The 93,567-nt window shown below is 69.6% G+C and carries 82 protein-coding genes, 1 tRNA gene, 2 pseudogenes and 2 riboswitches (1 of these 87 running past the window's edge); of the genes and pseudogenes, 33 read left to right on the plus strand and 52 right to left on the minus strand.

The genetic code is table 11. The features are described 5' to 3' along the window. The 4 genes in view from GGR66_RS18365 to GGR66_RS18380 are tightly spaced (at most 1 nt apart) and all read left to right on the plus strand, a layout consistent with a single transcriptional unit that may run on beyond the window. A protein-coding gene (locus GGR66_RS18365; RefSeq protein WP_184449662.1) for a monovalent cation/H+ antiporter subunit D crosses the window boundary here: on the plus strand, positions 1-1,357 show its 3' portion. 206 nt of this gene lie to the left of the window's left edge; the window shows 1,357 of its 1,563 coding nt (coding positions 207-1,563); its start codon lies off the left edge, out of view; the stop codon is at positions 1,355-1,357. Between the two features lies 1 nt (position 1,358). Beyond that, positions 1,359-1,862, plus strand: coding sequence for a Na+/H+ antiporter subunit E (locus GGR66_RS18370; protein ID WP_160966393.1), 504 nt, complete (start codon positions 1,359-1,361; stop codon positions 1,860-1,862). Further along, positions 1,859-2,143 (plus strand): K+/H+ antiporter subunit F, encoded by a 285-nt coding sequence (locus GGR66_RS18375; protein ID WP_184449664.1) that lies wholly within the window; start codon positions 1,859-1,861, stop codon positions 2,141-2,143. The genes GGR66_RS18370 and GGR66_RS18375 overlap by 4 nt, the downstream gene beginning before the upstream one ends. After that, positions 2,140-2,511: a Na+/H+ antiporter subunit G gene (locus tag GGR66_RS18380; protein ID WP_184449666.1), complete on the plus strand. Its 372-nt coding sequence runs from the start codon at positions 2,140-2,142 to the stop codon at positions 2,509-2,511. The genes GGR66_RS18375 and GGR66_RS18380 overlap by 4 nt, the downstream gene beginning before the upstream one ends. Positions 2,512-2,646: 135 nt before the next feature. Here GGR66_RS18380 and GGR66_RS18385 read toward each other — a convergent pair whose 3' ends face one another. Next, positions 2,647-3,597, minus strand: a complete 951-nt coding sequence (locus GGR66_RS18385; RefSeq protein WP_184449668.1) for a calcium/sodium antiporter — start codon at positions 3,595-3,597, stop codon at positions 2,647-2,649. 214 nt (positions 3,598-3,811) lie between these two features. On the opposite strand from GGR66_RS18385, the gene GGR66_RS18390 reads away from it, so the two are divergent. The 3 genes from GGR66_RS18390 to fhuE all read left to right on the plus strand — a co-directional run bounded on the left by GGR66_RS18390 (position 3,812) and on the right by fhuE (position 8,022). Next, positions 3,812-4,906: a catalase family peroxidase gene (locus GGR66_RS18390; protein WP_184449670.1), complete on the plus strand. Its 1,095-nt coding sequence runs from the start codon at positions 3,812-3,814 to the stop codon at positions 4,904-4,906. Next, positions 4,903-5,472 (plus strand): cytochrome b, encoded by a 570-nt coding sequence (locus GGR66_RS18395; protein WP_160966383.1) that lies wholly within the window; start codon positions 4,903-4,905, stop codon positions 5,470-5,472. Before GGR66_RS18390 ends, GGR66_RS18395 begins: the two co-directional genes overlap by 4 nt. Before the next feature lie 393 nt (positions 5,473-5,865). Further along, the gene (gene fhuE / locus GGR66_RS18400; protein WP_184449672.1) at positions 5,866-8,022 is read left to right on the plus strand and encodes a ferric-rhodotorulic acid/ferric-coprogen receptor FhuE; all 2,157 of its coding nucleotides are present in this window, start codon (positions 5,866-5,868) and stop codon (positions 8,020-8,022) included. A gap of 10 nt (positions 8,023-8,032) precedes the next feature. Here fhuE and GGR66_RS18405 read toward each other — a convergent pair whose 3' ends face one another. The 5 genes from GGR66_RS18405 to GGR66_RS18425 all read right to left on the minus strand — a co-directional run bounded on the left by GGR66_RS18405 (position 8,033) and on the right by GGR66_RS18425 (position 13,447). After that, positions 8,033-9,724: a diguanylate cyclase gene (locus GGR66_RS18405; protein WP_184449674.1), complete on the minus strand. Its 1,692-nt coding sequence runs from the start codon at positions 9,722-9,724 to the stop codon at positions 8,033-8,035. 103 nt (positions 9,725-9,827) lie between these two features. After that, positions 9,828-10,430: a response regulator transcription factor gene (locus GGR66_RS18410; protein ID WP_160966361.1), complete on the minus strand. Its 603-nt coding sequence runs from the start codon at positions 10,428-10,430 to the stop codon at positions 9,828-9,830. Positions 10,431-10,482: 52 nt separating this feature from the next. Then, positions 10,483-11,682 (minus strand): sensor histidine kinase, encoded by a 1,200-nt coding sequence (locus GGR66_RS18415; RefSeq protein WP_184449676.1) that lies wholly within the window; start codon positions 11,680-11,682, stop codon positions 10,483-10,485. A gap of 80 nt (positions 11,683-11,762) precedes the next feature. After that, on the minus strand, positions 11,763-12,548 hold the full coding sequence (locus GGR66_RS18420; protein ID WP_184449678.1) for an ABC transporter permease: 786 nt from the start codon (positions 12,546-12,548) through the stop codon (positions 11,763-11,765). Next, positions 12,545-13,447 carry an ABC transporter ATP-binding protein gene (locus tag GGR66_RS18425; RefSeq protein WP_184449680.1) on the minus strand — a complete coding sequence of 301 codons (903 nt, stop codon included), beginning with the start codon at positions 13,445-13,447 and terminating at the stop codon, positions 12,545-12,547. Before GGR66_RS18425 ends, GGR66_RS18420 begins: the two co-directional genes overlap by 4 nt. 251 nt (positions 13,448-13,698) lie before the next feature. Between GGR66_RS18425 and GGR66_RS18430 the strand changes: the two genes are divergently transcribed. The 5 genes from GGR66_RS18430 (at position 13,699) to GGR66_RS18450 (ending at position 20,340) form a co-directional block, all read left to right on the plus strand. Then, on the plus strand, positions 13,699-14,946 hold the full coding sequence (locus GGR66_RS18430) for an efflux RND transporter periplasmic adaptor subunit (RefSeq protein WP_184449682.1): 1,248 nt from the start codon (positions 13,699-13,701) through the stop codon (positions 14,944-14,946). Positions 14,947-15,811: 865 nt separating this feature from the next. After that, positions 15,812-16,501 (plus strand): ABC transporter ATP-binding protein, encoded by a 690-nt coding sequence (locus tag GGR66_RS18435; RefSeq protein ID WP_184449684.1) that lies wholly within the window; start codon positions 15,812-15,814, stop codon positions 16,499-16,501. Between the two features lie 13 nt (positions 16,502-16,514). Next, entirely contained in the window at positions 16,515-17,672 is a 1,158-nt protein-coding gene (locus GGR66_RS18440) for an ABC transporter permease (RefSeq protein WP_160966349.1), read from the plus strand. 64 nt (positions 17,673-17,736) lie between these two features. Continuing rightward, positions 17,737-19,047 (plus strand): ABC transporter permease, encoded by a 1,311-nt coding sequence (locus GGR66_RS18445; RefSeq protein ID WP_184449685.1) that lies wholly within the window; start codon positions 17,737-17,739, stop codon positions 19,045-19,047. A 150-nt stretch (positions 19,048-19,197) separates the two neighbouring features. Further along, entirely contained in the window at positions 19,198-20,340 is a 1,143-nt protein-coding gene (locus GGR66_RS18450; RefSeq protein WP_184449687.1) for an alpha/beta fold hydrolase, read from the plus strand. Between the two features lie 89 nt (positions 20,341-20,429). Here GGR66_RS18450 and rarD read toward each other — a convergent pair whose 3' ends face one another. After that, on the minus strand, positions 20,430-21,347 hold the full coding sequence (gene rarD / locus GGR66_RS18455) for an EamA family transporter RarD (RefSeq protein WP_184449689.1): 918 nt from the start codon (positions 21,345-21,347) through the stop codon (positions 20,430-20,432). Further along, entirely contained in the window at positions 21,344-22,249 is a 906-nt protein-coding gene (yedA, locus tag GGR66_RS18460; protein WP_184449691.1) for a drug/metabolite exporter YedA, read from the minus strand. Before yedA ends, rarD begins: the two co-directional genes overlap by 4 nt. Positions 22,250-22,641: 392 nt before the next feature. On the opposite strand from yedA, the gene GGR66_RS18465 reads away from it, so the two are divergent. Beyond that, positions 22,642-23,250, plus strand: a complete 609-nt coding sequence (locus tag GGR66_RS18465; protein WP_184449693.1) for a hypothetical protein — start codon at positions 22,642-22,644, stop codon at positions 23,248-23,250. A gap of 184 nt (positions 23,251-23,434) precedes the next feature. On the opposite strand, the pseudogene GGR66_RS18470 reads toward GGR66_RS18465, so the two are convergent. The 3 genes and pseudogenes from GGR66_RS18470 to GGR66_RS18480 all read right to left on the minus strand — a co-directional run. After that, positions 23,435-23,545, minus strand: a pseudogene (locus GGR66_RS18470) (peptidase); the annotation flags it as partial. A 108-nt stretch (positions 23,546-23,653) separates the two neighbouring features. Continuing rightward, positions 23,654-24,586 carry an MBL fold metallo-hydrolase gene (locus GGR66_RS18475; protein ID WP_184449695.1) on the minus strand — a complete coding sequence of 311 codons (933 nt, stop codon included), beginning with the start codon at positions 24,584-24,586 and terminating at the stop codon, positions 23,654-23,656. A 299-nt stretch (positions 24,587-24,885) separates the two neighbouring features. Then, entirely contained in the window at positions 24,886-26,178 is a 1,293-nt protein-coding gene (locus tag GGR66_RS18480; protein WP_184449697.1) for a tryptophan--tRNA ligase, read from the minus strand. Between the two features lie 109 nt (positions 26,179-26,287). Between GGR66_RS18480 and GGR66_RS18485 the strand changes: the two genes are divergently transcribed. Next, positions 26,288-27,238, plus strand: a complete 951-nt coding sequence (locus GGR66_RS18485; RefSeq protein ID WP_255421775.1) for a hypothetical protein — start codon at positions 26,288-26,290, stop codon at positions 27,236-27,238. A 71-nt stretch (positions 27,239-27,309) separates the two neighbouring features. On the opposite strand, the gene GGR66_RS18490 is transcribed toward GGR66_RS18485, so the two are convergent. The 4 genes from GGR66_RS18490 to rocF all read right to left on the minus strand — a co-directional run bounded on the left by GGR66_RS18490 (position 27,310) and on the right by rocF (position 29,182). After that, on the minus strand, positions 27,310-27,525 hold the full coding sequence (locus tag GGR66_RS18490; protein ID WP_010341025.1) for a CsbD family protein: 216 nt from the start codon (positions 27,523-27,525) through the stop codon (positions 27,310-27,312). Positions 27,526-27,707: 182 nt separating this feature from the next. Then, positions 27,708-27,842 (minus strand): entericidin A/B family lipoprotein, encoded by a 135-nt coding sequence (locus tag GGR66_RS18495; protein ID WP_160966335.1) that lies wholly within the window; start codon positions 27,840-27,842, stop codon positions 27,708-27,710. Positions 27,843-27,945: 103 nt separating this feature from the next. Next, on the minus strand, positions 27,946-28,098 hold the full coding sequence (locus GGR66_RS18500; RefSeq protein ID WP_160966333.1) for an entericidin A/B family lipoprotein: 153 nt from the start codon (positions 28,096-28,098) through the stop codon (positions 27,946-27,948). 160 nt (positions 28,099-28,258) lie between these two features. Further along, complete coding sequence (gene rocF, locus GGR66_RS18505; RefSeq protein WP_184449699.1) at positions 28,259-29,182, minus strand: arginase; 924 nt, start codon at positions 29,180-29,182, stop codon at positions 28,259-28,261. A gap of 164 nt (positions 29,183-29,346) precedes the next feature. Between rocF and GGR66_RS18510 the strand changes: the two genes are divergently transcribed. Next, entirely contained in the window at positions 29,347-29,700 is a 354-nt protein-coding gene (locus tag GGR66_RS18510) for a hypothetical protein (protein WP_255421776.1), read from the plus strand. 236 nt (positions 29,701-29,936) lie between these two features. Here GGR66_RS18510 and GGR66_RS18515 read toward each other — a convergent pair. From GGR66_RS18515 to birA, 4 genes are all read right to left on the minus strand, one after another. Continuing rightward, a tRNA-Thr gene (locus GGR66_RS18515) sits at positions 29,937-30,012 on the minus strand. A 101-nt stretch (positions 30,013-30,113) separates the two neighbouring features. Next, a complete protein-coding gene (locus tag GGR66_RS18520) occupies positions 30,114-30,950 on the minus strand; it encodes an SPOR domain-containing protein (protein WP_184449701.1) in 837 nt (278 codons plus the stop codon). A 112-nt stretch (positions 30,951-31,062) separates the two neighbouring features. Then, positions 31,063-31,800, minus strand: coding sequence for a type III pantothenate kinase (locus tag GGR66_RS18525; protein WP_184449703.1), 738 nt, complete (start codon positions 31,798-31,800; stop codon positions 31,063-31,065). Then, positions 31,797-32,774: a bifunctional biotin--[acetyl-CoA-carboxylase] ligase/biotin operon repressor BirA gene (birA, locus tag GGR66_RS18530; RefSeq protein ID WP_184449705.1), complete on the minus strand. Its 978-nt coding sequence runs from the start codon at positions 32,772-32,774 to the stop codon at positions 31,797-31,799. The genes GGR66_RS18525 and birA overlap by 4 nt, the downstream gene beginning before the upstream one ends. Before the next feature lie 143 nt (positions 32,775-32,917). On the opposite strand from birA, the gene GGR66_RS18535 reads away from it, so the two are divergent. The 3 genes from GGR66_RS18535 (at position 32,918) to GGR66_RS18545 (ending at position 34,794) form a co-directional block, all read left to right on the plus strand. After that, entirely contained in the window at positions 32,918-33,196 is a 279-nt protein-coding gene (locus tag GGR66_RS18535) for a hypothetical protein (protein ID WP_160968473.1), read from the plus strand. Beyond that, complete coding sequence (locus tag GGR66_RS18540) at positions 33,163-33,954, plus strand: M90 family metallopeptidase (RefSeq protein ID WP_184449707.1); 792 nt, start codon at positions 33,163-33,165, stop codon at positions 33,952-33,954. Before GGR66_RS18535 ends, GGR66_RS18540 begins: the two co-directional genes overlap by 34 nt. Positions 33,955-34,092: 138 nt before the next feature. Beyond that, a complete protein-coding gene (locus GGR66_RS18545) occupies positions 34,093-34,794 on the plus strand; it encodes a hypothetical protein (RefSeq protein WP_184449709.1) in 702 nt (233 codons plus the stop codon). A gap of 42 nt (positions 34,795-34,836) precedes the next feature. Here the strand turns inward: GGR66_RS18545 and GGR66_RS18550 are convergent, their stop codons facing one another. The 6 genes from GGR66_RS18550 to dusA all read right to left on the minus strand — a co-directional run bounded on the left by GGR66_RS18550 (position 34,837) and on the right by dusA (position 41,886). Beyond that, complete coding sequence (locus tag GGR66_RS18550) at positions 34,837-36,027, minus strand: DUF1501 domain-containing protein (RefSeq protein ID WP_184449711.1); 1,191 nt, start codon at positions 36,025-36,027, stop codon at positions 34,837-34,839. Between the two features lie 29 nt (positions 36,028-36,056). Beyond that, on the minus strand, positions 36,057-37,640 hold the full coding sequence (locus GGR66_RS18555; protein WP_221236502.1) for a DUF1800 domain-containing protein: 1,584 nt from the start codon (positions 37,638-37,640) through the stop codon (positions 36,057-36,059). A gap of 212 nt (positions 37,641-37,852) precedes the next feature. Continuing rightward, on the minus strand, positions 37,853-39,223 hold the full coding sequence (locus GGR66_RS18560) for a sensor histidine kinase (protein WP_184449833.1): 1,371 nt from the start codon (positions 39,221-39,223) through the stop codon (positions 37,853-37,855). Positions 39,224-39,305: 82 nt separating this feature from the next. Continuing rightward, positions 39,306-39,989 carry a response regulator transcription factor gene (locus GGR66_RS18565; protein WP_003469280.1) on the minus strand — a complete coding sequence of 228 codons (684 nt, stop codon included), beginning with the start codon at positions 39,987-39,989 and terminating at the stop codon, positions 39,306-39,308. Between the two features lie 73 nt (positions 39,990-40,062). Beyond that, the gene (locus GGR66_RS18570) at positions 40,063-40,335 is read right to left on the minus strand and encodes a hypothetical protein (RefSeq protein ID WP_160968483.1); all 273 of its coding nucleotides are present in this window, start codon (positions 40,333-40,335) and stop codon (positions 40,063-40,065) included. Positions 40,336-40,866: 531 nt separating this feature from the next. Beyond that, positions 40,867-41,886 (minus strand): tRNA dihydrouridine(20/20a) synthase DusA, encoded by a 1,020-nt coding sequence (gene dusA, locus GGR66_RS18575; protein WP_184449712.1) that lies wholly within the window; start codon positions 41,884-41,886, stop codon positions 40,867-40,869. A gap of 145 nt (positions 41,887-42,031) precedes the next feature. Beyond that, positions 42,032-42,285: riboswitch (cobalamin riboswitch) on the plus strand. A 210-nt stretch (positions 42,286-42,495) separates the two neighbouring features. On the opposite strand from dusA, the gene metE reads away from it, so the two are divergent. Both metE and GGR66_RS18585 read left to right on the plus strand, forming a co-directional pair. After that, on the plus strand, positions 42,496-44,787 hold the full coding sequence (gene metE / locus GGR66_RS18580) for a 5-methyltetrahydropteroyltriglutamate--homocysteine S-methyltransferase (protein WP_184449714.1): 2,292 nt from the start codon (positions 42,496-42,498) through the stop codon (positions 44,785-44,787). Positions 44,788-45,026: 239 nt separating this feature from the next. Then, positions 45,027-47,024, plus strand: a complete 1,998-nt coding sequence (locus GGR66_RS18585) for a choice-of-anchor X domain-containing protein (RefSeq protein WP_184449716.1) — start codon at positions 45,027-45,029, stop codon at positions 47,022-47,024. A gap of 215 nt (positions 47,025-47,239) precedes the next feature. On the opposite strand, the gene GGR66_RS18590 is transcribed toward GGR66_RS18585, so the two are convergent. From GGR66_RS18590 to GGR66_RS18600, 3 genes are read right to left on the minus strand one after another with little or no spacing between them, the layout of a single operon-like run. Next, positions 47,240-48,685 carry an efflux transporter outer membrane subunit gene (locus tag GGR66_RS18590; protein ID WP_184449835.1) on the minus strand — a complete coding sequence of 482 codons (1,446 nt, stop codon included), beginning with the start codon at positions 48,683-48,685 and terminating at the stop codon, positions 47,240-47,242. 5 nt (positions 48,686-48,690) lie between these two features. Beyond that, complete coding sequence (locus tag GGR66_RS18595) at positions 48,691-51,837, minus strand: efflux RND transporter permease subunit (RefSeq protein ID WP_184449718.1); 3,147 nt, start codon at positions 51,835-51,837, stop codon at positions 48,691-48,693. Between the two features lie 9 nt (positions 51,838-51,846). Then, on the minus strand, positions 51,847-53,067 hold the full coding sequence (locus tag GGR66_RS18600) for an efflux RND transporter periplasmic adaptor subunit (RefSeq protein WP_184449720.1): 1,221 nt from the start codon (positions 53,065-53,067) through the stop codon (positions 51,847-51,849). A 160-nt stretch (positions 53,068-53,227) separates the two neighbouring features. On the opposite strand from GGR66_RS18600, the gene baeS reads away from it, so the two are divergent. After that, positions 53,228-54,604, plus strand: coding sequence for a sensor histidine kinase efflux regulator BaeS (gene baeS / locus GGR66_RS18605; protein ID WP_184449722.1), 1,377 nt, complete (start codon positions 53,228-53,230; stop codon positions 54,602-54,604). After that, the gene (locus tag GGR66_RS18610) at positions 54,601-55,284 is read left to right on the plus strand and encodes a response regulator (RefSeq protein ID WP_184449724.1); all 684 of its coding nucleotides are present in this window, start codon (positions 54,601-54,603) and stop codon (positions 55,282-55,284) included. Before baeS ends, GGR66_RS18610 begins: the two co-directional genes overlap by 4 nt. 102 nt (positions 55,285-55,386) lie before the next feature. On the opposite strand, the gene purU is transcribed toward GGR66_RS18610, so the two are convergent. The 5 genes and pseudogenes from purU to GGR66_RS18635 all read right to left on the minus strand — a co-directional run. Beyond that, a complete protein-coding gene (gene purU, locus GGR66_RS18615; protein WP_184449726.1) occupies positions 55,387-56,238 on the minus strand; it encodes a formyltetrahydrofolate deformylase in 852 nt (283 codons plus the stop codon). A 291-nt stretch (positions 56,239-56,529) separates the two neighbouring features. After that, complete coding sequence (locus GGR66_RS18620; RefSeq protein ID WP_043093636.1) at positions 56,530-56,970, minus strand: XVIPCD domain-containing protein; 441 nt, start codon at positions 56,968-56,970, stop codon at positions 56,530-56,532. Positions 56,971-57,093: 123 nt separating this feature from the next. Beyond that, positions 57,094-57,972: an NAD(P)-dependent oxidoreductase gene (locus tag GGR66_RS18625; protein ID WP_184449728.1), complete on the minus strand. Its 879-nt coding sequence runs from the start codon at positions 57,970-57,972 to the stop codon at positions 57,094-57,096. A 58-nt stretch (positions 57,973-58,030) separates the two neighbouring features. Further along, positions 58,031-59,128, minus strand: coding sequence for an NADH:flavin oxidoreductase/NADH oxidase (locus GGR66_RS18630; RefSeq protein ID WP_184449730.1), 1,098 nt, complete (start codon positions 59,126-59,128; stop codon positions 58,031-58,033). A gap of 87 nt (positions 59,129-59,215) precedes the next feature. Next, positions 59,216-59,426: pseudogene (locus GGR66_RS18635) on the minus strand (NAD-dependent deacetylase); the annotation flags it as partial. Between the two features lie 354 nt (positions 59,427-59,780). Between GGR66_RS18635 and GGR66_RS18640 the strand changes: the two are divergent. After that, positions 59,781-60,998, plus strand: a complete 1,218-nt coding sequence (locus GGR66_RS18640) for a hypothetical protein (RefSeq protein WP_184449732.1) — start codon at positions 59,781-59,783, stop codon at positions 60,996-60,998. 262 nt (positions 60,999-61,260) lie between these two features. On the opposite strand, the gene GGR66_RS18645 is transcribed toward GGR66_RS18640, so the two are convergent. Then, positions 61,261-62,121, minus strand: a complete 861-nt coding sequence (locus tag GGR66_RS18645) for an NAD-dependent protein deacetylase (protein ID WP_184449734.1) — start codon at positions 62,119-62,121, stop codon at positions 61,261-61,263. Between the two features lie 239 nt (positions 62,122-62,360). Here GGR66_RS18645 and GGR66_RS18650 point away from each other — a divergent pair, with 239 nt between their 5' ends. Then, positions 62,361-63,101: a response regulator transcription factor gene (locus GGR66_RS18650; RefSeq protein WP_184449736.1), complete on the plus strand. Its 741-nt coding sequence runs from the start codon at positions 62,361-62,363 to the stop codon at positions 63,099-63,101. On the opposite strand, the gene GGR66_RS18655 is transcribed toward GGR66_RS18650, so the two are convergent. After that, positions 63,082-64,482: an ATP-binding protein gene (locus GGR66_RS18655; RefSeq protein ID WP_184449738.1), complete on the minus strand. Its 1,401-nt coding sequence runs from the start codon at positions 64,480-64,482 to the stop codon at positions 63,082-63,084. The two genes, GGR66_RS18650 and GGR66_RS18655, sit on opposite strands and share 20 nt — an antisense overlap. Positions 64,483-64,617: 135 nt before the next feature. On the opposite strand from GGR66_RS18655, the gene GGR66_RS21355 reads away from it, so the two are divergent. Then, complete coding sequence (locus GGR66_RS21355; RefSeq protein ID WP_184449740.1) at positions 64,618-66,987, plus strand: YadA-like family protein; 2,370 nt, start codon at positions 64,618-64,620, stop codon at positions 66,985-66,987. Between the two features lie 64 nt (positions 66,988-67,051). Further along, entirely contained in the window at positions 67,052-69,001 is a 1,950-nt protein-coding gene (locus tag GGR66_RS18665) for a S8 family serine peptidase (protein WP_184449742.1), read from the plus strand. A 37-nt stretch (positions 69,002-69,038) separates the two neighbouring features. Here GGR66_RS18665 and GGR66_RS18670 read toward each other — a convergent pair whose 3' ends face one another. Both GGR66_RS18670 and GGR66_RS18675 read right to left on the minus strand, forming a co-directional pair. Next, entirely contained in the window at positions 69,039-69,419 is a 381-nt protein-coding gene (locus tag GGR66_RS18670) for a VOC family protein (protein WP_184449744.1), read from the minus strand. A gap of 32 nt (positions 69,420-69,451) precedes the next feature. Continuing rightward, positions 69,452-70,705: an MFS transporter gene (locus GGR66_RS18675; protein WP_160968431.1), complete on the minus strand. Its 1,254-nt coding sequence runs from the start codon at positions 70,703-70,705 to the stop codon at positions 69,452-69,454. Between the two features lie 99 nt (positions 70,706-70,804). Between GGR66_RS18675 and GGR66_RS18680 the strand changes: the two genes are divergently transcribed. Next, a complete protein-coding gene (locus tag GGR66_RS18680; RefSeq protein WP_184449746.1) occupies positions 70,805-71,710 on the plus strand; it encodes a LysR family transcriptional regulator in 906 nt (301 codons plus the stop codon). A gap of 265 nt (positions 71,711-71,975) precedes the next feature. Here GGR66_RS18680 and GGR66_RS18685 read toward each other — a convergent pair whose 3' ends face one another. From GGR66_RS18685 to GGR66_RS18720, 9 genes are all read right to left on the minus strand, one after another. Next, positions 71,976-72,638 (minus strand): VOC family protein, encoded by a 663-nt coding sequence (locus tag GGR66_RS18685; RefSeq protein WP_184449748.1) that lies wholly within the window; start codon positions 72,636-72,638, stop codon positions 71,976-71,978. 453 nt (positions 72,639-73,091) lie between these two features. Beyond that, a complete protein-coding gene (locus GGR66_RS18690) occupies positions 73,092-73,424 on the minus strand; it encodes a thioredoxin family protein (protein ID WP_148827238.1) in 333 nt (110 codons plus the stop codon). Positions 73,425-73,512: 88 nt separating this feature from the next. Continuing rightward, positions 73,513-74,073 (minus strand): flavodoxin, encoded by a 561-nt coding sequence (locus GGR66_RS18695; protein ID WP_184449750.1) that lies wholly within the window; start codon positions 74,071-74,073, stop codon positions 73,513-73,515. Positions 74,074-74,238: 165 nt separating this feature from the next. Next, positions 74,239-75,279 carry a ribonucleotide-diphosphate reductase subunit beta gene (locus tag GGR66_RS18700; RefSeq protein ID WP_010340146.1) on the minus strand — a complete coding sequence of 347 codons (1,041 nt, stop codon included), beginning with the start codon at positions 75,277-75,279 and terminating at the stop codon, positions 74,239-74,241. A gap of 107 nt (positions 75,280-75,386) precedes the next feature. Then, positions 75,387-77,807, minus strand: a complete 2,421-nt coding sequence (locus tag GGR66_RS18705; protein WP_160968423.1) for a ribonucleoside-diphosphate reductase subunit alpha — start codon at positions 77,805-77,807, stop codon at positions 75,387-75,389. A 178-nt stretch (positions 77,808-77,985) separates the two neighbouring features. Further along, a riboswitch (cobalamin riboswitch) is annotated at positions 77,986-78,205 on the minus strand. Between the two features lie 221 nt (positions 78,206-78,426). Beyond that, on the minus strand, positions 78,427-78,558 hold the full coding sequence (locus GGR66_RS21300) for a hypothetical protein (protein ID WP_255421778.1): 132 nt from the start codon (positions 78,556-78,558) through the stop codon (positions 78,427-78,429). Positions 78,559-78,620: 62 nt separating this feature from the next. After that, positions 78,621-79,391 (minus strand): NAD-dependent deacylase, encoded by a 771-nt coding sequence (locus GGR66_RS18710; RefSeq protein ID WP_184449753.1) that lies wholly within the window; start codon positions 79,389-79,391, stop codon positions 78,621-78,623. 163 nt (positions 79,392-79,554) lie between these two features. Further along, positions 79,555-79,986 (minus strand): organic hydroperoxide resistance protein, encoded by a 432-nt coding sequence (locus GGR66_RS18715; protein ID WP_184449755.1) that lies wholly within the window; start codon positions 79,984-79,986, stop codon positions 79,555-79,557. Positions 79,987-80,058: 72 nt separating this feature from the next. Further along, positions 80,059-80,517 carry a MarR family transcriptional regulator gene (locus GGR66_RS18720; RefSeq protein WP_184449757.1) on the minus strand — a complete coding sequence of 153 codons (459 nt, stop codon included), beginning with the start codon at positions 80,515-80,517 and terminating at the stop codon, positions 80,059-80,061. Positions 80,518-80,659: 142 nt separating this feature from the next. Between GGR66_RS18720 and GGR66_RS18725 the strand changes: the two genes are divergently transcribed. Continuing rightward, positions 80,660-81,052: a hypothetical protein gene (locus GGR66_RS18725; protein ID WP_184449759.1), complete on the plus strand. Its 393-nt coding sequence runs from the start codon at positions 80,660-80,662 to the stop codon at positions 81,050-81,052. Positions 81,053-81,074: 22 nt separating this feature from the next. Here GGR66_RS18725 and zapE read toward each other — a convergent pair whose 3' ends face one another. Beyond that, positions 81,075-82,172, minus strand: a complete 1,098-nt coding sequence (gene zapE, locus GGR66_RS18730; protein ID WP_184449761.1) for a cell division protein ZapE — start codon at positions 82,170-82,172, stop codon at positions 81,075-81,077. After that, positions 82,169-82,834: a CocE/NonD family hydrolase gene (locus GGR66_RS18735; protein ID WP_184449763.1), complete on the minus strand. Its 666-nt coding sequence runs from the start codon at positions 82,832-82,834 to the stop codon at positions 82,169-82,171. Before GGR66_RS18735 ends, zapE begins: the two co-directional genes overlap by 4 nt. A gap of 88 nt (positions 82,835-82,922) precedes the next feature. Here GGR66_RS18735 and GGR66_RS18740 point away from each other — a divergent pair, with 88 nt between their 5' ends. Beyond that, positions 82,923-83,786 (plus strand): EamA/RhaT family transporter, encoded by an 864-nt coding sequence (locus GGR66_RS18740; RefSeq protein WP_184449765.1) that lies wholly within the window; start codon positions 82,923-82,925, stop codon positions 83,784-83,786. Between the two features lie 165 nt (positions 83,787-83,951). On the opposite strand, the gene GGR66_RS18745 is transcribed toward GGR66_RS18740, so the two are convergent. Continuing rightward, positions 83,952-85,283 carry a GTP-binding protein gene (locus tag GGR66_RS18745; RefSeq protein ID WP_184449767.1) on the minus strand — a complete coding sequence of 444 codons (1,332 nt, stop codon included), beginning with the start codon at positions 85,281-85,283 and terminating at the stop codon, positions 83,952-83,954. 75 nt (positions 85,284-85,358) lie between these two features. On the opposite strand from GGR66_RS18745, the gene GGR66_RS18750 reads away from it, so the two are divergent. Next, positions 85,359-85,742: a MerC domain-containing protein gene (locus GGR66_RS18750; RefSeq protein WP_184449769.1), complete on the plus strand. Its 384-nt coding sequence runs from the start codon at positions 85,359-85,361 to the stop codon at positions 85,740-85,742. A 1,251-nt stretch (positions 85,743-86,993) separates the two neighbouring features. On the opposite strand, the gene GGR66_RS18755 is transcribed toward GGR66_RS18750, so the two are convergent. The 3 genes from GGR66_RS18755 to GGR66_RS18765 all read right to left on the minus strand — a co-directional run bounded on the left by GGR66_RS18755 (position 86,994) and on the right by GGR66_RS18765 (position 90,117). Next, positions 86,994-88,742 (minus strand): ExeM/NucH family extracellular endonuclease, encoded by a 1,749-nt coding sequence (locus GGR66_RS18755; RefSeq protein WP_184449770.1) that lies wholly within the window; start codon positions 88,740-88,742, stop codon positions 86,994-86,996. A gap of 93 nt (positions 88,743-88,835) precedes the next feature. Continuing rightward, entirely contained in the window at positions 88,836-89,354 is a 519-nt protein-coding gene (locus GGR66_RS18760; protein WP_184449773.1) for a c-type cytochrome, read from the minus strand. A gap of 154 nt (positions 89,355-89,508) precedes the next feature. Beyond that, a complete protein-coding gene (locus tag GGR66_RS18765) occupies positions 89,509-90,117 on the minus strand; it encodes a TetR/AcrR family transcriptional regulator (protein WP_184449775.1) in 609 nt (202 codons plus the stop codon). A gap of 132 nt (positions 90,118-90,249) precedes the next feature. On the opposite strand from GGR66_RS18765, the gene GGR66_RS18770 reads away from it, so the two are divergent. The 3 genes from GGR66_RS18770 to GGR66_RS21050 form a co-directional block, all read left to right on the plus strand. Beyond that, a complete protein-coding gene (locus tag GGR66_RS18770; RefSeq protein ID WP_184449777.1) occupies positions 90,250-91,413 on the plus strand; it encodes an isovaleryl-CoA dehydrogenase in 1,164 nt (387 codons plus the stop codon). A gap of 112 nt (positions 91,414-91,525) precedes the next feature. After that, positions 91,526-93,136: a carboxyl transferase domain-containing protein gene (locus tag GGR66_RS18775; RefSeq protein ID WP_184449779.1), complete on the plus strand. Its 1,611-nt coding sequence runs from the start codon at positions 91,526-91,528 to the stop codon at positions 93,134-93,136. Between the two features lie 98 nt (positions 93,137-93,234). Next, on the plus strand, positions 93,235-93,567 hold a 333-nt coding region (locus tag GGR66_RS21050), incomplete at its 3' end, for a hypothetical protein (protein WP_221236504.1).

Here is a 93,567-nt window from a genome sequence, read left to right on the forward strand (position 1 = left end):
GCGGCTGGGCATCGTGCTGATGGCCGACCGCCTGTCGGCGTGGATGCTGGCGACCACCACCCTGCTCGCCGGCGCCTGCCTGCTGCACGCCTGCGCCGGCTGGGACCGGCGCGCGCCGCATTTCCACGCGCTGTTCCAGTTCCAGCTGGTCGGCCTCAACGGCGCGTTCCTGACCGGCGACGTGTTCAACCTGTTCGTGTTCTTCGAGGTGATGCTGATCGCCTCCTACGGCCTGCTGCTCAGCGGCGGGCGCGGCCTGCGCCTGCGTGTGGGTTTCCACTACGTGGTGTTCAACGTCACCTCCTCCACCGTGTTCCTGATCGCGCTGGGCCTGCTGTACGCGCTGCTCGGCTCGCTGAACATGGCCGAGCTGTCGCAGCGCGTGGCGCAGGCGCCGCCGCAGAACGTGGCGCTGATCAAGGCCGCGTTCGGCCTGTTGCTGCTGGTGTTCTGCGCCAAGGCCGCGCTGCTGCCGCTGTACCTGTGGCTGCCGGAAACCTATGCACGCGCGCCGGCGGCGGTGGCGGCGCTGTTCGTGATCATGACCAAGGTCGGCCTGTACGCGGTGCTGCGGGTGAGCACGCTGATCCTCGGCAACCAGGCGCAGGCGCTGGACGGCTATGGCCGCGACTGGCTGCTGTGGCTGGGCCTGGCGACGCTGCTGCTGGCCGCGCTGGGCGTGCTGGCGGCGGTGCGCCTGCGGGTGCTGATCGGCTACCTGGTGATCGTGTCGGCGGCAACGCTGTTCGTGGCCTTCGCCCTGGATGCGCCCGGCACGCTCGGCGCCGGCTTGTACTACCTGGCGCACAGCAGCTTCGTCGCCGCGGCGTTGTTCATGATCGCCGACCTGATCCGGCGCCGCCGCGGCGGCGCCAGCGACCGTAAGGAGATCATCGCGCCGCTGCCCGGCAAGACCGTGCCCGGCGTGCTGTTCCTGATCGCGGCGATCTCGGTGGCCGGGCTGCCGCCGCTGTCCGGCTTCCTGGCCAAGGTGGCGATCCTCAGCGCGACGCCGGGCGGGCTGACCGGGCCGGTGTGGGCCGCGGTGCTGCTCAGCAGCCTGATGGTGATCATGGGCCTGACCCGCGGCGGCGTGCGCCTGTTCTGGCGCGTGCCCGGCGACCAGGAGACGGCCGAGGACGATACCGTGGAGCTGCCGCGCCCGGCCCCGCGCAAGGCGCCGGCGCGGCCGCTGGAAACCGCCGCCACCGTGCTGCTGCTCGGCTACGGCGTGGCGATGACCGTGGCCGCCGGGCCGCTGCTGCGCTACGGCGAGGCCGCCGCCGCGCAACTGCTGCGCCCGGCCGACTACACCACCCAGCTGCGCGGCACCGCGCCGATCCTGCGGGAGCCCTGACATGTCCGCCCGTCCCTGGTCGCGCCGCCTGTTCCCGTCCTGGCCGTTGAGCCTGACCGTCACCGCGTTCTGGCTGCTGATGAGCGACAGCTTCAGTCTCGGCCAGCTGCTGCTGGGCGCGATGCTGGGCGTGGCGGTGCCGCTGTTCGCCGCGCGCCTGGACCGCGAGTTCGCGCGCATCGGCTCGCTGCGCTCGGTGCCCAAGATGCTGTGCGTGGCCGCCTGGGACATCGTGCGCTCCAACGTGGTGGTGGCGCTGCAGGTGCTCGGCCCGGAGAAGCGGATCCACCCCGGTTTCATCTGGGTGCCGCTGGACATCGCCAACATCCACGGCATCGCCGCGCTGACCAGCATGATCACCCTGACCCCGGGCACGGTGTCGGCGGCGCTGTCGGACGACCGCAAGTACCTGCTGGTGCACGTGCTGCACCTGGACGATGCCGAGACCGTGATCCGGCAGATCAAGACGCGCTACGAGGCGCCGTTGATGGAGATCTTCCCATGACCAGCCACATGTTCATCGAGACCACGATCGACGTGTGCATGCACGTGGTGGCGCTGGCGATGCTGCTGGCGCTGTGGCGGCTGCTGCGCGGGCCGACCGTGCCCGACCGCATCCTGGCGCTGGACACGCTGTCGGTGACCGCCATCGCCGAGCTGATGCTGTTCGGCATGTACCTGGATTCGCCGGTGTACTTCGAGGCGGCGCTGATCATCGCCATGCTCGGCTTCGGCAGCACCGTGGTGCTGAGCAAGTTCGTGCTGCGCCGGGACATCGTCGAATGATCGCCGCACTGCAGGTCGGGCTGTCGCTGCTGTTGATCGTCGGCTGCTTCTTCATCCTGGTCGGCGCGCTCGGGCTGGTGAAGCTGTCGGACTTCTTCAAGCGCCTGCACGCGCCGACCAAGGCCAGCACCCTGGGCGTGGGCTGCGTGCTGCTGGCCTCGGTCGGCTACCACCTGTTCCTGGGCCAGGACCCGCAGCCGCGCGAACTGTTGATCACCGCGTTCCTGTTCATCACCGCGCCGATCAGCGCGCACATGATGGCCAAGGCGGCGCTGTCGTTGATGCTGAAACAGCGGCCGCAGGTGCCGGGCAGCGACCACGCCGATCAGGAAGGGCTGCCGCCGCCGGAGCAGCCGGAGGAGCGCTGAGCGCGCAGGTCTGCGTAGGAGCGGCTTTAGCCGCGACAGGCTTTAGCGGGAACGCCCGTCGCGGCTAAAGCCGCTCCTCCGACTGAAGCCAGCCGCTTTTTCCAATCCCCACTCCCGAATCCCCACTCTCGGCACTCAAGCCACCAACGCCAACTCCAGGCCCACCCAGGCCAGAAACGCCACCAGCAGCACCGCACCTTCGCCGCGGCTCAAGCGCATGTCGCCGCGCAGCATCGGGTATAGCACCACGGCCAGCGCAATCGCCGCCGGCAGCTCCAGCCGCACGAAGGAGGCCGGCAACGGCAGCGGCCGCAGCGCCGCCATGCCGCCGATCACCACCAGCAGGTTGAACAGGCTCGAGCCCAGCACGTGGCCGACCACCATGTCGCCCTGGCCACGGCGTGCCGCGGCCACCGCGGCGGCCGCTTCCGGCAGCGCGGTGCCGATCGCCACCGGCAGCAGGCCGACCAGCAGCGGCGACAGGCCCCAGGCCGCACCCAGCTGCGGCGCATGCGTCACCACCAGGTTGGCGCCGGCGTTCAACAGCACGATGGCGATCAGCAGGCGCAGTAGGTTGAGCACCAGTCCGGTGCGGGTCACCGCGTAGCCGGACACGCCGAGCTGGCGCGCGGCCGGTTCGTGACGCGCGCGCAGCAGCAGGAACGCGACCACGCCGACGAAGGCCAGCAGCAGCGCCACGCCTTCCACGCGCGAGATCGCCCCATCCAGGCCGAAGCCGATCAGCGCCAGCGTCGCCAGGGTCAGCAGCACCAGCAGCGGCGGCAGCAGACGGGTACGCAGCAGCAGCGGTGCCGCCAGCGCCGCCAGGCCCAGGGTCAGGCCGAGATTGGCCAGGTTGCTGCCGACCGCGTTGCCCAGCGCCAGATCCTGCGCGCCGGCCGCGTAGGCGCGCACATTGACCGCCAGTTCCGGCAGCGAAGTGCCGAAGGCCACCAGCAGCAACCCGGCCACGAACGGCGAGGCGCCGCAGCGCTGGGCCAGGCCGGAGGCCGCTTTCACGATCGAGTCCCCGCCCAGCGCCAGGAACGCCAGCCCCACCAGTACCCACCCGATCGCACCGACCATCGCCGACTCCTGCCCGCAAGATGCGGCGATTCTATGCGCAGCGTCGATGATGCCGCCGTGGTCGTGCCACCCCGCCGCTCATGGCACGCTACGGCGGCCGACCGCGCGCAGCCGCCCGCCACGACTGCACCGCGTTCATGCCCGACCGTGTCTGCTAGCGCCTGCCACGCGCCCGACCGCGTCCCTCCCTCGCCATCGCCACAGGAGCCGCCCCATGTCCCGTCCCGATCCCACACCGCCGCGGCGGCCCTGGCTGGCGCTGGCGGGCATCGCCGCGATCGCCGCCGTGCTCGCCGCCGCCTTCGCCTGGAGCGCCGGCTGGCTGGGCGGTCCGCAACGGCTGACCGCGCAACGCATGACCGACGCCATCGAAGCCGGCGGCCCGCCGCATCCGGGCTTCCGCCGCGCGCACAGCAAGGGCGTGTGCGTCAGCGGCCATTTCGAGGGCAACGGCCAGGGCAGCGCGCTGTCCTCGGCGCGGGTGTTCGCGCAATCCTCGGTGCCGGTGCTGGGCCGCCTGTCGATCGGCGGCGGCGACCCGCACGGCGCCGACGGTGCGGCGCGCGTGCGCAGCATGGCCCTGCAGTTGCGCAGCGACGACGGCCAGGAATGGCGCACGGCGATGAACAGCTTCCCGTTCTTCGTGGTCGCCAGCCCCGAGGGCTTCATGGCGCAGACCCTGGCCGCACAACCCGACCCGGCCACCGGCAAGCCGGACCCGGCGAAGATGGCGGCGTTCGTGCAGCGCTACCCGGAGGCGAAGAAGTTCCAGGAATGGGCCAAGACCGCGCCGTGGTCGAACAGCTGGGCCAACACCCAGTACAACGGCGTCAACGCGTTCCGCTTCACCGCCGCCGACGGCAGCACGCATGCGGTGCGCTGGTCGATGCGCCCGCAGACCCCGTTCGCGCCATTGTCGGCCGAGCAACGCGCCAAGGCCGACGCCGACTTCCTCAGCGAGGACCTGCAGGCGCGGCTGGCACGCGGGCCGCTGCGCTGGGACCTGGTGCTGACCGTGGCCGCGCCCGGCGACCCGGTCGACGACCCGTCGCAGCCGTGGCCGCAGGACCGCCAGCAGGTGGTCGCCGGCACCCTGGTGCTGGACCATGCCGAGCCGCAGGCCACCGGGCCGTGCCGCGACCTCAACTACGATCCGCTGATCCTGCCGCGCGGCATCGCCGGCTCGGACGATCCGATCCTGGCCGCGCGCTCGGCGGTGTACTCGCAGTCCTTCAACCGCCGCGAGCGCGAGATCGCCCACGGCCATGCCCCCGATGCCACCGGCACGCCGCATGGAGGTGCGCAATGAACCGCGACGACCGCTCCGCGCATTTCAACCTGCCCGCGCGGGTGCTGCACTGGCTGATGGCGGCGATGATCCTGACCATGCTGTTCGTCGGCGTGGGCATGGTCGCCTCGGTGTCGCAGCGGCCCTGGCTGCTGGACCTGCATCGCCCACTGGGCATCGCGATCCTGCTGCTGGCGCTGGTGCGCCTGGGCAACCGCCTGCGGCACCGGCCGCCGCCGCTGCCGGCCGACCTGCCGCGCTGGCAGCAGGCCGCGGCGCATGCCTCGCACTGGCTGCTGTACGCGCTGATGCTGGCGATGCCGCTGCTGGGCTGGTCGATGCTCTCGGCCGGCGGCTACCCGATCGTGCTGTGGCCGGGCATGCAGTTGCCGCCGATCGCCCCGCACAGCCCGGCGCTGTACGCCTGGCTGCGTAGCGCGCACGGCTGGCTGGCCTACCTGCTGTTCGCGACGGTGCTGGCGCACCTGTGCGCGGCGCTGTTCCATGCCTGGGTGCGCCGCGACGGCGTGTTTTCGAGCATGGCGCGCGGCCCGGCGACGCCAGTCGCGCCGCACGACCAGACGTAGTCCCCCGGACACGCAGGCGGGGCCGCGCGAGCGTCGCCTGCCGCGCACGCAGGCACCGCCGCCGCGCCGCACTGGCCCCGCTCGCGCGCAGCGGCCGCCGCGGGGTCGCCCTGCAGGGCCGCGCCAGGCATTTGTGTCGGCAACGACATGGTCCCGGCATCGGGCCGCCGTTACACTTGTCGGCGGACGGGCACGCTCGTCCGCCCCCAGTTCTTCCCGCGCGCCGGTCGTCCCCATGGGAATCCGGCGCCGCGACCGCGCCAGCCAGCGCCGATGGTCCGCAGCCGCCACGCCGGCCTGCGGGCGCCCGCGCCAAGCCAGCTCACCATCCGATCGTCGTCCGGCGCTGCGTCCGCGCCGGCGATGGCCATGCCTGCTGCCTTGGAGTCCGCGATGTCCCGTGTTGCCCCCGCCTGCCGTTTCCCGCGCCGTTCGGCCCTGGCCGTCGCCAGCCTGCTGGCCGCCATGCCCGCCTTCGCGGCGTCGACCACCGCCGACAGCGCCGACGACACCGAACGCGACGTCACCACCCTGGACAAGATCAGCGTCAAGGGCGAGCGCGCCGAGGGCTACAGCGTGCGCAAGACCAGTGCCGGTACGCGCTTCGAGCTGGCGCCGCGGGAGATCCCGCAGTCGGTAAGCATCATCAGCCACCAGCGCATCGAGGATCAGGGCCTGGACGACATCATCGACGTGCTGGAGAACACCACCGGCGTGTCCAGCACGCGCTCGGACAGCGAGCGCTTCGAGTTCTACGCGCGCGGCTTCTACATCGACAACTACCAGTTCGACGGCATCCCGACCACGATGGTGCAGAACTGGAGCTACGGCGATTCGGCGCTGGACCTGGCCCTGTACGACCGCGTGGAGGTGGTGCGCGGCGCCACCGGCCTGCTCACCGGCGCCGGCAACCCCTCGGCCTCGGTCAACCTGATCCGCAAGCACGCCGACAGCGCCGAGCTGACCGGCAGCGTCACCGTCAGCGCCGGCAGCTGGGGCCGCACGCGCTCTACGGTCGACGTCACCACCCCGCTCAACGCCAGCGGCACGGTGCGCGCACGGGTGATCGGCAGCTACCTGGATACCGATTCGTACGTGCAGCGCTACAGCCAGCGCAAGTCGCTGGGCTATGCGGTGATCGATGCCGACCTGACCCCGGACACGCAGCTGAGCGTGGGCTACGACTACCAGAACAAGCAGTCCGACGGCGTCACCTGGGGCGGCTTCCCGCTGTGGTACGCCGACGGCAGCCGCACCAACTATCCGCGCTGGTTCAACCCGGCCGCGGACTGGACGTTTTGGGACACCACCAGCAAGCGCGCCTTCGCCACCCTGCAGCACGCCTTCGGCAACGGCTGGCAGCTCAAGCTCAACGCCACCCACGACCAGACCGACGTCACCGACAAGCTGTTCTACCCGTACTACACGATCTACGGTTTCGACCGCCAGACCGGCGCCGGCGTGGTGCCGTATTCGGGCTACTACATCATCGGGCGCAAGGTCGACGGCCTGGATGCCTACGCCGAAGGCCCGTTCCAGCTGGGCGGGCGCGAACACGAACTCATGGCCGGGCTCAGCTACAACCGCCGCCGCTACGTGAACACCGGCGCGTTCGACTTCCCCGGGCCGCTGCCCAGCTACCTGGGCTGGACCGGTGCGTATCCGGAACCGGCCTGGTCGCCGATCAGCGAGTTCAGCCGCGGCACCGTCACCCAGAAGGCCGGCTATGCGGCGGCGCGATTGTCGCTGGCCGATCCGCTGAAGTTGATCGTGGGCGCGCGCTACACCGACTGGAAGGTGGACGGCGCCGAGAGCGGGGTGGGCTATGTGCTGCACCAGGAGAAGACCACGCCCTATGCCGGCCTGGTGTACACGCTCGACGACGTCTGGTCGGTCTACGCCAGTTACACCGACATCTTCCAGCCGCAGACCGCGCGCACCGCCAGCGGTGCCTACCTGGACCCGGTGATCGGCAAGAGCTACGAGGCCGGGATCAAGGGCGCCTGGTTCGACGACCGCCTCAACGCCGCGCTGTCGGTGTTCCGCATCGACCAGGACAACGTCGCCCAGGCCACTGCCGGATTCGTGCAAGGCACCACCGAGACCGCCTACGTCGCCGCGCAGGGCACGGTCAGCCGCGGTTTCGAGCTCGAGCTCAACGGTGAGCTGGCGCCGGGCTGGAACGCGACCTTCGGCGCCTCGCGCTACGTCGCCAAGGACGTTGCCGGCGCGGACATCAACAGCCAGCTGCCGCAGACCACGCTCAAGCTCTACAGCAGCTACACGCCACGCAGCCTGAGCGAACTGACCTTCGGCGGCGGCGTCAATTGGCAGAACCGCATCTACTACGTCGACCCCACCTATGGCCGCTTCGAGCAGAGCGGCTACGCGCTGGTCAGCGCCTTTGCGCGTTACCGCTTGTCGCCGGCGTTCTCGGTGCAGCTCAACCTCAACAACCTGCTCGACAAGCGCTACTACGCGCAGATCTACGGCTACGGCGCCTGGGGCGAACCGCGCAGCGGCGCGCTGAGCTTCAGTTGGTCGTTCTGAGCCAGCGCGGTCAGGCCTCGACGACGCACAGCGGCACATCGCCGGCGGCGGCGACGCGGTTGCGGCCGCTGCGCTTGCCGCGGTACAGCGCCGCATCCGCGCAGCGCAGCAGTTCCTCGGTGCTGCGGCCATGGTCCGGATAGGCGGCCACGCCGATCGACACGGTCACCGGCGGCAGCGCCTGGCCCTGGTGCTGCACCTGCAGCGCCGCCACCGCGGCGCGGATCTGCTCGGCGCGACGCTGCGCCGCGGCGGCGCTGGCGCCGGGCAGGATCACCGTGAACTCTTCGCCACCGTAGCGGCAGGCGATGTCCTCCGGCCGCACCAGCCCGGTCAGCAACTGGCCGAACGCGGCCAGCAAGGCGTCGCCGCCGGCATGGCCGAGGCGGTCGTTGAGCGCCTTGAAGTGGTCCAGGTCCAGCATCATCAGCGCCAGCGGCTGGTCGCGCCGCTCGCAGCGGGCCAGCTCGCGCACCAGCGATTCTTCCAGATAGCGGCGGTTGTACAGCCCGGTCAACGGATCGCGGATCGACTGCGTCTGCAGGCGCTGGCGCAGTTGCAGGTTGTGCAGCGCCATCGCCAGTTGCTCCGCCACCACCTCCACCAGGTGCAGCCGTTCGAGCAAGCCCGGATCGCGGCTGGACAGGTGGATCAGCCCCAGCGGCTCGCCCTGCACCATCATCGGCACGCAGGTGCCATGCCGCGTGGCGCCGGCGGCGTGCGCGCAGGCCGGCGCTGCGCCGGGCCGCTGGATCTGGGTGGCGCGGCGGCGCAGGCCTTCGCAGCCGCTCAGCGTCAGCGCCGGCGCGCACACCGCATCCTCGCCCCAGTGGGCCACGCAGACGGCCTGCTCACCCGTCGCGTCGGTGCAGTACACGCTGCAGCCGGCGTCGCCGAGCAGGCGTTCCAGCGCCTGCCGTGCGACCTCCACCGCCTCGTCCTGCTGCACGCAGCTCTGCAGCCCACGGCTGCACCGATTGAGTGTGCGCAGATCCTGTTCGGTGCGCTGCATCTGCTGCACGGTGCCCACCAGTAGCGCATTGGCATGGTGGCCGCGCTGCTCGGCCTGGCTGCGGCGGCCGATCTCGCGGCGCAGCAGCAGGTACAGGCCCAGGGTCAGCGCGCACACCGCCGGGATGCCGACCACCGCCAGCCGGCGCAGCAGGTCGGCGTTGGCGGCGGTAGAGCGGGCGCTGCTGGCCAGCGCCGCGCGTTCGCTGCGCACCATGCTGTCGGTGTTGCGACGGATCGCCTGCGACAGCGCGCGGCCGTGCCGCGCGCGTTCGGGGTCGGGTTTGAGCAGGCCCGCGTCCTTGCCCTGGAAGCGGGCCACGGCGCGCGCGCTGTCGCGCATGCGCGCCTGGATCTGGGCCCGGACCTCCTGAAACCGCTGCTGCTGGGCCGGCTTGCCCTGCAGCAGCGTGGCCAGCTGCTGCAGCCGCGGCGGCAGCGCGCGCTGGCACTGCTGGAAGTCGACCAGATGTTCGCGGGTTTCCAGCAGCAGGAAGCCCCGCAGCGAGGCATCGCAGTCGGCGAGGTTGAGCTGCAGGCCATTGATCTCGGCGATGACCTGGTGGCTGCGCTGCACCGCGGCGGCATCGTCGAGGAAGCGCTCGCTGCCCACCAGTACCCCGCCACTGATGCCCAACAGCAGCAGCAAGGCCAGCGGCACGCCATAGCGGTTGATCGTGGTGGAATGCATGGCGTCGGCCAGTGGGAAGGAGGGAGGCCGCGCGCACCCCGCACGGCGCTGCGCAGTCAAGCGCAGGGAGCCATGCAAATTCCGGGCCGAACCGCGTGTGGCGTCACAGCCAGCCCTTCTGCCGGGCCAGCCGCGCCGCCTCGATGCGGTTGCCGACCCCGAGCTTGCCGATCGCCTCGGACAGGTAATTGCGCACCGTGCCCGCCGACAGTCCCAGCTGCGTGGCGATATCGCCGGCCGAGGCGCCCTCGCCGGCCAGGCGCAGCACCTGGCGCTCGCGGTCGTTGAGCGGGTCGGCCTCGGACCAGGCTTCCAGCGCCAGTTCCGGATCGATCGCGCGGCCGCCGCGGTGCACCTGGCGGATCGCCTCGATCAGCCGCTGCGGCGGCGCATCCTTGAGCAGATAGCCGCCGACCCCGGCGTCCAGCGCGCGCCGCAGGAAACCGGGGCGGGCGAAGGTGGTGACGATGATGACGCGCACCGGCAATTGCTGGCGCTGGATGCGCTGGGCCAGTTCCAGGCCGCTGAGGCCGGGCATCTCGATATCGGTGACCAGCAAATCCGGCGCATGCGCCTGCAGCGCGCGCCAGGCGGCCTCGCCATCGGCCGCACTGGCGACCAGGTCCAGATCCGCTTCCAGGCCCAGCAGTGCGCCCAGCGCACCGCGCACCATCGCCTGGTCCTCCGCCAGCACTAAACGAATCACGGCACCCCCCGGTCCTTGTCGGCCCATTGTAGTGCCCGGCCCGGGCCGGCGCTCAGCCGAGCGCGGCGTCCTGGTCCGCCGGGGCCTGCGTCCGCGCCGCCAGCGTGGCCTCCGGCACGGCCACCTCGGCCCGCGGCAACGGCGCGGCGGCGACCAGACAGGTGCCCAGGCCGCGCTCGGAGGCGATGCGCAGGCTGCCGCCCACCGCCTCCAGCCGCTCGCGCATGCTGCTCAGCCCGGTGCCCGGCTGCAGCGCGCCGCCGCGGCCGTCGTCGCGCAGTTCCAGCAGGGCCTGGCCACGCTCGCACCACAGCCGCAGCTGCGCGTTGCGGGCAGAGGCATGGCGCTGGATATTGGTGGCGGCCTCGCGCAACACCAGCGCGAACACCGTCTCCAGCTGCGGGCACGGCGGCAACGCCTCGACCTGGTAACGGAAGGTCACCCCCGACGATTCCAGCAGCAGCTTGGCCGAGGCGATCTCCGCCGCCAGCTGCGCCGCACGGATGCCACTGACCGCGCGTCGCACCTGGCCCAGCGCCTCGCGTGCGACCTGGCCCACCTCCTCCATCTCGCGCTGCGCTGCGGCGGCGTCGTGGGCGAGCAGGCGCGTGGCCAGGTCCGATTTCAGCGCCACCAGCGACAGGGTGTGGCCGAGCAGGTCGTGCAGGTCGCGGCCGATGCGCTCGCGCTCGGCCACCGCCGCCAGGCGCCGCACTTCCTCGTGGCTCAGGCGCAGTCGCGCCTCGCCGCGCGCACGCCGCTCGAAACTGATGTTCATCAGCCCCACCGACAGGCCCACCACCACCGCGCTGACCATGTACAGCGGCGACCAGCCACGCAGCGTCCACGCCAGCGCGAACACCGCCAGTACCAGCAGCATCACCACCACCGCACGCACCGGCTCCAGGCAGAACGCCAGGAACGCACAGGCATAGATGATGTAGCACTGCGCACCAGGGTTGTACGGCAATAGCACCAATGCCAGCGCCGTCATGCCCGCCACGCACCAGGGCAGGTAGCGCCGGTGGCGGTAATAGGCCACGTAGTACAAGGCGAGGAACACCGCATAGCTGACCAGGGTCGGCGCGACCCAGTTGCGGAAGTAGTGCGGTTCGTACAACGGGGTGACGAACAGCCAGATCGACCACACCAGCGACAGCCACACGAACCAGTGGGTGCTGGACTTGGCCGAGCTCCAGCCGATGCGGCGGGCGATCAACGAGTCGGGCGAGGCGTGCAGCAAGGCGATCACGTCGGGCTCCCAGGGCGGCACGGCTGCCGCGGCGCATAGCTTAGCGAAGGCGGCGGCGCCGGGATCGGCAGGGCGCACCATCAGCCGCGGCGCAGGCGCCGCTGCGCCAGTGCGTAGAACACCACCGTCACCGCCAGCAGTGCGGCGACATGGGCGGCACTGCCATGGCCGTCGCCCTGTCCGACCACGCGCAGCGCCAGCTGGCCCAGGTGATAGGACGGCCACAGCGGCGCCAGCGTGGTCAGCCACGCGGGCAGCAGCTGCAGCGGGATCCACAACCCCGACAGGAACGCCATCGGCAGGTAGATCAGGTTGACCAGCGCCGGCGCGCCGCTGCCGCCGGCGTAGGCACCCAGCGCCAGCCCGATCGCGCAGAACGGCAGCGTGCCCAGCACGTCCACCAGCAGCAGCCCGATCCGCTGCATCGGCGTCAGCATGACCCCGCCAAGCAGTGCGGCCAGCGCCTGCAGCAACACCCCGATCGCCAGCGCGAACGCCATCGCCAGCGCGGTGCGCGCCAGCAGCAGCGCCAGCGGCGGCACCGGCATCGCCCGCTTCAGCGCCAGCAGCCCGCGCTCGCGGTCCAGCGCCAGGCCGACGCCGAAGCCGAACAAGGCCGGCGCCATCACCCCGAACACGCTGTAGCTGGCCATCAGGTACACCGCCGCATCGTGGCGCCCATGATTGAGCAGCACGCCGAACAGCAGGTAGAACAGTGGCGGGAACAGCAGCGTCGGCAAGGCGAAGGATGGCGTGCGCAGCCAGCGCAGCACCTCGTAGCGGATTTCGCGCAGCAGCAGCGCGAGCTGGTCGCGCAACGACCAGGCGGCCGCCAGCGGGGCAACGGAAAGATCGATCGGGTTCATGCGGCCTCCGCACGGGTGATGGCGAGAAAGGCGTCGGCGAGGCCGGCACGGCGGACTTCCAGCGCCTGCAGCGCCGGATCGCTGGCGAGCAGCCGCGCCACCACCGGCTCGGCCGGCTCGGCGACCACCTCCAGCACGCCATCGCGGGTGTCGGCGCGGCGCACTTGCGGCCACTGCGCCACCTGCGCGGCCGGCAGCGCGCTACGGCAGCGGATGGTGCATTGCTCGAAGCGCGCGCGCAGCTCGGCGACGCTGCCCTCGGCGATCAGCGTGCCGCGTTGCAGCACCACCACCCGATCAGCGAGCGCCTCGGCCTCTTCCAGATAGTGCGTGGTCAGCAGCACCGCGCAGCCATCGGCGACCAGTTCGCGGATCGCCCGCCACAGGCCCTGCCGCGCCTCGATGTCCAGGCCGGTGCTGGGCTCGTCCAGGAACAGCACCTGCGGCCGCCCGCAGATCGCCATCGCGAACTGCACACGCCGCTGCTGGCCGCCGGACAACTGGCCGTAGCGGCGTGCCATCAACCCGTCCAGCCCGGCCAGCGCCACGCAGTCGGCGACGCTGCGCGGCGTCGGGTAATAGCCGCGCGCCTGCAGCAACAGTTCGCCCACGCGCAGCGTCTCCGGCAGCCCAGCGGTCTGCAGCATCGCCCCGGCCTGGCGGCGCGCCGCCAACGACCGCGGATCCTGCCCGCACAGGCGCACGCTGCCGGCGTCGGGCGTCTGCAGCCCGAGCAGCAGGCTCACCGCGGTGCTCTTGCCGGCACCGTTGGCGCCAAGCAGCGCCAGCAACTGGCCGCGGCGCAACTGCAGGTCGACGCCGTCGAGCGCAACCAGCGCGCCGTAGCGCTTGTGGACGCCGCTGAGCTGCGCCAGCGGCAACGCATCGTGATCGGACATGGGAGGCTCCCGGAATGGCAAGGAGCGTCTAGGCTGCGCCGCGACGGGGCCGCCGCCCAGTGTGGCGCGTCAACTGCAGCGGATGACATCTGTCACTGGCAGCCCCGGCACGATTGCCGCATGCTGCGATCCACGCCGAGGGGCGGCGTTCTCCCGCGACATCGCACCGCAGAAAGTGACTTCCGGCCATGCCCACGGCGACCGGACGCTCGCACACTGCAGCGCGCCGACCGTTTTCGATCAAGGACACGATGAGTACTTCCTCCGACCTGCTCAAGGAACTCCGTATCGACCGCAAGGCGCCGCCGAGCGAGCCGCCGTCGCGGCGCGGGCTGTGGATCGCCGTGGCGCTGCTGGTGGTGCTGCTCGCCCTGGGCGCTGGCGCCTGGCTGCTGTTCGGCCGCAGCAAGCCGCTGGAAGTGCGCACCGCTGCGGTGGTGGCGATCGCGCCCGGCAGCAGCAGCGCCTCGGTGCTGGACGCCAGCGGCTACGTGGTGGCGCGGCGCATGGCCACGGTCTCGGCCAAGATCACCGGCAAGGTCCGCGAGGTGCGCATCGAGGAAGGCATGCGCGTGGAGGAAGGCCAGGTGATGGCGACGCTGGACCCGATCGACGCCAACGCGCAACGCGTACTGTCGGCCTCGCAACTGGATGCGGCGCGCAGCCTGGTGGCCAACATGCAGGCGCAGGTGCGCCAGGCCGATGCCGACGCGCAACGGCTGCAGACCCTGGCCGGCCAGCAGCTGGTCTCGCGCTCACAATACGAGCAGGCGGTGGCGCAGCGCGACGCCCTGCGCGCGCAGTTGCAGAACGCGCAGCGCAACGTCGCGGTGGCCGGCAACCAGCTGTCGATCTCCGATCTCAACGTCGACAACACCATCGTGCGCGCACCGTTCTCCGGTGTGGTCACCGCCAAGGCGGCGCAGCCGGGCGAGATCGTCTCGCCGCTGTCGGCCGGCGGCGGCTTCACCCGCACCGGCATCGGCACCATCGTCGACATGGAGTCGCTGGAGATCGAGGTCGAGGTGGGCGAGTCCTACATCGGCCGGGTCAAGCCGGGCATGCCGGTGGAAGCGGTGCTCAACGCCTACCCGGACTGGAAGATCCCGGCCGAGGTGATCGCAATCATTCCCTCCGCGGACCGCGGCAAGGCCACGGTGAAGGTGCGCGTGGCACTGAAGCAGAAGGACGCGCGGATCGTGCCGGAGATGGGCGTGCGGGTCAGCTTCCTGGAGGCACCGCAGCCGCAGGCGCAGGACAAACCGCAGGGCGTGCGGGTACCGGGCGCGGCGATCGTCAAGCGCGCAGGACAGGACGTGGCGTTCGCGGTCAAGGAGGACAACACGGTCGAGCAGCGCGCGCTGAAGACCGGCATCGCCCTGGGCGACGACCGCCAGGTGCTGTCCGGCCTGGCCGCAGGCGACACGGTGGTACTTGATCCGCCGGAGGCTTTGCATGCCGGCATGCAGGTGAAGACGGCGGAGGCGGCGGCGCAGTAGCGCGCCGCCGTCTTCGCCTGACGTATCCGATGTCCCCGCTGCGGCAGACCGCAGCCGCACGACTCTGGCTTTAGCTGTTGCTTTAGCTGTTGCTTTAGCTGTTGCTTTAGCTGTTGCTGTGGCTGTTGCTTTGGCTGTTGCTTTGGCTTTGGCTTTGGCTGTTGCTCTTGCTTTTGATTTACCGGGTTCCCTTCCGCAGCGGCGGATGGACCGGGGAAAAACCCGAAGGGCGGCGTACATGGATGTACGCCGTTCGCGGCAGGGGCAGGATGCCCCTTCCGCGAATCCCCGGTGCATCCGCGGACCCGGAGCGCGCAGCGCGGAGGGCGCAAGGCAGGGCGCGCTTTCTTTTGGTTACTTTTCTTTGCGCGAGCAAAGAAAAGTGACTCGCCCTTTAGGGCGAAAGCCTTTGATCTTGATTTGCTTCAATCCTCAAGCTTTAAGCGCAACAGCAACAGCAAATGCTTTCGCCTGACGGCGAGTTACTTTTCTTTGCTTGTGCAAAGAAAAGTAACCAAAAGAAAGCACACCCTGCCTACGCGCCCTCCGCGCTAACGCGCTCCGGGTCCGCGTCCAGCACGGGGATCCGCGGAAGGGGCATCCTGCCCCTGCCGCGGACGGCGTACATCCATGTACGCCGCCCTTCGGGTTTTTCCCCGCGCTGGCCGCCGCTTCGGAAGGGAACCCGGTAAATCAAAAGCCGGAGCAACCGCAACGGCAGAAGCAACAGCAACAACAAGAGCAACAACTGCACCTGCCTGCATCGCACCTGCAACCGCAACCGCAACCGCAACCGCAACGGTACCCCCTCGCCGCCATCGGCGACCGCATCGCCTCCACCTCGTCCACCGCCAGGAACACCACCATGTCCACCCTCGTCACCCTGCGCAACGTCACCAAGACCTACCAGCGCGGCCCCGAGAAAGTCCAGGTCCTGCACGGCATCGACCTGGACATCGCCCGCGGCGACTTCGTCGCCCTGATGGGACCGTCCGGCTCCGGCAAGACCACCCTGCTCAACCTGATCGGCGGGCTGGACTCGCCCAGCGGCGGCGAGATCGAGATCGAAGGCCAGCGCATCGACCGCATGAGCGGCGGCCAGCTCGCCACCTGGCGCAGCCACCACGTCGGCTTCGTGTTCCAGTTCTACAACCTGATGCCGATGCTCACCGCGCAGAAGAACGTCGAACTGCCGCTGCTGCTGACCTCGCTCAGCGCCGCCCAGCGCAAACGCAATGCCGAGATCGCGCTGACCCTGGTCGGCCTGGAAGACCGCCGCAACCACAAGCCCAGCGAACTGTCCGGCGGTCAGCAGCAGCGCGTGGCCATCGCCCGCGCCATCGTCTCCGACCCGACCTTCCTGATCTGCGACGAACCCACCGGCGACCTGGACCGGCGCTCGGCCGAGGACGTGCTGGGCCTGCTGCAGGAACTCAACCGCAGCCACGGCAAGACCATCGTCATGGTCACCCACGACCCCAAGGCCGCCGAGTACGCCACCCATACCGTGCACCTGGACAAGGGCGAGCTGGCCGACGCGCCGGCCGCGCACTGAGCGAGGCGATGCCATGAAGTATTTCTCGTTGATCTGGGCACAACTGTTCCGCAGTAAGACGCGGACATTACTGACCCTGTTCTCGGTGATCGTCGCGTTCCTGCTGTTCGGCCTGCTCGACTCGGTCCGCGTCGCGTTCACCGCCGGCGGCTCGGTGGAAGGGGTCAACCGCCTGGTCGTGGCCTCGCGCCTGTCGATCACCCAATCCCTGCCGGTGCGCCTGGAGTCGCAGATCCGCAGCGTGCCCGGCGTGCGCGACGTGACCTATGCGATGTGGTTCGGCGGCATCTACAAGGACCCAAAGGACTTCTTCCCCAACTTCTCGGTCGCGCCGAACTTCTTCGACGTCTACAGCGAGTACGAGATGCCGCCGGAGCAGCTCAAGGCCTTCCGCGACACCCGCACCGGAGCGGCGGTGGGCGAAGCGCTGGCGAAGAAGTACGGCTGGAAGGTCGGCGACGTGATCCCGCTGCAAGCCACCATCTTCCCCCGCGGCGGCAGCAACGACTGGCCGCTGGAGCTGAAGGCGATCTTCCGCGCCAAGGACCGCGCCAACGTGCAGGCGGAAAACCAGTTGATGATGAACTGGAAGTACTTCGACGAGAGCAACGACTACATCAAGGGCAAGGTCAGCTGGTACACGGTGCGGCTGGACAACCCCGAGCACGCCTCGCGGGTGGCGCAGGCGATCGATGCGCTGTCGGCCAATTCCGACCACGAGACCAAGTCGCAGACCGAGTCGGCGTTCCAGCAGGCCTTCGTGAAGCAGTTCGCCGACATCGGCCTGATCGTCACCTCGATCATGGGCGCGGTGTTCTTCACCCTGGTGCTGCTGACCGGCAACACCATGGCGCAGGCAGTGCGCGAACGTATCCCGGAACTGGCCACTCTCAAGACCCTGGGCTTCCAGGACCGCACCGTGCTGACCCTGGTGATCGTGGAGTCGGTGCTGCTGATCGTGCTCGGCGGCCTGCTCGGCATGGCGCTGGCGGCGGCGGCGATCCCGGTGCTGGCCAGCGCCAGCCGCGGCGCGCTGCCGGTGCACGCGGTGCCGGCGCAGACCTGGCTGATCGGTGCGGCGCTGATGCTGGTCATCGGCGTGGTGGTCGGCCTGCTGCCAGCGCTGCGCGCGCAGCGGCTGAAGATCGTCGACGCCCTGGCCGGGCGCTGAGCCCGCACCTTCTCTCCAGCACATCGATGCCACGGACGGCAAAGCAGACCCGAGGAACAACGCAATGAAGATGCAATGGTTATGGAATGTCCTGGCGATCGCGGCGCTGGCGATCGGCCTGGGAATCTGGATCGCCCTGCCCTGGTTCCTGGTCGTGGCGCTGGTGGCGGTGCTGGCCGTGTTACTGCTGGCCACGCGCAGCGGCCGGCTGTCGCTGGCCGCCGCGCGCATCGGCATCGCCAGCCTGCCGCAGCGCTGGGGCGCCAGTTCGGTGATCGTGGTCGGCATCGCCGGCGTGGTCGGCGTGCTGGTGGCGATGCTGGCGATGGGCCAGGGTTTCCAAGCGACCCTGGACAGCACCGGCGACGACACCACCGCCATCGTGCTGCGCGGCGGCTCCCAGGCCGAGACCAACTCGGTCATCCTCCGCGACCAGGTGCCGCTGATCGCCGGCCTGGCCGGGGTGGCGCGCGGCGCCGACAACCGGCCGCTGGTCTCGCCGGAGCTGTCGCAGGTGGTGAACCTGCAGTCCAAGTCCGACGGCACCGACGTCAACGCGCAGTTCCGCGGCGTCGGCGAGCAGGGCTGGGCGGTGCACGACAAGGTCAGGATCGTGCAGGGCCGTCGCTTCACCCCCGGCCTGCGCGAGATCGTGGTCGGCAAGGGCGCGCAGTCGCAGTTCCGCGGCCTGCAGCTCGGCCAGCGCTTGACCCTGGGCAACCAGGCCTGGAACGTGGTCGGCGTGTTCGCCAGCGGCGACGCGCACGACTCGGAACTGTGGACCGACACCCAGACCCTGGCCACCACCTACAACCGCAGCGCCTACCAGTCGATCAGCGTGCGCACCCAGGGCCAGGACGGCTTCCGCCAGTTCAAGGCGGCGATGGACGCCGACCTGCGGCTGAAGCTGGACGTGTTCACCACCCGCGAGTACTACCGCAAGCAGGGCGGCAACCTCAGCAAGGTGCTGGAGGTCCTGGGCACCTTCATCGGCACCATCATGGCGATCGGCGCGGTGTTCGGCGCGCTCAACACCATGTACGCCGCAGTCGCCACCCGCGCCCGCGAGATCGCCACCATGCGCGCGCTGGGCTTCCGCGGGCTGCCGGTGGTGGTGGCGGTGATGCTGGAGACCATGCTGCTGGCACTGCTCGGCGGGGTGCTGGGCGGGCTGATCGCCTGGGCGATCTTCAACGGCTACAGCGTGTCCACGCTGGGCAGCAACTTCAGCCAGGTGGTGTTCCAGTTCAAGGTGTCCCCGCCGCTGCTGTGGACCGGGCTGAAGTGGGCGCTGGGCATCGGCCTGGTCGGCGGCCTGTTCCCGGCGCTGCGCGCGGCGCGGCTGCCGATCACCACCGCCCTGCGCGCGCTGTAGCGCCACGGCTGAACGCGCTGGGTCGGGACCCCTGTCCCGGCCCGGCCCAATGGCGGATGACGCGTCATCGTTTCGTCATCGAAACGCGGTAGAACGGCCGCCGCCGAGGCGCTAGCCTGCGCGGCCATTTGGTTCCACGCCGCCACCCCCATGTCCTCGCGCCTGCGCCTGTTGCTCGTCCTCTGCGCCAGCCTGTGGCTGAGCGCCTGCTCTTCCACCTCGCTCAGCGACCGCCTGGTCGCGCCGGGCGGCGTGTCGCCGCTGATGGACGAGGAACGCATCCAGAGCCTGCTGGCGACCCTGCCCAACCGCAGCGGCCACGTGGTGGTGCCGGGCGGCATCCCGATCTTCTGGCGCGCCATCGATCCGGGCGACTACCACATGCGCTACCGCTACGAGCACGCCGGCCGCGACGCCAGCGGCCACGAGCACGCCGACTTCGCCATGGACGTGGCGACCCCGGCGCCGGCCACGCAGATCGCCCCGCGCGGCACCGTGGTGCTGCTGCACGGCTGGATGATGGACGGCGACTCGCTGCTGCCATGGTCGCTGGATCTGGCCCAGGCCGGCTACCGCAGCATCAGCATCGACCTGCGCAACCACGGCCGCTCCGGCGGCGGCCCGGCCGGCTACGGCACCCGCGAGTCGGACGACGTGGTCGCGGTGATCCGCGCGCTGCGTGCCAGCGGCGAGGTGCAGGGCCCGCTGTACCTGTTCGGCGTGTCCTACGGCGCGGCCACCGCGCTGTTCGCCGCGCAGAAGCTCGGCGACCAGGTCGATGGCGTGGTCGCGATGGAATCCTTCGCCAACGCCGGCCGCGGCATCCGCGACATGATCCCGCACATGCTCGCCAGCCGCCCGCGCGGCTGGATGGCCAGCGCGGCGATGGACCTGGCGCGCTGGCGCTACGGCGGGCAGAACCTGGACGCGGTGATCGCCAACGCCAACCAGCGCCTGGCGCTGAACCTGGACCAGGTCGACGTCACCGCCGCCGCGCGCGCCGCACCGGCCTGCGTGCTGCTGCTGCACGGCAGCGCCGACCAGCACATCCCGGTGGCGCACGGCCGCCTGCTGGCGCTGGACGCACCGCGCGCGCACTACCTGGAGATGCCCGGCGAGAACCACCTGAGCCTGCCGATGCGGCTGGACCTGCTGGCGCCGACCGTGGAGGACTGGTTCGCCGAGCTGCCGGCACAGCGTCACGACGGCCGCTGCCCGCAGCCGCTGCCGCCGCGTGCGGACCCCGAGCTGCAGCTGACCGGTGGGCCGGCCGCGAGCGGTAGCCGCGGCTGAGCCGGGAGTGGGGAGTCGGGATAGGGGATTCGTAAGAGCGGCTGCGCTGGCGACCTAGGCGGGCGCCGGCTCTTGCCAATCCCGAATCCCTAATCCCGAATCCCCGCTCGCCGCCACACACCCGACCGCCATAGACTCTCGCCGGCGAACAGCAGCAACCCGATCCAGATCGCGGCGAAGCCGATGGCCTTGCCGGTGTCGAACGGCTCGCGGAAGAACCACACGCCCAGCAGCAACTGCAGGCTCGGCGCGATGTACTGCAGCAGCCCGACCAGCGACAGCGGGATGCGCCGCACGCCGTAGGCGAAGCCGATCAGCGGCACCGCGGTGACCACGCCGCCGAACACCAGCAGCAGGTCGTTGCGCCAGCCCCACTCGCCGGCGAAGCCGCCGCCGTGACCGGCCTCGCCCCACAGCACGAAGCCCAGCGCCGGCAGGAACAGGTACAGGCTCTCCACGCCCAGCCCGGCCACCGCGTCCACCTGCACCAGCTTGCGCAGCAGGCCGTACAGCCCGAACGAGCCGGCCAGGCCCAGCGCGATCCACGGCAGCGTGCCGGCGTCGACGGTCAGCCAGGCCACGCCCAGCGCGGCGCAGGCCACCGCCAGCCACTGCAGCGGGCGCAGCCGCTCATGCAGCACCAGCACCCCTAGCAGCACGTTGACCAGCGGATTGATGAAATAGCCCAGGCTGGTCTCGATCACATGGCCGGCATTGACCGCCCAGATATAGAGGCCCCAGTTGAAGGCGATCGCCAGGCTGCTCAGCACCAGCGTGGCCAGCGCGCGCGGCTGCGCGGCGATGCGCCGCCACCACTGCAGGCGCGCGCTGTATACCAGCCACGCCACCACCAGCAGCGTGCTCCAGACGATGCGGTGGGCGATGATGTGCGGCGACGGCACCGCCTGCAGCAGGTGCCAGTACACCGGCACCACGCCCCACAGTGCGAAGGTCGCCGCGGTGATCCACAGGCCGCGCCGGGCCTCCTGCTCGGCGACCGCGGTCATCGCCGGGTCCTCGCCACGGTGATCACCACCACGCCGGCCAGGATCACCGCCATCGCGCCGAAGTCGCTGGCGCTGAAGCGCTCCTGGCCGAGCCAGCTGCCCAGCGCCACCGCGATCACCGGATTGACGTAGGCATAGCTGCCGGCCAGCGCCGGGCGCACGTTCTGCAGCAGCCACACGTAGGCGGTGAACGCGACGATCGAGCCGAACACGCACAGGTAGGCCACCGCCAGCATCCCCTGCGCGCTCGGCAAGGTGTGCAGGCGCTCGCCGCTGAGCAGGCCGATCGCCACCAGCATCACGCCGCCGCACAGCATCTGCCCGGCGGCGGCCATGAACGGCATCGGCAGGTCGCGCCCGCGCGACCACACCGAACCGAACGCCCAGCCCACCGGCGCGATCAACAGCAGCACCAGGCCCAGCGGGCTGGCATTGAGACTGCTGCCGGCGTTGAGCCACACCACCCCGGCGAAGCCGACCACGATCCCCAGCCATTCGCCGCGGCTGGCGTGGTGGCCGCGCAGCGTGCCGAACAGCGCCATCCACAGTGGCACCGAAGCCACCGCCACCGCTGCCAGCCCCGAGGACACCTGGCGCTCGGCCAGCACCACCAGGCCATTGCCGCAGACCAGCATGAGCGCACCGAGCATGGCCAGCGGCCGCCACTGCGCGCGCGTGGGCGCGGCCACCCCGCGCCGCCAGCGCAGCACCGCGTACAGCACGCTGCCGGCGATCACGAAGCGCGTGCCGGAGACCACACTCAGCGGCGGCGCGCCGCCTTCCAGGGCGAAGCGGATCGCCAGATAGGTCGAGCCCCAGACGACGTAGACCAGGAACAGGGCGAGAACGACGAAGCCACCGCGCGCAGGTGCGGCGGCGGCCGTGGAAGAAGGGGAAGACATGCGTGCACGCGGAACGGGTATGGCGCAATTCTAGGCCAGCGGCCACCGGCGGCGACAGCCGCGCACCGGCGCCAATGGCGGCACGCTGTTTTGCGCAATTCCGATGCGGGACGGGTGCCTGTGCTTCGTCCCGCCTTGGCGACAGGCGCGCGCGTATCGGCAGGTCGCCCCATCGCCTCGCCATGCTCGGGCGGGGAAATGGAATCGACGTCGCGTCCATCGCGTGCGGCGTAATGCAGTTCGGGTGCGCTCGCCTCCCCTGCGCCGGGACGTCCATGGCAGCGCGGCCGCCGCCTGTTCCGGCGCGTCGCGGCGCCCAGAAAGACCTAAGAGTCCGTTCAGCCGCATGGGCGTATCAGTGCGCCAATCCCTACTGCTCGCTGGGCACCACCATGGCCATCGATACCGCACTGTCGCCACTGGGCACCGTCTCGCCTTACGGGGCGTCGCCCTATGGCTTTCCGGCAACGGGCGCCTCCAGCGATTCGACCCAGGCCGGCAACCCGATCGTGGCCAGCAACGACCCGGCGGCGGTGCAGCAGGCGGTGGAATTGTCCGGCGACGCCTCGGTGATCTTCAGCCTCGGCGGCCTCGCGGGAAGCACCCCGGCCGACACGGGCCTGACCTACAACGCGGCCGGGCTGTTCAACAGCATCGTCAGCGCCGGCCCGACCGATGCGGCCTCGACCTCGTCTGCCGGCAGCTCTACCTCGACCAACGGCGCATCGACCTCGTCCACAGGCACGTCGACCTCGACCGGCACCGCGCCGTATCCCACCCTAGACCAGGCCACCCAGACCTACGACCAGGGACTGCTCGGTACGATTACTACGCCGCCGTCGACCCCGGGCCTGTACAACGCCTCCGGCGTCTTCAGCAGCCAGGGCCTGACCCCGCAGCTGTCGTCCCTGCTGCAGTCCAATCCCAGCCTGAGCGGGACGGTGACCGGCGATCTGCTCAACCAGGGCATCATCGGCGGGTTGATCGATACCACTGCCTGAGCAGTGCTGCGTGGCCGCCTCGGCGGATTGCGCGTTGTTCTTCGGCTTCGCCAAGCGCGTGCAGGATGACATCGCGGCGCTCACATGCGCCTGGCCTGCGTAAAAAAAGCCCCTCCCCGCCGATCGCTCAGCCCGGCATCGCCGGACCACAGGCCTCGGAGGAATCGCAGGGCGCAGGCAACGCATGCCGCTCCAGCGCATCGGCATCGCCGCCCGCGTCGCCGGCCAGCGCATCGTTGGCCGCCTGTGCCGCACCTCCCATGAACAGGGAAGCGGACAGCAGCAACATGCGCATCGGGTTCACGGTCACGACCTGGCAACAAGCGGGCCGCACAGTGTAGAGAATGGCGTCGTGCCGAGACAGCACGGCGACGCATTCGCGTGCGTGCGACCGAAGCGCCGTTCAGCGCGCGGGACGATCCAGCCAGCAGGCCAGGCCCTGCGCGTTGAGCTCGATGTCCATGTGCAGCACGCGCTCCACGCCGGCATCGTCCAGCGGACAGCCATGCAGCCGCGCCCGCTCCAGATACAGCGCGGTCAGCGCCGCGACCAGGCAGCGATGGCGATCGGAGCGCCCATCGCAGCCGCGCGCGATCGCCACCATCGCCTCGAGTTGTTCCAGCAGTTCCGCCGCCAGCGTGTCGGCGCCCTCCACCGGACCGTAGTGGGTGAGATACAGCGTCTGCGGCGCGTACCCGAGCATGCGCTGGATCGAGGCCTGCATCGCGTCCGGCTCGAACTGCACCGGCGACGAGGTCGGGATCGCGAACGCGCCGCGCGCGCTGTCCAGTTCGCGGTAGGACAGGCCGAAGGTGTCGCCGCTGAACCAACTGCGGCTGCGTGCGTCCCACACGCACAGGTGATGGCGAGCATGGCCAGGGGTGTCGATGCACAGCAACTCGCGCCCGGCCAGCGACACGCGATGGCCGTCCTCGGCCACGACCACGCGTTCTGCCGGCACCGGCACGATGCTGCCGTAGCTGCGTGCCATCTCCGCCTCGCCGTACACCGCGGTGGCGCCGGCGATCAGCCGCGCCGGATCGATCATGTGCGCCGCGCCGCGCGGATGCACCAGCAGGCGCGCGTTCGGCAAGTGCTGCAGCAGCGCACCGGCGCCGCCGGCGTGATCCAGGTGCACGTGGGTGAGGATCAGCCAGTCCACCTCGCCCGGCGCCAGGCCGGCGCGCGCCAGCGCGTCCAGCAACAGCGGCACGGCATGGCTGGTGCCGCAGTCGATGAAGGCACCGCGCCCGTTCTCCACGATCAGGTAGGCGGCATCGAACTGCGCGCGCTGGAAGCCGGTATCGACGAGATGGATGCTGGGATCGCGTGGCATGGCGCAGAGCGTGGCTGGGCGAGCCACCATTCTAGGCGGTATGGAGAGCGCTGCCAGTGCCGCGCGGCAGCGGCCGGATGAGGACGAAGGACGGAACCGACCCGACGACCGCGAGGGTTCACCGTGGGAGGGACTTCAGTCCCGACTGCATGCGACCGGCAACCACACGCGCTCGGGGTGTCGCACCAGGACGCGTCGTATGCCTTGTAGGATCTTGTAGGAGCGGCTTCAGCCGCGACGCTTTGCCGTTGAGGCGTCGCGGCTGAAGCCGTTCCTACGACGGACCGCCGTGCGAGCGCTCAGCCCGCCTCACGCAGCCGCGCCAGCGCCGCCAGCACCGTCTCGGCCGGTGCCTCCAGGGTCACCGGCGCCGCCTGCAGCGTGTCGGCCTGCGCGGCCTGCTTGAGCGCGGCGATGGTCTGCCCGGCGTCGCGCGGCGAGGCGAAGCCGCCACTCTGCAACAGCAGCACGCCCTCGCCATCGAGCAGCTTGAAGTAGAACTGGCCGTCGGCCTCGCGGTACTGCTTGAAGCTCGGCAGCGCCTGCTTGGCCGTCGCCGCTTCGGTGGCGCCGCCAGCCTGCGCCGCCAGGTCGCGCAGGCCCACCGCGTGCCGCAACTCGGCCAGGAACGGGATCGCATAGCGTTTGCGCAGCCGCTGCGCGTTGTCGCGCAGGGTCGCCTCGATGTCCTGCGGACGCGCCATCAGTGCCTCGTAGCGCACCCGCATCGGCGCGATCTCGGCATCGATGCGCTCGAACAGCTGCTGCTTGGCCTCGCCCCAGCCGATGCCGGCGGCGAACGCCTGCGCGAACGCGGCCGTCTCCTCGGCGCTGGCGAAGGCCTGGTACAGCTGGAACAGCGCCGAGCCTTCGGTGTCCTTCGGCTCGCCCGGCGCGCGCGAATCGGTGACGATGGCGAACACCCGCTTCTTCAGCTCCTCGCGCGGGGCGAACAGCGGAATGGTGTTGTCGTAGCTCTTGCTCATCTTGCGCCCGTCCAACCCGGGCAGCGTCGCCACCTGCTCGTCGATCAGCGCGTCGGGCAGCACGAAGTGCTCACGGCCATAGACGTGGTTGAAGCGCTGCGCGAAATCGCGCGCCATCTCGATGTGCTGGATCTGGTCGCGGCCCACCGGGACCTGCTGCGCCTTGAACAGCAGGATGTCGGCGGCCATCAGCACCGGATACATGAACAGGCCGGCGGTGACCCCGGCATCGTCGTCCTCGCCGTCGGCACGGTTCTTGTCCACCGCCGCCTTGTAGGCGTGCGCGCGGTTGAGGATGCCCTTGCCGGCGACGCAGGTCAGGAACCAGGTCAGCTCGTTGGTCTCCGGCACGTCCGACTGGCGGTAGAACCACACCTGCGCCGGATCCAGGCCCGCCGCCAGCCAGGTCGCCGCGATTTCCAGGGTCGAGCGCTGCGTGCGCGCCGGGTCCTGCGCCTTGATCAGGCTGTGCAGGTCGGCCAGGAAGAAGAAACTCTCGATGCCGGGACGGCGGCTGGCCTGCAGCGCGGGACGGATGGCGCCGACATAGTTGCCCAGGTGCGGCGTGCCGGAGGTGGTGATGCCGGTGAGAACGCGGGTGGTCATGCGAAATGGACGGTCCGGGGAGAAACCCGGCGAGTTTACCCGCTGCGCGACAACCCCGTTCCGGCGCATGGCGCGTTCAATCCGGCATCCCCGTCCTGGAGTCGCCAAGATGCATCCTCTTCCTCCGCTCCTGTCCCGCCGTTCCCGTTCCCTCGCCGTCCTGGCCTTCGCCCTGGTGTGCATCGGCGGGCTGTGCGGCTTCCGTCCCTGGCCTTCGCCGCCGGCCTCGGCGCCGGCGGTGCAGTTGCAGGTGATCGATCGCGATGCCGGCGAGGCGCCGCTGCCGGCGCATGCCTGGCGCGGCGAGCGTTGGATCGCCGCCACCCCCGGCCACCGCTATGCACTGCGCCTGACCAACCTGACCGGTGCGCGGGTGCTGGTGGTGCTGTCGGTGGACGGCGTCAACGCGGTCAGTGGCCAGACCGCGGCCAGCGACCAACGCGGCTATGTGCTGGCGCCGTGGCAACGCACCGAGATCGCCGGTTGGCGCAAATCTTCCGAGGACGTGGCGCAGTTCGTGTTCACCGATCTTGAAGACAGCTATGCGGCACGCACCGGCCGTCCGCGCAACGTGGGCGTGATCGGCATGGCGGTATTCGACGAAGCGCGGGCATGGCCCGATGCCGTCCTGGGGGACGCAGGCGTCGACGCCGAGAGAGCTGCCAACGCAACAGCGCGCGCGGCAACGCCCGTCGTCCCGGCGCCGGACGTGATGCCTGCACCGGCGCTGGCCGCCGACATGCCGCAACGCAGTGCGGCTGCGCCCCTCGCGGCGGCGCCGTCCGCGGACGCGCGGGCGTATGCGCGCGAAGGCACCTCCGCTGCCCGCGTGCAGCAGCGCCTGGGCACCGGCCACGGCGCGCGCGAGTGGTCGCCATCGCGGGTCACCGAATTCGAGCGCGCCAGCGACGTGCCGATGCAACGGACCGAGTTGCGCTACGACAGCCGCGCACGGCTGATCGCACGCGGTGTGCTGCCGCGTGACCTGCTTCCGCGGCGCGTGGCGGTTGCGCCAAGCGCGTTTCCCGGCGACTACGTGCCCGATCCGCCGGAGCGCTGAGCCTCCCCGGCGCCCAAAAAAGCACGGGCCGCAATGCGGCCCGTGTCGACGACGCTGCGGCGGTGTGCGCCTCAGTCGTGGTATTCCTTGCCCAGGCTGTCGCGGAACGCGTGCACTTCCTTCTCGGCGCGATCGCGCGCCCAGCCGTAGCGCTCCTGCAGCTTGCCGGCCAGGTACTGGGTGTTGCCCTCGGCGACATCGAAGTCGTCGTCGGTCAGGTCGCCCCACTGCGCCTTGATCTTGCCCTTGAGCTGGGTCCACTTGCCGGCAATGATGTCTTTGTTCATGGAATCTCTCGTGATGTGTAAGCGGCGCTGCACGCCGCTCGCGCAGCATCGCGCGGCCTGCGTCGTGAACCGATCAACACAGCGTCAGCGATGCATGAGCATCGTGAACCGTTATGCATCGCCGACGATCGCGCAAAAAAACGGGTCGGCAAGCCGACCCGTTTTGGTGACCGAGCCGAGGCTCAGTTCTTGGCGGCGTCTTCGACCTTCTCGCCCGCCTTCTGCACGTCCTTGCCGGCACCGGCAACGGTGTTGCAACCGGCCAGCAGGCCCACCGAGAACATCGCCAGCAGCATCCACGCAAACGTACGCTTCATAGGTTCACTCCTTCATGGTCATGGAACGCGGCCAGCACGGCCGCACGAAACTCGTGGATCGGTCGTCCGCGGGGCGCGTCGCCGCCGCGATCGACCGGGGCGCTCAGCACTTGCCCGCGCTGCAATCGTCCGCCTTGTTTTCCACCTTCTCGCCCGCCTTCTGCATGTCCTTGCCGGCGCCGGCAACGGTGTTGCAGCCGGTCAGAACGCCAGCGCAAAACAGGGTCAGCATCAACAGGGTGGTCAGTCGCTTCATCGTGGTCGTCCTCGGCAATCGCAGGTGGTCGGGTGGGCGGCGATAGGCGTCGCCGCGCTACCGTCTGGCGGTGAATCTGCCGTCACGACTGTGGATTTCACGTGAATGAACCGGCACCCCATTCAGGCAAGGGCGGCGCCACCCAGCCAGGCCGGGCCTCTCAGTCCCGCATCAGCGTCGACTTGCCGAACAGGCTCTCCACCAGGTCCACCGCCAGTTCCGCGGTCAGGTTGCGGTGGTCCAGCACCGGATTCAACTCCACGATGTCCAGCGAGGCCATACGCCCGCTGTCGGCGATCATCTCCATCACTAACTGCGCCTCGCGGTAGTTGGGACCGCCGGGAACGGTGGTGCCCACGCCCGGGGCGATGCTGGGGTCGAGGAAGTCCACGTCGAAGCTGACATGCAGGTGGGTATCGGCATCGAGCCCCTCCAGCGCCGCCTCCATGGTCCGCTTCATGCCCATCTCGTCGATGTAGCGCATGTCGTACACGTCGACGCGGTGCTGCTTGATCAGCCGCTTCTCGTCCGGGTCGACCGAGCGGATGCCGATCTGCCGCACCTGCTCCGGCCGCAGCGCCGGCGCGCTGCCGCCGAGTTCGGTCAGCGCCTGCGGCCCCAGCCCGCACAGGCAGGCCACCGGCATGCCGTGCACATTGCCCGACGGCGTGACCTCGCTGGTGTTGAAGTCCGAATGCGCGTCCAGCCACAGCACCCGCAACTTGCGGCCCTGCTCGCGGCAGTGCCGCGCCACCGCGGTGATCGAGCCGATGCCCAGGCAGTGGTCGCCGCCGAGCACGATCGGCATGCGCCCGGCACGCAGTTCGGCATAGCTGGCCTCCATCAGCGCGCGGTTCCAGGCCACCACCTCGTCGAGGTGGCGGTAGCCGTCGACCGGCGCCTGCCAGGGATTGCGCGGGCCGTCGATGTTGCCGACGTCGCGCACCTCCACGCCACGATTGGCCAGCGCCTCGTGCAAGCCGGCGATGCGCAGCGCCTCCGGCCCCATGCGCGCACCGCGATGGCCGGCACCGATGTCGGTAGGAACGCCGATCAGGGACACCGGCAGAAAAGACGACTTCATGCGCATACGCTCCAACCAAAAAAGTGGCCCAGTCTAGCGGGACCGGCATGACACGACCCGCCGCGTCGCAGCAGGCGGCATGTACATTGCGGCAGCCAAAGGCGTGCGGTTGGACGCCCACGGCGCTGGCTGGCTAAGCTGCTCCGCCGTTTCTGGAGATCGCCTTGGAAAAGCCCTTGATCGTGACCCTGGAGGCCGCGTTCGCCGGGCTCACGTTCCTTCCCTGGTTCGCGTGGGCGCACAACAGCTTGAATCCCACGCTGATCCTGCACGCGGACCACGTGGAGTACCGCGTCCTGCGCACGCGCACCCGCCCGTACCGCGAGATCGCCAGGGTCGACTATCGGAAAGCGTGGGGAACCGAGAACGTCGTGCTGGAGTTCCTGGGGGCGAAGACCACCTTCATCGCGAACACCGGACTGGTCCGGCGCACCAGAGAGGCCATCGCCTTGTTGCAGCGACAGGGTTGCCCGCTTTCCGCGCGTGCGCAGTCCTTGCTGTTACCGCGAAGCCCGTAGCAGCTTCCGACAGCGCGCAGCGATCCAAGCGCGCTTCGGTTGACCGCTGTTGCTTCGCACCTGCGCTGCGGCGTGCCTGCCACCTGCCGCGCCATCCACCCGGCTCGCGTAACGCGCAGTTGTTCCCGGCTCGAATGGATGTTCATGAGCACGCGCAACAGAAAGCAAAAACCCGCTGTTTTTCAGCGGGCTGATGGCGCAACGCGGACATCCACAGATGCCAACGGGTCGAAAGATGGTGCCGCTTATCCGAATCGAACGGATGACCTACTGTTTACAAGACAGTTGCTCTACCGACTGAGCTAAAGCGGCAAGGTGCACGACGCCTGCAGGCGGGCCCGGGCAGTCTACCTGCTGGCGCGGGCCTCGACACGTCTTGCGGCGAGGCGCTGAACACCGACAGGCGCGGCATTCTAGCCCAGCGTGGCGCAGTCCACGGTGCGTTGGCGCGCGGCGCCGAGCTGGCGGCGCAGGGCGGCGGCCTGCGCCGCGGAGCCGGCGCGCAGGTCCAGCCACCAACGCGACTGGCCGTCGCCGCCGCTGGGGATCAGGTCGGCGTTGAAGCCGGCACGGGCCAGCTCCGCGCGGCGGCGCTCGGCCCCCTCGCGGCTGCGGTACTGGCCCAGGGCGATGGCATTGCCGGCATCGCCCTGGCGCAACGGGTAATAGTCGCGGATGCCGGCGGCGACGATGCGCTCGGTGGCCTGCCTGAGGCCATCCTCGCCGCCGATGGTCGGCAGCAGCACGCGGAAGCTGGTGGCACCGCTGTCGGCGTCCTCGCGCAGGCGCGGACGCGGCGCTCCCGAAGCCAAGGTTGCGATGGCCGCCTGGGCGGCATCGCGGTCCGGGTACGGCCCCACGCTCAGGCACACCGCCGCGTCGGCGGCGGGCTTGGCCGCAGGATCGGCCTGGGCCTGGGTGGGGGCGGGCGCAGGGGCGGCAGCGGGTGGCGTTGGCGCGGCGGCCGGGGTGGCCGCCGGGGTACTGGCCGGTGCAGGGGCAGATCCGGTCGCATCGGCGGCGACGGCGGTGTCGTCCTGCGCATCGGCTGGCACGGCGACAGGCGCGACCGCCGGCGGAGTGGGCGCCGCGGCCGGTGCAGGCGCCTCGTTGACCAGTTGCAGCGTCGCCACCCCGGCCGGCACGGCCGGCATCGGCACCGCCGGCGGGGTGGGCGGCTGCATCGCCCACCACACCGCGACGCCGAGGTTGAGGATGGTCAGGACGACGAGCAGGGCGCGAACGAGCATGGCCGGATTCTAGAGCGTGCGATGCACATTGGGAGAGACAGCGCCGTTCGTGTGGGACGTGACCGCCTGGACGCAGCGTCTGCGCTGCCCGCCGCCGCCAGTGCCGCCCCGCTCAGGCGTGATCAGCCACGGCGTGCGCCTGCGCCCACAGCGCCAGTCCGTCCAGGACCAAGGCCGGGCGCTGCTCGGCCACCGGCAGTGCGTGCAACAGCGGCGGCACGCCGCCGCCATGCAGCAGCAGCCGCGGCCGTCGTCCAAGCAAGGCCTCGCCCTGCTGCAGGCTACGTTCGATCAGCGCCACTGCGGCGCCATCGCAGCCAGAGGCCAGCGCGTCGGCGGTGTCGGCGGCGAACTCGTGGTAATCGCCGCCCTCGGCCGGCAGTTGCGCTGCCTTCTGCTGCAGGGCCTGGCGCATGACGGTCGGCGACGGCGCGATGCGGCCGCCGCGGTGCAGGCCGTCGCGGTCGAGCAGGTCCACGGTCAGCGCCGTTCCCACGCCGACCACCAGCACGTCGCCACCGCCATGCGCGGCGAGCAGCGCGAGGAACCGGTCCACGCCGAACGCCTGCGGTCGCGCATAGGCGATCCGCACCCCGGCGCACGCAGCCTCGGTGCGCACCACCTGCACCTGCGCGAAGCGGCTGCGCAGCGCCTCCAGCACGGTCGCGGTCAGGGCCGGCGCGGCGACGCTGGCCACGTAGGCGGTACCGCCCTGCGGCAGCGCCGCGACCGCCGCCGCGTCCATGGCTTCGGCGCCATGCGGCCAGGCCTGCACCGCGCCCACCTGCCCGTGTTCCAGCGCGGCGAACTTGAAGCGCGAATTGCCCAGGTCGAACAGCCAGTCGCTCATGCCGCCCTCACGCTGACATCGCCCGCATGCACCGGCTGCTCGCCGTCGGCGAAGGCCACCCGCAGCGCGCCGTCCTCGGCCAACCCGAGGGCCGTGCCTTCGCGCACCTGGCCGCCATCGTCGATGCGCACGGCATGCCCAGCAAGCAGATCCAGCGCGGCGTAGCGCGGCAGGAACGGCGCCAGCCCTTCGGCGTCGAACAGCGCCAGCGCCGGCAGCAGGTGCGACAACACCACCGCGGCGACCGTGTTGCGCGACACAGGGCCACCGGCCAACCGCGTCAGGTCGGTCCACGGCTGGTCGATGTCTGCGGCACTGGCCGCCGGCATCGCCACGTTCAGGCCCAGGCCGATCACCGCCCGCGCCGGCCCGGCGAACTCGCCGCCACCTTCCACCAGCAGGCCGCCCAGCTTGCGCCCGTCGGCCAGCAGGTCGTTCGGCCACTTCAGCCCGACCGTGGCGAAGCCGGCCGCGCGCAGGGCTTCGGCCACGGCCACGCCGGCGGCCAGGCTCAGGCCGCCCAGCCGGCCCAGCCCACCCTGGAAGCTGCGCGCCACCGACAGGTACAGATGCGCCGCCAGCGGCGAGGCCCAGACCCGGCCACGGCGGCCACGCCCGCCGGTCTGGCGCTCGGCCAGCAGGACCTCGCTGCCCTGCGCCGGCGCCGGCCGCTGCAGCAGCGTGGTGTTGCTGGAGACCAGGCTCCAGGCGATCTCCAGCCCGGCCAGCTCGGCGCGCGCCGGCCCGCTGAGTCCGTCGCGGATCGCCGCGGCGTCGAGCAACTCCAGCGGCCGCGCCAGGCCATAGCCCTCGCCGGCCCGGCCCTCGATCTCCACCCCGGCCGCGCGCAGCGCCTGAATGCGCTTCCACACCGCCGCCCGGGTCAACCCGCAGGCGCGCGCCAGGGCGTCGCCGGACAGGGGCCCCTTGCTGAGCCTGGCCAACAGTTCGCGCTCGTCCAACGCCGGTTCCATCGCCTCGTTTCGCCCCCGGGCGCGCCGCGGCGCACCCTCGTAAACCGAAAAGTATGCGGCAACGCCCCGCTTGCGCCCAGGGCCGAGGTCCTGCAGCCGGTGAAAACCGCGTTAGAATCGGGATTCACCGCCGCTCGCCCTGGATGCCGACGATGCGCCGTTCCCTGCCCTGCCTGCTCCTGTTGCTGCTGCCGCTCGCCGCCGCCCACGCGTCCAATGTGCTGGCGGAGAAGCCGCATACCGACTGCGCCTACGGCGACACACCCGATGCCGACAGCGCGCCGACGCGTGCGCCGGCGACGCATGCGCCCTCCTCCACCAAGCCGGCCTCGACCACCACGGGTGGCGGCAGCGACAGCGACCTGGTGCCGCGCATGCGCATGCCGAAGTGGCACAGCTTCCTGCCGGGGATGTTCCGCTGATTCCACGCTGGCTGCGCGGGCTGTGGTCGACGCCCGCCGCGGCCATCGATGACGCCACCTGGCAGGCCGTGCGCCGCGACTGCGCCTGGGTCGCGGCCCTGGATGCGCCGCGCGAGCAGCGCCTGCGTGCGCTGGCCAGCGAATTCCTGCACCGCAAGACCATCTCGCCGTTGGGCGGCCTGCAGCTGGATGCCCGGCAGTGCGGCCTGCTCGCCGCGCTGTGCTGCCTGCCGCTGCTGGAGTACGGCGTCGGCGGCATGAGCGGCTGGTCGCAACTGCTGGTCTACCCGGACGCGTTCCGCGTGCAACGCAGCCATGTCGATGCGACCGGCGTCCTGCACGAGTGGGAAGACGAACTGATCGGCGAGTCCTGGGACAGCGGCCCGTTGATCCTGTCGTGGGCCGACGTGCAGGCCGACCTGGACGATCCGCGCGCCGGTTACTGCGTGGCCGTGCACGAAATGGCACACAAGCTCGACGTGCTCGACGGCGCCCTGGACGGCACGCCGCTGCTGCCGCGCGCGTGGCAGCGGCAATGGGCCGACGATTTCCAGCGCAGTTACGACGCCTTCTGCGCGCGCGTGGATCGCGGCCGCGCCAGCGAGATAGACGCCTACGCTGCTGAAGCGCCGGAAGAGTTCTTCGCCGTGGTCAGCGAATATCACTTCTCCGCGCCGGAGCGACTGCAGCGGGAGATGCCCGAAGTGGCCGCGCACCTGGCGCGGTTCTACGGGCCGTCGCCGTTTGCTGCCGGGTAACGTCGACACAAAGACCGAGAGCACTGTTTCTTCGCTGTCCCGATCTTGCCAAGGTGGAGTTGGTCGCCATCGACGAGCACATCTTGTCGCTCTCCCATCGCTCGCCCAAAGCGCTCGCCTCACACCCCGACCCTGAGCATGAAGACATCCGGCATCGACACCAAACGCATCCTGCTGATGACCGCACTGGGCGCTTGCCTGCTCGGCGCAGTGGTCGTCGCGCCGTCCCTGCGTCACGCCGTTGAGGAGCGCCGCGCGCGTCTGGACGACGCGCAGTCACAACGCGTTGCCCACTACAGGCAACGGCTGACACCCTGCACAGACGAGTTGGCCCAGCGCAACACGGCGACGCTTCCCCTGACCGCGGATGACGTGCTCATCGAGATCAGCCCGACCTTCTCACCGACACAGGGCGTGATCGTCTCTGCGGATTCGGTCCGCGGCTATCAGGGCGTCTCCGCGTTCAACCTGCCGGCGCCGCCGCCCGGGATACCCTATTCGACCAGCCCCGATCCCTCGGAGATCGCGCTCACACCACCAACGCCTCTCGGCCCCGCGCTTGGGCGACGCGTGCTGCAGACGCTGAAGACGGAAATCGACCACGCCGACACACCAACGGCCTATGGATTCGACGGCGTGAGCTATTTGCTGCTTCACGGCGACCAATGCGCGCGCACATGGACACCGCAACCAGGCGCCCGTGCCTACACACTCGCGCTGCTCGCCGATGGACTCGGCGAACTGAGCCACCAAACCGGCGAAGAGGCACGGGTCACCAAGACCAACATCCGCAATCTGCTGATCGAACTCGACGCGGACCGCCTGCAACTCGAACGCTGACCACGCACCGCGCGCCGTACCTGGGGACGTCCGGACCACGCCTCACACCAACTTCAAATCCCGCGCATGCGCCTGCGGAAATACCTTCTGCAGCTGCGTCGGCGACAGGCCCCACATGCGGCCGAGCAGGCCGGCGAACATGTCGCGGTAGTTGGTCAGCACCGGGTAGTCGCGGTCCTGGAACAGCTTGTCCTTGCTCACCGCCACCTGCTCGCCGGCGATGCGCCCGCCATTGATCCCGCCGCCCAGCACCCAGTACGTGGTGCCGTGGCCGTGGTCGGTGCCCTTGTCGCCGTTCTCGCGGAAGGTGCGGCCGAACTCGGACAGCACCACCACCACGGTGTTGCGCCACTCCGGTCCCAGCGCCTCGGCATAGGCCGACAGCCCCTCGGACAGATTGGCCAGGTTGTTGGCCAGCGCACCGTCGGTGCTGCCCTGGTTGACGTGCGTGTCCCAGCCGCCGACGTCGACGAAACCGAGCCGGTAGCGCTCGCGCATCAGCGTGGCGATGCGGCGGGTCTCGTCGGCGAAGGTGCGCGCACTGGCGGCGCCGCGGTTGGCCTGCTGCATCTCGTCCTGCAGCGCGCGCGAGACCTGCTGGCGCAGCGCCAGGCCGTCGTGCGCGGCGCTGGCCAGCTGCGTGCCGTGGTACATGCCTGCAAGGATGTCGGCCTGGCGCTGGTCGAAGGCCGGGGTCGGATTGCGCTTGAGCGAGAGATTGGGGATGTCGCCGCCTCCCTGGAAACTCAGCGGCAACGAATCGGTGAAGGCGATCGACGGCGTGCCGGTGGCCACCTGCGACAGCCGCGCCAGGAAGCCGGTGCGATAGTCGCTGCGCTGCCCGGCCGGCTGCCCGGCCTCGATGCTGTCCTGGGTCTCGAAGTGGCTGCGCGACAGGTCGTCGGTACCGGCGAACGGGACGAACGCCAGCTGCTTGTCGTTCCACAACGGCATCAGCGTGTCGCGCAGCCGCGGATTCAGGCCCCACTGCGTGTCCAGCGCAATGGCGCTGTTGGGATTGGCCGGATCCGGCTTGGCGATCGCCAGGCTCGGCCGCGAGGCGTAGTAGAAATCGCTCGCGTACGGGACCAGCAGGTTGTTGCAGTCGTAGCCGCCGCGCAGGAACACCACCAACAGGCGCGGCGACGGCGCAGGCGCGGCGAACAGGCGCCCGGCGAACGGCAGGCTGGCCGCGGCGGCGGCGGACGCGAGCAGGAAGCGGCGACGGTGCATGGCGGATCTCCGTGCGGCCAAGGCCGCGGTCAGCGGTAATTGAAGTCGGGGGAGGCCAGCAGGTAGCCGTTCCACTCCTGCTGCGAGCGCGCCTGCGCCAGCGCCTGGCGCGTGGCGTCGCTCAGTTGCGGCTCGATCGCGTGGTAGTACAGCGGCGTGCTCAGTTGTGGGAAACCGCCGCGCTGCTGCCCGTCGACGGTGAACAGCTGGGTGTTGCCGTTGCCGATCGCACGCGCGATCTCGAAGCGCTGCACCATCTGCCCCGAACTGTTCCAGGCACTGGACTGCAGCGACCAGCCATCGGGCGTGATCCGTCCGAAGCTCGGCTCGCCCATCTGATTCAACCAGCCCAGCAACGGTTGCGGATTGACGATGGTCTGCCCGTCGTAGGCCAGGCGCAGCGCCGAGACCAGGAAGCGGTACGGATCCTTGAACTTGTGCGGCGCGCCGGCCGCCATCTCCGGCGCAGTGAACATCACCTGCAGCACCGCGGCGATGTCGCCATCGCTGCGCTGGAACGTGCGCGCCATCTTCTCCACCAGCGCCGGCGGCGGATCGTCGGCGACGAAGTATTCGGCCAGCTGCCGCGAGATGAAGTGCGCGCATGCCGGCTGGCGCACGATCAATTGCACCGCGCGCTCGACCTCGTCGAAGCCGCCGCCGGCGATGCGCTGGCCGAGCAAGGTCTTGTCGCCCTGCTCGTGCCGTGCCGGATTGAACTCGAACGCGCCGCGGCGCACATACTGGGCCTGCAGCGCCGGCGGCAGTTTCGGCGGCCCGTCGCGGTCGACCGGCGCGATGCCGACGCCGGTGAGGATCAGCGCCAGTTGCTGCACGTCCTTCTGCGTGTAGCCGGCGTTGACGCCGAGGGTATGCAGCTCCATCAGTTCGCGCGCGTAGTTCTCGTTGACCTTGCCCTTGGCGTTCTGCGCGTTGTCCAGGTACTCCAGCATCGCCGGGCTCTGCAGCGTCGCCATCACCAGGTCGGAGAACTTGCCCAGCGCATGCGGGCGGATCGCGTTGTCGGCGTAGTCGGCCACGGTCCAGTGCAGGCGGCCCTTGTCGGCGAACACGCTGAAATGGTTGAGCCAGAACCACACCATCTGCTCGCGCAGTTGGTCCGGCGCGTAGATCGCACGCAGCAGCTGCGCCTGCCGTGCCTGGTTCAGCAGCAGATCGCCGCGCTGTTGCGCGGCCTTCTTCGCCGCGACCTTGGCATCGCCGTCCGGCATCGCCTTGATTGCCTGCTGTGCGGCAGCCTGCTGCTTGAGCAATTCCTGCACCGGCGTGTGCAGCGCCCCATAGCCATCCAGTTGCGCGCGCACCGGTGCCGGCAGCGCGGCATCGCCCGTATCGGCCTGCAGTTGCTCGCGCAGGAAACGCTTGCGGCCGTCGTGCTCGAACTGCGCCACGCTGGCGCTGTCCAGGCCGAGGGTCATCGACTGCAGCCAGCGCGCGTCGTCGCGCTTGATCACCTTGTCGCTAGCGGCGATGGCGCCGACGGTGAACAGCACCAGCAGCAACGACAACAACAGTCGCTGGGTGTTGCGCAATACACGCCGGCCGCGCACGCGCAGACGCGTTGCTGCAGGACGATGCCGGGATACGGACATGCGAGGCTCCTGGACGAAAAGCGGCGTGAAGACCGGCGCAGTATCGCCAGCTGTGCGCCGGTCGCGTTAAGCCACTGTCGGAAACCTCCCGGTCATTTGCACGGGATTCACCTGCTGCTGCGGCGCAGCAGCGTCATGTGCGGTCTGTCAGTGCTCATGGCCGCTGGGCGGCGGGATGTCGGTCCCAAGCCAGCGCGGGGACGCCGCTGGACTCAAAATCCCGGCGGCAGGGTGACCAGGAAGCGCGCCCCACCCAGTTCCTCGGAGCGGCTGACCTGCAGTTCGCCGCGATAGCCCTTGACCAGGTCCTGCACGATCGCCAGGCCGATGCCATGGCCGTGCACACGCTCGTCGCCGCGCACCCCGCGCTGCAGGATGTGCGCGACCTCGTCCGGGGCGATGCCGGGGCCGTCGTCCTCCACCGAGATGATCAGGCCGGCGCGGCGGCTGCCGGCGGCCGGTTCCGGGCGCACGCTCAGCAGCACCCGCCGGCGCGCCCACTTGAACGCGTTCTCCAGCAGGTTGCCGAGCAGTTCCTGCAAGTCGCCAGGCTCGCCATGGAAGCGCGCGCTCGGCTCGATGTCGAACTCGCACAGCACGCCCTTGGCCGCGTAGACCTTCTCCAGGCCGCGCACGATCTCCTCGGCATTGGGCTCGATCGGCAACGGCGCGGCGAACAGCTTGTGGCCGCTGGAGGCGGCGCGCGCGAGTTGGTAGGAGACCAGGTTGTTCATGCGCCGCAGCTGCACGTCCAGCTCTTCGCGCAGCTCCGGCCCCTGCGCGCCGCTGTCGAGTTGGGTCCTCAGTACCGCCAGCGGCGTCTTCAGGCTATGCGCCAGGTCGGCCAGGGTGTTGCGCTGGCGGTCCAGGTTCTCGCGCTCGCTCTCGATGAAGGCGTTGATGCTGTCGGTCAGCGGCTCCAGCTCGCGCGGATGGCGATCGCCCATGCGCATGGCTTCGCCGCGCTGCACCTTGGTCAGTTCGTTGATCACCCGGCGCAGCGGGCGCAGGCTCCATTGCAGGATGAAGGCCTGCAGCACCAGCAGGATCAGGCCGGCGCCGCCGAGGTTGAACCACACCCGGCCGCGGAACACGCGCAGCTGCGCGCCCAGCGCGCGGGTGTCCTCCATGATGTAGATGGTGACCGGGGTTTCCTTGTCGCGGCGCACGTAGGCCAGGCCGATGCCGTAGCGGTAGACCTCGCCCTCACTGCCGTCGATCTGGGTCATCGGCCAGGGTCCGTCGAAGGTTTCCTGGCGCGGCTCGAGCATGCCGCCGCGCGGTGGCAGCGGGCCCTCGCTGGACATCGAGATCCAGCCTTCTGTGGGCAACACGATCTGCGCGTACAGGCCGCTGCCGGGCCGGTCGAAATGCGGGTCCGGCGGCGGCTTGTCGTTGTTGATGTACAGCGACCCGTCGCGGGCGACGTCGATGTTGTTGGCGTACGCGGTGGCGTAGCTCTTCAGGCGCTCGCGCAGGTTGCTCAACGCGGTGTCGGCGAACGCCTGGTCCAGCGCGTAACCGGCCGCGGCCAGGAACGCCAGCAGGCTGAGGCTGGCGGCGAGCAGCTGGCGCGCCTGCAAGGAACGCGGGCGCCAGCGTTTGTACCACCTGGGTCGTGCCGCCACGCGGTCGCTTCCTCGGTGTGCTCGCCGGCGCCTGCGATCAGCCTTCGGTGCGCGGAATCGCGAACCGGTAGCCGCGGCCGCGCACGGTCTCGATCGGCTTCAGCTCGCCGTCCGGGTCCAGCTTCTTGCGCAGGCGGCCGATGAACACTTCCAGCACGTTGGAATCGCGGTCGAAATCCTGCTGATAGATGTGCTCGGTCAGGTCCGCCTTGGAGACCAGTTCGCCGGCATGCATCATCAAATACTCGAGTACCTTGTACTCATAGCTGGTCAGGTCGACGTTGCTGCCGCTGACGCTGACGGTCTGCGCCGCCAGGTCCAGCGCGACCGGACCGCATTCCAGGGTCGGCTTGCTCCAGCCGGCGGCGCGGCGCAGCAGCGCATTGACGCGCGCCAGCAGCTCTTCGACATGGAACGGCTTGACCAGGTAGTCGTCGGCGCCCTGCTTGAGGCCTTCGACCTTGTCCTGCCAGCTGGAGCGCGCGGTGAGGATCAACACCGGAAACTTCTTGCCTTCGTCGCGCAGCGCCTTGATCAGCTCCATGCCCGACATCTTCGGCAGGCCGAGATCGATGATGCCCACGTCGAAGGGCACTTCGCGGCCCATGTACAGGCCTTCCTCGCCGTCCTGCGCCGCATCCACCGCAAAGCCTTCGCGCTTCAGGCGAGCGGCCAGGGTCTCTCGCAGCGGAGCTTCGTCTTCGACCAGAAGGATACGCATGAACTCTCCCTAGTAACTTACAGGTGGCCGGTGGCCGGGGCGGTGTGTGGAACCTGAACCGAACTATCCGGACTCACGGGTGATCGTCGCGTGGTGGCTCGGGAGGCTCGCCCGACCGCGGCGCCCGCGGCGGTGCCGCACGGCCAGGCTGCGGATCGTCCATGTAGCGTACCCGCCCACGGCCGTCCATGTACTTGACGCGGTTGATGTCGCGTCCGTCGAACGGCACGCGCTCGGCGCCGAGGATCTGGCCGCCGGTGGACCGTTGCACCCGGCGCACCGCATCGGACAGGGAACTGCCGGCATAGTCACGGCTGCGTCCCGCGTCGCGCTCCGGCGGCGCCATCGCGCCCGGCATGGGCGGCTGCTGCGCACGGCCATGCCCAGCCGCGACCGACGCCAGCGCGAGCGCGAAGACGGCGGCGAAGCGGTAGTGGCGGGAAGCAGGAGAAGTCACGACGGGCATCCTAACGGACTGATCGGAAACGTTCAAAACTTGTGAAGCGCGACACCTCGTGGAAACGAAGACGACCTCGAGAAATCGAGGCAAATTCTTGATTTTTCGGGGTGAATCCGGTCTGAACTTTTCCGGGCGCCACGGGCGACATTCAGTCAAATGAACCTGTGAAGAGTCGATGCAAGGGCCGCGCCTGGGGTCTGGAGAGGCCCTACAGCAGGTGCTTCGCAGCGTCTCCGGGAATGCAGAGACTAGCCGGCCATACCTGAACGGAATCCCTGAACGAAAGGATGAAAGTGGGATGCGGACCCGTCGCCGACCGATTCGCGACGCTGTCCTACACTCTAGAGAAGAGACGAGGTCGACCAGCGACGAGCAAGGCAATGGCGCCTCCACTGCGTTCCGATTGGCTCCCGCCGATCAGGCCGCCGCGCGCGTCGCTCCATCGGTGACCGCCAACGCCCGCTCCAGTAGCGCCCAGTCCGCGCCCGGCCGGTGCGCGCCTTCGCTGAGCACCTGGCGGAAGGCGCGGCCGCCGGGCTGGCCATGGAATAGGCCGAGCAGGTGCCGGGTGATGTGCTTGAGCGCCAGGCCCTCGGCCAGGCGTGCCTCGACGTAGGGACGCAGCGCACGCAGCAACTCCGCGCGCGGACGCGGCGCGGCGCCGGTCAGGGCCGCGTCCAGTCGGTGCAGGACGTAGGGGTCGTGATAGGCCGCGCGGCCCAGCATCACCCCGTCCACTGCCTGCAACTGCGCCTGCGCCGTCTCTACCGCGGCCAGGCCGCCGTTGAGCACTACCTGCAGCTGCGGCCGCTCGCGCTTGAGCCTGTGCGCCCAGTCGTAGCGCAGCGGCGGCACCTCGCGGTTCTCCTTCGGCGACAGGCCCTGCAGCCAGGCGTTGCGCGCGTGCACCACGAACAGCCCGCAGCCGGCCGCGGCAACCTGGTCGACGAAGGCCAGGAACACCGCATAGTCGTCGTCCTGGTCCACGCCCAGCCGGCACTTCACCGTCACCGGGATGTCCACCGCCGCGACCATCGCCGCCACGCACTCGGCGACCAGCGCCGGCTCGCGCATCAGGCAAGCACCGAAGCGCCCGGCCTGCACCCGGTCGGACGGGCAACCGCAATTGAGGTTGATCTCGTCGTAGCCCCAGTCCTGGCCGATCCGCGCCGCCTGCGCCAGCAGCGCCGGCTCGCTGCCGCCGAGCTGCAGCGCCAGCGGATGCTCGGACGCATCGAAATCCAGCAACCGCGCACGATCGCCCAGAACCACCGCATTGGCGTGCACCATTTCGGTGTAAAGCCGCGCCGACGGCGCCAGCAACCGGTGGAAGATCCTGCAATGCCGATCGGTCCAGTCCATCATCGGGGCGACGGACAGGCGCAGCGAGGCGGCGTAACGCGCGGGGAGATCGGCGGTGGGGAGCGGAAGCGTCATCGGCACGACGGGCGGGCGCCGCCGGCTATCCGCCGCAGCGCCAAGTCATTGACTTAGGGATCAATAGCTTACACGTTCGCCATGAACGTTGCCGGGACCTACCGACAAAAACGCACTGCCGCTTGACCCGCCGCCCCATCCGGCCTATCGTGCGCTCGCCGAAGGTATTCATCTCTTCATTCGGATGAAGGGATGGATTTAAACGGGAATCCGGTGACGGCCGGCGCCGCAAGCGCCTGCCCATTCCGGAGCTGCCCCGCAGCGGTGAATGGAAACGACCTCCGTCAATGGCACTGGGCCGGCGCATGCCGGCCTGGGAAGCGACGGACAGTAGGTGCGCAGCCGGCACGGTGCGCGTGTCCATCAGCCCGAATACCGGCCCCGGCCGGAGGACCGTGCGTCCTCCGATTCGACCTGGCGCCTCCGCGGGGAGGCGGCCGGACCGCGACCCGGCCTTGCGCCGCGCCGCGTCGTCCGCCTGCCCGCGCGGTACCGGTTCGCCCGCGGGGGCGAAGGTCGCTGGCGTGGCGGGCGGTCCGTGCGAACGGGACGCGCGGCGCGCGGTTCCTTCGTTCCTCAATGCCCTTGAACGCAATGAGGAAACGCAACATGACGATCGTGACCAACCTGGGCTTCCCGCGCATCGGTGCGCGGCGCGAGCTCAAGCAGGCGCTGGAACGCTACTGGCGCCGCGACATCGATAGCGCGCAACTGCAGGACACCGCACGCGACCTGCGCCTGCGCCACTGGCAGCTACAGCGCGAGGCCGGGGTGGACGTGTCGCCCAGCAACGACTTCAGCCTGTACGACGCGATGCTCGACACCGCGTTCCTGTTCGATGCAATCCCGCAGCGCTACCGCGCGCTGGCCGATGCCGATCCGCTGGCCGGCTACTTCGCGATGGCGCGCGGCACCCAAGAAAACGGCCTGGACCTGCACGCGCTGGAAATGACCAAGTGGTTCGACACCAACTACCACTACCTGGTGCCGGAGCTGGCGCGGCGCCAGCACTTCCGCCTGCGCGGCGACAAGCCGGTGGTGGAGTTCCTGGAAGCCAAGGCGCAGGGCATCCAGACCCGGCCGGTGCTGATCGGGCCGGTGACCTTCCTGGCGCTGTCCAAGACGGTGGACGGCAGCGACCGCTGGGCGCTGCTGGACAGCCTGCTGCCGGTGTACGCCGAGCTGTTGCAACGCCTGCATGCGGCCGGTGCCGGCTGGGTGCAGCTCGACGAGCCGGCGCTGGTGCTGGACCTGGACGAGGCCGCGCGCGCCGCCTATCGCCGCGCCTACGACGTCCTGGCGCAGGCGCCGCGGCCGAAGTTGCTGCTGACCAGCTACTTCGGCGAGCTGGGCGACAACCTGGAGCTGGCGATGGGGCTGCCGGTGGACGGCGTGCACGTGGACCTGGTGCGCGGCGTGGCGCAACTGGACGCGGTGCTGCAAGCCTTGCCGGCCGGACGCGTACTCTCGGCCGGCCTGGTCAACGGCCGCAACGTGTGGCGCACGCCGCTGGACAACGCGCTGACCCTGGCCCGTTACGCGGCCGGCCATGTCGGCCGCGAGCGGCTGTGGCTGGCGCCGTCGTGCTCGCTGCTGCACGTGCCGGTGGATCTGCAGCAAGAGACCAAGCTGGACCGCGAACTGGTCGGCTGGCTGGCCTTCGCCAGGCAGAAGCTGGAGGAACTGCGCACCCTGGCCGATGCACTGGACGACCAGCCGCAGGCGCAGGCAGGACTGGATGCAGCGCGCGATGCGTTGGCCAGCCGCCGTGCCTCCGCCCGCGTGCACCGCGCCGAGGTGGCGCGACGGGTGGACGCACTGACCGACGATGCCGGCCGCCGGCAGTCGCCGTATGCGCAGCGCCGCCAGGCGCAGCAGGCCGCGTTGCGGCTGCCGCTGTATCCGACCACCACGATCGGCTCGTTCCCGCAGACCGAGCAGGTGCGGCAGGCGCGCGCGCAGCACAAGGCCGGCAAGCTCGACGATGCCGCGTACGACGCGTTCCTGGCTGCCGAGACCGAACGCTGCGTGCGCGCGCAGGAGCAACTGGGCCTGGATGTGCTGGTGCACGGCGAGTTCGAGCGCAACGACATGGTCGAGTACTTCGGCGAGCAACTCGATGGCTTCGCCTTCACCCGGCACGGCTGGGTGCAGAGCTACGGCTCGCGCTGCGTGAAGCCGCCGATCATCTACGGCGACGTGCAGCGTCCGGCGCCGATGACGCTGCGCTGGACCCAGTACGCGCAGTCGCTGACCGAGCGGCCGATGAAGGGCATGCTGACCGGGCCGGTGACGGTGCTGCAGTGGTCGTTCGTGCGCGACGACCAGGAACGCGCGCAGACCTGCCGGCAGATCGCGCTGGCGCTGCGCGACGAGGTGCGCGATCTGGAAGCGGCCGGCATCGGCGTGATCCAGATCGACGAGCCGGCGATCCGCGAAGGCCTGCCGCTGCGCCGCGCCGATTGGCAAGCGTACCTGGACTGGGCGGTGCAGTGCTTCCGCATCGCCGCGGCCGGCGTGCGCGACGCCACGCAGATCCACACCCACATGTGCTACTCGGAGTTCAACGACATCATCGAGGCGGTGGCGGCGATGGACGCGGACGTGATCTCGATCGAGACTTCGCGCTCGCGCATGGAACTGCTCGATGCCTTCGTGCGCTTCCGCTACCCGAACGCGATCGGGCCCGGCGTGTACGACATCCATTCGCCACGCGTGCCGAGCACGCAGGAAATGGTGGAGTTGCTGGAGAAGGCGCGGGCGGTGCTGGATCCGCAGCAACTGTGGGTCAACCCGGATTGCGGGCTGAAGACCCGTGGCTGGGCGGAAACGCGCAGCGCCCTGGAAGCGATGGTCGCCGCGGCGCGGCAATTGCGCAGTCAGCAGGCGCAGGCGGCGTGACCCGGCGATGCCCGGCGCCACGTGCGCCGGGCATCATCGTGCTCCAGGCATGCCCGGCATCCCAGTTCGGCGTGCTTTGCTGCATTGCGTCTTTGTCCGGCAATGTGCGCTGGCTATAACCGCAGGCGAACGCGTGGCGAGGGGGCGCTGCGTCCTCGCCGACGTGCTGCCGGCGGCGCACCGCGCCGCGAGGTCCGGCAGGTGCGTCTGCTACTCAGCACCGCCAGGGAGAGCGCGTCATGCCGAAGCTGTCGAAACTGTCCGCCGTCTGCGTCCTGTATCTCGTCGTCCCCACCGCCGCGCTGCACGCGGCCGAACTGATTCCCAAACAACTGGCCGGCCCGCCGGAGGAGTTCGCGCAGATGCGCGCTCCCGCCCCGGCGGAAGCGGCGATCCTGTCCAAGAGCGCGCTGCTGCCGGTGGAATTCTCCGCCGCGCGCAGCGGCGGCCCGGCGCAATGGCACACCACGCTGCCGGTGGAGAACGGCAAGCTGCGCTTCGTGGTGCTGTCCGGCGAACACGATTGGCAGCCGCGCCTGAGCGCGCCGGCCACGGCCAGTGCGCGCGCCGGCACCGCCGCCGCGACGCCGATGCTCGCGCCCAGCGCCAAGGCCACCCAATTGGGCGCCGGCGGCGCCACGCTGCCGGCGCGCGAGTACCGCGTGGACAGCGCCGCCAATGGTGAGTGGACCCTGACCCTGCAGGCCGACAGCAACAGCACGGCGCAGCGCGGTTATGTGCTGATGGAAGGCGATGCGCGCACGCAACTGGCGTCCTATCCCAGCGACCGCGCGCAACTGCAGCGCGGGCAGCGCATCGGCCTGACCGCCCTGCTCGGCGGCATCGATGCGCAGGGCAGCGTGTCGCTGGCGCGCAGCGCCGGCAGCGGCCGCATCGACACCGCCCAGTTGCGGGTGATCGCGCCGGACGGCTCCGTCAGCCAATGGCCGATGGCCGACGACGGCCGCCACGGCGACGGCGCCGCGGGCGACGGCGTGTATGCCGGCGACTTCCCGGCGACCGCCACCGGCACCTATATCGCGCAGGTGGTGGTGCACGGCCACGACGCCGGCGGCCAGCCCTTCGTGCGCACCAGCGAGCACGTGCTGCCGGTGCTGGACACCACCTTGCGCATCAACGCCGATGCGGTCGCCGCCAGCGCCCAGCCCGGCACCCGCCTCACCCTGCCGATTCCGGTACGCATCGGCGGCGGCCAGGCGCCGGCGCACTACCGCGTGCTCGGCGAACTGTGGGGCACCGGCCGCGACGGCAGCGCGGTGCCGGTGGCCTGGCTCGGCGGCATGCTCGCGCCGCAGGATGGACGCCTGCCGCTGAGCGTGGACGAACGCTGGATCGCCCGCGCCGGCGCGCGTGCACCGTTCACCCTGCGCAACCTGCGCGTGGAGGATCCGGACAACTTCGTGCCGCTGGCCACGCGCGCGACACTGCCACTGACCCTGCCGGCGTTGCGCCGCAGCAGCGTGGCGCGCAGCACCGGCGCGATCGACGAGAGCATGCGCATGGGCGAGCGCCCGGCGCAGTTGAGCGCCGCCACCACCGACATGCAGGCGCAGGCCACCGGCAAGCGCCTGGTGCTGGTGCACGGCTACTGCTCGGGCGGGGTATGGCCGGTGGCGCAGTTCAGCAACGCCTCCGCGTTCCTGGACGTCAACCAGAACCGCAGCAACGACCAGTTCGCGCAACGCCTGGCGCAGTTCGGCAGCCAATGGAACTCGTTCGGCACGGTAGCGCACAGCCAGGGCGGCATGGCCGCGCTGCATCTGTACGTGTACTACTGGAGCGGCCTGGACAACGCCAGCGGCGGACGGGTGATGCAGTCGGTGGGCACTCCGTACCAGGGCACCAACCTGGCCGGCATCCTGGCCACGGTGGGCTCGTGGTTCGGTGTGGGCTGCGGCACCAACAACGACCTGACCTATGACGGCGCCAAGGCCTGGCTGGCCGGCATCCCCAACTCGGCGCGGGCGCTGGTGAACTACTACACCACCTCCTTCGCCAAGACCAACTGGTACACCAACGACTACTGCAATGCGGCCTCGGACCTGGTGCTGAGCGACCCGGAGGACGGTACCGTGGAGCAGGTCAACGGCCAACTGCCCGGCGGCGTCAACCGCGGCCACACCACCGGCGAATGCCACACCACCGGCATGCGCGATCCGGCGCAGTACCTGGACGCCAGCCGCAACGCGACGATGAACGCCAACGCGGCGCGTTGAGGGGCCGGGATTAAGGAGTCGGGATTGGGGATTGGTGAAAGCGCTGCCCGGGCATGTCAGCCTGGTGCAGCGCCGATCTTTCCCCAGTGCCGAAGCCGCCGCTGGTGCAATTCGCTCGGCGTGCGGCTTTTTGTAGGAGCGGCTTCAGCCGCGAGGGGCGTTGTAGGTCATGCCTTCGCGGCTGGAGCCGCTCCTACGGTGGTGCGGGGAATACGCTAACGCGCCGCATCCGCCACGGCCTCGCGGCTCTGCGCATCGGCGCCGCCGCCGAGCACCTTGTACAGGGTGACACGGTTGCCGGCCTCGGTCAGCCGCAGCGTGATCAGGTCCTGCTGCGCCGCGTACAGCGAGCGCTGCGCGTCCAGGGCATCCAGATAGCTGTCCACGCCGTTGCGATAGCGGGCCTCGGCCAGGTCGTCACTGCGCTGGGTGACCGCGACCAGGGCGCGCTGCGCATCCATGCGTTCGTCCAGCTGCGCGCGCGTGGCCAGCGCATCGGCCACTTCGCTGAAGGCGCTCTGGATGGCCTTCTCGTAGGTGGCGACGTTGACGTCGCGGGTGATGCGGGCCACGTCCAGTTCGGCCTTGAGCGCGCCGGCGCGGAAGATCGGCACGCTGATGCTCGGCACGAACGACCAGGTGCGATTGCCGGCGTCGAACAGGCTGGACAGCGCGCTGCTGCTGCGCCCGGTGGAGGCGGTCAGCGAGATGATCGGGAAGAACGCCGCGCGTGCCGCACCGATGTCGGCGTTGGCCGACTTCAGCGTGTGCTCGGCGTACAGCACGTCCGGGCGCTGCAACAGCACGCGCGATTCCAGTGGCGCCGGCAGCGGCGCCAGCGCCACGCCGCCCTCCAGCGCGCCGGCCTGCGGCAGGGCATCGGCCGACACCGGTGCGCCGACCACCAGGTCCAGGGCATTGCGCGAGGTGGCCAGCTGCGTGGTGTAGCTGGCCACGTCGGCACGCGCGCTTTCCACGCTGGTCTGCACCTGCGCCAGGTCCAGTCCGGAGGCGATGCCTTCGCGGTGCCGCGCCTCGGTGAGCGCCAGGGTCCGCCGCTGGCTGTCCAGGGTCTGCTGCGCCAACGCCAGGCGCTGCTGGTCGGCGGCCACGGCCAGCCAGTCAGCGGCGACCTCGGCGACCAGGCTCATGCGCGTGCTGCGCTGGGTCTGCGCGGTGGCCAGGTAGGTTTCCAGGGCTTCGTCCTTGAGGCTGCGGATGCGTCCGAACAGGTCCAGCTCCCAACTGCTGATGCCCACGTCGGCCGCATAGGTTCGCGCGACGTCGGAGCGCCCGCTGCTGCTGGTCGACGCGCTGCTGCGCGAGGCGCTTTGGCTGCCGCTCAGGCTCACCGACGGGAACAGGTCCGCGCGCTGGATGCGGTACTGCGCACGCGCCTTGTCGATGTTGAGCACCGCCACGCGCAGGTCGCGGTTGTTGCCCAGCGCCTGCGCGATCACATGCTGCAGGCGCGAATCCAGGAACACCTGGCGCCAGTCCAGGGTTGCCACGTCGGCGACATCGCCAGCGGTACCGCTGCCAACGTCGGCGAAGGTCGCCGGCACCGGCGCGTCCGGACGGGCGTAGCTCGGCGCCATGCTGGCGCAGCCTGCGAGGACACCGGCGCAGGCCAGGACCAGCGCGGTACGGGTCGGGGACACACGGATCACGGCGTTGCCTCCTTGGTGCGCAGCGGTTCCGGTTCGGCACGCTTGCCGGGGAACAGACTGCGCACGATCACGTAGAACAGCGGCACGAAGAAGATGCCGAGCATGGTCGAGATCAGGGTGCCGCCGAGCACGCCGGTGCCCAGCGAATGGCGGCCGCCGGAGCCGGCGCCGCTGCTGACCACCATCGGCAGTACGCCGAGCATGAACGCCAGCGAGGTCATCAGGATCGGACGCAGGCGCAGGCGCGCCGCGTGCAGGGTGGCGTCGATCAGCGGCTGGCCCTTCTCTTCCAGCTCCTTGGCGAACTCCACGATCAGGATGCCGTTCTTGGCTGCCAGGCCCATCGTCGCCAACAGGCCGACCTGGAAGTAGATGTCGTTGGACAACCCACGCAGCCACGTCGCCAGCAGCGCGCCGACGATGCCCACCGGCACCGCCAGCATCACCGAGATCGGGATCGACCAACTCTCGTACAGTGCGGCCAGGCACAGGAACACGAACACCAGCGAGACCGCGTACAGCATCCAGGTCTGCGCACCGGCGGCCTGTTCCTGGTAGGACATGCCCGACCAGGCGTAGCCCACGCCCTTGCCGAGCTTGCCCACCAGTGCTGCGATGCCATTCATCGCCTCGCCGGAACTGATGCCGCTGGCGGCACTGCCGGTGATCTCCATCGACTCCACGCCGTTGAACCGGCTCAGCACCTGCGGCGCATACGCCCAGGCGCTGCTGGAGAAGGCCGAGAACGGCACCATCTCCGCGCTGCTGTTGCGCACGTACCAGCGGCCGATGTCGGCGGGCAGCATGCGGGCGGCCGGCTCGCCCTGCACGTACACGCGCTTGACCCGGTTGTTGTTGAGGAAGTCGTTGACGTAGCTGCCGCCCATCACCGTGGCCAGCGTGGCGTTGATGTCCGAAGCGCTCAGGCCCAGCGCGCCGGCCTTGGCGTCGTCGATCTGCACCCGGTAGGTCGGTGCGTCTTCCAATCCGTTGAAGCGCACCGCGCTCAGCTCCTTGTCGGCGTTGGCCAACTGCAGCAGCTGCTGGCGCGCGGTGACCAGCGCGTCATGGCCCTTGCCGGCCACGTCCTGCAGTTCCAGGGTGAAGCCGGACGTAGTACCCAGGCCGTTGATCGCCGGCGGCGACAGCGCGAACACCTGCGCATCCGGCAGCGTGCCCATCATCGCGCCGGTGATGCGATTGGCGATCTCCTGCGCCGAAGCGTCGCGCTCGGCCCAATCCTTGAGCTTGATGAAGCCCATGCCCGAATTCTGGCTGCTGCCGGCGAAGCTGAAGCCGGTGATGGTCATCATGCCGGCCACCTCCGGCTGCTTGAGGATGAAGCCGGTGGCCTGGTCGATCGACTGCTGGGTGCGTTGCTGGGTGGCGCCGGCCGGCGTGGTGAACATCACCATCAGCATGCCTTGGTCCTCGTCGGGCAGGAACGAGCTGGGCAGGCGCCAGAACAGCAGCGCCATCACCGCGAGCAGCACCAGATAGACCAGTCCGCCCAGTTTACGGTGGCCGATCAGCTTGCCCACGCCGCGGCTGTAGCCGTCGGCGCCCCGGTCGAAGCGGGCGTTGAACCAGCCGAAGAAGCGCCCGAGCGGGCCCTTGCGCGACACATGGCCGCCGCGCGCAATCGGCTTGAGCAGGCTGGCGCACAGCGCCGGACTCAGGGTCAGCGCCACCAGCAACGACAACAGCATCGCCGCGGCGATGGTCACCGAGAACTGCCGATAGATCTCGCCGGTGGCGCCGCCGAAGAACGCCATCGGCAGGAACACCGCGGTCAACACCAGGGCGATACCGACCAGCGCGCCGGAAATCTGCCCCATCGAGGTGTAGGTCGCCTGCCGCGGCGACATGCCGTCCTCGCTCATCAGGCGCTCGACGTTCTCCACCACCACGATGGCGTCGTCGACCAGCAGGCCGATCGCCAGCACCATCGCGAACATGGTCAGCGTATTGATCGAATAGCCGAGCAACGCCAGCACACCGAAGGTGCCCAGCAGCACCACCGGCACCGCGATCACCGGCACCAGCGTGGCCCGCCAGTTCTGCAGGAACAGGTACATCACCAGCACCACCAGCACGATCGCCTCGAGCAGGGTCTTGACCACTTCCTCGATGGAAATGCGCACGAATGGCGTGGTGTCGTAGGCGATCTCGTATTTGAGCCCGGTGGGGAAGTAGGGCTTGAGCTGTTCGAGCTTGGCTTCCACCGCCTTGGCCGCATCCAGTGCGTTGGCGCCGGTCGCCAGTTCCAGGCCCATGCCGGAGGCGGGCTTGCCGTTGTACTTGGAACTGGACGCGTAGGACCTGGAGCCCAACTCGATCCGCGCCACGTCGCGCAGGTAGACGGTGGCGCCGCCGGGCTGCGATTTCAGCACGATCGCCTCGAACTGCGCCGGCGTCTTGAGCTTGCTGCGCGAGGTGACCGTGGCGTTGAGCTGCTGGCCCTGCACCGCCGGCAACGCCCCCAGCGCCCCGGAAGAGACGTCGGCATTCTGTGCCGAGATCGCGTTGCTGACGTCCGACGGCATCAACGCGTAGGTCCGCAGCTTTTCCGGATCCAGCCATACCCGCATCGAATACTCGGAGCCGAACACGTTGACCCCGCCGACGCCGTTGAGCCGGCTGATCGGATCCTGCAGCGTGGACACCATGTAGTCGCCGATGTCGGTGCTGTCCATGCTGCCGTCTTCGGAGGTGAAGGCCAGCACCATGAACATGCTGCTGCCCATGGACTTGGTGACGGTCACGCCATTGCTCTGCACCGCCTCCGGCAGCATCGCCTCGCCTTGCGAGACCTTGTTCTGCACCTGTACCTGGGCAGTGTCCGGGTCGGTGCCGGAGTCGAAGGTCAGGGTGATCGAGGCGGTGCCGGCGGAGCTGCTGCTGGAGGACATGTACAGCAGGTGGTCCAGGCCGGTCATCTGCTGCTCGAGGATCTGCGTCACCGAGTTCTGCACGGTTTCCGCCGAAGCGCCGGTATAGGTGGCGCTGACGTTGATCGATGGCGGCGCGATGTCCGGATACTGCTCCAGCGGCAGCGACAGGATCGAAAGCGCGCCGGCCAGGGTGATCACGATCGCGATGACCCAGGCGAAGATGGGACGGTCGATGAAGAAGCGGGCCATGGCGGTTTCTCAGTCGGCCTTCGGCGCCGCAGCAGCGCCCTGCGTGGCCACCTTGGCGGTCGTGGCGCTGCTGCCGGCCGTCGCGGTCTCGGTCACTTCCACCGCCTTGACCTCGGCGCCGACCGACACCTTCTGCAGGCCCTGCACGATGACCCGGTCGCCAGCCTTCAGTCCGTCGCGCACCACCCACTTGTCGCCGATCGCATCGCCGGTGGTCAGCACGCGCTGGGCGACCTTGTTGTCGTGGCCGACCACCATCGCCACCGCCTCGCCCTTGCTGTTGCGGCTGATCGCCTGCTGCGGCACGAGGATGGCCTGCTCGTCCACGGCCATCGACAGCATCGCCTTGACGTACATGCCCGGCAGCAGCAGGCGATCGGGATTGGGCACCACCGCGCGCAGCTTGACCGTGCCGGTGGCGGTATCGACCGCGGCATCCACCACCTCCAGCGTGCCGCCGCGCGCATAGGTGCTGCCGTCCTCCAGTTGCAGCTTCACTTCGGCCTTGCCGTCCACCGCCTTGAGCTGGCCGGCGTCGAGCTGGCGGCGCAACTGCAGCAGTTGCGCGCTGGACTGGGTCACGTCCACGTACATCGGGTCGAGCTGGTTGATGGTGGCCAGCACCTCGCTCTGGCCGGCACTGACCAGCGCGCCCGGCGTGTAGCTGGAGGTGCCGATGCGGCCGGAAATCGGCGCGGTGATGCGGGTGTAGTCGAGATTGATGCGCGCAGTCTGCAAGGCGGCCTTGGCCGCGACCACTGCCGCCTCGTTCGCGCGCAACGTGGCCAGCGCATCGTCGCCGTCCTGCTTGCTGACCGCATCCAGCCCGACCAGGGTCTGGTAGCGCTGCGCCTTGGGCCTGGCCGACAACACCGCGGCCTCGGCCTGCGCCAGATCGCCCTTGGCGGTGTGGTACGCGGCCTGGTACGTGGCCGGGTCGATCTCGTACAGCACTTGCCCGGCGTGGACGTCCTGGCCCTCGGCGAACAGCCGCTTGCGCAGGATGCCGCCGACCTGCGGGCGCACGTCCGAGCTCATGTAGGCCACGGTACGGCCGGACAGGGTCTGATCCACAGCCAGGCGCTGCACCTTCACCGTCTGCACGCCGACCTGCGTCTGCGGCATCTGCGGCGGCGGCTTGGAGGAACACGCGGCCACGACCGTGGCGACGATGGCGAGCAGCAGCCAGCGCGAGGACGAAATGGAGAAACGACGGGCGACCGACGACATACGGCGAACTCACGGAAGATCCGAAGGTCGCCACGCTAGGACCCGAATGTGCAGCAAATTTGGAGATTGCCGGCGACAGCGTGGATTGGCTTGCTTTCCCCTGCCGCGGCGCGGCTAATACGCAGCATCAGCCGTTCCTGCGCCGCGCCGCGCCTCGCCGATGAAACTGGGCCTCACCGCCAAGCTGTTCCTCGCCATCCTCGCCGCCTGCGTGACGGTGCTGCTGATCAATGGCCTGGCCGTGCAGGCCTTCGTCAAACGCCAGTTCCTGGACTACCTCAACGAACAGGGCGTGGAGCGCATGCTGGAGGCCATGCCGCGGGTCAGGGCCGAGTATGCGCGGCACGGCAACTGGGAGTTCGTGCGCGACAACCCCGACGCCTGGTTCGGCATGATGCGCCCGGAGCCCCGCCCCAGCCTGCCGCTGCGGCCGCCGATTTCAGACCAGACCGGCGCGGTATTCCGCTTCGCCGTGCTCGACCAGGACTACAAGCCGGTGATCGGCAATCCCGATGTCGGGCGCGACGACATCCTGCGCCCCGTGGTGGTCGACGGCCGCACTGTCGGCTGGATGGCGATGCTGCCTTTCCAGAAGGCGCTGGCGGCGGCCGACGCGCGGTTCTACGCCGCGCAACAGCGCGCATGGTGGGCGATCGGTGGCGCCTCGCTGCTGGTCGCCGCGCTGCTCGGCTGGCTGTTGTCGCGCACCATGCTGCGGCGCCTGCGCGGCCTGACCCGCGCCACCCACCTGCTGGCGGCCGGCGACTACGCCACCCGCATCGACGCGGCCGCGCGCGACGAACTCGGCCAACTCGCGCGCGACTTCAACCTGCTGGCGCAGGCGCTGGAGCACAACGAACGCGCGCGGCGCGCGTTCATGGCCGACATCTCGCACGAGCTGCGCACGCCGCTGGCGGTGCTGCGCGCCGAACTGGAAGCGCTGCAGGACGGCATCCGGCCGATGACGTCGGACTCGCTGGGTTCGCTGCATCAGCAGATCGGCCAACTCGGCAAGCTGATCGAGGATCTGTACGACGTGTCGCTGACCGACGTCGGTGCGCTCGCCTATCGGCGCGCGCCGGTCGACCTGGCGGTGATCCTGGCCACCGTGCTGAACGGTATGCGCGCGCGCTTCGCCACCGCGCGGCTGCAGCTGCAGGAGCAGATCCAGGCCGGCCCGCTGCCGGTGGACGGCGACGAACGCCGTCTGCAGCAACTGCTCGGCAACCTGCTGGAGAACACGCTGCGCTACACCGACGCTGGCGGCGTCGTGCAGGTGCGCTGCGCGCGCCGCGACGCGGTGCTGGAACTGGTGGTGGAGGACAGCGCGCCGGGCGTGGAGGCGGACAAGCGCGCGCGCCTGTTCGAACGCTTCTACCGCGCCGAGGCGTCACGCAACCGCGCCAGCGGCGGCAGCGGCCTGGGCCTGGCGATCTGCCGCAACATCGCCGAGGCGCATGGCGGTGCGATCGACGCCGAGGCCTCCGCGCTTGGCGGATTGCGCGTGGTGTTGCGTTTGCCGGCGCTGGCGGCATGAGCGGCCTGGACCCGATCGGGCACGTGCTGATCGTCGAGGACGAACCGCGGCTGGCGGCGGTGATGGGCGAGTACCTGCACGCGGCCGGCTATTCGCACGACTGGATCGCCGATGGCGCGCAGGCGCTGGGCGCATTCCGCGCGCAAAAGCCGGACCTGGTGTTGCTGGACCTGATGCTACCCAATCGGGATGGGCTGGAACTCTGCCGCGACCTGCGCAGTGAAAGCACGGTGCCGGTGATCATGGTCACCGCGCGGGTGGAGGAGATCGACCGCCTGCTGGGCCTGGAGATCGGCGCCGACGACTACATCTGCAAACCGTTCAGTCCGCGCGAGGTGGTGGCGCGGGTGCAGGCGGTGCTGCGCCGCCATCGCCACGATCCCAATGGCGCGCCGGCGCCGGGCCTGCAGATCGACGAGGACGCCTGCCGCGCCAGCGTGCACGGCCGCGACCTGGACCTGACCCAGGTCGAGTTCCGCCTGCTGCGCACCCTCGCCGCCGCCCCGGGACGCGTGTACTCGCGCGAGCAGCTGATGGACCGGCTCTACGTCGACCACCGCATCGTCACCGACCGCACCGTCGACAGCCACGTCAAGAACCTGCGCCGCAAGCTCGCCGACGCCGGAGTCGCGGATTGGGTGCGGTCGGTGTATGGGGCCGGTTATCGCTTCGAGCCGTGATTGGGGATTCGGGATTGGAGATTCGCAAAAGCGGCTTGGCTGATCACCGTTGCGGTTGCAGCGCTGCCGGCTTTGGCGAATCCCGAATCCCCACTCCCGGCCTCACCGAAACACGACCGTCCGATGCCCGTTGAGCAGGATGCGATGCTCGACGTGGCGGCGCACGGCGCGGGCCAGCACCTGCGACTCGGTATCGCTGCCCAGGCGCACCAGTTCGCGCGGGGTCATGGCGTGGTCCACGCGGGCCACGTCCTGTTCGATGATCGGGCCTTCGTCCAGGTCACCGGTGACGTAGTGCGCGGTGGCACCGATGATCTTGACCCCCCGTGCGTGCGCCTGGTGGTACGGCTGCGCGCCCTTGAAGCTGGGCAGGAAGCTGTGGTGGATGTTGATCGCGCGTCCGGCCAATGCCGCGCACAGCGTCGGCGACAGGATCTGCATGTAGCGGGCCAGCACCACCAGGTCGATGCGTTCGCGTTCGACCAGCGCCAGCAGCTGCGCTTCCTGTTCGGCACGATTGGCGGCGCTCACCGGCAGGTGATGGAACGGCACGCCGTAGGAACCGGCCAACGCGGCGAAATCGGGATGGTTGGAAGCCACCGCGGCGATGTCGACCCGCAACTGCCGGCTGTGCGCGCGGAACAGCAGGTCGTTGAGGCAGTGGCCCTGCTTGCTGACCAGCACCAGCAGGCGCGCACGGCGGCGCGCGTCGTGCAGTTGCCAGTCCATCGCGTAGTCGGCAGCCAGGGGCTCCAGTTGCAGCTTCACCGCGGCGGCGACGCCGTCGGCGGGTACGTCGAAATGCACGCGCAGGAAGAAGCGGCCGCTCTCCTCGTCACCGAACTGCTGCGCATCGAGGATGTTGCAGCCGTGTTCGAACAGCAGGCCGCTGACGCGGAAGACGATGCCGGTACGGTCCGGGCAGGACAGGGTCAGGATGTAGTCGGGGCGCATTTGCAGATGATAGGGGACCCGTACCCTCACCCCAACCCCTCTCCCGAGGGGAGAGGGGCTAAAAGCAATCCAGCCGAAGCCGGCTTTTCCTTCTCCCCTCGGGAGAAGGTGCCCCGAAGGGGCGGATGAGGGTCCGGGCGAAGCCTCGTGCAGTCGAAACACACCGCGTGCGCTACGCGCTCGTACCCTCACCCCAACCCCTCTCCCGGAGGGAGAGGGGCTCGGCCATGCTTGCACTGAAATCAGGTCGCGGCTGACGTCGCACCCGGGACGTTGCTCACGCGCCTGCGCTCACTCCGGGCGCAGGCGCAACGCCAGGCGGCGGTTGACCTTCTCCAGGCGCGCCAACGAATCCTCCACCGACATGCCCACCGCTTCGTGGGTGGTGATGTGCGCGCGCAGGTGCGCCGGATCGTCCAGGTCGCCGCGCACCAAGAACACGTTCTCGCCATCCTCCACGTCGCCGATCTCGCGGCTAAGTACCACGTGGTCGACCTGGTCGAAACCGTACTCCTTGGCCAGCGGCAGCAGCCGCGCCACCATGCGCTCGCTGATCGCGTCCGGCGCGCGGCCGCAGGCGGCGTCCAGCGCGTGCACGCCCTCGCGGATCTGCGCGTACAGGAGGTGATCAGGATGGTCCGGATGATCGGGGCCGGGCACGGCCTCGCGCACCACCGCGCGCGGTGGCTGGATCGGGGCTCTGTCGCCGGGATCGGACGAATTCGGACTCATGGCATCCTCCTGTGATGCGCCAGCAAATCGCCGCACCTTAGCGGCAAGCGTGCGCCAGGCTCAAGCGGGCACGCAGTGTGCGGCATGCCCCGCCAAGGTCCGCTGAAGATCCGTTGGCCTCGCTCAGCCCTGCCCGGCGCGGCGCGCGGCGACCTTGGCCAGCGCCGCCCAGTCCAGGTCGCCGTCGCCGTGCGCGATCGCCTCGATGAAGGCATCGCGCAGCACCGCCGCCAGCGGCATCGGCACGTGCCGGGTCTCGCCGGCGTTCAGCGCCAGGCGCACGTCCTTCAAGCCCAGCGTGGCCTTGAAGCCGGCCGGGCTGTAGCGCTGCTCGGCGATCATGCCGCCGTAGGTCTGGTAGGCCGGCGCGGCGAACACGGTGCTGGTGAGCATGTCGAGGAAGTCGGCCGCTTCCACGCCGTGCCCGCGTACCAGTGCCGATGCCTCGGCCATGGTGCCGATGGCGCTGGCCAGGCACAGGTTGGCGGCGAGCTTGACCGCGTTGGCCTGTTCCGGCGCGGTGCCGAAGTACCAGGTCTTGCGCCCGATGACATCGAGCAAGGGCTGCACCCGCGCCAGCGCCGCGGCGTCGCCGGCGGCGAGCAGGTTGAGCTGGCCGGCCGCGGCCACCTCGACCCGGCCCAGCACCGGCATTGCCAGATAGGCGACGCCGCGCTCGGCATGCAGCGCGTGCAGTTCGCGCGCCAGTGCCACCGAGATGGTGGCCATGTTGACGTGCACGCTGCCGGCGGTGAGCGCGTCCAGCGCACCGCGCTCGAGCAGGGTCTCGCGCACGGCGGTGTCGTCGGCCAGCATCGAGAACAGCACCGGCCCGCGCACCGCATCGGCCGGTTGCGCGGCCAGTTTCGCGCCGGCCTCGAGCAGGGGCTGCGCCGCCGCGGCGCTGCGGTTCCAGACCGTCAACGCATGACCGGCGCGCAACAGGTTGAGCGCGATCGGCTGGCCCATCGTGCCCAGGCCGAGAAATCCAATCGTCGTCATTGCATGCTCCCTGGAGGAATCGAAATGGAGGCCGCCACCAGCGCGCGCGGCGCGCCGGTCAGGCGTCGAACACGCCGCGCGCCGCATGCGGCTCGCAACGCAGGTACTGCGGCGACGGCCGCAGCCGCGCGCCCAGCGCGGCGGCCGCATGCCATGGCCAGCGCGGATCGTAGAGGATGCCGCGAGCCAGCGCGATGGCGTCGGCGCGGTCCTCGGCGAGGATGGCCTCGGCCTGCTGCGGCTCGGTGATCAGGCCCACCGCGATCACCGGCATGCGCACCGCGCGGTGCAGGGCCTCGGCCAGCGGCACCTGGTAGCCGGGCGCCACCGGAATGCGCTGGCGCCGGTCCAGCCCGCCGCTGGACACGTGCAGATAGTCGCAACCCTGCGCCTGCAGCGCCTGCGCCAGCACCTCGCTCTGCGCCAGGTCCCAACCGCCGTCGACCCAGTCGGTGGCGGAAATGCGCACGCCCACCGCGATGCCGGGCGCCACGGCGTCGCGCACCGCCGCATGCACGCGCAGCAGCAGGCGCATGCGGTTCTCCAGACTGCCGCCGTAGGCATCGGTGCGCTGGTTGCTCAGCGGCGACAGGAACTGGTGCAGCAGGTAGCCGTGTGCCGCATGCAGTTCGATCAGCTCGAAGCCCAGGCGTTCGGCGCGCCGGGCCGACGCCACGAACGCGTCGACGATGGCGTCGATACCGGCCAGGTCCAGCGCCTGCGGCGGTGGGCCGTCGGCGGCGAACGCCTGCGCCGACGGCGCCACGGTCTGCCAGCCGTTCGGCTGGTCAGGGGCGATCGCGCCGCCGCCGTCCCAGGGCTTGCGCGTGGACGCCTTGCGCCCGGCATGCGCGAGCTGGATGCCCAGCGGCATCGGCGACCAGCGCCGCACCGAACGCAACACCGTGGCCAGCGCGGCCTCGGTGGCGTCGTCCCACAGGCCCAGGTCGGCGTAGCTGATGCGCCCACGCGGCTCCACCGCCGTCGCTTCCAGGATCAACAGACCGGCGCCGGACTGCGCCAGCTGGCCCAGGTGCTGCACGTGCCAGTCGCTGGCACGGCCGTCCTCGGCGGAGTACTGGCACATCGGCGCGATCACGATGCGGTTGGACAACGACAGCGGCCCCAATGCGAGGGGCGAGAACAAGTGACTCACGATGCGGATCCATGGAAACGCCGCGCGCGGCGCGGGAGGCGGCCATTGCACTCCTGCCGCGCAGCGCGATCAACCACTGCCGGTGGATCAGTTCGTGCCGGGATTGGGAACGCGCGCCGCCGCCGGCAGCAGAAAGGCCAATGCCTGCGCGCACGGCTGTTCCACCTTCAGGCTGGGCAGGTCGTCGCCGCGGGGACGACCCAGGTTGACCGCGACGATCGGCAGGCAGGCCTTGGGGCAGCCTGCACGAAGCGGAAGCCGGATGGACCATCGGCGCCTAGCCCACCACCAGCATCGCGCAGCCTGCTGCAGATAAGCGGCGCTCCAGTTCACGCCATCGGGCGCAAGGCATTGAATATCGCCCGCAACGCACACTTGCGCTGCAGAGCCCATTCCGCCTTCGTGCCAGACAAGCCGAGGTCCACCCCTCATCGGAAATTTCGGCTGGATACGGCGCTTGCATTCGGCCATGACAGCGAGATCGCATCAAGTCGACGACACGCTTCAGGCAACGGAAAGGCCGTGTAAAATGCGTCGCCGGCACCGCACCGCATGACCAGCCTCATCCGAACACCGGAAACCCTTGGTGACGTTTGCTATCGTTAGGCCGATCCAGAACAACAATTCCCTTCATACAAGAGCATGTAGTGCCATGGAAAAGGCAATGGTTGGTGCGATGAAGTGTGGTGCTTACGGAATAGCGTTGGGAATGCTGCTTTGTGCGCAGGCCGCCCATGCAGCGAGCGAATGCGAGCAAAACTACAGTTCATCTCCCGGCTCCAATGGCGGCGTTATCCACCAGAGCTTCGTTGGACTGTACGGCGCCGACAAGACTGCAGTGACATCCAATCTTGCGGCCATGGCAAAGAGACAGAAGTTTCAACTCATCCAAGGCCCCTCCATTCTCGAAGACGGCCTCATCACCATGGTCTACGCACAGGAAGCATCCGCGACCGCGCGCGGCTTTCCTGTTGTCATGATGGTCGCACCCGACACTGATGCGGCGGTCATCTCCTTCGAATTGCCCAAGGGCATGACCGCGCCCGATGCGAAAGGCAGCGTCTGTTCGTTCTTTGCTGACGCAAAATTGGATGGACAGCCTGCAAATGCCAGCCGACGCAATGCCGCTCGCAATTCCGCACTCGCCAAACCACTGCTGGCCGCGCTGAATGGCGGCATGAGTGCAGAGGAGGCCGCCAAGGCATCGGTGACCGCCAAGCGAGAAACAGCGGTCGTCAGCGCTGGTGACGACCGCGGTGCCGCGCCTGAAATCGCCGACCGCCGCAAGGTCGTCACGCCCAAGGCGACATACACCCCCACAGACGCGGATACGCGCCTGCAGTCCGAAGGCAGCTCGACGATCAAGGGCTTCACGTGCGGGCGGGTAATGACGGCAGGTGGTTCCCAATTCCAGACGACGCCGAATCAGGGAATCATGCTTTTCCCGTACACGCCCTATCTGAAGGAAGCGATCGACCTGATCGATGCCAACCGCAACAAAGGCGCAAAAGTGCGGGTTGACGTAGATAAGCGCGCGTTTGCGTCAGGCCTTGCGGGCAAGACGAACGCCAATGGCGAGTTCATGTTCACCCGGATCAAGCCAGGGCGTTACATCGTCATGGCGCTCTTCCATGGCGAAGCCACCAGTTACATCACAACGCCGCAGTCGCAGTACGACCAAAGCACGAGAACGATTTACCAATGGACGGAGCACGAAAGAGTCGACACGTCGTCCAGCGACATCCTGCAGGCCGACGTCACGATCAACCGCGACGGCGAGGTGATCGACGGCGTGGTGGTGAAGCCGACGGGCAATGGCCGGCTCCTCCCTGTGTTGAACGGCGTATGCAAGTGGCATCACGCCGAATAGGCCACAGGCCTGGATCTCGATGCTTTAGCCATGCCCGGCACCTGGTGCCAGCTGTCGGCCGGTATCAGAATCCGATCGTGGGCGTTCAGTAGGCTCGCTGCTGTTCCCGGCACGCCGACATACGCCGAAGACGGCAGCGCGCGCCGATGCGTAGCGAGCATGGGTGCGCCTCGCCGGTAGAGCCGACGCGCTGCAGGACACTACTGGACTGGATCGCCCCGTCTGGATCGCGGAAGTACAGCGACAGGATCGGCCGGAGCGGTCAGGCGGCCGGGCGCGGCAGCAGGAAGGCCAGCGCCTGCGCGCACGGCTGCTCCACTTTCAGGCGCAGCAGGTCGTCGCCGCGGGTGCGGCCCAGGTTGACCGCGGCGATCGGCAGCCCGGCCTTGGCCGCGGCCTGCACGAAGCGGAAGCCGGAATAGACCATCAGCGACGAGCCCACCACCAGCACCGCGTCGGCGCGCTGCAGATGCGCGAAGGCGCTGGCCACGCGCTCGCGCGGCACGTTCTCGCCGAAGAACACCACGTCCGGCTTCAGCACGCCGCCGCAGCGCGTGCAGGCCGGCACCACGAAGCTGGCGAAGTCCTCGCCCTCCAGGTCGGCATCGCCGTCGGGTGCCGGTGCGGCCTGCAGCGTCGCCCACTGCGGGTTGTGCTGCAGCAGATGCTGCTGGAACGCCTCGCGCGGCATGCGCCGCTCGCAGCCCATGCAACGCACCACGTCCAGGCGCCCATGCAGGTCGATGGTGGCGCGGCTGCCGGCGGCCTGGTGCAGGCCGTCCACGTTCTGGGTCAGCAGCACTTCCACCTGGCCGCGCGCTTCCAGTTGCGCCAGCGCGGCATGGGTGGGATTGGGTCGCGCATGGCCGAAGCGCGGCCAGCCGAGCAGGCTGCGCGCCCAGTAGCGCTGCCGCGTCGCCAGTTCGCCCATGAAGGCCTGGTAGGTCACCGGCTGCGCCCGCTTCCAGTCGCCGGCGGCATCGCGGTAGTCGGGAATGCCCGAGTCGGTGCTGCAGCCGGCGCCGGTCAGCACGAACAGGCGCCGATGGCGGTCGACGAACGCTTCCAGCGCGGAAGACGCGGCCTGCGCGGACGCGGCGTGATCCTGCAGCAACTGCGACATCGTGGCGGTCCCGGACGTGGTGGAGGTGCGCGCCGATGGCGCGACGCCTTCCTATCTTGGGCGCGCACCGCGGCAACGCAAGTCCGGGCCGCCACGGCCGCTGAAGCGTTGCCCGCGCATTGAAAGCCCGTTGGAAACTGGCTACTGTCCGGGACGCGGCAGGATGCTCAGCCGTCACGGCGTCCTCGACGCCGTACGCTGCTGTGTGAGGAATGCCGTCCCTTCGCCGATTCCGCCTCGTGAGCCGCGCTTCCGATCCCAGCCCGTCCCCGCTCGCCGCCACTGCCAACGCCCTGCTGCGGGTGGCGTTGCTGGAGGACGACGATGTGCTGCGCGACCGCGTGCTGCTGCCCGGATTGCTGCGCCACGGCTTCGAGGCCACCCCGCTGCGCACCGCACAGGCGCTGTGGGCGGCGCTGGAGGCGCAGCGTTTCGACCTGATTGTGCTCGACATCGGCCTGCCCGACAGCGACGGCTTCACCCTGACCCAGCAACTGCAGGAACGCCGCCCCGGCATGGGCATCGTCATCCTCAGCGGCCGCGGCGAGCAGCCGGATCTGGTGCGCGGGCTGGTGCAAGGCGCGGATGCGTACCTGATCAAGCCGGTGCAGATCGAGATCCTCGCCGCCACCTTGTTCAGCGTGGCCCGACGCATGCTGCGGCCGAGCGCGCCGGCCAGCGAGGAATGGCAGCTGCAGGACGATGGCTGGTGCCTGTTCGCGCCGGACGGGCAGGCGGTGCCGTTGACCGCGTCCGAACGCAAGGTGCTGCAGAGCCTGTGGCAGGCGCGCGGGCGGCTGGTCAGCCGCGAGGCATTGATCGGCATGCTCGGCGGCAACGCCGGGCTGGAGATCGACCCGCACCGGCTCGACGCGTTGCTGCATCGCTTGCGGCAAAAGGTGCAGGAGCGCACCGGTAGCGCGTTGCCATTGCGCGCGGTGCGCGGCGAAGGCTATCTGCTCATGCCGCAGGAACGCTGAGCCCGGCCAGCGGCAGGCGCAGCACGAAACAGCTGCCGGCGCCGGGCGCGCTGCGCACCTGCAGGCTGCCATGCGCCTGTTGCGCCATCTCGAACGCCACCGCCAGGCCGAGTCCGGTGCCCTGCCCCGCCGGCTTGGTGGTGAAGAACGGCTCGAAGATCTGCCGTTGCACGGCCTCGCTCATGCCCACGCCGGTATCGGCAATGGCGATGGCGACGGCCTCGCCATCGCGGTGCAGCTGCAGCGAAAAGCAGCCGCCGCTGGGCATCGCGTCGCGCGCGTTGGCGGCGAGGTTGAGCAATGCCAGGTCGAAACGGCTGCGGTCCAGGAACACCGGTGCCGGCTCGGCGGCCAGGTCCAGCCGCACCTGCACCGTGGGGCCGAACAGTTGCCGCAGCATCGGCTGCAAACTGCGCAGCGCTTCGCCGGCGTCGAAGCGCTCGGGCACGCTGGCCTCGCGGCGACTGAAGCTGAGCAGCTTGCGGCTGACTGCCACGCCGCGCTGCGCGGCCAGGGCCACGCCTTCCAGCGCCTCGGCCAGCAGCAGCGCATCGCGCGGCGGGTGATAGTCCAGCTCGTGCACGCAATGGCGCTGCTCGGTGTAGCCGAGGATCGCGCTGAGGATGTTGTTGAAGTCGTGCGACACGCCGCTGGCCAGTTGTTCGACCAGCTCGATCTTCTGCAGATGCAGCAGCCGCTGCTGGGCCTGCGTGCGTTCGCGCATCTCCACGCGCAGGCGCGCGGCGCTGCGGCGCGCACGCCACAGGCTCTCGCGCAGCGCGGCGACGGTGCGGTCCAGCACCAGGGTGATCATCAGGTAGCTCAGCGCCAGCGACGGCAGGTTCTGGAACGGGCTGCGGTTGCCGTGCGGGTCCTGGCCCCAGGGGCTTTCCATGCCCAGCCAGAAGATCAGCGGAATGCACAGGTATACCAGCCACAGCGCGCGGCGCCCGATCACCAGCGCAGCCAGGGTCAGCATCATCATCGGATACGGATCGAAGGCCTGCAGTTGGTAGCCGAAGGCCAGGTTGGCGGCGACCGCCGAGCACAGCACCACCGCAATGAACGCAGCGGCGGCCTGTTTGAGCAGGCCGCGACGGATCATCCAGACCCCGCCCCAGGCTGCGGCGGCGATCGCCGCATCGGTGCCGACATCCACCGCCAACTGCACCGCACTCATCTCGATACGCGGCGCGGTCAGCAGGTGATACAGCTTGTTGAGCGGAATCTCGCTGCCCAGGAACACGAACAGCACCTGCAGTGCGGGCGCGTTGCGCCGGTCCAGCGGGTCGGTGATCGGCACCCGGCGCAGCCACAGCGAGAGGCGCCGCCACAGCCGCGCAGCCAGCGCGACCGGCGGAGAGTGCGCACCCCATCTCACCCAGACTCCCATGGCGGTGAGTCTACCGTGAGGAAGGCGTGAATCTGCGTGCATTGAAGGGGGCGACCCCTTGCGGCCTTAATCGGGCCTGACTCGTTGTCGGGACGACGCTCCCGACCCAGCCCGGAGCCGACCATGCCTCTTCTGCTTACCGCTTTGCGCACCGGTGTGCGCCCGCTGTCGCCAACCTCGTTCATCCTGCCGCGGGCGTCTGACGGTCTGTTGACCGCCGCGTTGCTGCTCGCGCTGAGCCTGCCCGCGAGCGCCTTCGCCGCCACGGCGCCGGCTGCGACCACGCAGCCGCAGCCACACGCACAGGCGACGGACAGCGGTACTGCCGCCGCGGCCGCCAGCACCGAGACCGACAGCGCCGAGGCCGCCGAGGCCGCGCCCCAGGATGCCACCACTCAGGACGTGCAGCCGGGCAGCCAGAACACCGCCCGTTATTTCCTGGCCGAAGGCTTGAACGACGGCAGCGACTACGCCAGCGCCGCTGGCCTGCGCGCGGTGGCGATGGGCGCCCGCGCCGATGCCTCCGGCGCCTTCGCCGTCGCCATCGGCCACCACACCGTCGCCTCCGAGAGTGCCGCCATCGCCATGGGCGACGGCGCGGTCGCCAGCGGCACCTCGGCCATCGCGATCGGCGGCAGTTTCTTCGGCAGCACCTATGGCGACTCGGCCGGAGCGCAGAGCACCGGCTTCGGCTCGCTGGCCCTGGGCACCGCCGCCACCGCGACCGCCGACTCCGCCAGCGCGCTGGGCTGGAACGCCAGCGCCACCAGCGGCGGCGCCACGGCGGTGGGCTCGACCTCCGCGGCCACCGGCGAGTACGCCACCGCCAGCGGTTCCTCCACCACCGCCAGCGGCGTGCAGTCCAGCGCGTTCGGCTATGCGGCCAATGCCGGCGGTACCGGCGCCATCGCCACGGGCGGCTACAGCGTCGCTTCCGGCTTCTTCGGCGTGGCGATGGGCTATTCCGCCACTGCCAGCGGCGACGGCGGCATCGCGATCGGCGACAACGCCGCGGCGGCCGGCCAGCAGAGCGTGGCGATCGGCGCCAGCAATGCCGGCGTGCCGGCGCAGTCCAACGGGCTGGGCGCGGTCACCGTCGGCGCTGGTGCCTGGGCGCTGTCGGACTACGGCACCGCGCTGGGCTTCGACAGCCATGCCGATGCCGACTACAGCATGGCGCTGGGCGCCTCGGCGGTGGCCACCAGCAGCCATGCGCTGGCGGTGGGCGCGACCTCCTTCGCCGACGGGCAGGACGCCAGTGCGTTCGGCTCCGTCGCCAGCGCCAACGCCATCGGCGCCACCGCGCTCGGCAGCGGCGCCACCGCGCTGACCGCGGGCAGCGTCGCGCTGGGCTACAACAGCGCCGCCACCGGCATCAACAGCGTGGCCATCGGCGCCGGTTCGATGGCCGACCGCGACAACGTGGTGGCGTTCGGCAACGACGGCGCGCTGCGCCAGCTCACCTACGTCGCCGCCGGCACCGCCGACACCGATGCGGTCAACGTGCTGCAGTTGCGCAGCATCGCCAGCGCGCTCGGCGCCGGCAGCGCGGTCGGCGGCGATGGCAGCTTCAACGGCGGCAGCTATCTGATCCAGGGCCGCAGCTACGGCACGGTCGGCTCGGCGCTGTCGGCGCTGGACGGTGCGCTGTCGTCGCTGGACACCCGTGTCGGCAGCGGTGCCGGCGGCGTGGCGGTGGGCGGCGGTGCCGAGGGCGGCCCCAGCGTCGGCGCCGGCACCAACGCGGTGGCAGTGGGCGCGCAGGCCACCGCCAACGGCCAGAACGGCACGGCGATCGGTTCCAATGCGCTGGCCTATGGCCCCAACGACACCGCGCTGGGCGGCAACGCGCAGGTCAATGCCGACGGCAGCACCGCGGTCGGCGCCAACGCCAGCATCAGTGTCAGCGCCACGAATGCGGTGGCGGTGGGCGAAAGCGCCACGATCACCGCCGCCTCCGGCACCGCCATCGGCCAGGACGCCTCGGTCTCGGCGACCAACGCCGTGGCGATCGGCCGCGGTTCCTCCGCCACCCGCGCCAACACCGTCTCGGTGGGCAGCGCCGGCAACGAACGGCAGATCAGCAACGTCGCGGCCGGCAGCGCCGCCACCGATGCGGTCAACGTCGCGCAGATGCAGGCCGGCGACAGCGCCACCCTCAGCAGCGCCAACGCCTACACCGACAGCCGCATGGCGGGGTGGGACGACAACCTGACCAAGCTGCGCAACGACACCGACCAGCGCTTCCAGCACCTGGACCGGCGCATCGACCGGATGGGCGCGGTCAGCGCCGCCTATGCCGGCATGGCGGTCAACACCTCCGGCCTGGCCGGAGCCAATCGCGTCGGCGTCGGCGTCGGTTCGCAGGGCGGCGAAAGCGCACTGGCCGTCGGCTACCAGCGCGCGATCGGCAACCGCGCCAGCGTCTCGCTCGGCGGCGCCTTCTCCGGCAGCGAGAAGAGCGTGTCCGCCGGTGCCGGCTTCAGTTGGTGACGCGCGCAGCGCATCCCGTCACGCCTTCCACTCCGCCTCCCCGCTCTTCTGCAGAGACACCGCCATGACGTCCACCGCACCGTTCTCCCGCAACCTGCTCGCCCTGTCGCTGGGCCTGGCGCTCGCCGCCACCGCGCAGGCGCAGTCCGCCCCGCGCTTCTCCACCCTGGCCCAGGCCACGCCCGGGCAATCCACGGTCTACGATGGCCTGATCGTGACCTACCGCGACGGCAGCAGCGCACGCCGCGATGCCAACGCTGCAGCCAGCACGCTCAACCAGGCCGCGCGCAGCAGCGCCGGCACCTGGGCCAGCACCTATCGGCAGAGCGCGCCAGCGCTGAGCCGGGTGCGGCGGCTTGCCACCGGCGCGGACCTGGTGCGGCCCAACCGCGCGCTGAGCCCTTCGCAGCTGGAGACGCTGATGACCAGCCTGCGCGCCGACCCGGCGGTGGCGCACGTCGAGCCGAACCTGATCCTCAAGCCGGTGCGCAGCACCGCGCAGGCCACGGCCGGTGCCGTCGCCGCGCCCAACGACCCGGGTTACGAGGTGCAATGGCACCTGCGCACGCCCGACGGCCACCTGGAAACGCTGGCGCCGGAGACCACCGGCTACGCCAACCGCGGCGGCATCGACCTGCTGCCGGCCTGGCAGTACGGCACCGGCCAGGGCGTGGTGGTGGCGGTGATCGACACCGGCATCACCGCGCATCCGGATCTGGACACGTCGCTGGCCAACGCCGGCTACGACTTCATCAGCGATGCGCTGATGTCCGGCCGCGCCAGCAACGGCCGCGCGGCCGGCGGCTGGGATACCGGCGACTGGACCACCGACGACAAATACCTGGTCGCCAACGGCGGCTGCGCGCAGCCGAACGAACAGAGCGACAGCTCCTGGCACGGCACCCACGTCGCCGGCACCATCGCCATGCGCACCAACAACGGCATCGGCATGGCCGGGATCGCGCCGGACGCGAAGATCCTGCCGATCCGCGCGCTCGGTCACTGCGGCGGCACCACCGCCGACATCGCCGATGCCATCGTGTGGGCGTCCGGCGGCCATGTCGACGGCGTGCCCGACAACACCAACCCGGCCGAAGTGATCAACATGAGCCTGGGCGGCGGCGGCAGCTGCGCGCAGGATTCGGTGACCGCCAACGCCATCTCCAGCGCCATCGCGCGCGGCAGCGTGGTGGTGGTGGCCGCTGGCAACGACAACGCCGACGCCGCGGCCTATTCGCCGGCCAGTTGCCCGGGCGTCATCAACATCGCGGCCACCGGCATCACCGGCGGCCGCGCGTACTACTCCAACTACGGCAACACCATCACCCTGTCGGCGCCCGGCGGCGGCGTCTACGCCAACGATGCGTCCAGCGGCTCGGGATCGGTACGTACCGGTCTGGTCTGGTCCACCCTCAACAAAGGCACCCATGGTCCGGACCAGCCTACCTACGCCGGCTATGCCGGCACCTCGATGGCCTCGCCGCACGTGGCCGGCGTGGTCGCGCTGGCGATCAGCGCTGCGATCAGCGCCGGCCGGCCGGTGCCGACGAGCGCGCAGATGCGCGACATCCTGACCCAGACCTCCAACGTGTTCCCGGTCAAGCCGACGCTGCGCATCGGTGCCGGCATCCTCAATGCCGGCAAGGCGGTGGCGCGCGCGGCCGGCGCCAGCGGCGGCGGCGAGGAAGCCACCGCCACTCCGATCGCACGCGGCACGCAGAGCAAGCTGTCCGCCGCGGCCGGCCAGGGCACACTGTACCGCCTGGACGTGCCCACCAACGCGCGCAACCTGCAGATCCGCACCCTCGGCGGCAGCGGCCAATTGCGGCTGTACGTGCGCGCGGTGCGCGCGCCCAGCGCCGACGGCAGCGACGCCGACTACAGCTCGGTGCGCAACGGCACCACGCAGAATGTGCAGATGGCGGTGCCGGCCACCGGCAGCTACTTCTTCCGCCTGGTCGGCGGCAGCGGCGGCTACGCCAACGTGACCCTGTCGGTGAGCTACTCGGAGTGAGCGCACGACGCGGGCGCTGCCACGGCGGCGCCCGCGGTCACGACGGGTTGGCGACCTCGATCAGGTTGCCGTCCGGGTCGCGGAAATACAGCGACAGGATCGGGCCGGTGGCGCCGGTGCGTTGCACCGGCCCGTCCTCGATCGGCACGGCGGCGGCCTGCAGTTCCTCGGCCACCTGCGCCAGTGGCGTGGTGGTGAGGAAGCACAGGTCGCCGGAACCGGGCGTGGGCACGCGCGCCTTCGGCTCGAATTCGCGGCCGGCGGCATGCAGGTTGATCTTCTGCCGGCCGAACGCCAGCGCGGTGCGGCCTTCGCCGAAGCGCTGCACTTGCATGCCGAGAACGCGCGTGTAGAACGCGCAGCTGGCCTCGATGTCGGCGACGGTGAGAACCAGATGGTCGAGGTGGTCGATCTGCATTGCGGATCCTCGTTGGCTGATGGCGGCGCGGCTCACTCGCCGCGCGGCGGATGCGGCCCGAAGCGGCCGTAAGGGCGGCTGTCGTCGGCGCCGCGGTGCAGCACCTGCGCGGCGACCAGGCCGATGCCCAGCAGGACCAGACAACAGGCGACCAGCGCATTCCAGCCGCCGTGCTGCCAGGCCGCACCGCTGAGCGAGCCGATCACGCTGGCGCCGGCGTAGTAGGCCAGCAGGTACAGCGAGGCGGCATGGCTCTTGTGCTGGCCGCCCAGGCGTCCGACCCAGGCGCTGGCCGCCGAATGCGCGACGAAAAAGCCGATGGTCAGCAGCACGATGCCGGCGATGATCGGCACCAGCGCATGCGCCAGGGTCAGCGCCACGCCCAGCGCCGCGGTGGTGATGCCGGCCAGCACCACCGGGCCGCGGCCGAAGCGGTCCGACGCCGCACCGGCGACCGACGAGGACACGATGCCGAACACGTAGGCGCTGAAGATCAGGCCGAGCTGGCTCTGGCTCAGCCCGAACTCCGGCCCGCCCAGGCGGAAGCCGGCGTAGTTGTAGACGCTGACGAACACGCCCATCGCCAGGAATGGAATCGCGAACAGCCACGGCAGATGGCGATCGCGCAGGTGCCCGCCCCAGGCGCGCAGGTGGAAGCGCAGGTTCACGCCCTGGCGGCGTACGAAGTGCCGCGACGGCGGCAGCAGCAGGACGAAACCGATCGCGACCAGCAGATCCACCACGCTCAGCGTGCCCAGCGCGATGCGCCAGTCGAAATGGTCGGTGAGCATGCTCATGCCGATACGGCCGACCATGCCGCCGAAGGCATTGCCGGCCACGTACAGCCCGGTCGCCGCGCCGAGCCGGTTCGCCGGCAGTTCCTCGGCCAGGTAAACCATTGCCACCGCCGGCACGCCGCCCAGGGCGATGCCGGACAGCGCGCGCACCACCACCAGGGAACCCCAGTGCGGCAGGCACGACGCCAACAGGTTGAGCAGCGCCGCCAACGCGATCGACACGAACATCAGGCCGCGCCGGCCCAGCGTTTCCGACACCGCGCCGGCGCAGAAGATCGCGATCGCCAGGCCGCCGGTGGCCAGCGACAGCGGCAGCGAACTGGTCGCGGCGCTGAGCCCGAACTCGTGCGCGAACTCGGGCAGCAACGGCTGCACGCTGTACAGCAGCGAAAAGGTGGCGAAGCCGGCAAGGAACAGGGCCAGGCGGATGCGCAGCAGCGGCGCATCGTCCACCGCCTGCACGGGCGGGCATTGGCTGGAAGCGTTCACGACGGACATCGTAGGAGTGGATGGAGGTGCAGTATTCGCCTGCGCCGACCCCGCGTCCAATATATGATGCACCCACTCTCCATACGTGATGGATATGACGTGGAACTGCGCCATCTGCGCTATTTCCTGGCCGTGGCCGAGGTCGGCCATTTCACCCGCGCCGCGGCGCAACTGGGCATCCAGCAACCGCCACTGAGCCAGCAGATCCGCGCGCTCGAGGAGGAACTGGGCACGCCGCTGTTCGTGCGCACGCCGCGCGGCGCCGAGCTCACCGAAGCGGGGCACGCCTTCCGCACCGAGGCACGGCGCGTGCTGGCCGACCTGGAACGCGCCAGCGAGGCGGCCCGACGCGCCGCGCGTGGCGAAAGCGGCGTGCTGCGGCTCGGCTTCACCGCGTCGGCCGCATTCAATCCGGTCGTGCCCACGCTGGTGCGCGGCTTTCGCCGCGGCTGGCCGGCGGTGGCGTTGTCGTTGGAGGAAACCAATACCGCCGGCCTGCTCGCCGCGCTGCTGCAGGGCCGTCTGGATGCGGCCTTCATCCGCTACAGCGTGGTCACGCCGCCGGAACTGCAGTTGCTGAAGTTCCCCAACGAGCCGATGAAGATCGCGGTGCCGGCCGGGCACCGGCTGGCCAAGTGCAAGCGCGCGCCGCTGTCGGCGTTGGCTGGCGAACCCTTCATCCTGTTCCCGCGCAGCTTCGGCACCAGCCTGTACGACGAAATCCTCGACGCCTGCCGCCAGGCCGGCTTCGACCTGCGCATCGACCAGGAGGCGCCGCAGATGTCCTCCATCGTCAACCTGGTCGCCGCCGAACTGGGCGTGTCGGTGGTACCGGCCTCCACCACCCAGGTGCAGTTGCCCGGCGTGCGCTACCTGGACATCGAAGGCCGCGTGCCGATGGCGCGGCTGGCACTGGCCGCGCTACCGGCCACCGTGCAGACGATGCCGATCGTGCGCCACCTGTGGCAGTTGGCGCAGGGGCATGCGGCGGGCAGGCGTGGATAGGGGCGGCAGTGCATCGCTGTGCGCTCCATGCACGCATGCAGGAATCACCGGTCGTGCAGCCGCGACGAGCGACGCCTGCCAGGTACCCAACCTCAGCGCGTCGGGACTGAAGTCCCTCCCACAGTGCACCCGGCCAACGTATCGCCAGTCCCGGCCCGAGGCGTTACGCATCGCCTCGGGCCATCCGTTGCGAAAGAGTCCCACGGTGACGCCAGCCGCCGCTGAAGCCACTCCCACAATGGATCCATCCGTGCAGAACCGGTCATCAGGAACGCACCTCCCATCCCGCTGCATCGCGAAGCACTTGGCCTGGACGCACACCGTCCACGACCACCTCCACCCCATGCGCAAACGGCAGCTGCTGTTGCTGCGGAAACCAGCGCCGTTGCGTATCCACCACGATCAGCAGACCGGTGTGATCGCCGAGCGCAGCGAATTGGGCGGATGGGACCTGCAATGGATGCAGCCCGATCTCCTGCTGCGCCGTCGCGACCACTGCCGGAACCTGCGTGCTGGGCAAGCCGACCTCGCTGATGCACTGCAATTCGTGCGCCGAGAACGCGCCCTGGAATGCCGGCTGCGCCGGCAGCGGCGCGCGTGCGATCAACTCCAGCACCGCGCCATCGGGGCCGGCGAAGTACACCGACTGCGATTGCCATGCGCCACCGAGTGCGAAACGCGTGGTGCCTTGCGCATCGGATAAAGGCGCCGCGCGTTGCGACAGCCAGTCGCAGGCGGCATCGAAGCGGACAGGCGGCAGGTTGAAGGCCAAATGCACGCTGCCGACCTCGGCCCCCGGCGTCAGCTCCAGACGGCTCCAGCCGATCCGCACATGGTCGGTTCCGGCCGGCAACTGCAGCACCTCGCGGTAGAAGGCCAGACCGGCCGCGACGTCGGTGCAAGGCAGGCGGACATGGGTAATACGCATCGCAGGCTCCTTGACGAGGGAGCGTCTATTGCACGACCTCAAGCGCGGTTGATGTCAAGCGATGCGGCCACGCGCGTGCATGCCAACGAGGGGGCGAACACTGGGCGGTCTTACTCGGGAACCGGATCCAGCGCATCCGCGCATCACCGCACAGTGTTCTAAGAGCAGCGCTAAGTACCCTGGGCATCCGCTACGACAACCCTCTGGTAGAGCCCGTCGCGGCGGAAGCCGCTCCCATCTGATGCGGCTGCGGCGCCGGCGAGGCATCCGGCATCGGTCCGGGGCGTTGCGTCAGCAGCGCGCGCCGGCGTTCCTCGCAGCGCATTCCAATGGGCGGGCCCGATTCTCGTTCGCAAGAGCGGCAGCAAGTGATCCTGGAGCATCGATCACGGCCGGAGACCGCATGGGGAGCCTGGCGCGGCCGAAGCCGCCGCCCAAAAGAGACCTGGCCGCTCAGCCCAAGTGCGTGCGCACCGCTTCGTCGATCTTGGCCGGCGGCACGAAGCCGGGGACGCGCGCCACTTCCTCGCCCTGGCGGAACAGCATCAGGGTCGGGGTCTGGCGCAGGCCCTGGGCGCGGAAGAAGTCCTCGCCCACGTCTTCCATCTTCACCTTGAGCAGGGTCACGCCCTGCGCACTCTCGCCCTCGGCGAAGCGCTCCAGCGACTTGTCGAGCATGCGGCAGCCCGGGCAGTTGTCCTTGTTGAAATCGGCCAGCACACGCGGGTGGGCGGCGAGCGCATCGGCGAACTGTTCGGCGCTGGAGACGGTGATGGTGGTGAGCATGGAACGGAACCTTGTCTGATGTCGGAAGAAGCCCGGCGTACGATGGCGACACCGGCAATGCCAGGAAAACGGAGGAACGACGACGGCGTCAGCCGCTGCCCTGCAGCGGCAACACCCTCGCAGCGAATCCGCCCGCGCCGGCGGACGGGGGCTCGGCAGCGGCCACTGGCACGGCATCTGCCGACGACGCCCGCGCCGCGCGCAACGCCAGCACCTGCGCGCACCAGGCGTCGATCGCCGCGTTGTCACGGTCGCCATGCGGCATCTGTTCGATCTCAAGCAATGGATAGGCGCTGTCGAAGAACCGCGCAATGCGCTTGACCGCACCGCAGTAGTACTCCAGCCCCCACTGCGTCTCGCCGGTGCCGAACGCCGCGACCTCGATCGCCTTGCCGGTCGCCTCGACCAGCTCGGCGATGTAGCGCTTCATCTCCGCCGGCGTGCGCCCGGCGTTGTCGCTCCAGCTGCCGAGCAGGTGCAGATCGAAGTCCGCCGCGCGCGCGGCATCGCCGAGCGCGCCCTGCAGCGTCTGCAGGTCGGTATGGATCCAGGTGACCGCGTGCCCAGCCGCCTCGCACTGCGCATGCACGCGGCGGGCGACGTCGCGGGTGTTGCCGCTGAGCGAAGCGTAGGCGAGCAGGATACGCATGGAGCCGGGATTGGGGAGTCGGGATTGGGGATTCGAAAGAGCGGGTCGACGTGGTTTCCACCCGTCGCGCAGAACAAATTCCTGCGCACGGGATCAGGGACTGGGAAAAGCGGGTTCCACGTTGCTGCTACGAATCCCGAATGCCGAATCCCAAATCCCGGCCCCTCAAAGATCGTCGAAACCGTTGTCCGAGTTGGTCTTCTTGTAGCTGGCGTTGCGCATCTCGAAGAAGTCGGTCTTGGTCTCGGTGAAGTTGTCGGCGTAGGCCTTGATCCACGGCATCACGTTGTCGCTGGCGCCGCTGTACAGCTTCTCGATGCCGAGCATGCCGGACATCTTGTTGGCGCGGTACTTCACGTACTGGATCATTTCGTCCACGTCGATACCCTCGATGCCGTCGAGCACTTCCGAGGACCACTCGGTCTCCAGGCGGATCGCGTGTTCGAAGGCCTGGTGCACGTAGTCGGTCAGCTCGTTGGTCTGCAGCTCGGCGTTCTCGCCGATGATGGCGCGGATCAGCTCGCTGATGAACTTGGTGTGGGCCAGTTCGTCGCGGTTGATGAAGCTGATGATCTTGCCGGTGCCGGTCATGCGGTTCTGCCGCACCAGGTTGTAGAAATACGCGAAGCCGGAATAGAAGTTGATGCCTTCCAGGATCGAGGACTGGATCAGCGAGCGCAGCAGGGTCTCTGCGGTCTTCTCGCGCATGAAGTCGTCGTAGGCCTGCATGATCGGCTGGTTGCGCGCGATGATGGTCGGATGCGTCCGCGCGATCTCGAACACGCGGTTCTGGTCGGCCAGGCCGGCGATCGACGCCAGCACGTACGAGTAGCTCTCGTTATGGATCACTTCCTGCTGGCCGATGATCGCGGCGTTGGCGTGCGCGGCCGGGTCGGTGATGTATTCGGCGACGTTGTAGATGAAGCGCGTCTGCGGCGAATCCAGCGTGGCCAGCAAGCCGATGATCGAGTCGTAGGCGTTCTTCTCGCGCGCCGACAGCTCCCCGTACTGCTTGGCATCGCCCTTCATGTCCACTTCGTCGGGAATCCAGAAGTTGGTCGACAGCTCCTTGTACGCCCGGTAGAAGGACGGGTACGGGATGTCGTTCCAGTTGAGGATGCCGCTGGTGGTGCCGTTGATGATGCCGGTGGAGCGGTTGGGGTGCAGCGGTTCGAGGATCTTGATGCGGTCGAGCGCGATGGCCATGGAAGTTGCTTCAATAGTCGGGTGAGCAGCGCCGGCGGGCGGCGCGGGAATGCGAAACGCACGGCGGCCATGGGCCGCCGCGCGCCGGTGGCGTCAGGCGCCGGCGATCAGCTCGAGCACCACTCGCACTCGCTGATGTCGATGTCGTTGGAACGCACGTAGTAGGTGGTCTTCAGGCCTTCCTTCCACGCGGTCATGTGCAGGTCCAGCAGGGTGCTGGCGCGGATGCCGCTGGGCACGTAGAAGTTGAAGCTGATCGACTGGTCGACGTGGCGCTGGCGGCGCGCGTTCTGGCGCACGCTGGCGAACTGGTCGACCTTGTAGGCGCCCTTCTCGTAGTACGGATAGGTGTCCACGGTCAGCCCCGGCGCCACCACCGGGCGGCGGAAGTCCTTCTTCTCTTCGTAGTAGAACGCGCTGTAGATCGGGTCGATCGACGCGGTGGAGCCGGCGATCTGGGCGGTGCTCATGTTCGGCGCCACCGCCACCATCCAGGCGTTGCGCACGCCATGCACGCTCACCTGCGCGGCCAGTTCCTGCCACTCGGCGCTGTCGTAGCCGCGCTTGCTGAAGTACTCTCCGTTCTGCCAGTCGCTGCCCTTGAACACCTTGTACGCGCCCTTCTCCTTGGCCAGCGCCAGGCTCGCCTGGATGGTCAGGTAGTTGATGCGCTCGTACAGCTCGTCGCTGTAGTCTTCGGCCGCACGCGAGTTCCAGTCGATGCCCTTCTGCGCCAGCAGGTGGTGCCAGCCGAAGGTGCCCAGGCCGATCGCGCGGTACTTCTGGTTGGTGATGGTGGCCTGCGGCACCGGCAGCTCGTTGAGGTCGATGACGTTGTCGAGCATGCGCACCTGCACGCGGATCAGCCGCTCCAGGATGTCCGGCGACAGCAGGTCCGGCTGCGCGGTGACCGCGCGGCCCAGGTTCACCGAGGACAGGTTGCACACGACGAAGTCGCCGGCCTGCTTGGTGGTGACGATCTGGTCGCCGCTGATCATCTCCTGGATGACCCGCGTCGGGCTCATGTTCTGCAGGATCTCGGTGCACAGGTTGCTGGAATAGACCATGCCCTGGTGCTTGTTCGGGTTCATGCGATTGACTTCGTCGCGATAGAACATGAACGGGTTGCCGGTCTCCAGCTGGCTGACCATGATCCGCTTGAACATGTCGATGGCCTTGACCACCTTGCGGCCGATGCGCTCGTCGGCCACCACTTCCTCGTAACGCGCGCGGAAGCTGCCTTCGCCGCGCTTCTCGTCGAAGAAGTCCTGCAGGTACCAGCCCTTGACCTCCTTCACCTCGTGCGGGTCGAACAGGTACCACTCGCCGCGGCGCTCGACCGCTTCCATGAAGATGTCCGGCACGCACACCGCGGTGAACACGTCGTGCGCGCGCAGGCGCTGGTCGCCGTTGTTCAGGCGCAGGTCCAGGAACGCCTCGATGTCGCGGTGCCAGATGTCCAGGTACACGGCGATGGCGCCCTTGCGCTGGCCGAGCTGGTCCACCGACACGGCGGTGTTGTTGAGCTGCTTGATCCACGGCACCACGCCGCCGCTGGAGTTCTTGACGCCACGGATCGCCGAGCCGGAGGAACGCACGTAGCCCAGGTAGGCGCCGACGCCGCCGCCGTGCTTGGACACGCGCGCCACGTCGGTGTTGGAGTCGTAGATGCCCTGCAGGCTGTCGTCGACGGTGTCGATGAAACAGCTCGACAGCTGCCCGCCGATCTTGCCGGCGTTGGCCAGGGTCGGGGTGGCCACGGTCATGTACAGGTTGGACAGTGCCCAGTAGGCCTCGCCGACCAGCTGCATGCGGCGCTCGCGCGGCTTCTCGTCCTGCATCAGGTACAGGGCGATGGTCAGCCAGCGCTCCTGCGGCAGTTCGTAGACCTTGCGCGAGTTGTCGGTGGCCAGGTAACGCGTGGCCAGCAGGTACAGGCCGTTGTACGCGAACAGCTTGTCGCGCTCCGGATCGATCATGCGGCCGGCTTCGGCCAGTTCGTCCTTGGAGTAGTTCTTGAGGATGTCGATGGAGTACACGCCGCGGTCGGCCAGGCTTTCCTGCAGACCGACATAGGAGCCGTACTTCTCGCCGGCATCGTAGAAACGGTTCTTGCTGGCGCGCTTGTACAGGCGGTCCAGGTACAGGCGCGCGGCGAAGTACTCCCACTCCGGCGTGGCGATGTCCACGCGCGACTCGGCCTCGCGGATCAGGTAGTCGACCATGTCGTCGGCCGACAGGCTTTCCCTCTTCTCGATGAAGGCGAAGGCCTTGCGCTCGTAGTCGCTCACGTCCAGCTGCGGGAACTCGGCGTGGATCCGGTCCAGGGTGCGCTGCAGGCGCGAGCGGTCGAAGGCCATGCGGCGGTTGCCGCCGTCCTTGACGATCCAGGTCACGGCGCGCTGGTCGTTGCTCGGCTCGCTGCTGGCCGGCTCCGGCTGGGCGGTGGCGGCAGTGGCGGCGGCGGTCGTGGGGTCGACGGCGGCGTCGACGGACGCGGTGGCCGGCAGGCTGTGGGTCTGGCTCATGAAGGTCTCCAAGCGTGGTGCACGCGGCCGCCCGACCCTCGCAGGCAGCGGTCCGACCGGGTCCGAAGGGGCAGGCGGTGTCGCGAAGACTGCAAACGGCGCAGGCACCGGGCCTGCGGGCGGTCATCGCTGCACCGACCATCTCCCCCCGGAGATCGCGCGGTCGGCGCCGCGCGGTGTGCTTCGCGCGGCTGTCGGCAGGTCTTCGGGCTGATGGGCAACGGCCGTGGCCGGTTCCTAGCCCGTCGCTTCCCAAGGCGGGCGCCTCAGTGCGGATGACGGGTTCGTTCCCAATTACCGCTGCGGGGCAGCGCCGGAATTGGCGTTGGCACGCCGCACCGGCTTCCCTTTTGATCCCGCGGCTTGGGGCCGCTGGAACCGACCACCCCAAGATAGTGTGGTCGGTCGACGACGTCAACGCTAAATATGGGTCAAATTACGAAAACCTAAGCCTGGCAACGGTTTGCCGTCGGCAGCCGGTTTTGGCCCCGCCGCGGAGAACGTTCGCGGCCATAACGGGGCCGGGAAGCCGGGCCCCGGAAAGGGCCAAGATGCCATCGAAACGGCCCGCCGGCCGCCCGGCGCGCGCCCTCCCCGGCCATCCGCGCCGCCGGTCGGCTCAGTCGCCTTGCTTGTGCTTGTGCGGCTTGAGGGATTTCGTGTTTCCCGGAATGTCCTTGTTGTTCCGCTGACGCCGATCCGGCTTGCCGGTGCTCTTTGCGATGCGCTTGGGGCCAGGCTTGATGCCCATCATCACACTCCACGGGGGGTCGACCGAAGCAATCGAAGCCACATCTTCAACGTGCAGCGGCCTCAGGCCACCATGCACTGCTGCAACAGCAGCGGCAGGGCCACCGCCGCGCTGTCGCGCCAGTGCAGATCGGCGCGCGCCGACAGCGCGCTGGGTTCGGGGTTGATCTCGACCACGCAGGCGCCGCGCTCCTTGGCCTGCAACGGCAGGCCGGCGGCCGGATAAACCAGGCCGGAACTGCCGATCACCAGCACCAGGTCGGCGGCGTCCGCCGCGGTCTGCGCGCGTGCCCACTCCGCCGCCGGCAGCGCCTCGCCGAACCACACTACGCCCGGGCGCACCGTGCCGCCGCAGGCCGCACACACCGGCGGCGCCAGGCGCTGGCTCGGCGTGTGCACGTCCACCGGCGGCAGCAGCCCGCGCCAGGGCTGGCCGCATTCGCTGCAGCGCAGCGCCGACAGGCGGCCGTGCACGTGCGCGGCGACCTCGCTGCTGGCGCGCTGGTGCAGGTCGTCCACGTTCTGGGTCACCAGCGTGGTGTGGCGGACCTCGGCCAGGCGCGCCAGCGCAAGATGCCCGGCATGCGGCTGCGCCAGCGCCACGATCGCCATGCGCCAGCGGTACCAGCCCCAGACCAGGGCCGGGTCGGCGCGCCAGGCGTCCTCGGTGGCCAGTTGCTCGGGATCGAAGCGCGACCACAGGCTGTCGTCCTGGCCGCGGAAGGTCGGTACCCCGCTCTCGGCGGACATGCCGGCGCCGGTCAGCACCAGCACACGGCGCGCGCCCTGCAGGAAGGCGGCGACGGTCTCGGCGTTGTAGGCGGAACTGAGCATGGCGCGCCCGACTTGATGAAGCGCACACTATTGCATTGACGCAGAGCGTCCTCAATGTGCGCGGCAACACGCGCCGCGCCCGCAACGCGAACGGGCGGCCAGTGGCCGCCCGTCGCTTACCGCCATGGACCGGCGCACGCGCCGGCCCGCACATCCCGCTGGCTCAGTCGAGCACGACCAGCTTGACGTCGATGTTGCCGCGGGTGGCGTTGGAGTACGGGCACACCTGGTGCGCCTTCTCCACCAGCGATTCCAGCGTCGCACGCTCCAGGCCCTGCACCGCGATGCGCAGTTCCACGGCGATGCCGAAGCCGCCCGGGATCTGGCCGATGCCGACATGGCCTTCGATGCTCGGCTCGGCCGGCAGCTTCACCTTCTCCTGCCCGGCGACGAACTTCAGCGCGCCGATGAAGCAGGCCGAGTAGCCGGCCGCGAACAGCTGCTCCGGGTTGGTGCCGTCGCCGCCGGCGCCGCCCAACTCGCGCGGGGTCGACAGCTTGACGTCCAGCGCCTTGTCCGGGGTGGCGGCGCGGCCGTCGCGGCCCCCGGTGGCGGTGGCAGTGGCGGTGTAGACGATGGTGGTCGGTGAGGCCATGGTGGTTCTCCTTGGAGGGTGGCGCCGTGGCGCCATGGGTGTAGAGGGGATTGGGTAATCGGGGGGAATCGCTCAGGCCGCGGCCTGCAGCTTGCCGCGGACTTCTTCCAGATCCTGCTTGAGCCGGGTCAGTTGCTGCAGGTCGCAGGCGACCGCGCACAGCACGCCTTCCGGCACCGCCTGCGCACGCGCACGCAGGGCCTGGCCCTCGGCGGTCAGCGCGATCAGCACGCGGCGCTCGTCCTCGGCGGCGCGGCGGCGGGTCAGCAGACCGACCGCCTCCAGGCGCTTGAGCAGCGGGGTCAGCGTCGCCGAATCCAGGAACAGCTTCTCGCCGATGTCCGAGACGCTGCAGCCGTCCTGTTCCCACAGCACCAGCATCACCAAGTACTGCGGATAGGTCAGGCCGAGCTCGCCCAGCAGCCCGCGGTAGAGCTTGTGCATCGCCAGGTTGGCCGAATACAGCGCGAAGCACAGCTGGGTGTCCAGCTTCAGCAGCGCGGTGGCGTCGGGGGGAGAGGTGCGGTCCATGGAGGAGATATTACATAGCGCGCGATTCAATCGCAATCGATATTTTTGCCGGCGCTAACTTCCGGCTGAAGCGGTCGGCGTCCTGCCACTGCGCCGCCGCTGGCGCAGGATTACGCTGCCGCACAGCCCGAGGAGCTTCCGCATGCGTATCGCGTTCCTGCTGTTGGCCGCACTCGGCGCTGCGCCCGCCGCCGTCGTGCCGAACACCCTGCCCGCCGGCCCCGTGCTGGTCGGTGCCGGCGCCGACGCGCTGGCGCGTGAAACCCATCGCCAATGCCCAACGGTGCCGACCGACCGGCTCACCCCGGCCGACCTGCTCGATGCCGAGGACACGTTTCGCGACGGGCTGTCGGTGGCGCAGCGCCAGGCCATGGACCGGCAGTTGCCGCAGGACGGCGCGTTCGGCCCGGCACGCTGCGCACGCAGCGAAGGCGGCGCCAGTTGCCCGGCAGCCGCCTATCTGGAAGAGATTGCGGGCGCGGGCCTGATGCCGCGCTTCGTCGCCGGGCTGTGCGCGCCCGGCGCAGTGCGCTGAGCGCGCGCCGTCGGTCCTGCGCTCAGACCCGGTGCGCGGCCGACAGGTACTCGGCGCTCTGCATCTCGATCAGCCGCGAGGCGGTGCGCTCGAAGGCGCCGGCCAGGCGCTCGCCGGTGTACAGCGACGGCGGCGGATCCTGCGCGGTGCAGACCAGGTTGACGTGGCGGTCGTACAACTCGTCGATCAGGTTGACGAAGCGCCGCGCCGCATCCTCGTTCATGCGGTCGAAGTGCGGGATGCCGCCGAGCAGCACGGTGGTGAACTCGTGCGCGATCTCGATGTAGTCGCTGGGACCGCGCGGGCCTTCGCACAAGGCGACGAAATCGAACCAGACGATGCTCTTGCCGCGCGCGCGCACCGGGATCTTGCGCCCTTCGATCTCGATGTTGCCGCGGCGCGCCTCGGCCTTGCCGGTCAGCTCGCTCCAGCGTTGCTCCAGCCAGGCGTCGCTGTCCTCGGCCAGCGGCGCGCGGTACACCGGCGAGCGGGTCAGCGCGCGCATGCGGTAGTCCTCGGTGCCCTCGGCGTACAGCTCCACGCAGTAGGTCTGCAGCAGCGCGATCGCCGGCAGGAAGCTGTCGCGCTGCAGGCCGTTGAGGTACAGGTTCTGCGGCGCGGTATTGGAGGTGGTGACCAGGGTCACGCCCTCGGCGAACAGGCGCTCGAGCAGGCGCGACAGCAGCATCGCATCGCCGATGTCGGTGACGAAGAACTCGTCCAGCACCAGCACGCGCAGCCGGCTGCGCCACTCCTGCGCGATCTTCGCCAGCGGATCGCTCTGCCCGGCATGCTCGCGCAGGCGCTCGTGCACGCCGCGCATGAAACGGTGGAAATGGGTGCGGTACTTCCGCGTGATCGGCAGGCCGTCGTAGAACAGATCGACCAGGAAGGTCTTGCCGCGGCCGACTCCGCCCCAAAAGTACAGCCCGCGCACCGGCTCGGGCTTTTTCCAGAACGCCGACAGGCGGTCCAGCCAGCCGTCCTGGTCGCCATCCACGATCGCGACGTGGATGCGGTCCAGTTCGGCCAGCGCCGCGTGCTGGGCAGGATCGTCGCGCCAGTCGCCGCGCGCCACGCCCTCGGCGTAGCGCTGTGACGGCAATGCCGCCACGCTCACGCCTGTGCCGCCGGCAGCCAGCTCTTGACCGCGTGCTGCAGCGCGCCGCGCAGGTCGATCAGCTTGCGATGGAAGAAGTGGCTGGTGTCGGGCATGCGCACCAGCTCCGGCTGCGCTTCCAGGGTCTCCAGCCAGTCGTACACGGCCTGCGGATCGACGATCTCGTCGGCCTCGCCCTGGATCACTAGCCACTGCGGCGGCGGCACCATCTCGGAAAAATCCCAGCGCCCGGCCGGCGGTGCGATCGAGATCAGCACCTGCGGCTGCAGCGCGGCGCTGGCGCGCAGCGAGACATAGGCGCCGAAGCTGAAACCGGCCAGCCACAACGCGTCGTGCGGCCGCTGCGCGCGCACCCAGGCGGCCACCGCGGCCAGATCCTGCTGCTCGCCCTCGCCGTGGTCGAAGCTGCCGGCGGAAGCGCCGACGCTGCGGAAGTTGAAGCGCACCACGTGCACGCCCAGTTCGCGCAACGCGCGCGCGACCATCGTCACCACCTTGTTGTGCATGCTGCCGCCCTCGGTGGACAGCGGATGGCAGACGATGGCGGTGACCGGCAGCGCGGCGACGTCGGCGTCGGGCAGATCAACCGCGGCCTCGATCGGGCCGGCGGGGCCTTGCAGCGTCACTGGGCCGGAGGCGGTGGGGAAAGCGGGAGAGGTCATGCGGTCATAATACCGGGGCTGGGTCGTGGCCACATGCGGATGCGGTGCACGCAGCGTTCTTTTTCCCTTCCCGATCCGGATCCCGCGTGTGGTCTTCGTTCTGCTGAGTGTGGTGTGCAGCGTGCTGGTCTCGGCACTGCTGAAGCTGGCGTCGCAACGGCGCATCGACCTGGCCCAGGCGGTGACCTGGAACTACCTGGCGGCGCTGCTGCTGTGCGCGGCCCTGCTGCAGCCGCCGCTGGCCGCGCTGGACGGCGCGCATACGCCGTGGGCGTCGCTGCTGGCCCTGGGCGTGCTGCTGCCGGGCATCTTCCTGGTGCTGGGCCGCGCGGTGGCCAGCGCCGGCATCGTGCGCACCGACGCGGCGCAGCGGCTGTCGCTGCTGCTGTCGCTGGCCGCGGCCTTCCTTTGGTTCGGCGAACACGCCAACGGCGCCAAGCTGGCCGGCCTGGCGCTGGGCCTGCTGGCCATCGCCGGCATCGTGCAGCGGCCGGACACGGCGCCGCGCAGCGCCGCAGGCACCGCGCCGTGGCTGTTGCTGGTGTGGGTCGGCTTCGCCGCGATCGACGTGCTGCTCAAGCGCATCGCCCAGGCCGGCACGCCGTTCGCCGCCTCGCTGCTGGTCGCCTTCGCGCTGGCCTTCGTGCTGCTGCTGGGCGTGCAGCTGTGGCGCCACCTGCGCGGCACCGCCCCGCTGGCCTGGCGCAACCTCGGCGCCGGCCTGCTGCTGGGCGCGCTCAACTTCGGCAACATCCTGTTCTACGTGCGCGCGCACCAGGCCCTGCCGGACAGCCCGGCCAGCGTGTTCGCGGCGATGAACCTGGGCGTGATCGGCCTGGGCACCCTGCTCGGCGTCGCCGTATTCGGCGAACCCACCAATCGCTGGAACCGCCTCGGCCTGCTGCTGGCGGTGCCGGCGATCGTGCTGATCGCGGTGGGTGCGGGTAGCTAGTTCTCAGCGCGCGCCTGCAACTCCCGCTGCCGATTCTCGAATCGCAAGCGCATCAGTGTCATCACGCTGGAAATGGATAGCCACGAATCTGGCCTGATCGTGCCGGCAGGCAATCAACCCTCAGCACCCGCACCCCGCTCTTACGATTCCCGAATCCCGGCTCAATCAACGCCTCCACGCCGGAAACGGATCCTCCAACCCCTGCCACGCCACCGGCCCCTGGCGCAGCTCGGTGTCGTCGAGCAGGCAGGCATCGAGTTCGGCGCGCACCCGCGCCGCGTCCAGGCCGACGCCGATCACTGCCAGTTCCTGGCGGCGGTCGCCCCATAGCGGATGCCACATCGCACGCAGCGCCGCGTACTCGCGCGCATCGCCGACCTCCTCGGCCTGCGGCGGCGGCGCGTTCCAGCACGCGGTCTGCTGCCGCTGCCAGCCCAGCTCGGTGTACGGCAGCGGCGACGGCGACGGCGGCAGTGCCAGCGGCGTGTCCAGCAGGCCGCGGTCCACGCGCTCGCGCGCCGCGTACCAGAACCCGGCGGCCTGGGTCTGGGTGGCGGCGCCGACGATGGACAGTTCGCCGACCCAGTCCATGCGGCTGGCCAGCCAGAAGAAGCCCTTGCTGCGGATCACGTCGCGCAGGCCGCGCTGCGCCAGCCGCGCGAAGCGCAGCGGATGGAACGGCCGGCGCGCGCGATAGACGAAGCTTTCGATGCCGAACTGTTCGGTCTCCGGCGCATGCTCGCCGCGCAGCGCCTGCATCCAGCCCGGCGCCAGCTGCGCGCGCACGAAGTCGAAGCGGCCGGTGTCCAGCACCAGCTCCAGCGGTACGTCGCCAAGGCTGGCCTCGACGATGCGCGCATCGCGGTTGAGCGCACGCAGCACCGCGCGGGTGCGGTCGAGGGTGGCCGCATCGGCCAGGTCGGCCTTGCTGATCACGATCACGTCGGCGAACTCGATCTGCTCCACCAGCAGGTTGACCAGCCCGCGGTCGTCGTCGGCCCCGGCCTGCAGCCCGCGGTCGGCCAGCCGCTCGGCCGAACCGAAGTCGCGCAGGAAGCTGACCCCGTCGACCACGGTGAGCATGGTGTCCAGGCGCGCGACATCGACCAGACCGCGGCCGTCGGCATCGCGCACGGCGAAGGTGGCCGCCACCGGCATCGGCTCGGAGATACCGGTGGATTCGATCAGCAGGTAGTCGTAGCGCCCGCTCTCGGCCAGGCGCTGCACCTCCTGGCGCAGGTCGTCGCGCAACGTACAGCAGATGCAGCCGTTGCTGAACTCGACCAGGGTCTCTTCGGTGCGGCTGAGCGCGGCGCCACCGTCGCGAATCAGCGCCGCGTCGATGTTGACCTCGCTCATGTCGTTGACGATCACCGCCACCCGGCGGCCGTCGCGGTTGTGCAGCACGCGGTTGAGCAGGGTGGTCTTGCCGGCGCCAAGGAAGCCGGACAGCACGGTGACGGGAAGGCGGCGATCGGAAACGGCGGCAGTGGACATGGCAGGCATCGGCGCGAAGGCGTGGCGGGCTAGAAATGTTACTATATAACACTTGATGCACTGGAGTGGACGTCCATGAAATCCCTGCCGCAATCCTTCTTCGATGCCTCGGCGATGGTGCTGTCCGGGCTGTGCCTGCTGCATTGCCTGGCGTTGCCGTTGCTGGCCGCGGCGCTTCCGTTGTTCGGCGTCTGGGCCGAGGCCGAGTGGGTGCACGTGCTGTTCGTGGCGATCGCCGCACCGTTGGCGGGGCTGGCGCTGTGGCGCGGGCACCGGCGCGACGCGCTGCCCTGGCTGCTGTGGACGCTGGCGGCGCTGGGGCTGCTCGGTCTGCTGGCCGGCGCCTTCGGCATTCCCGACGAGGCCAGCGAGACCGCGATGACGGTGTGCGGCAGCCTGGCCCTGGCCGGTGCGCATCTGTGGAACTGGCGCCGACACCGGCGGCGTTGCCGGCATTGAGCGCAGACGCGGGCGCGGGACATGCGGCATAGCGTGCGGCCGCCGAGCGGCAATCAGGGCCGAGGCGCAGTTTGCTGTCGCTGTCGCCTTGGCAGTTGCCGTCGCCTCTGCTGTTGCTGACGCTTTGGCAGTTGCCGCTGTTTCTGCCGTTGCTGTTGCCGTTGCTGTTGCCGTTGCTCTGGCTTTTGACTTACCGGGTTCCCTTCCGCAGCGGCGGATGGACCGGGGAAAAACCCGAAGGGCGGCGTACATGGATGTACGCCGTTCGCGGCAGGGGCAGGATGCCCCTTCCGCGAATCCCCGGTGCATCCGCGGACCCGGAGCGCGCAGCGCGGAGGGCGCGCAGGCAGGGCGCGCTTTCTTTTGGTTACCTTTTCTTTGCGCGAGCAAAGAAAAGTAACTCGCCCGTAAGGGCGAAAGCTTTTGCTGTTGCTTCAGGTTTGAGTGTCGGATGAGAAATACTGTAGGAGCGGCTTTAGCCGCGACCAACGTACTTGGTCATACCTGTCGCGGCTGAAGCCGCTCCTACAATTCAGCCATGGCGGCAGCATCTTCAAGAGCAAAGCTTTCGCCTTGCGGCGAGTTACTTTTCTTTGCTTGTGCAAAGAAAAGTAACCAAAAGAAAACACACCCTGCCTCGCGCCCTCCGCGCTGGCGCGCTCCGGGTCCGCGTCCAGCACGGGGATCCGCGGAAGGGGCATCCTGCCCCTGCCGCGGACGGCGCACGTCCATGTGCGCCGCCCCTTCGGGGTTTTTCCCCGCGCTGGCCGCCGCTTCGGAAGGGAACCCGGTAAGTCAAAAACAAGAGCCAAAGCTAAGCAACAACAACAGCAACTGCCAAGGCGACAGCAACTGCCAAGGCGACAGCAACTGCCAAGGCGACAGCAACTGCCAAGGCGAAAGCAACTGCCAAGGCGAAAGCAACTGCCAAGGCGAAAGCAACAGACGATGCTGTCGCTCTATCGCGCAAAGCACCGCATCTACCGACTTCGATTGGCACAACGGCAAAACGCGCAGCCAACGCCGTGAGAGACACCAGCACTCCTTCAGGATCGCTGGTGACACGCAAGGCAGGACGCGCAGCGGCAGTCCTCCCGAAACGCAACGCAGCGCAACTCCGCATGACGGCAGTCGTACGCTTTGCAAACAACAGGAGCCCAGATAGGGACGTCCCGCAAATCGAGGATGGGGAAAAGGAGGCCGACGAACGGCTTTTTCCGATTCCCCATTCCTGTTTCCCCATTCCCAGCCCTACAGATCAAACCCCAGCAACAACGGATCGTGGTCCGAACTGCGCCACGGGCCGGGCAGATCGCGCTCGCGATAGCCATCGCTGTCGGGCAGGTCCGCATTGACGTGCCATTCGGCGGCGCCGCGCAACCGCGCCGCCAGCGCCGGGCTCAGCAAGGCGTGGTCGAGGCGGCCGCTGAGACCGCGGTAGACGAAGCTGTAGGGCTGCGCGACACGCGCCTCCTGCAGCGCGTCGCGCCAGCCGGCGTCGCGCAGCAGGCGTAGGGGGTCTTCCATCGCGTAGGCGTTGAAATCGCCGAGCAGCACGCTGGACGTGCTGCCGGTACCGGTGGGGTCGCTGCGCAGCCAGGCGTCCAGGCGCCGCGCCGACTCGGTGCGGGTCGCGTTCCAGCAGCCCTGGCCGTCGCCGCGGTCGGCATCCGCACCGCTGGCTTCGCCGCAGCCCTTGGACTTGAAGTGGTTGGCCACCACCACGAACGGCGCGCCGCCGCCGCGGCGGAAGGCCTGCGCCAGCGGCACCCGGCTGTGCTCGGCGAACGGGCCGCCTTCCAGCATCGCCGGCTTGCCCACCGGGCTCACCCGCGAGGCGCGGTAGATCAGACCGACCCGGATCGGGTTGTTGCCTGGGCCGTGCCCGGCATCGACGAAGCGCCAGTCGCCGCCGCCGGCGTTGAGCGCGTCGACCAGGCTGGCGATCGCCGAGGTCGGCCCGTAACCGTCGTTCTCCAGTTCCATCAGCGCGGCGACATCGGCCTGCAGCGGACGGATCGTCGCCACCAGCTTGCGCAGCTGCGCCTGGAACTCGGCCGCCGTGCGCGCGCCACGCAGGGTCGGAAAGCCGCCGCCGCGGCCATCGCCGTTGAAGAAGTTCTCCAGGTTGAGCGCGGCGATGCGCAAGGTACCGTCGACCTGCGGCGGCGCCGGTTCCGGCGGCGGCGTCAGCTGCAGCGCAGCGGTCGGGTACAGCCGCGCGACGCCGTCGATCACCCCGCCGACGATGCCCTCCACGTCCTGCACCGCGCTGCCTGCGCGTGGTGGTGCGGCGGCGCTACCCAGATAGTCCGGGAGTTTTGCCGTTGCTGATGTTGATGTTGATGTCGGAGTCGGAGCCGGCGCATCGAGCGTGCCCAGCCGCAGCCCGCGCCGCGCGTTGTCGGCGACCACTGCCGCCTGCTCGGTGCTGCCGGGCGCGGCCACTTCGCTGGGTTGCCACAGGCGCCCGCCGAAGGCCACGCCGAGTTCGCCGGTCTTGCCCAGCGCATCGTTGTCGACCACGGTCAGCGGCGCGGCGATGCGCACGCGCATGCCGGCCAATGCCGACCAGTCGGCCGGCGCCGCGTCGAGCACCTGCAGCGGCAAGGGCTGCGCCCGCGCCAGTACGGTATGCCCCTGCTCCAGCACGCTGCGCCCGACGAATGCGGTGCCGGCCTTGGCCGAGGCAGCGGCCTGCGGTGCCAGTTCGCCCCACACCCGCACGCGGTCGCCCGGGGCCAGGCTGCGCTCGGCATCGCCGCGCACCAGCAGCGCGTCGGCGGTCAGCGGATCGTCGTCGCCGGCATCCTGCACCAGGTAGCCGCTGCCGCCGGCCTCCACCCGTGCGGTGACCACGCCCTCGAACACCACGCCCTGCGCCTGCGGGCCCGGGCGCAACTGCCCGATCGGCAGCAATGTCGGCGGCGTCAGCGCCTGCGCGGCGGGGGCTGCGACCAGCAGCAACAACAACAACAACGATGGCGGCGGCATGCGCATGTGATCACTCTCCTTGTTTGCGCCGGCACGCGACGGGCGCGGAAACGAATGCGCCGCCCGAAGGCGGCGCAGTGGCGTGCGGGAGGCGCAAGGTTACTTCAGGTTGGCCAGCATCCAGTCCACGGTGGCGTGGATCTGCTCCTCGGTCAGCCCGGGATTGCCGCCCTTGGGCGGCATGATGCCGCCGTCTGGGCCGGTATAGCCCTCGATGGCATGCTTGTAGAGCGTCTCCTTGCCCTGCGCGATGCGCTTGTCCCAGTGCGCATGATCCAGCGTCGGCGCCTTGCCCACACCCGTGGTATGGCAGGCGGTACACAGGTTGTTGAAGATGGTCTTGCCGTCGGTGGTGCCGCCGTAGGCCGCCTGCGCCGAGGCCTTGGCCAGCGCCGCCGCCTGGGCGGCGGCCTGCGCCGCGGCGCCGGTGCCGCCGGCATAGACCGCGCCGACCGGCGCGATGCGTTCCTCGGTGCGCTTTTGCGCGATCGGCGACACCTCCGGCGGGATGGCCCGCTGCAGGTAATGCGCGAACACGATCAGGCCGATCGTGATCAGCACCAGCAGGCCGATCACCATCGAGAAGCGCTTGAGAAATTCGAGGTCGTAATTCCGCACATCACACCCCTTTGGCACGTGGTAATCCGGACCACCGCTACGCGACCGAGTATAGCCAGCGTTTGCGCCGCGCGGCACGCCGGGATCGCACGGAATCGCAGGCGATGCGTGCTGCATCGCAGCAGTTGGGCGCAGGCGAGGCTCGGTCGCGCGCTCAGGCGCTGCCCACCGCGCGCAGGCAGAACCCGCACACCGCCTCGACCAAGCGATCGCTGTCGCGCGGGCCGTCGCGGCTGGGCGCGGTCGGGCCGACCAGGGCCTCGGTATAGGCGCCGACCAGGCATGCGGCCGCCGCATCCAGGTCCTGCGCGGGGAACTCGCCCGCGGCCACGCCGTCGGCCAGGATGCCCTTGAACACGTCGCCGAGCAGGCGCCGGCAGCGGATGCGCTCGGCGTCCACCTCCGGCTCCACCGGCTCGGCGATGAAGGCGTAGGCCAGGCCGGGGCCGGCCAGGGCGCGGCGCACGAATGAGGCGATGGCGTCGCGCAGGCGCTGCGCGGCCGGCGCCGGCGCGGCGGCGATGGCACGCAGGATGGTCAGCTCGTATTCAACCGCCGCGGTCAGCACCTCTACGAACAGTTCGGCCTTGGACGGGAAATGCCGGTAGATCAGCCCGGTGGAGACCCCGGCCTCGGCCGCCACCGCGGTCACCGGGGCGCCACGGAAGCCGTCGGCGGCGATCAGCCGACGCGCCGCCAGCAGGATCCGCTGGCGGTTGCCGGCGAGGCGTTCTTCCATCAGGGCGGAGCGTTTGTAGGCCATGGCGTGATTCTAAGTTCAATTAATGAATTTCTGTTCACTTCTTTGCCGTTCCCGGCTACGCTGGGCGCTCTTGCCCGGCGCGGGTCCGATTCTAGGCGCCGCCGGCCACCCGCCATTCCCGGAGTTGCCGCCATGCTGATGCCGTCGTTGAATTTCGAGTTAGGCGAGGAGGTCGACCTGCTGCGCGACAGCGTCGCCGCCTTCGCCGCGCGCGAGATCGCGCCGCTGGCCGAGCAGGCCGACCGCGACAACGCCTTCCCCGCCCCGCTGTGGCGCAAGCTCGGCGAGCAGGGCCTGCTCGGCCTCACCGTAGAGGAGGAATACGGCGGCAGCGCGATGGGCTACCTGGCGCACGTGGTGGCGATGGAGGAGATCTCGCGCGCCTGCGGTGCGATCGGCCTGTCCTACGGCGCGCATTCGAACCTGTGCGTGAACCAGTTGCGCAAGAACGCCAGCCCGGCGCAGAAGGCGCGCTACCTGCCCAAGCTGTGCAGCGGCGAGCACGTCGGCGCGCTGGCGATGAGCGAGCCGGGCGCCGGCTCGGACGTGGTGTCGATGAAGCTGCGCGCCGAGGCCCGCGGCGACCGCTACGTGCTCAACGGCAACAAGATGTGGATCACCAACGGCCCCGACGCCGACGTACTGGTGGTCTACGCCAAGACCGACCCGAGCGGCGGCGCGCGCGGCATCACCGCCTTCATCGTCGAGAAGGGCATGCCCGGCTTCAGCACCGCTCAGAAGCTGGACAAGCTCGGCATGCGCGGCTCCAACACCTGCGAGCTGGTGTTCCAGGACTGCGAGGTGCCGGCGGAGAACGTACTCGGCGAAGTGGGCGGCGGCGTGCGCGTGCTGATGTCCGGCCTGGACTACGAGCGCGTGGTGCTGTCCGGCGGTCCGCTGGGGCTGATGGCGGCGGCGCTGGATGTGGTGCTGCCCTACGTGCACGAGCGCCGCCAGTTCGGCGAGCCGATCGGCAGCTTCCAGCTGATGCAGGGCAAGCTGGCCGACATGTACGTGGGCCTCAACGCCTGCCGCGCCTATGTGTACGCGGTGGCGCGCGCCTGCGACGCCGGCCGCACCACCCGCCAGGACGCCGCCGGCGCGATCCTCTACGCCGCCGAGAAGGCGACCTGGCTGACCGGCCAGGCGATCCAGGTGCTGGGCGGCAACGGCTACATCAACGACTATCCGACCGGGCGCCTGTGGCGCGATGCCAAGCTCTACGAGATCGGCGCGGGCACCTCGGAGATCCGCCGCATGCTGATCGGCCGCGAGCTGTTCGAGCGGACCAAGTGATGCGCTGCGAAAGAGGTATGGGCCGAAAGGCCGTTCCGACGTCACCGCGGCGGGGCTGAAGCCCCTCCCACATTCGCCGCCCAACCTTCCCTCCTCCCTCCACGGCCCAGCCATGAGCGCGATCCAGACCCAGTTGCAACCCGGCAGCGACGCCTTCGCCGCCAATGCCGCCGCGCTGCGCGCGGTGGTCGACGACCTGCACGCCACCCAGGCGCGCATCGCCCTGGGCGGCAGCGAAGCCGCCCGCGCCAAGCACCAGGCGCGCGGCAAGCTGCTGGTGCGCGAGCGCATCGATGCCCTGCTCGACCCGGGTAGCGCGTTCCTGGAGATCGCGCCGCTGGCGGCGCTGGGCCTGTACGACGACGAGGTGCCGTGCGCCGGCGTGGTCGCCGGCATCGGCCGCGTCTCCGGCGTGGAATGCGTGATCGTCGCCAACGACGCCACGGTCAAAGGCGGCACCTACTACCCGATCACGGTGAAAAAGCACCTGCGCGCGCAGGAGATCGCCCAGCAGAACCGCCTGCCGTGCATCTACCTGGTCGATTCCGGCGGCGCGTTCCTGCCGCTGCAGGACGAGGTGTTTCCCGACCGCGACCACTTCGGCCGGATCTTCTACAACCAGGCCAACCTCTCGGCACAAGGCATCGCCCAGATCGCCTGCGTGATGGGGTCGTGCACCGCCGGCGGCGCCTACGTGCCGGCGATGAGCGACGAGACGGTGATCGTGCGCGGGCAGGGCACCATCTTCCTCGGCGGCCCGCCGCTGGTGAAGGCCGCCACCGGCGAGGACGTCAGCGCCGAGGACCTGGGTGGCGCCGACGTGCACACCCGCATCTCCGGCGTCGCCGACCACTTCGCCGACAACGACCTGCAGGCGCTGGCGCGGGTGCGCGCGATCGTCGCCCAGCTCAACTGGCGCAAGCCGGCCCCGGCGCTGGCGCTGCGCACGCCGGAGCCGCCGCTGTATCCGGCCGAGGAACTGTATGGGGTGATCCCGGCCGACCCGCGCAAGCCGTTCGACGTGCGCGAGGTGATCGCGCGGGTGGTGGACGGCTCGCGCTTGGACGAGTTCAAGGCACGCTACGGCACGACGTTGGTCACCGGCTTCGCGCACGTGCACGGCTATCCGGTCGGCATCGTCGCCAACAACGGCATCCTGTTCTCCGAGTCGGCGCTCAAGGGCGCGCACTTCATCGAGCTGTGCGCGCAGCGCGGCATCCCGCTGGTGTTCCTGCAGAACATCACCGGCTTCATGGTCGGCCGCAAGTACGAGCACGGCGGCATCGCCAAGGACGGCGCCAAGCTGGTGATGGCGGTGGCCTGCGCCAAGGTGCCCAAGTTCACGGTGGTGATCGGCGGCTCGTTCGGTGCCGGCAATTACGGCATGTGCGGGCGCGCGTATTCGCCGAATTTCCTGTGGATGTGGCCGAACGCGCGCATCGGAGTGATGGGCGGCGAGCAGGCGGCGAGCGTGCTGGCGACGGTACGCCGCGACGGCATCGCGGCCAAGGGCGGGCAGTGGTCGGACGAGGAAGAGGCGGCGTTCAAGGCGCCGATCCGCGATCAGTTCGAGCGCCAGGGTCATCCGTACTACGCCAGTGCGCGGCTATGGGACGACGGGGTGATCGATCCGGCGCAGACGCGGCGGGTGTTGGGGCTGGGGCTGTCGGCGGCGTTGAACGCGCCGGCGGAGCCGAGCCGATTCGGGGTGTTCCGGATGTGAGTGGGCGCATGCGCTCGGGGTGGCAGGCGCGTGCGCGCCGGGAGCGGCGGTGGCCATGCAGGTGGTCGCTGACGATTCCGGCAGCAGCGTGTCCGGCAATGGACTCCACGATCGGCTCTGCGGCGGTCGACGCGATTGCCTCCGCTTTTGCTCCTGCTTTTGCTCCTGCTTTTGCTCCTGCTTTTGCTCCTGCTTTTGCTCCTGCTTTTGCTCTTGCTCCTGCTTTTGCTCTTGCTCCTGCGTTTGCTCTTGCTTTGCCTTTGACTTACCGGGCCCCCTCGGCGCGGCAGTCGCGGCGGGCGAATACCCGAAGGGCGACGCGCAGGATGCGCGTCGTTTTTCGCCGGCACATGGATGTGCCGTCGAAAAATGCCCGTCGTGGCTGCGAACCCGGAGCGCGTAGCGCGGAGGGCGCGCTGCGGGGTGTGCTT

The sequence above is a fragment of the Xanthomonas sp. 3498 genome (genome assembly GCF_014199795.1).
In the GTDB taxonomy this organism is placed as follows: domain Bacteria; phylum Pseudomonadota; class Gammaproteobacteria; order Xanthomonadales; family Xanthomonadaceae; genus Xanthomonas_A; species Xanthomonas_A rydalmerensis.

What these genes read in the sequence shown, in the direction of transcription:
- GGR66_RS18645 (WP_184449734.1), bottom strand. Translation starts at nt 62,121, where the DNA reads ATGTCGCAGTTGCTGCAGGATCACGCCGCGTCCGCGCAGGCCGCGTCT.
- GGR66_RS18705 (WP_160968423.1), bottom strand. Translation starts at nt 77,807, where the DNA reads ATGAGCCAGACCCACAGCCTGCCGGCCACCGCGTCCGTCGACGCCGCC.
- purU (WP_184449726.1), bottom strand. Translation starts at nt 56,238, where the DNA reads ATGCGCCCCGACTACATCCTGACCCTGTCCTGCCCGGACCGTACCGGC.
- GGR66_RS18525 (WP_184449703.1), bottom strand. Translation starts at nt 31,800, where the DNA reads ATGAGCGACTGGCTGTTCGACCTGGGCAATTCGCGCTTCAAGTTCGCC.
- GGR66_RS18380 (WP_184449666.1), top strand. Translation starts at nt 2,140, where the DNA reads ATGATCGCCGCACTGCAGGTCGGGCTGTCGCTGCTGTTGATCGTCGGC.
- GGR66_RS18620 (WP_043093636.1), bottom strand. Translation starts at nt 56,970, where the DNA reads ATGAGTCCGAATTCGTCCGATCCCGGCGACAGAGCCCCGATCCAGCCA.
- GGR66_RS18770 (WP_184449777.1), top strand. Translation starts at nt 90,250, where the DNA reads ATGCTGATGCCGTCGTTGAATTTCGAGTTAGGCGAGGAGGTCGACCTG.
- GGR66_RS18520 (WP_184449701.1), bottom strand. Translation starts at nt 30,950, where the DNA reads ATGCTCGTTCGCGCCCTGCTCGTCGTCCTGACCATCCTCAACCTCGGC.
- GGR66_RS18690 (WP_148827238.1), bottom strand. Translation starts at nt 73,424, where the DNA reads ATGCTCACCACCATCACCGTCTCCAGCGCCGAACAGTTCGCCGATGCG.
- GGR66_RS18670 (WP_184449744.1), bottom strand. Translation starts at nt 69,419, where the DNA reads ATGCAGATCGACCACCTCGACCATCTGGTTCTCACCGTCGCCGACATC.
- rarD (WP_184449689.1), bottom strand. Translation starts at nt 21,347, where the DNA reads ATGACCGCGGTCGCCGAGCAGGAGGCCCGGCGCGGCCTGTGGATCACC.
- GGR66_RS18385 (WP_184449668.1), bottom strand. Translation starts at nt 3,597, where the DNA reads ATGGTCGGTGCGATCGGGTGGGTACTGGTGGGGCTGGCGTTCCTGGCG.
- GGR66_RS18500 (WP_160966333.1), bottom strand. Translation starts at nt 28,098, where the DNA reads ATGAAGCGACTGACCACCCTGTTGATGCTGACCCTGTTTTGCGCTGGC.
- GGR66_RS18755 (WP_184449770.1), bottom strand. Translation starts at nt 88,742, where the DNA reads ATGCGCATGCCGCCGCCATCGTTGTTGTTGTTGTTGCTGCTGGTCGCA.
- GGR66_RS18490 (WP_010341025.1), bottom strand. Translation starts at nt 27,525, where the DNA reads ATGAACAAAGACATCATTGCCGGCAAGTGGACCCAGCTCAAGGGCAAG.
- GGR66_RS18765 (WP_184449775.1), bottom strand. Translation starts at nt 90,117, where the DNA reads ATGGCCTACAAACGCTCCGCCCTGATGGAAGAACGCCTCGCCGGCAAC.
- GGR66_RS18715 (WP_184449755.1), bottom strand. Translation starts at nt 79,986, where the DNA reads ATGGCCTCACCGACCACCATCGTCTACACCGCCACTGCCACCGCCACC.
- GGR66_RS18550 (WP_184449711.1), bottom strand. Translation starts at nt 36,027, where the DNA reads ATGCACCGTCGCCGCTTCCTGCTCGCGTCCGCCGCCGCCGCGGCCAGC.
- GGR66_RS18485 (WP_255421775.1), top strand. Translation starts at nt 26,288, where the DNA reads ATGCATCCTCTTCCTCCGCTCCTGTCCCGCCGTTCCCGTTCCCTCGCC.
- GGR66_RS18465 (WP_184449693.1), top strand. Translation starts at nt 22,642, where the DNA reads ATGGCCATCGATACCGCACTGTCGCCACTGGGCACCGTCTCGCCTTAC.
- dusA (WP_184449712.1), bottom strand. Translation starts at nt 41,886, where the DNA reads ATGACGCTTCCGCTCCCCACCGCCGATCTCCCCGCGCGTTACGCCGCC.
- GGR66_RS18585 (WP_184449716.1), top strand. Translation starts at nt 45,027, where the DNA reads ATGCCGAAGCTGTCGAAACTGTCCGCCGTCTGCGTCCTGTATCTCGTC.
- GGR66_RS18695 (WP_184449750.1), bottom strand. Translation starts at nt 74,073, where the DNA reads ATGCGTATCCTGCTCGCCTACGCTTCGCTCAGCGGCAACACCCGCGAC.
- fhuE (WP_184449672.1), top strand. Translation starts at nt 5,866, where the DNA reads ATGTCCCGTGTTGCCCCCGCCTGCCGTTTCCCGCGCCGTTCGGCCCTG.
- GGR66_RS18375 (WP_184449664.1), top strand. Translation starts at nt 1,859, where the DNA reads ATGACCAGCCACATGTTCATCGAGACCACGATCGACGTGTGCATGCAC.
- GGR66_RS18750 (WP_184449769.1), top strand. Translation starts at nt 85,359, where the DNA reads ATGAAATCCCTGCCGCAATCCTTCTTCGATGCCTCGGCGATGGTGCTG.
- GGR66_RS18600 (WP_184449720.1), bottom strand. Translation starts at nt 53,067, where the DNA reads ATGTCGTCGGTCGCCCGTCGTTTCTCCATTTCGTCCTCGCGCTGGCTG.
- GGR66_RS18685 (WP_184449748.1), bottom strand. Translation starts at nt 72,638, where the DNA reads ATGCGTATTACCCATGTCCGCCTGCCTTGCACCGACGTCGCGGCCGGT.
- GGR66_RS18720 (WP_184449757.1), bottom strand. Translation starts at nt 80,517, where the DNA reads ATGGACCGCACCTCTCCCCCCGACGCCACCGCGCTGCTGAAGCTGGAC.
- rocF (WP_184449699.1), bottom strand. Translation starts at nt 29,182, where the DNA reads ATGAAGTCGTCTTTTCTGCCGGTGTCCCTGATCGGCGTTCCTACCGAC.
- GGR66_RS18610 (WP_184449724.1), top strand. Translation starts at nt 54,601, where the DNA reads ATGAGCGGCCTGGACCCGATCGGGCACGTGCTGATCGTCGAGGACGAA.
- GGR66_RS18595 (WP_184449718.1), bottom strand. Translation starts at nt 51,837, where the DNA reads ATGGCCCGCTTCTTCATCGACCGTCCCATCTTCGCCTGGGTCATCGCG.
- GGR66_RS18435 (WP_184449684.1), top strand. Translation starts at nt 15,812, where the DNA reads ATGTCCACCCTCGTCACCCTGCGCAACGTCACCAAGACCTACCAGCGC.
- metE (WP_184449714.1), top strand. Translation starts at nt 42,496, where the DNA reads ATGACGATCGTGACCAACCTGGGCTTCCCGCGCATCGGTGCGCGGCGC.
- GGR66_RS18700 (WP_010340146.1), bottom strand. Translation starts at nt 75,279, where the DNA reads ATGGCCATCGCGCTCGACCGCATCAAGATCCTCGAACCGCTGCACCCC.
- baeS (WP_184449722.1), top strand. Translation starts at nt 53,228, where the DNA reads ATGAAACTGGGCCTCACCGCCAAGCTGTTCCTCGCCATCCTCGCCGCC.
- GGR66_RS21300 (WP_255421778.1), bottom strand. Translation starts at nt 78,558, where the DNA reads ATGGGCATCAAGCCTGGCCCCAAGCGCATCGCAAAGAGCACCGGCAAG.
- GGR66_RS18725 (WP_184449759.1), top strand. Translation starts at nt 80,660, where the DNA reads ATGCGTATCGCGTTCCTGCTGTTGGCCGCACTCGGCGCTGCGCCCGCC.
- GGR66_RS18390 (WP_184449670.1), top strand. Translation starts at nt 3,812, where the DNA reads ATGTCCCGTCCCGATCCCACACCGCCGCGGCGGCCCTGGCTGGCGCTG.
- GGR66_RS18625 (WP_184449728.1), bottom strand. Translation starts at nt 57,972, where the DNA reads ATGACGACGATTGGATTTCTCGGCCTGGGCACGATGGGCCAGCCGATC.
- GGR66_RS18405 (WP_184449674.1), bottom strand. Translation starts at nt 9,724, where the DNA reads ATGCATTCCACCACGATCAACCGCTATGGCGTGCCGCTGGCCTTGCTG.
- GGR66_RS18735 (WP_184449763.1), bottom strand. Translation starts at nt 82,834, where the DNA reads ATGACCTCTCCCGCTTTCCCCACCGCCTCCGGCCCAGTGACGCTGCAA.
- GGR66_RS18745 (WP_184449767.1), bottom strand. Translation starts at nt 85,283, where the DNA reads ATGTCCACTGCCGCCGTTTCCGATCGCCGCCTTCCCGTCACCGTGCTG.
- GGR66_RS18420 (WP_184449678.1), bottom strand. Translation starts at nt 12,548, where the DNA reads ATGAACCCGATCGATCTTTCCGTTGCCCCGCTGGCGGCCGCCTGGTCG.
- GGR66_RS18425 (WP_184449680.1), bottom strand. Translation starts at nt 13,447, where the DNA reads ATGTCCGATCACGATGCGTTGCCGCTGGCGCAGCTCAGCGGCGTCCAC.
- GGR66_RS18495 (WP_160966335.1), bottom strand. Translation starts at nt 27,842, where the DNA reads ATGAAGCGTACGTTTGCGTGGATGCTGCTGGCGATGTTCTCGGTGGGC.
- GGR66_RS18555 (WP_221236502.1), bottom strand. Translation starts at nt 37,640, where the DNA reads ATGTCCGTATCCCGGCATCGTCCTGCAGCAACGCGTCTGCGCGTGCGC.
- GGR66_RS18535 (WP_160968473.1), top strand. Translation starts at nt 32,918, where the DNA reads ATGCCGACGATGCGCCGTTCCCTGCCCTGCCTGCTCCTGTTGCTGCTG.
- GGR66_RS18440 (WP_160966349.1), top strand. Translation starts at nt 16,515, where the DNA reads ATGAAGTATTTCTCGTTGATCTGGGCACAACTGTTCCGCAGTAAGACG.
- GGR66_RS18665 (WP_184449742.1), top strand. Translation starts at nt 67,052, where the DNA reads ATGACGTCCACCGCACCGTTCTCCCGCAACCTGCTCGCCCTGTCGCTG.
- GGR66_RS18545 (WP_184449709.1), top strand. Translation starts at nt 34,093, where the DNA reads ATGAAGACATCCGGCATCGACACCAAACGCATCCTGCTGATGACCGCA.
- GGR66_RS18370 (WP_160966393.1), top strand. Translation starts at nt 1,359, where the DNA reads ATGTCCGCCCGTCCCTGGTCGCGCCGCCTGTTCCCGTCCTGGCCGTTG.
- yedA (WP_184449691.1), bottom strand. Translation starts at nt 22,249, where the DNA reads ATGTCTTCCCCTTCTTCCACGGCCGCCGCCGCACCTGCGCGCGGTGGC.
- GGR66_RS18775 (WP_184449779.1), top strand. Translation starts at nt 91,526, where the DNA reads ATGAGCGCGATCCAGACCCAGTTGCAACCCGGCAGCGACGCCTTCGCC.
- GGR66_RS18640 (WP_184449732.1), top strand. Translation starts at nt 59,781, where the DNA reads ATGGAAAAGGCAATGGTTGGTGCGATGAAGTGTGGTGCTTACGGAATA.
- GGR66_RS18565 (WP_003469280.1), bottom strand. Translation starts at nt 39,989, where the DNA reads ATGCGTATCCTTCTGGTCGAAGACGAAGCTCCGCTGCGAGAGACCCTG.
- GGR66_RS18450 (WP_184449687.1), top strand. Translation starts at nt 19,198, where the DNA reads ATGTCCTCGCGCCTGCGCCTGTTGCTCGTCCTCTGCGCCAGCCTGTGG.
- GGR66_RS18570 (WP_160968483.1), bottom strand. Translation starts at nt 40,335, where the DNA reads ATGGCGCCGCCGGAGCGCGACGCGGGACGCAGCCGTGACTATGCCGGC.
- GGR66_RS21355 (WP_184449740.1), top strand. Translation starts at nt 64,618, where the DNA reads ATGCCTCTTCTGCTTACCGCTTTGCGCACCGGTGTGCGCCCGCTGTCG.
- GGR66_RS18480 (WP_184449697.1), bottom strand. Translation starts at nt 26,178, where the DNA reads ATGACCACCCGCGTTCTCACCGGCATCACCACCTCCGGCACGCCGCAC.
- GGR66_RS18475 (WP_184449695.1), bottom strand. Translation starts at nt 24,586, where the DNA reads ATGCCACGCGATCCCAGCATCCATCTCGTCGATACCGGCTTCCAGCGC.
- GGR66_RS18395 (WP_160966383.1), top strand. Translation starts at nt 4,903, where the DNA reads ATGAACCGCGACGACCGCTCCGCGCATTTCAACCTGCCCGCGCGGGTG.
- GGR66_RS18430 (WP_184449682.1), top strand. Translation starts at nt 13,699, where the DNA reads ATGAGTACTTCCTCCGACCTGCTCAAGGAACTCCGTATCGACCGCAAG.
- GGR66_RS18445 (WP_184449685.1), top strand. Translation starts at nt 17,737, where the DNA reads ATGAAGATGCAATGGTTATGGAATGTCCTGGCGATCGCGGCGCTGGCG.
- birA (WP_184449705.1), bottom strand. Translation starts at nt 32,774, where the DNA reads ATGGAACCGGCGTTGGACGAGCGCGAACTGTTGGCCAGGCTCAGCAAG.
- GGR66_RS18710 (WP_184449753.1), bottom strand. Translation starts at nt 79,391, where the DNA reads ATGCTCAGTTCCGCCTACAACGCCGAGACCGTCGCCGCCTTCCTGCAG.